This window comes from Mangrovicoccus ximenensis (assembly GCF_003056725.1).
GTDB classification, from domain to species: Bacteria; Pseudomonadota; Alphaproteobacteria; order Rhodobacterales; family Rhodobacteraceae; genus Mangrovicoccus; species Mangrovicoccus ximenensis.
Map to the genome: position 1 here is coordinate 112,556 of NZ_QBKZ01000014.1, position 112,694 is coordinate 225,249.

Consider the following 112,694-nt stretch of genomic DNA (forward strand, 5'->3'; position numbering starts at 1 on the left):
CCTGGTGAATTCCGAGACCCGCGGCAACCAGATGCAGCCGGCCATCGCCGCGCTGCAGGGCGGCGGCTTCGCCGTCGCCTGGGCCTCCGAGGCCGGCGACGGCAATCCCGGCGACGGCAGTGCCTGGGGCGTGTTCTACCAGGTCTACGGCAATGCCGCCCCGGTGGCGGGCGCGGCCTTCTCCGGGCCCGAGGGCGCGGACGGGCTGCTGGCGCTGACGCGGATCGGCCGCGATGACGGCGTGGCCGCGACCGGGCATGGCACGGCCGCGGCGGTGACGCCGGAAGGACGGCTCACCATGTCCCACGATCCGATCCCGGATCTGGGCTGGCCCGCGATGACGATGGACATGGAACTGAAGGGGCTGGAGGCAGGCGAGGTGCCGCTCGGCGTGCCTGTGGATTTCGACCTCGCGGAGGATGAGGCGGGGATGTATGCCATCGTGGCGGTGCGTCCCGCCGGGCAGAGCCCTGCGCCCTCCGTTGCGACGCAACCTGCGGCGCGGAGGATCGAGGCGCGGGGCACGGTCAACAGCGTCGACGCCGCCGCGCGGGTGGCCAACGTCACGCACGGCCCGATGCAGCAGATCGGCATGCCCGGAATGACCATGGACTTCCCGCTGGCCGAGGACGTCGATGCGGAGGCGCTGCCCATCGGGCGGGAAATGCCGCTGCGCTTCGCGCANATCATCGAGGCCACCGGCACGGTCAACAGCGTCGACGCAGCCGCCCGGATGGCCAACGTCACGCACGGCCCGATGCAGCAGATCGGCATGCCCGGAATGACCATGGACTTCCCGCTGGCCGAGGACGTCGATGCGGAGGCGCTGCCCATCGGGCGGGAAATGCCGCTGCGCTTCGCGCAGGGCGCGGACATGGCCCTGACGCTGGCCGGAGGCGATGCGCAATGATCCCCGCCGTCATCCGCTGGTCCATCGCCAACCGCCTGATCGTCGTGGTCTTCGCGCTGGTGCTCGGCGCCGGAGGGATATGGGCGCTCCGGACCACACCCGTGGACGCGATCCCCGACCTTTCCGAAGTGCAGGTGATCGTCCGCACGCCCTATCCGGGCCAGGCGCCGCAGGTGATCGAGGACCAGATCACCTATCCGCTGGCCACCGCCATGCTCGCCGTGCCGGGCGCGGTCGACGTGCGCGGCTTCTCCTTCTTCGGCGACAGCTATGTCTATGTCGTTTTCGAGGAAGGCACCGATCTCTACTGGGCGCGTTCGCGCGTGCTGGAATATCTCGGCCAGATCACCGCCCGCCTGCCCGAAGGCGTCGCGCCGGAACTGGGGCCGGACGCGACCGGGGTCGGCTGGGTCTATCAATACGCGCTGATCGACCGGACCGGGCAGCACGACATCGCGCAGCTCAGATCCTTGCAGGACTGGTGGCTGAAATACGAGCTGCAGACCATCGACGGCGTGTCGGAAGTCGCCACCATCGGCGGCATGGTGCGGCAGTACCAGGTGGTGGTCGATCCCGACCGGCTGCGCGCCCATGACCTGACGCTCGGCCAGATCCGCGATGCCATCCAGGCGGCCAACCGCGAGAGCGGCGGCAGCGTCATCGAGATGGGCGAAGCCGAATACATGGTCCGCGCCACCGGCTATGTCGACGGGCTCGACGACCTCGCCGCGGCGCCCCTGAAGGTGAACGGGCGCGGCGCGGCGCTGACGCTGGGCGACGTGGCCGAGCTCCGCATGGGCCCCGAGATGCGCCGCGGCGTCGGCGAGTTCGACGGGCTGGGCGATGCCGCGGGCGGCGTGGTCATCATGCGCTGGGGCGGCAACGCACTGGCGACGATCCGCGCGGTGGAGGAGAAGCTCGACGAACTGCGCCCCACCCTGCCCGAGGGCGTAGAAATCATCACCACCTATGACCGCTCGGGGGTGATCGAGCGCGCCATCGAGAATCTCAGCCACAAGCTCGGCGAGGAATTCCTCGTCGTCGTGCTGGTCTGCGGCCTGTTCCTGCTGCATCTGCGGTCCTCGCTGGTGATCGTGCTGTCGCTCCCCCTGGGCATCTGCGCGGCGCTCCTGGTGATGCGGCTGCAGGGGGTGAACGCGAACATCATGTCTCTGGGCGGCATCGCCATTGCCATCGGCGCCATGGTGGATGCGGCCATCGTGATGATCGAGGCGATGCACCGGCGGATCGAGAAGGAGCCGCTGACGAAGGAGAACCGCTGGCGGATCGTGGCCGAGACCTGCTCCGAGGTCGGGCCCGCGCTGTTCTACTCGCTCGCCATCATCGCGGTCAGCTTCCTCCCCGTGTTCGTGCTGGAAAGCCAGGAGGGCCGCATGTTCAAGCCGCTGGCCTTCACCAAGACCTATGCGATGGCGGCGGCCTGCATCCTGTCGGTCACGCTGGTGCCCATCCTGATGGGCTGGTTCGTGCGCGGCCGCATCCTGCCCGAGCGGAAGAACCCGGTGAACCGGCTCTGCATCTGGGCCTACCGCCCGTTCCTCGATGCCGCCGTGGCCTGGCCCTGGGCAACCTCGATCCTTGCGGTCGCCGTCGTCGCCTCGATGGCCTGGCCGCTGCAGCGGATCGGCACCGAGTTCATGCCCGAACTGAAGGAGGGCGACTTCCTCTACATGCCGTCGCTCTATCCCGGCGTCTCGATCGGCAAGGCGCGCGAGGTGCTGCAGCAGACCGACCGGCTGATCAAGACCGTGCCGGAGGTCGCCACCGTCCATGGCAAGCTCGGCCGCGCCGAGACCGCCACCGATCCGGCGCCGCTGACGATGATCGAGACCACGATCCAGCTGAAGCCCGAGGCCGAGTGGCGCCCCGGCATGACCATGGAGGGCATCCGCGCCGAGCTTGACCGCACCGTGCAGGTGCCGGGCGTCACGAATGTGTGGATCCAGCCGATCAAGAACCGCATCGACATGCTGGCGACCGGCATCAAGACGCCGGTCGGCGTCAAGGTCACCGGCGCGGACCTCAGCGTGATCGAGAAGATCGCGGTGGATATCGAGCGCGTGGTCGGCGGCATCGACGGCACGGCCTCGGCCTATGCCGAACGCCCCGTGGGCGGGCGCTTCATCCAGATCGACGTCAACCGGGCGGAGGCGGCGCGCTACATGCTGTCGGTCGCCGAGGTGCAGGAGGTCGTGCAGACCGCGATCGGCGGCATGCAGGTCTCGGAAAGCGTCGAAGGGCTGGAGCGCTATCCGGTCAACCTGCGCTATCCGCAGGACTGGAGGAACAGTCCCGAGCGGCTGCGCGACCTGCCCGTCGTCACGCCCTCCGGCGCACATGTGCCGCTGGGCGCGGTGGCCGATATCGCCGTGGTCGACGGGCCGGGCATGATCCGGTCCGAAAACGCGCGGCGCACCGGCTTCGTCTTCGTCGACATCGCCGGACGCGATCTGGGCAGCTATGTCGCCGAGGCGCGCGAGACGGTGGCCCGCGAGGTCGCGCTGCCGCCGGGCTATTCGATCGCCTGGTCGGGCCAGTATGAATATATCGAGCGGGTCCGCGCCCGGCTGGTCCTGGTCGCGCCCGCGACGCTGCTGACCATCGCGCTGATGCTGTTTCTCGCCTTCAAGCGGGCGACCGAGGTGGCGATCCTGCTCGCCGCCTTGCCCGTGGCCCTGGCGGGCGGGGTCTGGCTGGTCTGGGCCTTGGGCTTCGAGCTGTCGGTGGCGGTGCTCGTCGGCTTCATCGCGCTGGCGGGCGTGGCGGTGGAGACGGCGATCGTGATGCTGCTCTATCTCAACCTGGCCTGGGAAAAGCGGCGCAAGACCTCGCGCGAAACCGGACGGATCCTGACACGCGACGACATCGAGGAGGCGGTCTTCGAGGGCGCGCTCCTGCGCGTGCGGCCCAAGGTGATGACCGTCGCCACGATTTTCGCCGGGCTCATCCCGATCATGTACGGCACCGCCACCGGCTCCGAGATCATGCAGCGCATCGCCGCGCCGATGGTCGGCGGCATGGTGACGGCGACGCTCTTGACCCTCTTCGTCATCCCCGCGCTCTTCGTGATCTGGAAGCAGGTCACGCTGGGGCGCATCAACCGAACCCTCACCGGGGTGCATTCCGGTGCGGGGCAGCTCCGGCCCGGCGAATGACCGCCGGGTCCCTTTCCACGCACATTCCAAGGAGAAGAAAGATGCGCGCGATGCTTGCAACCCTGGCCCTGGGGCTCTGCCTCGGCCCGGCCGCCTGGGCCCAGACGAGCCACACCGGCATGGATCACGGCGACATGCCGATGGAGACCGACGGGATGCCGATGGACATGCAGGACATGCCCGCCATGGTCGGTGCCGACGCGGTGGTGAACTCCTTCGGCGACGGAACGGTGAATGTCACCCATGGCCCGATCCCCGAGATCGGCTGGCCGGCGATGACCATGGACATGCCGCTGATGGAGGGCTTCATGGTCCCCGAAGGCATCGAACCGGGCGACCATGTGCGGATGATGCTCGGCCAGGATGGCGAGGGCATGTACGGCATCGGCGGGCTCGACCCCGCCGAGTGATCCCGCAGGACCGGGCCGGGCCTTGCCCGGCCCCGCATCTCCCGCCGGGTCCCGGGGCAATCCGGACAACCGCCCGCCGCCTGCACGGTTGCGGAAGGTCCTGCCCCCGCCGCCGGAAAGCGCGGCGAGGCCGCGACCGCAAGAAGGCTCCGAGCCGGGAAACCATGTGCGGACGATGCCCGGCAGGACATCCACGGCATGTGCGGCTCGGGCGGGGCCCGGCCCCGCCGGGCGATCCCGCAGGACGGGGCCGGTTCAATGCCCGGCCCCGCGCCGTTCAGCGGATCTCGAAGAATTCCGAATAGTCGCCCATGACCTGCACGGTGACGGTGACCGGACCCTTGTCGCGGTTGCGGAAGAACCAGCCGTGTTCGCCCTCGAAGGGCGCGATGAGGCCGCCCTCCGAGCCGGCCGAGCCGCGGCCGCGCTCGTAATTGGCGGTCTCGCCGCCGCCGTGGCCGTGCAGGTCGTAGTTCACCCGGCCGCCTTCGACGGTGACGCGGTACTGCGCCTGGCCGCCCTTCTCCATCATCATCTTCCACTCGGCCGAGGCGTCGGGCTCGAGCGTGAAGGTGACCTCGTCGCGCCAGGCGGGGGGCTCCTGGGCATGGGCCTTGCCCACGAAGAGGCCCAGAATTCCGTCGAGCAGGCTGGACTGGTCGCCCTGCAGGTCCATCTGCCGGTCGGCCTCGGCCTCCTCGGCAAGCTGGCTCTTGATTTCGCCCATCTCGGCCAGGCCGAGCACGTGGCCCGCGCCGGTCGGGTCGATGCCGTATTCGGCCGGAAGCACCACGGTGACGAGGATCACGACGGCGGCGCCCGCCGCGATAACGGTGGAGCGCAGGAGCTGGGCCGAGCTCGGAAGCTCGTCGAGGCTGGGGCGGTTGCTGTTGAACATGCGATGTCTCCCTTCAGGCGACGAAATAGCCGGTGATCTGGTAGCCCATGAGAATGAATCCCATGCTCATCATCACCACGTTTGCGGTATAGGCCTGGGCCATGAACCTGGGCGATTTCCGCCACCAGCCCATGACGATCAGGATCACGGCCAGCGCCAGAAGCTGCCCGATCTCGACGCCCAGGTTGAACGCCAGCAGGTTCGGCAAGAGTCCGTCCGGCGCGATGTCGTATTGCAGGATCTTGGTCGCCAGCCCGGTGCCGTGGACGAAGCCGAAGATCAGCGTCGCGGCCCTGGTATCCGGCTGCACCCCGAACCAGCGCTGGTAGGCGCCCAAATTGTCGAGCGCCTTGTAGACGACCGACAGGCCGATGACTGCATCGACGATATAGGCGTTCACGCCCCAGCCGAACCAGACGCCCGCGAGCATCGTGGCCGAATGGCCGAGGGCGAAGAGGCTGACATAGAGCCCGACCTCCTTCATCCGGTAGAGGAAGAAGACCACGCCCAGGAGGAACAGGATGTGGTCGTAGCCCGTCACCATGTGCTTGGCGCCGAGATAGAGGAAGGGGACCAGATGGACCCCCCAGATTTCCTGGATGTAGCCCGCATCGCCTTCGGTGACGTTGTGGGCGGCGGCGGCGGTCGCCATCGCGACGGCCGCCAGCGCGGGCAGGACCAGCCGCAGCCGTCCTCCCGCATCTGCAAATTGCATGTGGGTCTCCTTGAAAGGGCGCATTTTTCCGACGGGTCCCTTGCGGGACATGTCAGGCCCGGGGCGGCCGTTCGAGGCGGAAGACCGGCGGCGTCCAATGCGCCAGCGCCGGAGCATGCCAGAGCGCGGAGAACTCCAGCGGCGCCGTCCCGCCGCGGCGGGACGGCAGCACCGCCTGGATATGGTCGTGATCGGCCTGGTCGTGGCTGTGGTCGTGCAGCGCCCAGGCGATGTCCTCTTCCAGCCCGTGGCTGTGGCCGTGATCCGCGATCATCGCGGCATGGTCGGAGAGCACGTGCAGGAGCTTCGGCACATGCGGCGGGGGGAACACCTGGGCGGCGAGCAGCGCAAGGGCACAGGCTGCCGCCAAGATCCGTGCCGCGCCTCCCTTGTCTCGCCTTGCCGCCATGCCGGGTCCTCCTGCCTGCCTTGCCGCATCCTCCCGGCGAGGCTAGCATCCAGTAATGACAGCCCTGCACCGCCATGCAAGCCACCCCAAGGTCGCAACTTGGCCGGAACGCGCCGAAGCGCCTCTCCGCCCGGTCCCCGCCCCGACCGGAGAGAACGGTCCCGGCATCGCGCGGCAGCTCCGGACGGCTGACCGCGCCATCCGCAACGCCGGGCGGGCGCTATCCCAGAACCATGCGGACCGCTGCTCCGGGGGCGGCGCAGCGGCGCATCCCGGCCTGCGGACGCCTCCCGGATATCTCTGAGCGCATCATGCTGGGCATCCTCGCCGACCGCACCTACCGCCATCTCTTCCTCGCCCAGATCATGGCGCTGCTGGGCACCGGGCTTGCCACCGTGGCGCTGGGGCTTCTCGCCTACGACCTCGCAGGCGAGGGCGCTGCGATGGTGCTGGGCACAATCTTCACCATCAAGATGGCGGCCTATGTCGGCATCGCGCCGGTGGCCTCGGCCTTCGCCGAGCGCATCAACCGCCGCCGCCTGCTTGTCGGGCTCGACCTGGGGCGCGGCGCGGTGGTGTGTCTCCTGCCCTTCGCGACCGAAGCCTGGCAGGTCTATGTGCTGATCTTCGTGCTGCAATCGGCCTCCGCCGCCTTCACCCCTGCCTTCCAGGCGACGATCCCCGAGATCCTGCCGGAGGAGGCGCGCTACACCCGCGCGCTGGCGCTGTCGCGGCTGGCCCATGACCTCGAAAACATCGTCTCGCCGGCCCTCGCGGCGCTGCTTCTCGCGGTGATGGGCCATGACGCGCTGTTCTTCGGCACCGCGGCAGGCTTCCTCGCCTCGGCGGCGCTGGTCGTGTCGGTGATGCTGCCCTCCCCCGAGCCCGGCCCGCACCGCGGCATCTGGGACCGCACCACCCGCGGCATCCGCATCTACCTGGCGACCCCGCGGCTGCGCGGCCTGCTCATCGGCGTGCCGAGGACCTCCGTCGCCATGTCGGGCGCTTGCGCCCCGCGCAGCATCCGCGGCACGATGGTGGCGGCGTCGAGACGGTCGCGGTCGCGGGCCAGCGACAGCTCCGAGGCGACGCCGCGGTCGATATAGTCGAACACGCCGCGCGGCAGGCGCCGCTTCGCGGCCTTGCGCCATTCCTCGAAGCTGCGGAAGCCGTCGTCCGGGGTCATGCCGTCATCACCCAGACGACCTCGGCATCCTCGGGGCCGACCGAAGTCCAGGCATGCCCCGCCGAAGCGTCGTAATAGACCGAGTCGCCCGGGCCCATCTCCAGCGGCTGGTAGGCCGAGGTGTGCAGCAGCATCCGCCCCTTCAGCACCATCAGGAAGACCTCGTCATCCGAGCGGGGCAGGGCGGGATAGTCGGCCTCGACATCGCGCGCGGTGACCCGGGTCAGCACCGGCATCATCTTCTTGTTCTTCATTTCGGCGCAGAGCAGCACGTTGTTGCAGCTCTTCGAAGCATGCGGCGCGCCTTCGCCCGCCCGCGTGACCACGCGGCGGCCCTGCACCGCGTCGCTGCGCGCGGCTTCCTCGAAGAGCTGAGACATCTCGATGCCGAGCCCGGCCACGATCTTCTGCAGCGTCGCCACGGTCGGCGACAGCTCGTTGCGCTCGATCTTCGACAGCGTCGAGGCCGCCACGCCCGAGGCGCGCGCCAGCGATTGCAGCGACATCGCACGTTCGCGCCGCAGCGTCTCGATCTGCCGCGCCAGGCCGCCCTCGGCCTGTCCGGGGCGCCTGCGCGGGGTGGGCGGCGCCGGGTCGGCCGTTCCCATGAGGTCGTTCGCCTCGCTCTCCATGCAATGCCCCTTTCCTTGAACTCTTGCCCCGAGAATAGCGATCATCTTCGGGACTTTTCCACTATCCGAAACGGATCGCCCTGCAAATTCCGAATGGACCGCGGGGATAGGCCCGTCTTTTGGTCGCTGTCCGCCTCATAATGCTGAAAAAGTCATCGGAAAAGGGGGTAATATCCCGCTTAATCGTTTCCTTTGCGAAAAAATATTGACGAAAGTGCCGATTGGCGCCGCATTGGGGAGGCCAAGACAAACAAGACAGGCCCGGCCCGGCGGCCGAGGTCCTGACGGCAACAGGAAGGATCCGACCATGCTGCTGAACTCCCTGAAGGCAGGCACCATCGCCGCGACCGTCGCCCTGTCGGGCGCGCTTGCCCCGGCATTCGCCGACACGATCCGCATCGGCACCGTCGACGGCGAGGGCGACCTGCTGGAAAACGTCTACTGGGCCTATACCGAGGTCTTCAACTCCATCCTCTCCGCCCAGACCGGCGGCGAGTACGAGCTGCAGGTCTTCCCGAACGGCCAGCTCGGCGACCTTGAATCGATGCTGGAGCAGACCGCGCGCGGCTCGCTGCAGATCGTGGCGGGGATCAGCGCGGGCCATCTGCAGGCCTATACCGACATCGCCGCCGTTCTGGAAATGCCCTATGTCTTCCCGTCGACCTCGGTCGCGCGCGAGGTGATGAACGGCGAGTTCGGCAAGACGCTGTCCGACCGCATCGCAGAAGAGTCCGGCGTGCGGATCATCTCCTACCTGCCCTCGGCCTTCCGCAACTTCTCCAGCTCGACCAAGCTGATCAAGTCGCCGGAAGACATGGCGGGCATGAAGATGCGCACCCAGCAGATCCCGATCCATGTCGCCATGGTCGAGGCGCTCGGCGCCAACCCGACCCCGATCGCCTGGTCCGAGCTCTATTCCGCGCTGCAGACCGGCGTGGTCGACGGCCAGGAGAACGCGCCCTACACGATGCTGATGGCGAACCTGCAGGAAGTGCAGAAGTTCTACACGCTCGACCATCACCTGCTGAACATGCCGATCGTGGCGATGAACGAGGATTACTACCAGTCGCTGCCCGATGCCGTGAAGGCGACGGTCGACGAGGCGGCGGGCGAGGCGGCCTTTGCGCTCCTCGGCATCGTCAAGGCCAAGGAATCCCAGGATCTCGCGGCGATTTCCGAGGCGGGGGTCGAGATCTACCAGCCTTCGCCGGAAGAATTCCAGATGTTCGTCGACAAGGTGCAGGCGCCGGTCGAGACCATCCTCGCCGACATCGTCGGCCAGGACCTGATCGACGGGCTCAAATCGGCGGTCGCCGAGGCCCAGGCCGACTGAGGCCGTCCCGCGCCCCGCGCCGGGGCTCCCCCTCTCTCCTACCCGGCGCGGGGCCACTGACGACGCGGGCCCCAGGGGCCGCAACCGGAGCATTCCATGCTGAACACCCTCGAACGACTGGCCGACGGGCTGGGCGCAGTGACCTCGGCGCTGGCGCGGATCACGCTGATCGCCGTCGCCGCCTGCCTGATCCTGCAGGTCGTCTGCGCTATGTCTTCAACGCCTCGCTGCCCTGGCCCGAAGAGGCGGCGCGCTACCTGATGATCTGGACCGTGATGCTGGCGGGCAGCCTGCTGGTGAAGGACGAACAGCTGGTCCGCGTCGATTTCTTCGACCATTTCTGGCCCGAGCGGGCGCTGTCGCTGCGCAACGCTCTGTTCCGCCTGCTCTTGGCCGGGCTGCTTTTCGTGCTGGTGTGGAAGGGCTGGGAAAATGCGCTTTTCGGCCAGCGCCGCACCGCCGTGACCATCGGCATCTCCTTCTTCTGGATCTATCTCGCCGTGCCGGTCGGCGGCGCGCTGATGATGTTCCACATGATCGTCCTCGCCATCCGCGACCTGGTGCGCGGTTCGCCGAAGACCGGTCCCTCCATCCTGAATGCCGAGGTCTGAGCCATGGAGCATCCCCTGCTGATAACCCTCGGCCTGATGCTGGGCCTGATGGTGCTGGGCAGCCCGGTGATCTTCGCCATCGGCTTTGCCGGGCTCGCCTATTTCTTCGTCAAGCCGGGCATGATCCACATGCTCGACATCTATGCCCACAAGTTCTTCACCGGCATGGATGTCTTCATCTGGCTGTCGATCCCGCTCTTCATCATCGCGGGCGAGATCATGACGGCGATCGGCATGACCGACCGCCTCGTCAATCTCAGCCGCCTGATGGTCGGCCGCCTGCGCGGCGGGCTGGCCTATGTCAACGTCGTCGGCTCGATGATGTTCTCGGGCGTCTCCGGCTCGGCGCTGGCCGACATTTCCGCGCTCGGCCCGGTCGAGATGAAGATGATGGAGAAGGACGGCTACCAGAAGGATTTCGCCGCCGCCGTCACCGTCAGCTCGGCGATCCAGGGGCCGATCATCCCGCCCTCGATCCCGCTGATCATGTTCTCGGCGCTGACCAACACCTCGGTCGCCGCGCTGTTCCTCGCGGGCGCGGTGCCGGGGATGCTGCTCGGGCTCTTCCAGATGGCGGTGATCTACGTCATCGCGCGGCGCCGCGGCTTCCCGACGAACCCGATCAAGGGACTGAATCTGCAAGTAGCCTTCGGCATCGTCCTGCATGCCTTCTGGGCGATCTTCATGCCGCTGATCATCATCGGGGGCATCGTCGGCGGCATCTTCACCGCGACCGAGGCCGCCGCCATCGCCGTCGCCTACGGGCTGGTGATCGGCATCTTCGCCTACCGCTCGCTGAGCCTGAAGGAGCTCTGGGCGATCCTCGACCGCTCGGCGCGGACCTCGGCCTCGGTCTACCTGATCGTCGGCTTCGCCACCGTGATCTCCTGGATCCTGGCGAACGAGCGGGTGCCTGCCGAGCTGCAGGCCATGGTCGAGGCGGCGAACCTGCAGCCCTGGATGCTGCTGCTGATGCTGAACCTGTTCTTTCTGGTCAACGGGCTCTGGGTGTCGGATTCGGTGCAGCTCCTCTTGTTCGCGCCGCTCTTCACGCCGCTGCTGGCGGCGATGGGGGTCGATCCGGTGCATTTCGGCGTCATCATGGTCGTCAACGTGATGATCGGGTTGATCACGCCGCCCTACGGGCTGGCGCTCTATCTCGGCTCGTCGATCTCCGGCGTGCCATTGGGCAGGATCGTCCGCGCGGCGATGCCCTTCCTCGTCTCCAATCTCGTGGTGCTGGTGCTCGTCACCTATGTCCCCGCGATTTCCCTCACCCTCCCGCGGCTGCTCGGTTTCCTCTGATGCCGCGCCAGATCTTTCAAGGACTTCTCCCATGCTGACCAAGGACGACCTGCAGGGTCTCTTCACCGCCATCGTCACCCCCTTCACCGCCGAAGGCGCGGTGGATTACGACGCGCTGAAGGCCCTTGTTTCGCTTCAGATCGAGGCGGGCGCCGCGGGCATCGTGCCGATCGGCGGCACCGGCGAATACCCGGCGCTGTCGCGGGCCGAACGCGCGGGCATCGTCTCGGCCTGCGTCGAGGCCGCCGATGGCCGCCCGGTGATGCCCGGCGTGCTCTCCACCGGTTTCCATGACGCGGTGGAAACCGGCAACGACTTCGCCAAGGCCGGCGCCGCGGGCGTCATGCTGGTCACGCCCTATTACGCGCCCGGTCCCCAGGAGGGCATGATCGACTATTACCGCGCCTACCGCGACGCGGTCGACCTGCCGGTCATGGCCTACGAGATCCCGCGCCGCACCGGCGTCGCCTTCAAGGCCGAGACGCTGGCGCAGCTGGCCGATGACGGCGCGATCATCGGCATGAAATACTCCTCCTACGATCTGCCGGAATTCATCCGCACGATGGAGCTGGCCGGAGACAGGATGTCGGTCCTTTCGGGCGAGGAGCCCTTGTTCGCGACCCATGTCGCGCTCGGCGCCACCGGTGGCGTCCTGGCCACGGCGAACATGTATCCCGGCCACTGGATCAAGGTCTTCGAGACCGCGCGGGCGGGCGACCTGAAGGCGGCGGTGAAGATGTCGAACGCGCTCGGCCCGGTGATCTCCTCGGTGTTCCGCGAGACCAATCCGGGGCCGCTGAAGGTCTACATGGAGATGTGCGGCGTCAAGGCCGGCCCGGTGCGCCGTCCGCTGGTCCAGCCCTCCGACGAGACGATGGAGGCGCTGAAGGCGGCCTTCGCGGGCTTCGGCGCGGCGGATCTCGCCGCGGCATGACCGAGGTGCTGGCCTGCAGCCTCGCGGATGACCTGCTCGGCCGCCTCGGGCCGAAGGGGGTCCGGACGGGGGGCGAGATGGCCCCCTGGCTGACCGATTTCCGCCACCGCATGCCGCGCCGGGGCTGTCTCGCCGGCCGAGCTCCATGCCTTCGGGGCGCAGGCCCAGCATCGCGCCCTGCGCCGCCGCCGGATGCCTGGTCTGGCCGAGGAGCGCGCGGGCGGTGTCGCTGGATGCGGGCATCAGGTTGATCGGCGGGTTGCCGATGAATTCGGCCACGAAGCGGTTCGCGGGGCGGTCGTAGATCTCGTCCGGGCGGCCGTATTGCTGCAGCTCGCCCTTCGACATCACCACGACATGGGTGGCGAGGGTCATGGCCTCCCACTGGTCATGGGTGACGAAGACGATGGTGGTGCCGAATTCGCGGTGCAGCCGCGCCAGCTCGGCGCGCATCGACAGGCGCAGCGCCGCGTCGAGATTGGACAGCGGCTCGTCGAGGAGCAGCACCCCCGGGGTCAGCGCCAGCGTCCGTGCCAGCGCGACGCGCTGCTGCTGCCCGCCCGAAAGCTGCGCCGGATAGCGGTCCTCGAGCCCGTCTATGCGCAGCGTGCGGACCATCTCGGCGACGCGCACGCGGCGGTCGGCCCGCGGCATCTTCGCGACCTTCAGCCCGAAGGCGATGTTGTCGCGCACCGTCATGTGCGGCCAGAGCGCGTAGGACTGGAAGACGAGCCCCAGCCCGCGCTTCTCCGGCGGGACGAAGATGCCCATGGCGATGCTGTCGAGCACCCGGTTGCCGATGCGGATTTCGCCGGCGGTCGCGGTCTCCAGCCCGGCCAGCATGCGCAGGATGGTGGACTTGCCGCAGCCCGAGGGGCCGAGGATGCAGGTGAAGGACCCGTCGGCGATGGTCAGCGAGAGGCCGTCCACCGCCGGGGCGGCGCCCTTGGCATAGCGCTTGAGGAGACGGTCGAGATGGATGGTCGGCATGGGTCAGCTCTCCAGGCCCTGGGCCAGCCCGGTGCGGGTGATGCGGTTGATGGCCAGCGTGCCCAGGAGGGCGATCAGCGTGATCATCAGCACCACCGCATTGGCGGCCTGCGTGTAGTTGTAGTCGATGAGGCGGATGGAATAGGTGGTCAGCACGTCGGTGGCGGGGACCGCGAGGATGACGAAGAGGCTCACCCCCTTGATCCCCGAGATGAAGGGCATGAGGACCGCCGTGACCAGCGCGCCCTTCTGGATCGGCAGGATGATCGCGGCCATGCGGCGCAGCCAGCCCGCCCCTGCGACGCGGGCGCTTTCCTCGACATCGCGGCCGAGCTGGGTCATCGCCGAGATCCCGGCCCGCGAGGCGAAGGGCATCTGGTCGGCGACGAGGGCCAGCAGCAGGATCCAGGGCGTGCCGTAGAGCGCGGGCAGCGGACCGTGCGGCACCGCGAAGAGCGACAGCATGGCGGCGGCGAAGGCGATCCCCGGCACCAGATAGGGGAAGAAGGTGATCTGGCGGAGCGCCGTGCCGACGCCCCGGACCGGCACGCGGGTCACGACATAGCCGGTCAGCAGCCCCAGGATCCCGGCGCAGAGCGAGGCGGTGCCGACGATCCGCACCGAGTTCCAGGCGGCTGCCCAGAACTCCGGGGCGCGCAGGATTCCGGTCTCCAGCGCGATGGTGCCGAGGCCGCTGCCGATCCAGTAGTCGAGCGTGAAGTTCGAGGCCTCGAACCGGCCCGGCAGATGCATGACCGTCGAGAGGGCCAGCGCGCCCAAGGGCAGGATCACCGCGATGAAGAACATTGCCAGCGCCAGCGCGAAGGCCGGATAGCGCAGCAGGCCGAGGTTCTGGCGGCGCTCCATGGCGCCCTTGCCGCCGACCGTGGCAAATCGGCGGGCCTCGCGCATCATCCAGGTGTCCAGGCTCAGCGTGACGATGCCGATCGCCATGATCACCCCGGCAAAGACTGCAGCCATGCCTGTCTGCTGGGTGTTGATCGCCCGGTAGAGCGAGGTGGCGAGCGTCTCGAACTGCACCGGCAGGCCGAGCACATAGGGCACCGAGAACTCGCCGATCGCGTCGGCGAACATCAGCAGGCAGGCCGACATCACCGCCGGGCGCATCAGCGGGAAGACGATGCGCAGCGCGATAGTGCCGCGGCCGGCGCCGAGCATCCGTCCGGCTTCCTCGAGCTGGCTGTCGAAGCGGCGCAGCGCGTTGCCGACCAGCAGGATCACGAAGGGGATGAAGTTCAGCGTCATGATGACGGTGGTCGGAAAGGCGCCGTAGGACACCCAGTCCGGTAGCTGCACGCCCATAGCCTCGAGCCAGCCGGGCTGGCCGCCGGTGGTGGCGTTCTTGAAGAGCACCGTCCAGGCGAGGGCGAAGGTCCAGGCCGGCAGCATGAATGGGATGACCAGCGCGGTTGCCAGCCAGCGCCGCCCGATCAGGTCCGAGCGGACCAGGAGCCAGGCCAGCAGCGTGCCGATCGCCAGCGCCGCCGCCGTCGCGGTCCCGGCCACGGCGAGGGTGTTCCACAGCGGCGTCCAGAACAGGATCTGCGCCATGCGCGAGCCGAAGGCGCGCTCGAGATAGTAGCCAGTCCAGGCTCCGGCCGGGCTGCCGGTTCGTGCCGCGTCACCAGCATGTCCGAAAAGATCGAGACCACCGGCACCACGATAAGACCGAGGAACAGCGCGAGCAGTCCCAGCCCGATCAGAAGGGTCGGGTCCTGCCGCGCCACTTGGATGCCGTGCCTGATCCTTGCACCTGGGCGCAGCCGCTCCGTTCCGCTTGCAATGGTCGCCATGTCCGTCCTGCCTATATTCCGCAGGCGTCGTAGAGGGAAGAGATGACATGGGCATGACGCTTTGCAACTACGTGCAAAAAAATTTCGGACAACGGGCTGCGGCGGTTCTCTGCACCGCGGCTAACAGAGGCACATCCCCTTGTCCGACCTCCCGGAGCCGCTCATGGTGATTGCAGCGGCCGGACCTGGACCGCATGGACGGCCGCGCCCAGAGGTTCTCCCCTTCGCTGCGGAAACGCTCGGCGCCAAACGGGTTCGGCTGGGCATCCTGCCGGCCCGACCGATCAGGCGGTCACGCAGACCCAGAACATGCTCCGCCTCTATCCTCTGGGCCAGGCGGACAACCCGCCCGAGATGACTTTCGTCAACGTGTCGGGCGAGACCTTCAACACGATCCATGTGATGGGTCCGCGGATGTTCGAGGAGATCGACACCGTCATCCAGAACGCGCCGTTTGAGACGGCGGTGGGAAAGTCGACCACGGTGGCGGCGGGAAGAGTCCGCTGCGGGCGGCGCAAAAGTCGTTCACCTTTACCTTTCCTCGCGGCAGGAGGGCAGGGGGATTTTCACCGTGGATTTGTATCGGAAGGTTCGTCTGGCTTGTTCAGAAGGCATGAGCCAGCGCGAGGTTGCGCGTCAGTTCGGGATTTCCCGCGACAGGGCGCTGTTGCACAAATCAATTGATGACCGCAGTCCCCCTTTCCCCGGACACACCTGTCCTGCGGCCACGGTCGTGGGAATGCCGAGTGCCGTGAAGCGGTTGAGCACCGCCGCGCGGATCTGGACTTCGGCAACTTGGCGGTCGAAGTCCCGCGACATCAGCCGCTGGCCGAGCTGCTTCACGCAGTTCATCTTCGTTTCCACCCTGCTCCGGCGGTGGTGCCCGCTCCAGTTCCGCCCCAGCGCCCGGCCCAGGTGCTTCGATGCCCGCAGGATCTCGTTGCGTGCGCGAACTCCTGCCGTGTCCGGCTTCCAGGGCCGGGCATTTCGGCGGGGCGGAAGTGAGGAGGTTCAGCAAAAGGTCCGGGGGACCTTTTGCCCGACGAACCGCCGCTGCTCCGCGGGCCGCGATGGCATCATGGCAGGCGCGCGTGCCATAGGCGTCGCCAGCGGTGCTCGAACCGATGGCGCATCCGCTGGCAACTCGGCCGTGACGGTGGCGATCTCCTCCTCCGCCGGGATCTGGGCGAGCAGGTCCGGCAGCATTGGCGCTTCGCCGACATTGCTGGACGTGACCTCGACGGCCCGGATCTCCAATGTTTGCCCGTCGATCCCGAGGTGTATCTTGCGCCGTGAGCGGGCCGCGCCACCGGTCCGAGCGAACCCGCGAACGCGCCGTTTCGAGCCGCCATGCTTGCGCGTGTGCCGTGCCGCGCGCTTTCGCGGCCCCACCGGGGCCACGGTCATTCCGCACCCTTCGCTTTCCACCTTGATGCCGGTGCTGTCCGCTGCCCGGCAGGATATTGCGCAGCAATGCCCGAGAGGGGACGGGCAGGTGCAGCGCGCCCTTGGAGCCGCGGTACGGGATGGTGACGTCCAAGGTCTTCTGGCGACGATCGAGGGATCGAACAAGACCGTCAGCGATCCACGCTGCTTCAGCGCCTCGCTCGCCGCTGCGCTCGGACCGGTGGCGCGCAACGGCTCGCTATGCGGGCCAGTTGGTGGTCTTGTAGGTCGGCTTCGGCGGTTTGCTCATGCAAGCCCGCTACTACATTGGATTCACGAAGTGAATCCCGGAGCCTCTTTGTACAACAACGCCCTCCTCTGCACCGCGGCGCCCTCCGCGGCGCGAAGCTTCTGCGTTTTCGTTGCGTGCGCATACAGCACAGAAATGGTGACAGGAAGCTTTGGGGCTCTCTCCAGCCTTGCGGCGACGCGGAATCCTAGCGATGGCGCTGATGGTTCATCGGCTGTCACCATGCCGGGCCGAAGGGCGGAACCAGCCGGTCGCGCCCGACGTCTCGAGCGCCCGCGCTCAGCCCCTTTACAGCCGGTCGCGGCGGCGTCCGGCGCGAGAGGTCGACTGTGACCGGCAAGGGGAAGCGGACTTGCGGCGGCGCGGCGGCGCCCAAGCGGTGAAACCGCAAAAGCGGCCGGTCCCGACGATGAGGACGATGCTCGCACCGCCGCGGCCGGGCTCCCCAAATCCCACGGTTCATCTTCATCTGCCGTACTGGGGCAGAGCGCAGGAAGCGGGCCTCGGACCGGCGCCTTCCGGCCGAGGGCCATCCGGAGCTTTCGGCTTAGAGCCGCCCTTCATGCTCCGCGAACGAAAGGCCCGGATCGCGCACTTTCACGGCAATCCCTTGGCCCCTGGTCGCCGCCGTCCCGAGACTCGCCTGCGGTTTCCTGCAAGACATGATCAGGCGCGCCGACCCCATCATAAATGACGGCGTCAACTTGGGGACCGTCTTCCGACGTGCGGTAGCAAATCTCGGGGTGCAGCCCACACATGCGCGCGGCGATTGGAACTCAAGCGAAACTTTGCCCCGCAGCGTCTTGTGCCGCGGCCTTGGCGTTCTGCTCAGAGCAACGCGATGGGTATATTTCTGCTCTTGTGCGCAGCACTGTAGTCGGGGCAGCTTCGCAGAACCCTTCGACCACCCGCGAGGCCCCATGAGCGGACATTCCCTGCAGCAGACGCTTCTGCCCGACACCCGTGACCTGCTCGCCGGCGAGACCGGGCTGCCGGTGCTGCTCGGGGTCGAGGCTGGCGAGCTGACCGATCTGCCCGAACTGATGGCCGCCGCGCTGACTGCTTGCCTGTCCGAGAGCAGGGCGCGGGCCTGGCTGCGCGGGCTGACGGCGGAGCTCCTTCGCCACGATGCCGAGGTGCTGGATACGGCTCTCGACGATCTGCTGGCCACCAGCGCGCGCGACGATCAGCCCGGCGGGTCACCGCGCGTGCTGCTCTTCGCCAACGGCTATCACGCGCTTCTGTCCTACCGGGTGAGCCGGGCGCTCTGGGAGGCCGGGCGCGAAGAGCTTGCGCTGGCGGTCAAGAGCCAGTTCACCCGGGCGCTCTCGGTGGAGATCTGGCCGCAGGCAACCATTGGCCGCGGCGTCTGGTTCGATCACGGGCTCGGGCTGGTGATCGGCCAGACGACGGTGATCGAAGAAGATGTGAGCCTCTGGCACGGGGTTACGCTAGGGTCGAACTTCGTCGACATGGGGGAAGGGCGGCATCCCAAGCTGCGCCGCGGCGCGGTGGTCGGCGCGGGCGCGATGATCCTCGGGCCGGTCGAGGTGGGGGCTGGGGCGACGGTGGCTGCCGGAGCGATCGTGACCAGGGATGTCCCGCCCGGCCATGTCGTGACCGGCCCCCGCGGCACAGATCGCGGCGCCGGGCGTTTCGCCGGGTTTGCAACGCTGGCAGAGTTGAAAGGCCGGGCGGAATGACGTCGCTCGGGATCGACCATCCGTTGGTCTGCGTGCGCAATCTGGCCGCGGCGCGCGAGACCTACCTTTCGCTCGGGTTCCTGATGAAGCCGCCGGGGATGCACCCCTGGGGCACCTCGACCGCGCTGGTGATCTTCCGCAATCAACTGCTGGAACTCGTGGGGATCGGCGACGGGAGCCTGCTCGACGGGTATCCGGCGGGAGACTTCCGCTTCGGGCGGCACGTGCAGCACTGGCTGGCCGAGCGTGAAGGCGTGTCCCTCACGGCGCTCAACTCCGGGGACGCGGCGGCGGACGAAGCGGCAGTCGTCGCGCGGGGCGGTCACTGCGAGGGCACGATCGAGTTCGGACGCGACGTGACCCGCGATGACGGCATGCCGGACCGTACCGCAACCACGCTGAAGATCTTCACCCGCGCAGACCTGCCGCGGCTGTCGATGTTCGCCTGCCAGCAGCACAGGCGCGACCTGATCGAATTCCCCGTGTGGATGGACCACCCCAACGGCGCGCATGGCTTTGTTTCTGCGACGATCCTTGCCGCGCCGCGGGACCAGGCCGCGGTGAAGGACTGGCTCGCCACGCTGCATGGCCCCGAGGCGGTGACCGAGACCGGCTGGGGCTTCACCGTCACCACCGGCAAGGGGCACTGGCGGGTGCTCGGCCGCGATGCCGCCCGGGCCGTCTTCGGCCCGCCGCCCGAAGACCTTGCTCCGGACGGCGCGCCCTCGGTGATCTCGCTCGACATCGCCTGCCGCGCGCTCGATCGGGTCCGCCCCTTCGTCGACGCGGGCGGGTTTGCCTGCCGCGAGATCGGTGGCGCACTTGTCCTGACCGACCAGGCACGGCTGGGCGGCATCCTTCTCACCTTCCAGGAGGCGCCGGAGGCGCCCTGATACAAGACGGAGCGCCCGAGCGCGCCCGAGGAGACCCCATGTTCGACCAGGACCACATCGCCGAAGCCATTGCCTGGCGCCACGACCTGCACCGTCACCCCGAGCTGGGCTTCGAAGAGCATCGGACCTCGGAGATGATCGCCGGGCTGCTCGCCGGCTGGGGCTGGCGGGTGCATCGCGGTCTCGCGGGCACCGGCGTCGTCGCGCAGATGGGACAGGGCGCGCCGGTGATCGGCCTGCGGGCCGACATCGACGCGCTGCCCATCGTCGAGGCGACGGGCGCGGCCCATGCCTCGACCATCCCCGGCAAGATGCACGCCTGCGGCCATGACGGGCACACCGCCATGCTGCTGCTCGCTGCGCGGCAGATCGCGGCGGAAGGCGTCGGGCAGGGCACCGTCACGCTGATCTTCCAGCCAGCCGAGGAAAGCGAGGGCGGCGCGCGGGTCATGGTCGACCAGGGGCTGTTCACGCAGTTTCCCGTCGACAAGGTCTTCGGCATCCACAATTGGCCCGGCCTCGCGCCGGGACGTTTCGTGGCACGCGACGACAAGATGATGGCGGCCTTCTCGGTCTTCGACATCGAGATCCTCGGCAAGGGCGGCCATGGTGCCATGCCCGAGCAATCCGACGGGGTGATCGCCGCTGCCGGCCGCACCGCTGCGGCGCTGCAGGAGATCCCGGCCCGTGCCCTCTCGCCGCTGGAGCCGGGCGTGGTCTCGGTCACGCAGATCCACAGCGGATCGGCCTATAACGTCTGCCCCGACCGCGCGGTGCTCAGCGGCACCTGCCGCTGGTTCGGCGCCGAGGCCGGCGACATCATCGAGGAGCGCGTGCGGCGCGTGGCCGCCGCCGAGGCCGCCGCGCAGGGGTGCACCGCCAATATCGACTACCAGCGCCGCTATCCCGCGACGATCAACTCCGCCCCCGAGGCCTCGCTCGCCCGCGATGTGGCGGCGGAGATGGGACTCGATACCGCGATGACCGGCCCGAGCATGGCCTCGGAGGATTTCGCCTTCATGCTGAACGAGGTGCCGGGCGCCTATCTGTGGCTCGGTGCCGGGCGCGAGGGCGTGAATCCCGGGCTGCATTCGGCGAAGTTCGATTTCAACGACGCGGTGCTGCCCGCCGGTGCCGAGTTCTGGGTGCGCCTCGCCCGCCGCGCCACGCAGGGCTGATGGACGCGCTCGACAGCCGCTTCCTGCGCGAGTTTCTCGCGGTCGTGCAGGAGGGCTCGATCCGCCGTGCGGCAGATCGGCTGAACGTCGTGCCTTCGGCAATCTCGCGCAAGATCGCCGAGGCCGAGGCCCGGCTCGGGGTGACGCTTTTCGAGCGCAGCTCCAAGGGCGTGATGCTGACCGGGGCCGGGGAGCTCCTGCGCGAGCACGCGCTGCACCTGCAGGACGAGCAGACCTTCCTTCTCGACCAGATCGGCCGCTACCGCGAGGGACGCACGCAGACCGTGCGCATCGCGCTCGGGGAGGGATTCACCGCCGATCTGATGGAGAACGGGCTGTCGGAGCTGTGCCGGCTCCAGCCCGAACTGCGCTTTGCCATCGACCACGCCGGCACCGACGAGTTGCAGCGCCGGGTGGTCGAGGGCGAGGCCGATATCGGAATCGCCTATAATCCCCTGGTTTCCGAGGCAACCCGCTCGCTGGCCGTGGGCCGCCAGCCGCTCTGCGCCGTTGTGCCTGCGACTTCATCATTGGCGGGCCGTCAGAGTGTCGGGCTGGCCGAGGTGCTGGAGCATCCCGTCGCCATGCTCGACGGCCGCCACGCCATCCGCCACCTCGTGGGACAGGTCGCCGCCGACCGCGGGCTGGCGCTGCGGGTTCATGTGGAAACCGCCTCCATCGCGCTGCTGATCCGCTACGTGAGCGCGGGCATGGGCGTGACCTTTCTGCCGCGATTTTCCGCGTCCATTCAGGCGGATCGCGGCGATCTGGCAGTGATCGAGCTGGACGAGCCGACGCTGCGCCAAGTCAGCACCCACCTCATGGTGCGCGCCCGCCGCCGCCTGCCGAAATCGGTGGAATTGGTGGCGAGCTTCCTGTCGAACCGCATGGTGGCCTTCCGGGCGTGATCTTTCGCGTTGCCATGAGAGCAACGCGATGTGCTCAACGGCACCCCTATCTGTGAACGCGTCTCTTCCGTTTAGATTTCGGCAGCACCGGCCCCAAGCGGCCGGCACGGAACAACGACAGGAGATCACATGGCAGGGACGACAGGCAAACGGGCCGGGGTCATCGGGCTTGGGGCCATGGGCTTCGGCATGGCGTCGAGCCTTGCCCGCGCCGGGTTCGAGGTCGCGGGCTACGATCCTTCCCCCGCGGCGCAGGACCGCGCCCGCGAGGTGGGCATTGCGCCCAAGGCGAGCCCCGAAGAGGTCTTCGCGGCGGCGGAGGTTATCGTGCTCTCGCTGCCCACGGCGGCGCATGTCGAAGGCGCCATCGCCGCGGCACGGGGCGCGGGCCTGCTGGGCGCGCCAAGACCCCGGCGCCGCACCCGGCCCGCGAGGCCGATCCGGCCGGTCCCGACCTGCGCATCCCAGCCTTCCGCGTCGGCGAACGCGCCCGGGCAGGTTCCGGCCGCCACGACCTGTCGCCGCCGATCTCCGAAGCCATCGCCAAGGCGCCGGTCAACATGGACCGCAAGGCCTTCGGCCGGATGAAGAAGGGCAAGCTGGTGCCCGAGGCGCGGATCGACCTGCACGGCATGACCCAGGACCAGGCGCATCCCGCGCTGACCCGGTTCATTTCGGAAAGCTACATGCGGCAGATGCGGCTGGTCCTCGTCATCACCGGCAAGGGCAAGGAGCGCGACGAGCCGGGCCCGATGCCGGTCCCGCGCGGCGTGCTGAAGCACCAGGTGCCGCAATGGCTGCACACTGGCCCGCTGCGCCTGATGGTGCTGCAGATCGCCGAGGCGCATCTGAAGCATGGCGGAACCGGCGCCTATTACGTCTATCTCCGCCGCCACCGCTGAAGCCGTCAGAACAGGAAGTCGCCGCTGTCGATGTCTCCGGCGGCGATGGTACCCGTCTTGGTCTTCAGGATCAGAATTTCGTCGTCCCAAGTGATGCGCAGGCCTCCGATCTGCCGGGTCTCAATCAGGAGATTGCCACAGCGGATCCCCCGGGCCGAGGGGTCGATCCGGTCGGTGCCGTTCTCGAAATCGCGGATTTCGTCCATGTCGCCGTCCAGCGCCATCTCGAAGACATGAGCGCCCTGACGGCCCAGAAGAACGTCCTTGTCCTGACCGTCCGACAGCGTGTTGTCGCCGAAGCCGCCGTCGAGCCGGTCGTCGCCCGCGTTGCCCCTGAGCCGGTCACTCCCGAAATTCCCGTTCAGCGTGTCGTCGCCGCCATCGCCGCGGTTCCGGCCCAGGCCGCGCTGGCCGTGTATCACGTCATCTCCGATGCCGCCGCCGATCAGATCGGAGCGGCAGCCGCCGCCGATCACGTCCGCACCTACCCGCCGTCCAGCGTGTCGGCATGGGAAGGGCCGGTCACCGTGTCGTCGCCGCCGAGCGCATCCATGGCTGTGCCTGCGTCCGCCGCCGACAGGTCGAGCAGGTCATCGCCCTGGGTCGGCTCCGGCGCAGTCCGGGCTGGCGGCAGGAAGTCGGGGATCGGGATGAACGACTCCACGCGGCCCCAGCCGCCGTAAGTCCCGGTCGTGAGCCCCCCGGTGCCGCCGCCCCTCCCACGGGATGTAGAACGGGGTCTCGACCACCGCGCTGACGACCACATCCTTGATGGCGGTGAAATCTGGTTCACCGCGATGGCAAGGCTCTAGGACACCTGGCCGTCGGTGTTGACGTAGGGAAATCTCCTCACCATGGTGTGGACTGCAAGCATGTGCGAGGCCAGCGGCGGCTGGACGAGGTTTCCGGGAACCTCGATCACCCCGTGGCCGTGGCCGTGGCCGTGGCCGGAGGCGGCGTAGACCGGAGATGTGCCACGCAGCGCCGCCAGCGAGACCGAGGCGCTTCCGGGCAGGACGGCTTCCAGCCCCTGCGGATGTCCGGATTGGTGAAGGGTTTTCGATGCGGGCTGCAGCGCGAGGGTGGGCCCCGCGGGCCGCCGGTGGATGTCTATGGGGAAAGCGTGCTGCGGCCAGTATCGACGGCTATCACCTCACGTCCGTCGGGACGGCCATGCGGGCCACGCGGTGAACTGGAGCATGGCGGGATCATGAAGTCCGGGGGCGGGAACGTCGTCGATCCACCTCCGGCAAGCCAAGCTGACCTCCGGGGACGAACGGAGCTATCCGGCCGATAGGCGCGCGCCGGGGCAATCTTCGCGACGAGGACGGGCGTTTCGTCATGCGGCCTGCTCCCGTGGCGGCGCGCGCGATCGCGGCACCTGTCCGCGCCGGAAGATCTCGATGCTGCACATCGGACCGCCACAGCACGGGCTGGCTCGCGCCGCGCGAAGGGGGTCGGCGCGTCCTCCTCCGGCGGCGTGTCCGCCGGGTGAGCCCGGATCCCCCCGATCAGCGCCCTGATTTTGGCAACGCTGGCCTTTCGGACCCCGCTGGCGAGGAAACCCTGGTGGCGGATGCGGTGGAACCCGTCGGGCAGGACGTGCCGGAGGAAGCGGCGGATGAACTCGCCGCTCCCGAGCCGCATCACCTTCATCCGGTCGCCATGCTTGACGCGGTGGTCCTTCCAGCGGAACGCCACCGCCGTGCTGTCGGCGCTGACCAGGCGGCTGTTCGAGATCGCGACACGATGGGTGTAACGTCCGAGACAGGCCAGCACGGCCCCCGGTCCGCCGAAGGGCGGCTTGGCGTCGTGTCGAAGCCGTGCCTCCGGCACGATGACCACCCAGTCCATCCTCCGGAACGGCGCCAGCCAGGCGCTGAAGGTGCCGGCATCGGCGAGGCCCGTGAGGTCGCCGAAGAACGACAGGCCTTCCAGAAAGAGGCGGCGGAACAGCCGGGACAGGACTTTCACCGGCAGGAAGAACCCGGGGCGGCACGGGATCCATCGCGACCCGACCGGCGACAGGCCGCTGCCCGGCAGGGCATTGCATGCGATGCCCGAGAGCGGGCACGATCATGTGGATGTGGGGGTGATGCGTCAGCGCCGATCCCCGGGTGTGCAGCACCGAGGTCATGCCGACCCGAGCGCCGAGATGCCGGGGATCGGCAGCGATGGTGGCCAGGGTTTCGGCAGACGTCCGGAACAGCAGGCCATAGACGGCCTTCTTGTTCCAGAACGCGATCTGCGCGATTTCCGCCGGGAGGGTGAAGACGACGTGGAAGTATTCCACGGGCAGAAGGTCTTCGGCGCGCGCGGCCATCCAGTCGCGCGCCGCGGGCCCCTGGCACTTCGGACAGTGCCCCCTCTCGGCGGATTTGGCTCTGCCAAATCGCCTGCCGGGCAATGGTATCTTGCAGGAATTGTACGCGACATGCCCGCCGAGCGCCTCCGTCCGGCAGGCTTCGATCGCTGACATCACCTTGAGCTGGGCCAGGCTGACATGCCCGGCATTGGTCCGTCGCCACGCAGGACCATGCGCACGGAAGATGTCAGCGATCTCCAGCCTTGGCCGGGGCCTCCGGCGCCCGGTCACCCGGGGCTTCCTTTCGCGGTCCGGTCCTGCAGCTTGGCCAGCATTTCGCAGGGGCTGACGGTGCCGCGGATCGTCTTGGTCGCGACATGCGCGTACTGTGCCGTGGTGGTCAGCTTCGCGTGCCCGAGCAGCACCTGGATGACCCGCACATCGGTGTTCGCTTCCAGCAGATGCGTCGCGAAGCTGTGTCGCAGGGTGTGCAGGGTGGCTGCCTTCTTGATCCCGGCCATGGTCTTGGCCGGCGTGAATGCCCGGTTCAGCTGCCGCGGCGAGAGCGGATTGATCTTCGGCTTGCCGGGAAACAGCCAGCCCTCGGGACGGGCTTCGCGCCAGTAGTCGCGCAGCAAGTCCAGAAATCCCGGCGACAGCATCACCTTGCGATCCTTCCGCCCCTTGCCCTGGTCGACATGGATCAGCATCCGGTCGCTGTCGCTGTCGCTGTCGCTGTCGCTGTCGCNCGGTCCGCGTCACTCTCATCGCGCCCGCAGGTCATCCCGAAGAGTTGGAGGGGACCGTGGCGCCGGTGGCGCCGCGAAAGCCCCGGAAACGCTGAGCGCCATGATCCGCACGTTGACGTGCTGGCCGTGACCCCGGTGTCGGTCATGTGCAGCTGGTAGGCCCGCAGCTCTTCCGGGGTGGCGGCATCCGGCGAATGCCCGAGGAACCGGGCGAAATCCTTGATCGCGCGGATGTGGGACTTCCGAGCCTTCTCGCCCATCCCCCGGATGCGCATGTCCTCGACCATCCGCGCCCGCAGCGGCGATTTTATCTCTTCCGCCATGGGAACCTCCTGTCTGTCGAGTGAGAGGCTTCAATCGTCAGGCAGATGCCCGCATTCCCAAATGCACGGGAGGTCGATCAGCGCGCTCCGCCGCCAAGTGCGCCAATGCCGCGCGAGCGGCTTCGTCCAAGGGCGCGAAGCTCGCGGTGTCGAGCGAGAAGGCCGGGTCGGAGGGGATGCCGAGATAGGGAAAGACGACGGTCATGTCGTCCTGCTTGCAGGGGTGTCCGCCTGACGCCTCGCTGTACCAGTCCAGCGTCTTGGTCGGATGACCGTGTTGGCGCGGGCGTCGTTCACGACGATCGGGCATCGGCGGGCAGGGCACACATGCGGGAACACTCCGGAAACGCGAAAGGTTGCCGGAGACGCCAGGAAAGGCCGGGCAGCCGGTCGAGAACGGGAAACCCGACTTTGTTTTGCCGGGTCAGGCTTTGGCAGGCAGCAGGCCGCGCAGCTCGTAGAGCATGTCGAGCGCTTCGCGCGGGCTGAGGCTGTCGGGATCGACGGCCTTGAGCCGGTCTTCCACGGCGGAGGGCGCAGGCGGGGCGGCGGCCGGTTCCGGCCGGACGGCAGCGAAGAGCGGCAGATCGTCGATCACCGCCTTGCGGCCGCCCTCGCGCTCGCCCTGCTCCAGCGCGGTCAGAACCTCGCGGGCGCGGGCGATCACCGTTTCGGGCAGGCCGGCGAGCTTGGCGACCTGCACGCCGTAGCTGGCCGCGGCGGCACCGTCGCGCACCTCGTGCAGGAAGATCACCTCGCCCTGCCATTCCTTCACGGCCACGGTCGCGTTGCTCACGCCCGAGAGCGTATCGGCCAGCTGGGTCAGCTCGTGGTAATGCGTCGCGAAGAGCGCGCGGCAGCGGTTCGCGGCATGCAGGTGCTCCAGCGTCGCCCAGGCGATCGAAAGCCCGTCATAGGTCGCGGTGCCGCGGCCGATCTCGTCGAGGATCACCAGCGCGCGCTCGTCGGCCTGGTTGAGGATCGCCGCCGTCTCGACCATCTCGACCATGAAGGTCGAGCGGCCCCGCGCCAAGTCGTCCGAGGCGCCGACGCGGCTGAAAATCTGGCTGACCAGCCCGACATGGGCGTGGTCGGCGGGCACGAAGCTGCCGGTCTGGGCCAGCAGCGCGATCAGCGCGTTCTGCCGCAGCCAGGTGGATTTGCCCGCCATGTTCGGGCCGGTCAGCAGCCGGATCGCGGCGCCGTCAGTGGCGCTCAGATGGCAGTCATTGGCGACGAAGGGCTCGCCCGAGCGGCGCAGCGCGTCCTCGACCACCGGATGGCGGCCGGCCTCGATCTCGAAGGCGCGGCTGTCATCGACCTGCGGGCGGCACCAGCGGCGCTCGGCGGCAGCGCCACCTTCTCGCCGGACGGAAGCCGCGTCCTTACCGGATCGGCCGATGGCACTGCGCGGGTCTGGGAGGCGGCGGGCGGGACGGAACTCGCGGTGCTGCACGGCGACGGCGACGCCGTCTTGAGCGCCGTTTTCTCGCCGGATGGACGCAACATCCTTACTGGCTCCAAAGACCACTCTGCACGGGTCTGGGATGCAGCGGACGGAACAGAACTCGCGGCGCTGCACGGTCACGAGGGCTTCGTCCTGAGCGCCGTCTTCTCGCCTGACGGAAGCCGCGTCCTCACCGGCTCGGACGATGGCACGGCGCGGATCTGGGAAGCACCGCTTTCGCTGGTGGAGCTGGTCGATCGAGCGCGGGCGCGGGTTCTGCGCAGCGACGTTTTGAATCACGACCAGAAATGCGCCTTCTACCTGGAGAGCGAGGGATGCCCATGACGATGCCCCCTGACGACTTCGATCTCTACAAGCTCTATCTCGAAACGGCCGAAAAGGTCAGCGACCGCCGCGGTGCCGCCAACCAATGGCTGCTCAGCGTGAACAGCGCCGTTGTCGGGCTCTACGGATATCTTTCGTCCGGGAAGGCCGGTTCCGGAGATGCCGAAGAGATCATCTGGCGTTGGGCGATCCCCTGCGCCGGAGCGGCTGTCGCTGTCCAAGATGGAACAGGCAATCCCGCTGTGCTTCGCCGCTCTCTACGCAGCTCTGCTCGTCGCGGCCCTCCACGCATGAGCCTCGCAGCAAAGGCGATCCGGAACGTCCGCTGGCGCCAGAAAGCGGTCGGTGGCAAACAACCCCAGCCAGCCTGAGGATCGCGCCGCCGCTCCCCAGTCCGGTCATTCATAATCCAACGCTGCCGCGCTGCGGCTTCCCTGGAGCGGTCGCTCGACCCGGCCTGCAGCGTTCTGGGCACGCTGGCTGACGGAGGTGCGCACGAAACGGCCCTTCGGAATTTTCGTGGGTTTCGCGAAGCGCATCAAGCTGGCGCGGAATGCTGGGCATCCGCTGGTCGGCAGCGCCGCACAGCAGCGGCCCCTGCAATGGCCATTCGCCAATCCCGCGCCGACGAATGGCGGATCGCGGAAAGTCGAAAGTGCGCTCGGGGATCGACAGGGCTGCGCCGAATTCGAAGGAGCGGCGCATTGCGGTGACGAAGCAGGTCTCCAATTCTTGCCGGCTGCGGCAGGGCAACGTAGGGTTTCGCAACACTATCCCCGAGAAAGCCGAGACATCCACGATGGCTCCCGTCCATGCCACTGAACACACGGCGAGGCCCGGCCCGACGATCGGGTTCGTCCGGCATGTCGCGCTTCAGCTGATGGAAGCGAAGGGGCCGGAAGCCGTCGGGGCAGCGGCGCGGCGGGCCGACTTGTCCGACCCGCTCCGCCTGGAGGCAGGCACGGTGATCGATCTCCTGCAGGAAGCGGCCTTCGTAGAGGCAGCCGCGGAAATCACCGGCGACATCGATTTCGGGTTCCTCGCCGGGTTGGCGCTGTCGATCGGGACCAGCCTGCCGGGCTATATCTCCGAGCATTCGCGCACGCTCCGGGATGCGCTCAAGGATGCCGCGCAGGTGCTGCCGCAGGTCCGGCCGGGAATGGATTTCGCGCTGGAAGAGCTGGGCAATGTCGCGACGTTGCAGCTGCGGCTGTCCGATCCGCGGCTGCAGGAGTTCCCGCGCCACCGCGAGGCTGTCTTTGCCGGGGTGATCGGCCAGATCCGATCCTTCACCGCGCGTCCGTTCCACCCCGAGCTTCTCCGCTTCCGCCACGAGCGGGTTCCGCCGGGCCGAGAGGCACGCGCCGGGTTGGGATGCGACGTTGCCTTTGGCGTTGCCGCAACCGAGATGCTGATGGGCCTGCCGGTGCTCGACCGACCCATCCGTGGGCGCAATGACGGGCTGCGCGCGCTTCTGGTGAGCCATGGCGAACTGCTCGAGGCTCAGGGCCGGGCGCATGAGGCGAGCTTTGCCGAGCGGGTGGAACTCTTCGTCCAGCAGGCCCTGGCGTCAGAGGTTCCCGCGCTGGACAAGGTCGCGCGCGAACTGGGCGTGTCGCGCCGGACACTGTCGCGGCGGCTGGCGGAGGAAGAGACGAGCTTTGCCGATATCCTCGCGCATGTCCGGTTGCGGCTGGCAGCTGCAGAGCTGCGCGCGACCTCGCGGCCGGTCGGCGAGATCGGGCTGCGGCTGGGATATGCCACCGCCTCGGCCTTCTCCACCGCCTTCCGCAAGGCCTCCGGCATGACGCCGCGTGCCTACCGGTCGGGACTCACGGCGGACATGGGGATCGCCGACCTGCCGGAGACCGAGCGGCTGACCGGCCCGGAAGGGCCGGATCGAGGTCCCAGCCATGCCTGATTGTCTCCTGCGTGCCGAAGATTGCTGCAACCGTGCCATGGGCGACGTTGCGGCAGGAAGGGGGCTGGCACCCTTCCAGCGGCGGGCCCATCTTTCCGCCAACAGCGAGACGTCCCTCCTGAGCGAGGGCAGATCGCTCTGGCGCCGCAACACGGCGGCATCCTCCCATGGAGAAAACGCCATGCACATCACCGCAAGTCCGGGCGCCAGCGGCCCCGGCTGACCGCGGATTCCGGGCGGGTTCGGCCCGCCCCGGTTCCCGCATCCCTGAACGGATCACCGTCCCGCGGCATGACCTGCCGCGGCAGGATGCGTCACATTCAAATGTATTCCTCCGGGCTATGATGGCCTCGGCCGCTTCGCCGGAGGAAGAGGAGAATCCCCATGTCTTTCCATCGCTTGCCTGTCGCAGCCCTGATCCTGGCGCTCGGCGCTGCCCCGCTTGCCGCGCTGGCGCAGGAGACCGTCCCGGTCCGATTTCCGCCGGGCGCGTCCGGCACCACGATCAACGGCACGATCACCGGCCAAGACTACATCGATTACGTGCTGAACGCCCGCGGCGGCCAGCGGATGACGGCGGAGCTGCGCGTGACCGGCACCAACGGCCATGGATCGGCCTTCTTCAACATCCTGCCCGCCGGGCAGGATTTCGGCGGCCCCTATACCGGCAGCACCGACACCGACAGCCGCGCCGAAATCACCGTGCCGCATGACGGCAATTGGGCGATCCGGGTCTATCTTATGGGCAATGACCGCGATGCCGGCCGGACCGTCGGCTATTCCATCGATGTCGCCATCGCGCCGGAACAGGCGCCGCAGCGCCCCGCAGCAGCCCTGCTGCCGGAGGAGGATTTCTTTATCGTCCGCCTCTCCGATCCCGCCGCGCGGCTGAACGTGCGCAACGCGCCGCGCCCGAGCGGCAAGCTGGCGGGCACCGTCGCCAACGGCACCGCGATGGCCAATATCGGCGGCTGCACGATCTCGGACGGCGACCAGTGGTGCAAGGTCCAGGCCGAGCGCGGCGGCGTCAGCGGCTGGGTCGCGGCGCGGTTCCTCGCGCTGCCGGGCGCCGCCGCTCCTGCGCCTGCGCAGCATGAATGGACCAGCGTCACGGGCGTTCCGGCGGGCGATATCCTCAACGTCCGCAGCGGTCCCGGCACTGGCCATGGCATTACCGGCGCGCTCGGCAATGGCTCGCAGGTCCGCGTGCTGGACTGCCGCGACATCGGCGGCGCCCGCTGGTGCGAGATCGAGATGCAGAGCGACATGCGCGAACGCGGCTGGGTGAATGCCCGCTATCTGCGCCCCTGAGCCGGCCGTTCCCATCCAACTTCTGAAATGACTGCCAAGAAGGAGACTTCACATGACCCGCAACATCCTCCTCGCCGCCGCCGGTGCCGCGATCCTGGGCCTCTCTGCCTGCGACGCCCCGGCTCCCTCCGGCTCCGGCACGGAAAGCGTGTCCTACCGGACCGCGCCCAGAGCCGACGAACAGGTCTGCCGCGCCGCCACGCTGGAGCGCGCCGCCGCCAGCAGCGTGACGATCCTCAGCTCCGAGACCTCGCAGGCCAACAATCTGGTCATGCTGCGTGACAGCTACGGCGTGACCTGGCGCTGCCTCGTCAATGGCGGTGCCGTGGTCGAATTGAGCGCGCCGTAACGGAAGGGGACAGAGCAATGACCTTCAAGATTGCGGCCCTCCTGCCCGTGCTCGGCCTGGCCGCGCTCGCCGGCTGCGTCGAGTTCGGCGACACCGGAGCGGTCAGGGACGCCAATGCCCTGGCGATTGCCTGCGACACGGATGCTGCTGTCTCGCTGTCCGCGCGGACCGCGCGCGGCACCGGGCTGGCCGCCGAACTGGCCGAGCTGCAGCAGGTGGTCTTCCTGCGCGATGCGGGCCGCCGGGCGGAAGCCGACCGCATCCTTGCGGCGCGCTACCAGCGGGTGGAAGCCGATGCCGACACCCGCGCCGAGACCGAAAAGGCCGTGCAGACATCGCTGTCCGACCTCCGCGCCGAACGCGCCCGGCAGACCGGGCAGCAGAGCTGCAATTGACGGAGTTCCAGGAGTTTCACGATGGCACATATCCTTCGTTTGGCGGCGCTGGCCGTTTCTGCGGGAGTTGCCGCGGGCTGTGCCGGCACCGATCCGGCGCCCGGGCGGCTTTCTGACAACATCGTGCCGCCGGCGGGCATGGAAGCCGCCTGCCTGTCCGAGGCCGAGCGCCTCGCCGGCGTGCCGCAGGAGAGCATCGCGGTGCGCAACCGCATCGAGACCGGAGGCGGTCCGTTCATCGGACTCGACATCGGCGGAGCCAGCTATGGCTGCCGCACCGAACCGGACGGCAGCGTCACCGTCTTCAGCCAATATGCAAACTGACGCTGCCCGCGCCAGGCACCCAGGAAAGGAGAGCTGAAATGGTTTTCGACATTCCCCACATGATCGCCACCGCCGTGATCATCCTTGCCGTCATCTGGACGGTGGATCACAGCGCGAAACTTGCCGATGCCCCGAAGAAGAAGCGCACGCTCCTGAAAGTGGCCGCGATTTTCGTGCTGATGCTGCTCCTGAACATCCTCTGGCGGCCATATGGCGGCGTTTGACGAGGAAAGCCCGGGCCCGTCGCACATTGAGGCCGGCCCGGGCTTTCCTCCGCCTCAGGCGCGGCGCCGGAGAACTGCAGTTCCGCAGAGCGCGGCCAGCAGCAGCCATCCCGCCGCCGGAAGCGGCACGGCGGATGTCTCGATCTCTGCCGTGTAGGTCGCGCCGACCAGCGAGAAGGCCCCGCTGCCACTGGTCAGCAAGCGGAAGGTGGTGCCGCTGAACAAGTCGAAATAGGTCGTCAGATCGAGCTCAAACAAGTTCGCCTGGTTCTGGATCAGGGTCGCCCCGAAGACCTGTGCGTTGTTCGAGTGGTCGCGGATGATGAAATACGGGTTACCGCCCAGCCCGCCATAGGCATAGAGGATCAGCGAGGTCAGCGTGCCGGGCCGGCCGAAGGTCATTGCCAGCGTCTGGAAGCGGAACTGGTCCCGCAGCACGACCCCTGCACCGGGCGAGCCGGTGATGCCCGTCACGCCCTGGACTCCGGTTCCGCTCGGACCGGTATGGACGTCGGCGGTATATCCGTTGCCGGTGGCGCCAAGGCTGACGGAAATGAGCTCGCTCGTCGCCACTCCGGCCGTGCCGCAGAACACGGGCGGAACCTTGATCCCCAATGGCTGGCCCAGGCTGGTGAAGTCGAACTGGATGTCGGCGGTCACCGTTGCGGCAAGCGAGGCTCCGGCCATCCCCAAGGCAAGCAATGCGCGTCTGAACATCTGCTTCTCCTGGTAATAAAAGTGAATATGATGATTCCTGTGGAACCCAACACCCCAAACATCCCGGAGGCCGGCTGCGCAGTCTTGCCGCAGCCGGTGCCAGGCACATTGCCCTTTGGCGGGCAGGCCCGGCAGGGCTCGCGGAAAGGGAGGCCGGCATGATCTGCAAATGGTGCCTGAGGATCGGGGCCGTCGCGTATCTGGCTGCCCTTGCGCTCCTGGCGATCGGAAGCTTCGGCCTGTTCGGCCAGCCGCGGGACCCGCTGGCGGGCGTGTTCCTGATGCCGCTCGGGCTGCCTTGGGGGCTATGGACCGGCGCGGCGGCCGAAGGGCTGAGGCCCTGGCTGGCCGCACTCGCGCCGCTCCTGAATCTGGTCCTGCTGGCCCTGGCCTGCCGGTGGCATCGCCGACGGACGTCGTGATTGCGGGCCTCTTGCGGCTGAGTTCCGCAGTGCGCGCGGCTCAGGCGTTCATGATGACGAAATCGCGCTGCGATCGGGTGTCGGGGCTCAGCGGCAGGTCGGTCACCACCATCAGCGTGCCGGGATGGCTGTGATAGCGTGCCAGGCGGCGGAATTCCGGGTCCGAGCCGATCCGCCCCAGGACCGGGTCCTGTCCGCCGCCGATGTCATGGAAGCTCAGAACGCCCCAGCGCAGGGCCGCTGCCTGCGTCTCCGCCCCGTGCATCACGAAGACATGGCTGCCCAGAGGGTTGCCGTCCCAGACCAGCTGGCCTTCGGCGATCGCCCGGTCGTCCTCCATCAGCACGATGCTGCCGTCATAGGAGGAGACCAGCAGAGTCACCAGCGGATAGCGCTCGCCCATCTGCCAGTCCTTCGGATGCTTCTTGCCAGAGAGCCCGGCCACGGCCGTCGCCATCTCGGTCTCCGCCAGCCCGTCGAGCAGCAGCCCCGGATGCACCACCGCTTGCGGCGCGGAATGCGCATCGGCGATGATCACCGGCGTGCCGACATGGGTGATGCCGAAGAGCAGCTCGGAGAATTCCAGCGGCAGCCGCACGCAGCCATGGCTGGCAGGATAGCCCGGCAAGTTCCCGGCATGGAGGGCGATGCCATCCCAAGTCAGCCGGTTCATGTTCGGCATCGGCGCGTTGTTGTAGGTCGAGGACCGGTGATGCTTGTCCTTCTGCAGCACAACGAAGACGCCGGTCGGGGTCTCGTGCCCAGGCTTGCCGGTCGAGCAGGTCGAAACCGCGATGCGGATGCCGTTGCGGTAGACATGGACGCGCTGCTCCTCGAGCGAGGCGATCACCGCCACCGGCCCTTCGGGCGAGCGCTCGGGATGCCAGGTGAATTCGCCGGGGGCGAGCGCATGGACCTCCTTGAAGACCTGCTGGCCGCCTGCAGCAGAGGCCAGAAGCAGGGAGGCCCCGGCAGAGGCGAGGACGTGGCGGCGGGTCGGCAGGCGGGTCATGGGCGGGTCTCCGCAGGGGCGAGGATGGCGGCTGGAATTTCGAAACGTTCCTCGCCGAAGGCGATCACGGTGGTTTCGGGGCCGGGCTCCAACAACATGTTGCCGGCAACGGCGAGGTCAGGGTCGGCCAGCACGAAGGCGCCGCCGTGGAAATCGAGCATGCGCGTGCCGCCCGCGGGCAGGAACACGGTGACGGTCACGCGGCCAGTTCCGTCCCGGGCGGCGCCGAAGGCGCAGCCCACCGTGCCGGGCGCGCCGGGACCGCTGGAAGACGGGCGCGAGATGGCAGCGCCGCTGCTGGTCGGCGCCGATGGCCGCAGGAGCGGCACCGCGGCGCGCGCGGGCATCAAGCGGCGGGTGACGGATTACGGCCAGACCGCGCTGGTCTGCGCGATCGGCCACGAAAAGCCGCACCAGGGCTGTGCCTACCAGATCTTCCTGCCGCCGGGCCCGCTGGCGATCCTGCCGCTGACCGGCAACCGCTCCTCGATCGTCTGGAGCGAAACCACCGAACAGGCGGCGGCGATCCAGGCGCTGGATGACGAGGCCTATCTGGAAGTGCTGCGGCCGCGCTTCGGCGACTTCCTGGGCGAGATCCACATCGCCGGGGCGCGCTATACCTATCCGCTGAACATGACCCTGGCCGAGAGCTTCACCGCCGAGCGGCTGGCACTCGCGGGCGATGCGGCGCGCGGCGTGCATCCGATCGCCGGACAGGGGCTGAATGCCGGACTGCGCGATGTCGCGGCGCTGGCCGAGGTGCTGGTCGAGGCAGCGCGGCGCGGAGAAGATCTTGGCTGGCCGCTGGTGCTGGACCGCTATGCACAGTGGCGGCGCTTCGACTCGGCGACGCTGGCGCTGGCCACGGACGGGTTCAACCGGCTGTTTTCGAATGACAACCCGCTGCTGCGTCTGGGGCGCGACATCGGGCTGGGGCTGGCCAATGCGCTGCCCGGACTGCGCCGGGGCTTCATGCGCGAGGCCGCCGGGATGACCGGCGACGTGCCGCGGCTGCTGCAGGGACGCCCGCTCTAGCCCGCCACCGACCGCGGGGCGAGCCGACCGGGCCGCCCCCCCCCCCCCCCCCCCCCCCCCCCCNGGACGGCTCCGCCCGGTCAGGCGCGTTCGGAATACTCCAGGGTCTCGGTATTGACGACGATCGCCTCGTCCTGGCCGATGAAGGGCGGGACCATGATGCGCACGCCGTTGTCGAGCGTGGCGGGCTTGAAGCTCTTCGACGCGGTCTGGCCGTTCACCACCGGCTCGGTCGTGGCGACAATGCAGGTGACCTTGGCCGGGAGCTGCGCCGAAAGCGGCTCGTCGTCGTAATACTGCACCACGGCAGTCATGCCGTCCTGCAGGAACGGGCGCCGGTCGCCCAGAAGTTCGGCCGGGATCTCGATCTGCTCGAAGCTCTCGGTGTCCATGAAGACCAGCTTGCCGTCCTGCTCGTAGAGGAACTGCTGGTCCTTCTGCTCGAGCGTCACGCGCTCGACCTTGTCGGCGGAGCGGAAGCGCTCGTTCAGCTTGGAGCCGGTGCGCAGGTTGCGCAGCTCGACCTGGGCGAAGGCCCCGCCCTTGCCGGGCTTGACGATATCGACCTTCACCGCGGACCAGAGGCCCCCGTCATGGTCGAGGATGAATCCCGGGCGGATTTCGTTCCCGTTGATTTTCGGCATTTGAAAGCCCAATGAGAGTTGAACGAGGTCAGGCTGCCCCTATATCGCCGTGGTATCGGGCTGGCAACAAGGACGGCTTCGGTTGCGTGCAGACAGGAAAAAGCGAGCCATGCGGTGATCGCATGACGGCCATGCCCGAAACGCAATACCGAATCGCAGCGTGGCGTGCATATTGCGCCGCACCCGGAAAGACGCAAGAGCAAGAGCAAGAATAAGGAAACGACAATGGGCGAATTCGTCGATGGCACTGCTTTTAATCACGAGCAGGGCAACCGTGCCCGCAAACTGTTCGCGGCTGTTGTGCTGGCCGCACTGGATGACGCGATCGCGGACGACAAGAAATACGGCAACGGCCCCGAGCAGATCGCCCGCTGGGCCCGCGCGCGCGATGGCCGCGAAGTGCTGAGCTGCGCCGGGATCGACCCGAACGAGCGCGTGGTCAGCGGGCTGATGGAGTTTGTCTCGAAGGGCGTGCGGACTTCGGTCGCACTGTCCCGCGAAGAGTCCGAGCGCCGTCATGCTGCCGAGGCTGCAGAAGCAGCCTGACCCCACCTGCGCCCGGCACGCCGGGCAGCAACCAAGCCAACAGAAGCGCTTCCCTCCGGGGGAGCGCTTCTGTTTTTGGCGGCATCCGCCCCGGCAAACCGGCAGGCGGGGCCGCGTCAGGCCTCGCCGCCGAGAATCCCGCGCAGTTCCTCGCGCACGATGCGGCGGATATTCTCGTTGATCCGCGGCCCCATGCGTGTGCGGACCTCTTCGCGCAGGATCTCTCGGATCAGGATGCGCAGCTCGGCCTCGCCGGGCAGCGGGCGACCGTCGCCGCCGGCCTCGGCCGCCTCCGCCGACTACCTCAAGCGGGCGGACCGGGCGGGGCTGTCCTGGCCGCTGCCCGAGGGCGCCTGCGATGCCGATCTGGAGCAGCGCCTGTTCCAGCCGGTGGGCGGCGCGACGCGGCGGGGCCTGGCGCCGCCGGACTGGGCGCATGTCCACCGGGAACTCCGCCGCAAGGGCGTGACGCTGTCGCTGCTCTGGGAGGAATACCGCGCCGCGCATCCCGGCGACGGCTATGGCTACAGCCGCTTCTGCGACCTCTACCGCCGCTGGGAGAGGCGGCTCGCGCCGAGCATGCGCCAGAATCACGCTGCCGGCGCCCGCGCCTTCGTCGATTTCGCGGGCGACAGGGTCGAGGTGATCTGCCCCGAGACTGGCGAGGTCCGGCAGGCGCAGATCTTCGTCGGGGTGCGTCACGCCGGGGGCGTGCCTTCGGCACGACGCGCCTCGAGCTACACCCATGTCGAGGCGGTCTGGACACAGGGCCTGTCCGACTGGATCGGCGCCCATGTCCGGATGCTCGAGTTCTTCGGCGGCGCGCCCGCGCATCTGGTCTGCGACAACCTTCGGGCAGGCATCGCCAGGGCCTGCTTCCACGAGCCGAAGGTCAACCGGACCTATGCCGATCTGGCCGCCCATTACGACCCGGCGGTCATCCCGGCGCGGCCCTGCAAGCCGCGAGAGTGAGCCATCAGGTCGCCACGGGTCCGAGACCGATGGCGAACGCCAAGGCCGAGGTCGGGGTCCAGCTGGCGCAGCGCTGGATTGTCGTGCCGGAGGCACGCCTCCGGCGGGACGCGCCGGATATTTCCACTGAGAAAGGAAACACATGCTCGACCCTCCCACCCACAGCCAGCTGCGCGAGCTCAGGCTCGTCGCACCGAAGGTGCGCCTCCGGCGCAACGGCATGGCGGACGCCTTCGCCGAGCTGCAGGGCCGCGACGACATTGGCGACCTCGGCCATGCCGAATGGCTCGGCCTGCTGATCGACCGCGAGGCCGCCAGCCGCAGCACGAAGAAATTCCGGAGCCGGATGCGGGCGGCCAAGCTCCGCCATGTCGGCGCCTGCATCGAGGAATGAGGAGGGTCAGCCGTCCTTCCGGTGGAAGGAGGGCCCGACGAATGACTTCCGTACCCCGCGCAAGCTCGACAGGAGCCTGTTCCAGGAACTCGCCAGCGGCCGCTGGATCGGACAGAAGCAGAACCTGCTGATCACCGGGCCCGCTCGCCATTGTGCTCGAACCAATGGCGCATCAATGGCTCGCCGTCGGCAAGACCTGGCTTGCCTGCGCGCTCGGCCAGGGGGCATGCCGGGACGGGGAGAGCGTTCTCTACCACCGGCTGCCGCGCCTTTTCGCCGAGCTCGAGCTGGCCCATGGCGACGGCGTCGCCAATGTCGCTCGGACCATTGGCGCGAATTGGCGACTTCCCCGGCTGTTCCGCCAGATCGTCCGCACCGACGTGTTCGCCATCGGTCTCGGACCAGTGGCGACGCGATGGCTCACTCCTCGACGACTGGGGCCCCGACCGCCTGACGGCCGGGCAGCGGCGGGACCACATGGAAATCGTAGAGGACCGCTACGGCACCGGCTCCACCGTCATCACCAGCCAGCTGCCGGTCGAGGCCTGGCACGACGTCGTCGGCGGGCCCACCTTCGCCGACGCCATCCTCGGCCGGCTCGTTCACAATGCCCACCGCCTGGCGCCAGACGGCCCGTCGCTGCGCAAGACCCGCGGCGCGGGCGCGGAAGGGGAAACATCGTGACCGGCGCCCAGCCCGCCCCGTGGCATCGGACCCGGCGAGCTGTGGATACCTGGGTCTTGCCGGTGCCGGTGCCGCCGGCAAGGACCGCGTTGCGCTGCTGCTCGAGGAAGCCGCCTCCGGCGAGGTCGCGCACCAGGGCCTCGTTGACCGGCATGCCGGAGAAGTCGGACTCGCCGATCTCCTTGGCCAGTGGCAGCCGGGCGCTTGTCATCTGGGACTTGATTGATCTCGCCTGCTTTTCGCTGATCTCCGCCTGCAGCAGGTCGCCGACGACCCGCTGCGGCTCGTGCTGGCGCTTCACCGCGCTTGCAATGAGCTCGTCATAGGCGGCCTTCATTCCGTAGAGCTTCAGCTTCGCCATCGTGTCGAGGATCTGCGTTCTTTCCATGGCCGGGTCTCCTGAGGCTGTCATAGCGGGCACAATCGGCGGTCGGTTCGCGGGTCAGCTTCAGCGCTTCGGGCGTCGCGATCGGCGCCGGTCTCTCGGGCTCGCGCCTGCGGACGAGGATGTTGAGCACGACATCGGCGGAGTGGACGCCCTGTGCGAGGGCTTCGGCGCAGGCTGCCTCGACGGCTTCCGGCCCGTCGACCAGCAGTGCGGCGAGGATCTCGACCATCTGGCGGTCGCCGCCGGGAACGCGCTCCAGCTTCTGCCGGATCCGGCGCATGGCCGCGGGCAGGTCCCAGTCACGGAACGGGGCGTTCGCCTTGGGTCTCGAACCAATGGCGACCGCAAGGCTCACTGCGCAGGGCGCCGGGCTTGCGCAGGAGAACCGGGATGCCGTGCAGCGGACCGCAGGCGGCATGGCCGCGGCCGGAGGCCCTCTCGTGGCGCCCGACCGCCTTGCCGTCCTGCCGGAACGCGACATGCGCGGCATGGGCGTTCGCCATGGGTCTCGGACCGATGGCGACCACATGGCTCACTCTCCACCGGCTTGCCGACCGCGCGGGCATCGACGGAATAGCGGTTGCGGTCGAAGCGGACGAGGCAGGTTTTCGAGAGCGAGACCTTGTCCGCCATTGGTCCGGGGAGGTGCCGGCGGGGCGCCACCGGTTCGAGCCCACCGGCGACGGTCGGGCGGCGGGCACGGCATGGAAGCCGTCGAACGGTCCGGCATAGGGCACGAGATGCGGGCGCTCGGTCTCGAACACCTCCAAGACGGTCCTGTCGCGAAGCTCCGGATGGCGGCTGGTTCGGGCCCAGGCGCGGCAGCGGTCCTCGAGCCAGGCGTTCAGTTCGGCATAGCTCCGGAACTTCGGCACCGGCACGAAGAACCGCTTCCGGACCGTTCCGACCTGGTTCTCCACCTGTCCACTCGCCAATGTCGCTCGGACCATTGGCGCTCATTGGCTCGTTCCCAACCCGAGGCCGGTGTGCAGGCAACCGGATCAACAAGATAGTGGCCGCACATCTGCTGGACTGAGCCATCGGGACGCCATCGGTTCAAGTCCGATGGCGAAGGCGGTTATAGGCCCGCTCCTTGCCGGTGAAGATCGTGTCGACCGCGGTCTTCGCGTCCGTCGCCGGCGGACTCGGACCGATGCCGCCCCCCGGCAACTCCCCGGACCAATGGCGGATCAATGAACGCTGTCGCAGATGCCGCGCGCGCAGGCCCCGCCGAAGAAGGCGAAAGCCCGGTCATGGGCGTCAAAGATCGAAGCCATCCTGGCGCCATCGGTCCGGGCCCGATGGCTGAGGCTCCTGCGTCTCCCGGGGACGGGCCGGGACGAAGGGCATCCGGCTGTGGCACAGCCGGAGATGGGCCACCTTCACGGTGACGGTGGCACCGCCGATCCGGACGATCTCGTGGCTCCAGTCGAACTGGTAGGCTTCGCCGGGATCGAAGCTCAGCGGCACATAGGCCCCGGCCGATGCAGCGACCTCCACCTCCGACCAGGTCGCGGCGTAGCGCCTGACGGCATCGTAGCCGCCTTCATGGCCCTGGGCCTGAAGCTCCTCGAAAATCCGGTTCCGGGTCAGCCGCTCGCGCTTCGGGCGGCGGGAGTTCTCCTCGAGCAACCGGTCGAGGGCGTCGCGGAACGGATCGATCTTGGGCCGGTGCTGGACGCTGCGCTGGTAGGTGAATTCGGTGGCACCGGTGCGGATGACCTTGCGGACCGTCTTCGGTCGTGTCTCGGAAGTGGTGGAAATTGGATGGCGGCGCAATCTCCGGGTGAACTGACACCCACCCGACCGGCGGCGGCAACCGCCAGGGAGAGTGAGGGCCTGCCTGCCACCGGTCCGAAGGCAGGCCCGAACGCCATGACCGAGATGAACGACGCTGCGAGCTTTGCGCCACTGGCCGACGAAGCCGGGTTCGACCCGATCGAGGAACGCCTTCGTGCGACCGTCCGCGCCACCATCGAGGCGCTGTTCGAGGAAGAACCCGAGGCCTTCATCGGGCGCTGCCGCCATGGCCGCGGCGATGCTGCACAGAAGGGCTGCCGCCACGGTCACCGCGAGCGGCAGCTCACGGGCACCTTCGGCACCGGGACGGTGCGTGTTCCCCGCGCGCGGAGCGAGGCCGAGGCGGGCAAGACCACCGAGTGGCGGCCCAAGGCGCTGCCGCGCTGCAGGCGGCTGACGAAGAAGGCCGAGGCGCTGATCGCGGCGGTCTACCTGGCGGGGACCAACACGCGACGGGTGAAGCGAGCGCTCTGCGGCCTTTTCGAAGGGGCCGTCAGCAAGGAATGAGCGCCTGCGCGCCACCGGTCCGAACGCAGGCGCGAATGGCAGCCGGGCCTGGCGGAAGGTGAAGGTCGACTGGGACGCCTGGTCCGGCCGGAGCCTGGCCGGCGAGGACATCGTGCGGCTCATCCTCGACGGCACCGTCATCCGGACCCGGCTGGACCGCAAGGCCACGAACATCTCGGTTCTGGCGGCAATCGGGGTGCGCCGCGACGGGCAGAAGGTATTGCTTTCGATCAGGAGTGAAGCGGCAGGAAAAGGCGCCAGTGGCGCGTTTTCCCGCTGAACGGGGGGCGAGAGCACCGCGGCCTGGGGCCCGTTTCTCGCCGGCCTCGATGCCCGCGGCCTGGGACGGCCCGAATTCGCCATCGTTGACGGCGCTCCGGGCCTCGAAGCCGCCCTGGTTGCGCTCCGGGGCGAGGACCTGCCGATCCAGCGCTGCACGGTCCACAAGCATCGAAACCTGCTTGGCCACGCGCCCAAGCGCCTGCATGACGAGCTGACCGAGGACTGCCGCGACATGATCCATGCCGACACGGCAGCGGGGATCGAGATCAGGCGCAAGGCATTCCTGCGCAAGCGGCGCCTGAAGTGCCGGGCCGTCGCCGACAGCCTCGGGGACGCCGGGGACCGCCTCTTCAGCTTCGCCCGGCTCGATCCGACGCAATGGAAATCGGCCCGCACACCAACGCGATAGAGCGCCTCAACGAGGAATTCCGCCGCCGGATCAAGACCCAGGCCGTGCTGCCCTGCGCCGGGACAGTGGCGCGGCCCCTGTGCGCAGGAGCGCGGCGCAGGCGTTCAGGATGCTGCGCCGCTGCGCCAGCGTGGTGGCGCGCAGCGCGGCCAGCGCGCGGGCATTGCCGGGATCCTGTTCCAGCACCTTGCCATAGGTCAGGATCGCGCCGGGCAGATCCTGCGGGAGCAGCGCCTGGGCGCGGGACAGCTGCTGTGCCAGCGGGCCCTTGGCCCGGGTCTTCCTGCGTCGGGGCACGCTCCTGCCTCCTGCTTGCTCCGCAGGGAGCCTAGCCGCCGCAGTCTTGCCCTTTGGTTAAGGCGCGCGGTTCAGGAGATCTCGAAAGGCACGACCCGGCGGACGCGGGCATCGACCGAAATCTGGGCATGGATCGGCGGCACCGAGCGCTGCGGGCAGTTGGTGCGCTCGCAGATCCGGCAGGAGCTGCCGATCAGGTCGTAATCCTCTGCCTGGTCGATGCGCAGCCCGTCGGCATAGACCATGTCGGCGGCATGGTTGACCGAGCAGCCGAGCGCGATCGCATAGCGGCGGATCGGCGCGCGGAAGCCGATGCCGCGCTTGGTGATGGTGCGGGCGATGCAGATGTAGCGCTCGCCATCCGGCATCTCGGCGAGTTGGCGGACGGTGTCCTCGGGCCGCTCGAAGGCCTGGTGCACGCCCCAGAGCGGGCAGGCGCCGCCGAAGCGGGCGAATTGCAGCCGGGTGGCGGAATGGCGCTTGGTGATCGTGCCCGCCCGGTCGACCCGCAGGAAGAAGAACGGCACGCCGCGCGATCCCGGGCGCTGCAGCGTCGAGAGCCGGTGCGCCACCTGTTCGAGCGATGCGCCGAAGCGCTCGGCCAGAAGCTCGATGTCGTGGCGCAGCTCGCGCGCGGCGGCGAGGAACTTGCCATAGGGCAGCATGGCGGAGCCGGCGAAGAAATTCGCAAGCCCCATCCGGGCGATGGCGCGGGCCTCATTGGTGCGGAACCGGGCGTCGTCCAGGATGCGCTCGATCGCGTCCTTCTCCTCGGCCAGCGCGATCTGCTGCCAGATCTGGAAGCTCTGGGTGGCGCGCGGCGCGTCGGCATTGACCACCAGCCGCTTGTTGTCGGGGTCGAAGATGCGGAACACGTCCGGGCTCATCGTGCCGCGCTCGAAGATCACCGCAACGCCATGGACACGGCGCAGCCGTTCGGCACCGAGCTTCAGGTGGTTGCCGCCGTCAACGCCGGTCTCCTCGGCCAGCGCCTCGGCACCGCGGTCGAGCCAGTCGATGTAGTTGTTGGCGTAGTTGAAGAAGTCGCGGACCTCTTCATAGGGCAGGGGGGCGGCGTCGATATGCTCCTGCTGCAGCGCGTCGTCGAGCGAGGCCATCCGGTCCTTGGCGGCCTGGTAGGCGCGCTGCAGCGTCAGGAAGGCATGGGCGAAATCCGGCGTGTTCGAGATCGCGATCTTCAGCTCCTGCCGCGACGGGCGGCGGTCGGCGAAGATCGGATCGGACAGCGCCTCGTGCAGGTCGTTCACCACCCGGTCGCCGTCATCCGAGGCGAAGGAGGCGATGTCGACGCCGAATCCGTCGACCAGCGCCAGAATCACCCCGGCCGAGAGCGGGCGCTGGTTGTTTTCCAGCTGGTTGACGTAGCTTGTCGAAATGCCCAGCCGTTCGGCAAACTGCCTCTGGGTGAGCTTTTCCGCCTGGCGCAGGTTCCGCAGCCGCGCGCCGGCAAAGAGCTTCCGTCCTTCCATGACTGGACCTTTCGCAAGTTCGCATTTTGCATTCCACAATATGCAAACATTTGCAACCGCACATGTCCAGACCTTCTCGCAAGGGCATCGGGATGGCAGGTGCTACGGTTAATGCGGCTCTGCAGCATCCGGGGCCGTGCGAGGGAGGACTTCATGCATCACACAGCCGGCACGCGCGCCCGCCCCCTGTGGAAGGAGGCTGCCGCCGTTCTGGGGGCCGCCGCTGCCATGGCGGCCGCGGCCAATGTCGAGGTGCCGTTCTACCCGGTGCCGATGACGCTGCAGACGCTGGCCGTGACCGGGGCGGGGCTTCTGCTCGGCCTGCGCCGCGGCGCCGGGCGCAGCTCGGTGCGCGCCCCGGCTTCGACGGCCGGGGTCAGGATCGCCGTGCTGTAGCTGCTGGCATCGTAGTCGAGCCCGAGCGCGCCCAGCCCGTCCTCGCTCCAGGAACCGGTCTCGGCGCGCAGGCCGTCCAGCGTCAGCGAGGGCCGCAGGTAGCCCTGCTCGCTGCCGATCGTGTAGGCGGCGCGCAGCCGGAGGCCGTAGGAGCGGCTGTCTGCCGTGCCCTTGGCCGTTCCGCCATAGCTGCCCAGATCGGCGCTGCGGCGCAGGTCATCCTCCGCGTAGTTGCCGAACACCGCCCCGGCCAGGAGCCAGGGGCCGGTCTGGTATTTCAGCGTCACCGCGCCCGAAACGGCATGGCCCTCCGCGCTGACCCCGTCCTTGCCGTCCATCGAAGTGTCGCGGTAGCCGATCACGCCGCCGAGGAACAGGTCCGGGGCGATCTCGGCCTGCCCGCCGATCTGCAGGCCGCGGTCGTCGAAATCGGCCCGGCCGGCCCCGCCCGATGCGTCGCGCTCGGTCCGCGACGCCGTGAAGCGGCCATAGGTGCAGGAGGTTTCGGCAAGGGCGGCGCCGGTTTCGAAGACCGGGCAGCTCATCGCCGCATCGGCGATGTCCGCCGCCTCGGCCGCGCGATGCGACATCAGCGCCATCGCCGACCGGGGACCGAGTTCGGCCATCGTGCCGCCGAACACGGCCGCATCGGCAGCAGCCGCCTGGTCGAGCTCGGCAAAGAAGCCGGCAAGCGCCGCATCGCCCTGGTCGAAGAGGATCTCGAGCTCGCGGGCCGCGGCGGCAGCGCTGTCGGACAGGGCGAATTCCGCCCGGTCGAAATCGCGCCCAGCCACCGACAGCATCTGAACCCCGTCCTGCGGCGCGAGCGAGAAGTCGAAGAGCGCGGTGCCGCCCGCACGCAGCGTGCCGCTGCTGCTGCCCGCGACCGAAAGCACGGGAACGGCCATGCCCGGCAGCACCGCTGCCATGCGCGGCACGACGGTCCCGTCGAGCGTGGCATCACCCGTGACGGCGAAGCGTCCGGCGGTGCCTGAAGCGAAATCGACCACCGGCGCGAGAATGCCCGTGCCGGTCTGGACCAGATGGCCGTCGATCACCGTCGGGCTGCCCGGCAGCGCGACAAGCGTGCCGGCATTGGTCAGCGTGCCCGCTGAAGCCGCCGCCGCCATTGCTGCGGCCGGGGTGACCGGGTTGCCCGAGACTGATCCGCCGCCCAGCTCGGCGCTGCCGGTGATGGTGCCGCTGTTGATCACATTCAGGATGCCGCCGCCGGTCTGCAGGATCGCCTGGCCCGACAGCGCCGAGACCGAGGAGCCGGCATTGACGGTCAGGTGGTTCGCAGAGGTCCCGCCCATCACATGGATGCCGGTTCCGTCCCCGCCAGCGCCGCCGAGGATGGCGGCAGCGGCCTCGGCGCTGCCGATCGTGATCGTGACGCTGCCTGCGCCGTCAGGACCCGCGCTCTGCGCGACGATGCCCGCTCCGGAGGTGCCGGTGGCCGAGATGTGGCCGGTGGCCGTGACCGACACGGCGCCGCTGGTGCCGCTTTCATTGCCAGCGGTGCCGGTCGTTCCGAGATAGAGCGAGCCATCGCGATATGCGGCAAGCCCGCCGCCGCCGCCGACCGACTGCGCCAGCAGGCCGAAGGCGCCGTCGCCCGCGACCGAAATCTCCGCCGCAGAGGTCACGGTGACGGCTTTGCCGCTGCCCGAGCCGCCGTCGCTGCTGTAGTCGTAGTGGTCAAGGATGTCCGAGACCTTGTCGGCCTTGGCGAAATAGGTGGTGACGATGCCGCCGCCGCCGCCGACCGACTGGGCGACGATGCCGTGCCCCGCCTTGCCGGTGGTGGCGATGGTGCTGCCCCCGGGCAGCGCCAGGTCGACCGTGCCGCCGTCTGCTGGGCGCCGGGCCGCGGATCGGGCTGTTCGACCGGGCCCAGCGGCGCGCCGAGAAAAGCCATGCCCGCGCCCGCCGCGACCTGGTCCGCCAGGACCGCCGCATGAACCAGCTCCTGTCCTTCACCGGAGGTCTCGAATGACCCGCCTGTTTCCCTGCCTTGCCGCGCTGCTGGCCGCCGCGCCCGCGCTTGCCGACGGCTATGACTGCCTGATGGACCCGCTGCGCACGATCGAGCTGGCGAGCCCGGTCGCGGGGCTGCTGGAAGAGGTGCTGGTCGACCGCGGCGACGCGGTGGCGAAGGGACAGCTGGTGGCGCGGCTGACCTCCGACATCGAGCAGAGCACGGTCGAGCTGCTGACCCTGCGCGCGGAATCCGATGCGGTGGTCGCGGCGCAGCAAAAGCAGGTGGCGATGATGGAGCGCCGCTTCGACCGGGTGGAACAGCTCTCCGGACGGGGCATCGCCACGCAGGAGGCGCTCGACCAGGTGGAGACCGAGCTGATCGCGGCGCAGAGCCTGCTGATGCAGGCGGAACTGAACCGCGACCTCGCGCTGAAGGAGCTGGCGCGGGCGAAGATCGCGCTCGGCCAGCGCACCATCCACAGCCCGGTCGACGGCATCGTGCGCGAGCGCGTGATGTCGGGCGGCGAGTATGTCAGCGCCGACGACCATGTGGTGAAGATCGTCCAGCTCGATCCGCTCAGGGTCGAGGCCTTCGTGCCGGTCTCGCTCTACGGGCGGATCGCCATCGGCGAGCATGCCACCGTGCGGCCCGCGCCGCCGATCGAGGGCAGCTATTCCGCCCAGGTGGTGGCCATCGACCCGGTCTTCGATGCGGCCAGCGCGACCTTCGTGGTCGTGCTGGAACTGCCGAACCCGGACCGCAAGCTGCCGGCCGGGCATCGCTGCAGCCTGGAAATCGGCGGCACCTGACCCAAGGGCGGGCGTGCAATCCTGGGTGGTGTCCGGGCCATCGGCCGGTCCGGACAGGCGCCTCGCGAACGCGTCTCCGGCGCAAGCAGCAACTGACTTGCATTATTGGACAATCTTATCCACAGGTATGAATTGCCCATTCCACAGCAAAGGGCCTGTGATACACTCTGAGGTGGAGGAGTCCCGTTCCGAGTACCGTTCCGCCTGCGCCCCGGCCCCGTCCGGGATCTGCCGCAGGTTTTTCCAAGTATATGGATTCCATGCAGAAACGGTCGGCACAGGGAGAAGGAAATGGCGTTCCCATTTGCTCCGAGCTCATTCAGAATCGGCGCCACGAAGGTGGAGCCCGCGAAACTGTCACGCCGGGAGGAGCCGCAGCGATGGTTCTCCGGCGAAACGCGGCACCGGTTCCTCTCCCGCTTCCGTGCCATCCAGGAGCGCCGCCTGCCGGTGAGCGTCTCGGCGATCAAGGTGGAGGCGCTCGAGCCGCGCTACCTTCTGTCCGCCGACCTGATCCCGATGTCCGATCTCGACGGCGACGGGGCGAGCTACACGCTGGAATTCGACGCGGTCGCGCAGGCCTTCAAGGTCTATGACGACGAGACCGGCGAGCTGGTCGACGAAAAGGCGCTGTCGGACGTGACCGAGCTGACCATCCAGGGGACCGGGGGGAACGACCGGCTGACCTTGGATGTGGAGGGCGACTTCCCGGCCGGGGTCTCCATCCTGTTCGACGGGGGCGCGGGCACCGACCGTCTCGCCGGCCCCGCCGGAGACACCGCCTGGCGGATCGACGGCCAGGACGCCGGCACCGTGAAGGGGCTGCGCTTCGTCTCGGTGGAACGCCTCGAGGGCGCCGCGGACAACGAGGACACCTTCACCGTGACCGGCGAGGGCGGGCTCTCGGACGGGCTCGACGGCGGCGAGGGCGGCTTCGACTCGATGATCTTCGACGGCGGCAGCTTCTCGACTGTCACCTACGATGCCGAGGATGCCCATTCCGGCACCGTGACCCGCGACGGACAGGTCCTGTCCTATGAGGGGCTGGAGCCGATCACCGATGCGATGGCGGTGGCCGACCGGGTGATCAACACCAATCTCGGCACCCCGCCGCACAATCCCGGCGACACCGATGTCAGCTATCTCGGCACGGATACCGACGACCGGGCGGAGCTGGAGTCGCTGGGCGGGGGCACGCATATCCTGCGGTCGGTCTCCGTCGTGCCGACCTTCGAGTCCGTCACTTTCCTGACCCCGACCAATTCGCTGACCATCAATCTTGGCGGCGATCTCGGCGTGCCCTTCGCGTCGAAGGATGTGCTGACCATCCTGTCCACCGATCTTGGAGAGACGGATCTGACCGTCAACGGCGAAGACGGCAAGGACGAGGTGATCGTCTCCGGCGACCTGGTCGCGGGCAACGTCACGATCAACGCGGAAACGATCGAGGTCTCGGGCTCGATCGTAGCGGGCACGGAGCTCGCGCCGAAAGATGTCACGCTGGCCGCGTCGGACGAGGATGACGGCGCGCTGCTGGATCCCGGCACGCTGGGGGGCGTCTTCGACGGGCTCTACATCGCGGTTCCCGAGGCGCGGGTCTCGGTGACCGGTTCGGTCACCGCCACCGGCGACCTGGAAATGACCGCCACCGCCTCGGTCGAAAACACCATGATCGACCGCTCCGAATTCGGCGGGGTGATCGCGGCCAATCTGGTGGGCGTTCTGCCGACGGCCGAGATCCTGCTCGACGGGGCGACTCTGTCCGGCGCCAACATCTCGGGCGCGGCCTCGGTCGATGTCGACGTCGCCTTTGTCGACGCCGCCACCGGTGGCGAGGATTCCCAGACGGACGCGGCGATTTCCGGCGTTGTCGTGGGCGGCATGTTCGGCTTCGGCTCGGGCGCCGTGGCGACCATGTCGGGCGGCTCGATGACTTCCGCCGGGACGGTCAGCCTGACCGCGGCCACCGACCTGTCGGTCAATGCGACCGCTGACGGCTCGGGCGGCGATGCCGGCGCCGCGCTGGCCTTCACCGAGGTCAACGCCGCCACCACCGCCGGGATCGACGGCAATGCCACGGTCGATGCGGCCGGCGATGTCACCCTCTCGGCGACGCTGACTTCCGCGATCGCCACGGCCGCGACCTCGACCGCGGGCGGGGCCGAGGACAGCGAACAGGGCGAGACCACGGACCGCCGCTCCGAGCAGGAGCTGGCCGCCAACGATGCCGAGACGGCCGAAGGCTCGGTGTCCTTCGCGGCGACGGTGACCGTGTCGGATTACCGCCCCGAGACGGGGGCCGCGCTCGACGGGTCCTCGGTGACCTCGGGCGGGGCCTTCCTGATCAAGGCGATGTCGACCGACAGCGTCACCGCGACCTCGGACGCGACCAATACCGGTTCGGGCAGCACCGGGGTGGGCGTGGCCGTGGCCGTGGGCATCGTCAGCGCGCGCACCAGCGCCGCGATCATGGGCAGTTCGACCATCGACGCGGCGGGGGGCACCACGCTCGCCGCCGAGATGGATGCGGATTCGACCTTCTCGATCACCGCGACCTCGGGGGTCGGGGATTCCAACAAGACCGGCATCGCCGGATCGCTGGCCATCCATGTGGTCGAGACCGATGTCTCGGCCACTGTCGAGTCCGGGGCCGTGCTGGATCTGTCGGGCGGCAGCCTGACCATCACCGCGACCTCGGCGACCAAGGCCGAGACCACCGCCGAGCCGAACGAGGACGGGGTGACGGCCGAGAGCCTGGGGATCGGCGCCTCGGTGGCGCTTGCCTTCATCGACCACCAGACCGTGGCCGAGATCGGCGACACGGCGGCGATCAGCAATGGCGACGATCTGACCCTGACGGCATCCTCCACTTCCGAGATCATGACCAAGGCCGTGGGCGGCGCCAAGGCAGCCGAGGGCTCGGAATCCGCGACCGTGATCACGCCGGTGGTGGCGATCACCTTCCTGTTTTCGGACACCACCGCACGGATCGGCACCGGCAGCGCGCTGACCCTGGGCGGCGGGCTGTCGATGGAGGCGCTGCACGATGCGTCTTCCGACACCGATGCCGAGGGCGATGCGGAGGGCGGCTCGACCGCCTTCGGCGCGTCCTTCGCGATGAGCATCGACGAGCAGACCGCGACCGCGCGGCTCCTGCGCGACCTGACTGCTTCGGGCGGGGCGGCGGCTATTGCCGCCAAGGGCATCATGCGGACCCGCAGTTCCGCCAGCGCCGCGGCTTCGGGCGCGGAAGAGGAGGATACCGATCCCGCCGCGACCGAGGATGACGACGCGGTCGATCAGCAGTCGAATGCGCAGCTCGCCCATGCCAACGAACAGGCGGCATCGCGGACCGGCTCGGCCTCGGGCGAGACCGAGACCCCGAGCGCCAATACCTCGGACGGCTCGATGTCGGTCGCAGCGGCGATCACCGTCAACGTGCAGAATGCCGAGGTGCTGGCCGAACTTGGCGACGGCGTGACGGTCGCGGCGGACGGGCAGGCCTCGCTCCGGGCGCTGTCGAATGTCGACAGCCGCGCGGTTGCCGACGGCTCGGCCTCGCAGGGCCAGAGCGCCACGATCGGCGCGGCTGCGGCGGTGAATTCCTCGAACGTGACCACGCTGGCGCAGACGAACGGCGCCGATGTCACCGGCGACGGGGTGCTGGTCGAGGCCGGGATGGCCGAGAAGGAGCTCGACCTGTCGGTCGATACCCATGCCATCGTCGACCTGGACGAGAACACCATCTTCCTCGGCGACGATGCGTCGAAATTCTCGACCGGCGACGAGGTCACCTATTCGGCGGGCGGCGGCACGGCGATCGAGGACGGCTCCAATGCCTCGATCGAGGGCCAGGTCTGGGTCATCGTCAAGGAGGATGGCTACATCCAGCTGGCGACCAGCGAGGTCAATGCCAATGACGGCACGGCGATCGACCTGACCGGCGCGCCCCTGGGCAATGCGCACACCCTGACCAAGAGCGGCGAGGATCCGGTTACTTTCGACAGCGAGGGATCGCATTACACCCTGGCCTCGGACGATGCGGGCCGGCTGCGCACCGGCGATGCGCTGCGCTACGAAGACGGCGGCGGCACCGAGATCGGCGGGCTGACCTCCGGCACGGTCTATTACGCGGTCGTCGGCGACGACGGCGACCTGAAGCTGGCCGAGAGCCTCGGCAAGGCCGCGGACGGCAAGGCGATCACCATCACCGGCGATGGCGACGGCGCGCTGGTCGACGCGGTCGGACGGTCGGCGGCGGATGCCACCTCGGGCGCCTCGGACGGCGATATCGGCGTGGCGGGCGCGCTGGCGATCAATTCGCACAATGCCGATACCGATGCGCTGATCTCGGCAGGCAGCACCGTCGGCGCGGTCGAAGGCACCTCGGACGGCGAAGCCGGCAAGGGCGCGGTCGAGGTCAAGGCCGCCACGGCCGCCTTCGCCGCCACCAAGGCGGGCGCCAAGCAGGAAGCGGCCGGCAATGTCGGCGTGGGGGCGAGCTTTGCCTTGACCCTGGCCAATCACGACACGGCGGCCGCCTTCGATCCCGGGGCCGAGGTCTCCACGGTCGCGGCCTCGAAGGTCGGCGATCTGTCCATTGAGGCCGACAGCGAATACGGCATGCGCTCGGAGGCCGAAGGCGGCGCCGAGGGCGGCACTGCCGTCGCGCCGGTCGTGGCCATTTCGGTCGCCAACAACGACACCTCGGCCAGCGCCGAGGATGACGGCTCGGCCGTGCTCGACATCGACGGCGACCTCGGGATCCACGCCACCCATGTGGCGGAAACCGCGACCATCTCGAAAGGCGACGCGAAGGGCACGGATGCCGCGGTCGGTCTCGGGATCGGCTTCGGCTGGGCGGATGACGACGTCTCGGCCACGCTGACCCGCGACGTGACCTCGGGCGGCGGCGTCTCGGTCATCGCCGAGGGCGCGGGCGCCAGCACCACGCTCGCCGCGGCGGGCCTCCTCCTGGGCGGCGGCAGCGGCGGCGACGGCGCGGCCACGGCCGCGCTGGATCGGTGTCTGCGGGGTCATCGGTCATCCTCCTCCTCGGTTCCGATGCGGGCGGCTCGGCAGAGCCGCCTATCGGGAAAACGGTCGGCGCGGCGGCATGTTCCGTCACGACTTGGGAGGCGGGCAAAGAAAAAGGCCCCGACGCAGTGTCGGGGCCGGAACGCGCGTGTGGTCGGCGCGAGGTGCCTGGCTCGCGCCGGGCGGTGGTTCAGTGCAGCAGCCGGCCCATCGCGGCGGCGACATCGGCCATGCGGCAGGAGAAGCCCCATTCGTTGTCGTACCAGGCCAGCACGCGGACGGTGCGGCCGCCGACGACCTTGGTCTGCTCCGGCGCGAAGATCGAGGACTGCGTGGTGTGGTTGAAGTCGATCGAGACTTTCGGTTCGGGATCATAGCCCAGCACGGCGCGCATATGGCCTTCGGCAGCTTCGCGGACGACCTCGTTGACGTCGGCCACGGTCACGTCCCGGGCAGCCTCGAAGGTCAGGTCGACGCAGGAGACATTCGGGGTCGGCACGCGGATCGACGAACCGTCGAGCTTGCCTTCCAGCTCCGGCAGCACCTCTTTCAGCGCCTTTGCCGCGCCGGTGGAGGTCGGGATCATCGCCATCGCGGCGGAGCGCGCGCGGTAGAGATCGCTGTGGCGGCGGTCCAGCGTCGGCTGGTCGCCGGTATAGGAGTGGATCGTCGTCATGATGCCGCGCTCGATCCCGATGGCGTCGTTCAGCACCTTGGCGAGCGGGGCGAGGCAGTTGGTGGTGCAGGAGCCGTTCGACACCATCGTGTCGGTGGTCAGCAGGCTGCGATGGTTGACGCCGTAGACGATGGTCTTGTCGACATTCTTGGCGGGGGCGGAGAACAGCACCTTCTTCGCGCCCTGTTCGACATGGACGCGGCCCTTGTGGCCGTCATTGAACTTGCCGGTGCATTCCAGCACGACATCGACGCCGGTCCAGTCCAGTTCCTTCGGCTCGTAGGTCGAGAACACCTGGATCGGGCCGCGGCCCATGTCCAGCGTGTTGCCCTCGACCTTGACGGTCCCGCCGAAGCGGCCGTGGATGGAGTCGTATTTCAGGAGATGCGCATTGGTCTCGATCGGCCCGGTGGCGTTGATCTTGACGACCTCGACGTCGTTGCGGCCGCTTTCGGCGATATGGGCGAGCGTGCAGCGGCCGATGCGGCCGAAACCGTTGATGCCGACGGTGATCGTCATGGGACAGTCTCCTGAAGGGGGCTGCGAGGCGGGGAGGCGCGCCGAGCCGGTGCTGAACTGGCCCCCGTATACCTGCGCGTACCCAAGCAAAAAAGAGAAAAATCCAGCCTATAGAATGTGTTAGCGGTAAACGTGACGTGTTAGCGCGACCGTTTGCGGTAACGGTTCTGCATTGCGGCGGAAGCTTCGGGAAAATGTCGCCCGCGCCGCGAATCCGGTAGCGGTAGCAGGGGCCGGATGCTGCCGGGGCAGGGCTCCGGCCGGGATGCGGGCCGGAGGAGGGCCGGGGCAAGCTGGCTGCCCCGGCGCGCGGGATCAGGCGTTGGCGGCCCGGATTTTCTCGGCGGCGTCCTTCGAGAAGGCCACGCCTTCCTTTTCGAACAGCGCGTCGAGCTCGCCCGACAGGGTCATCTCGGTGATGATGTCGCAGCCGCCGACGAACTCGCCCTTGACGTAGAGCTGCGGGATGGTCGGCCAGTCGGAGAAATCCTTGATCCCCTGGCGGATTTCGGCGTCTTCGAGGACGTTCACGTCCATGAACTCGACGCCCATGAAGTTCAGCACGCCCGCGACGCGGCTGGAGAAGCCGCATTGCGGCATCATCTTGGTGCCCTTCATGAAAAGGACCACTTCGTTCGTGGTCACGGTGTCCTTGATCTGCTCTTCCACGGTGGTGGTCATGCGTTGTCTCCTTGGTCTCTGTCAGGCGCCCGTCTATCGGTTGCGATCCCAGCACGGAAGGTGCCAAGACGCGTCCGCTGCGCGCCGATCTGGTCGTTCTGTCTCAGAAGCCTCCGGTACCCGTCGAGGTCGGTTGCTTCCATGCCCAGTTCCGGGGAGCGGTCCCGGTCCGGGACGGGGCGGTGCGCCGCAAGGGGGCGGCGGCGGCCGCGCTTGATCCAGGCCTCTGCCAGGGCCGCGGCGGCGATGGCCGCGGCGATCCCGGCAAGGACCCAGAGCAGCGGTGTCACTCCGGCGCCTTGGTGGTCAGCGCCAGCGCGTGCAGCTCGCCCGCGGACCCGTCCATCTTGCCCTTCAGCGCGGCATAGACCGAGCGCTGCTGCTGGACGCGGTTCAGCCCGCGGAAGCTTTCGTCGATGATCTCGGCGGCGTAGTGGTTTCCGTCGCCGGCCATGTCCATGATGGTGATCTTGGCATTGGGAAAGCTCTCGCGCAGGAGAGTCTCGATTTCCTCGGCTTGCATCGGCATGGGATATTCCTTTGTTTCAGTCGAAATCTAAGGGCGCCCGCAGGCCCCCGCAAGGCGGATCTGCGCGCAGGCACTGGCAGAGTCCCCGACGCCGGTTCCGTCTGCGCCCGTGTTGACTTTGGGTAAGGAATTAGGCAGGGGCTTGACGGCAGATTTTGTCGTGTTCGGTGCTCTTCCGCGCTGCAGCAGCCGTCATGCCAGCCACCACTGCCGCAGACGGGCAAGGGATCGGCATGATCTTCGAGCGCTTCGCCGCGGAGGAGGCGCTGATCCTCGCCAGGGCCAACCTGCCGTCCGGACAGAGCGGCGCGCAGCTGGGCAGGGGGCGATGGCAGCCATGACCGTGAAACGCGGTTCGATCTGGGCTTCGCCGCCAGCTTCGGCGTTCGGGAGGCGACCGGGGCAGCGGTGCCGCTGCCGCCGGGGGTCGTTCCGGAGGCCGGAGCGCTGGCCCTGTCGGGGGCGCTCCGGCGGAAGGCTCAGCCGACCGTGGCGATGAAGGCGCCGCGGTAGGTGTCCACCAGCTCGGAGAGCGGGGCGGAGGCGCCGCCGAGGCTCACGGTCTCGCCGCCGAACTTGCCGACGACCGCGACCGGGATGCCCTTGCCGCCCGCCAGGACCAGCAGTTCCTCGGCCTCGTCGAAGCCGCAGGCCAGCAGGTAGCGCGCCTGGTCCTCGCCGAAGAGCTCGCCCGCATCGGCGCTCTCGATCTCGACACCCATGCCGCCGGCCGCTGCCATCTCGAAGGCGGCGAGTGCGAGGCCGCCATCGCCCAGATCGGTCGCGGCATGCACCAGCTTGCGGTTGTTGCGCAGGAAGACGCCGTGCTTGCGCTCGGCCTTCAGGTCGACCGAGGGCGCGTCGCCTTCCTCGATGCCGAAAAGCTCGGCGAGGACGGCGGACTGGCCCAGATGGCTGCCCGGGTTGCCCAGCAGGACGGCAAGGTCGCCCTCTTCCGGCGCGGCGCCGATCAGGTTCCTGGCGTTCTTGAGCAGGCCCACCGCGCCGATGGTCGGGGTCGGCAGGATGCCCTGGCCGTCGGTCTCGTTGTAGAGCGAGACGTTGCCCGAGACGATCGGCATGTCGAGCGCCGCGCAGGCCTCGCCGATGCCTTTCAGCGCGCCGACGAACTGGCCCATGATCTCGGGCTTCTCGGGGTTGCCGAAGTTGAGGTTGTCGGTCGTGGCCAGCGGCTTGGCGCCTGCGGCGGTCAGGTTGCGGTAGGCTTCGGCCACCGCCTGCTTGCCGCCCTCATAGGGGTTCGCCTTGACGTAGCGCGGGGTCACGTCGGAGGTGAAGACCAGCGCCTTCTGGGTGCCGTGCACGCGGACCGCGCCGCCGCCGAGCCCCGGACGGCGCACGGTGTCGGCCATGACCATGTGGTCGTACTGCTCGTAGACCCAGGCCTTGGAGGCGTAGTTCGGCGAGCCGACCAGCGCCTTGAGGCCGTCGATCGGGCCGATCGCGGGAACCTCGCCCAGCGGGGCCGCGGGCGGGGTCTCGACCCAGGGGCGGTCGTATTCCGGCGCTTCGGAGGACAGCTTCGACAGCGGCAGGTCCGCCTTGATCTCGCCGCCATGGACGATGACGAAGCGGTCCTCGGGGATGGTCTCGCCGACGATGGCGAAGTCGAGTTCCCACTTGTCGAAGACCGCCTTGGCGACGTCCTCCTTCTCGGGGTTCAGCACCATCAGCATCCGCTCCTGGGATTCCGACAGCATCATCTCGTAGGCGCTCATCTGCTCTTCGCGGACCGGCACCTTGTCGAGGTCGAGCCGGATGCCGAGCTTGCCCTTGTCGCCCATTTCCACGGCCGAGCAGGTCAGGCCCGCCGCGCCCATGTCCTGGATCGAGATCACCGCGCCGGTCTGCATCAGCTCGAGGCAGGCTTCCATCAGGCGCTTCTCGGTGAAGGGGTCGCCGACCTGGACGGTGGGGCGCTTCTCCTCGATCGTGTCGTCGAATTCGGCCGAGGCCATGGTCGCGCCGCCGACGCCGTCGCGCCCGGTCTTCGCGCCGAGATAGACGACCGGCATGCCGACGCCCGAGGCGGCGGAGTAAAAGATCTTGTCGGCATCGGCGAGGCCGGCCGCGAAGGCGTTCACCAGGCAGTTGCCGTTATAGGCGGAATGGAACCGCACTTCGCCGCCGACGGTGGGGACGCCGAAGCAGTTGCCGTAGCCGCCGATGCCCTCGACCACGCCATGCACCAGCTGGCGGGTCTTCGGATGCGAGGTCTCGCCGAAGCTCAGCGCGTTCATCGCCGCGATCGGGCGGGCACCCATGGTGAAGACGTCGCGCAGGATGCCGCCGACGCCGGTCGCCGCGCCCTGGTAGGGCTCGATATAGGACGGGTGGTTGTGGCTCTCCATCTTGAAGACCACGGCCTGTCCGTCGCCGATATCGACGACGCCGGCATTCTCGCCCGGGCCGCAGATTACCTGCTCGCCGGTGGTCGGCAGCGTGCGCAGCCATTTCTTCGAGGATTTGTACGAGCAGTGCTCGTTCCACATGGCCGAGAAGATGCCGAGCTCGGTGAAGGTCGGGACACGCCCGATGATCTCCAGCAGACGTTCGTATTCGTCGGGCTTCAGGCCGTGGGCGGCGATCAGGTCTTCGGTGATCTCGGGCTCGGTCATGGCACCATCCGTAGGTTGCTTTGCGCCTGCCCTTAGCGATGTTGATGCGGGAATTGAAGGCCTGCGCGCGCGCTATCGCGCCGAATGGCGCATATTCGGTGTTCCGGAGGTCTCCGGGCGGCCCCGAACCGGCTTCAGCCGGAGGCGCAGCGGGGCGCGGGCAGCGCGACCTTGCCATGGGCGCCGGGCACGAGGTCGTTGAGCAGGTGATAGTGCCTTTCGGAAATCAGGCTGCGTCCCTGCAGCACCTCGAGCGCATAGGCGCCGAAGGCGCGGCCGCTGTCGGTCAGGTCGCGGTCCCGGTCGGCGAGCTTCAGCTGCATGCGGACCAGTTCCATCGCGCGGCGGGCCTCGCGGTCGTCCTGTCCGCGGTCCCGGGATTTCGGCAGCATGTAGTAGAAGATGGCGACATAGGCGAAGAGCTCGACGCGGTTGCGCACGACGATCTGGCGGAGCCAGTATTCGAACAGCATGTCCTCGACGAAACGTTCGGTGCTGCCCGCGCGGCCGAGTTCGCGCAGGTAGCGGCGCTTCACGGCGTCGACGCGGATAACGAAGTTCACGTATTTGTCGATCTTGTCGAGCGTGTCGTAATCCTCTTCGGTCATCTCGGAATGGGCTTGGAAGCGGCGCGCCAGAACCGGCCGGACCCGGTCATAGACCTTGTCGACCAGCATCATCTTGCGGACTTCGCCAAGCGCCGGATCCTTCCAGAATTCGTCGTGCATGGCGGCGTATTGCGCGTTCAGCTCGTCGCGCTGCTTCGAGCGGTTGAAGGCGCCGAGCTTGCCGCTGGCATAGAGCGTCGCAAGGGCGAGGATGATGTGCCCGACATAGGGCTGGACGGCGGGCCAGGCTGCGCGGCCCATCGCCCAGATGTCGGGCAGTTCCGATGCCGTCATGGCAGATGGCCTCCCGTGAAAATACCGCGGAAGGCTGACATGCTGCAGGCATGGCGCAAATGCGGGTAAATCCGCATTGAATTTCCGGAGAGGCGGGGGCGGGAGGCCAGGGCCTCCCGCGGGTCGCGTCAGGCCGTGGCGGCCATTTCGCGCGAGACGATGCGTTCGATCTCGTCGAGCGGCACGTTGGTCACGACCTTCGGGATGTCGAGGACAAGCCGCCCGGTCACCGCCTGGTGCAGCTCCTTGCGCAGCGTCGCCAGAACAGGGCGGCTGGCGAGGATCACCAGCCTGTCGAACCGGCCGCGATGCGCCGCCTTGTAGAGCATCTCCGCCAGATCGGCAGCGAAGCGTTCCTTCTCGAGCTGGTGCCAGTCGGTCTCCTCGACGGCAGACCGCTGCGGCGAGGGGCCGTCATTGAACCGGCCCGCGCGGTCGGTCTTCCAGTCCTGCGCCTGCGGGTTCTCCTGCTCCTCCTTCGAGATGACGGCCAGGTTCATGTCCAGCTCGTCGCCGATATTGCGCAGGAACAGCGCCTTCTCGCCATCGGCCACCAGCACCCAGGTGCCGGTCTTCAGTCCGGAATTGCGCTCGGCCATGATAGGTCCTCCTTCTTCTTCGATGTCCGGGCCAGCTCCCTGCGCAGCAGCGCGGCGTTCCGGCGGTTCGCCTTGAACATCACGTCGAAGACGTCGCCGACCACGGGAACGGAGCCCAGGACGGTGTCGAGGCCGATATTCAGCCCCATGCGTGCAAGCACCCGCCTGCGTGCGCCGAGGCGCCAGGCCTCGTGCATGATGTAGAGCGAGGGCAGGGCAGAGGCGGCGTCGCCGAGCACGGGCACCAGCCCGGCCACGGCATCCCAGCCGAAGCGGATGCCGAACATCTGGAACCGCGCGTCCATCAGGCCGGCGATCCGCTCGACCCGCGCCAGCCGCTCTGCCAGCTCAGCGTTTCGCAATGATCCACACCGCATGGACGATGCCCGGGATGTAGCCGAGAAGCGTCAGCAGGATGTTGATCCAGAACGGCCATCTCAGCCCGACCTGAAGCGCCACGCCCACGGGCGGCAGCAGGATGGCGACAAGTATTCGCAGGAAATCCATGGGGTTGCCCGCCTTTCGCAGTTGGTTGCGTCTGGCAGATCAACGTGGCCGGGGCGGGGGAAGTTCCCTGTGCCGCGGCGCTGCATTTTTCGGAGGGCCGAAAAAAAAAGTGGCCGAGACAAAGCTCGGCCAAAGTCCAACAGGGAGGTAGAAGAAGGCCAAAACCTTCATCTGCAGCCCACTTAATTGGCTTGCTGATGCAGTTCAAGGTTAAATTTTCCGCAGAAGCGAAAAATGCGCCTCGAATTGCCTATTCGCTCGCACCTGCAGAAATCTGCGCGTTGCGCCGGTAGATCGCGATCTCGTCCATCACGAAGTCGCGGAAGGCGGCGATCCGCTTCGACTGGCGCAGTTCCTCGGGATAGGCGAGGTAGACGGGCACCTCGCCGCTGTCGACATCCGGCAGCACGCGCACGAGGTTGCCGGTGTCATGCGCCACGTAATGCGGCAGCACGCCGATCCCCAGATGGTTCCGCACGCCCTGCAGCACCCCGAAATAGTTGTTCACGGTCAGCAGCGACGGCATGTCCTCGGCCATCAGCGCCTGCACCATCCGGAGCCCCGCCATCACCTGGAAGCTGGTGGCGTTCTGGCAGATCAGCCGGTGGTTGCGCATGTCGGCGCGGGTCTGCGGCGTGCCGAACTCCGCCAGGTATTCCGGCGTCGCATAGAGCCGCATGTGCACCGCCATCAGCCGCTTGCGAATCAGGTCGGCCTGCGACGGCTCCTTCATGCGGATCGCGACATCGGCCTCGCGCATCGGCAGGTCGAGCACCCGTTCCTCCAGCATCAGGTCGATCTTGAGGTCGGGGTACTTCTTGTAGAGCGCGGGCAGGCGCGGCACCAGCCAGAGCGAGCCGAAGCCCGTCGTGGTGGTCACGCGCAGCTCGCCGAAAACCTCTTCCTCGCTGTCGCGGATCCGGGCGGCCGCAGCGTCGAGCCGCTTGACCATGGCCGAGGTCGCGTCGAACAGAAGCTCGCCCTGCTCGGTCAGGATCAGGCCGCGGGCGTGGCGGTGGAACAGCGTGGTGTTGAGCGATGTCTCCAGCGCCCGTATCTGGCGGGAGACCGCCGATTGCGAAAGATGCAGGTGTTCGCCCGCGTGGGTGAGGCTCCCCGCGTCCGCAACTGCGTGGAAAATCCGTAACTTGTCCCAGTCCATGACCATGCCTGTGTTGAGTGTGCCAAAACTGGCACGTGCAGCCGAGGATTGCAATTATGAGAAATCAGCTTTGCACCCTTGGTATGGCCCCCTTGCCGCATCGGGCGTGTCGCTGATACTTGCGCGCGACCCGCAGGAACGGAGGAGCCATGGGCCGCATCAGCCGCGAGGACCGCAGCCGCCAGCGGGACATAGCCCGGGACATCAGCTATGCAAGCTCGGCCGGATCGCCCGGCGGCCGGGCGCTGATCCGCGCCATGGAGAATGCGACCGGCAGGATCAAGCTGATCCGGCGGGCCGAGGGCTACGAGCGCGATGTCGCCGCCGGGCGCGATTTCTGGGAGGTCATGGCCGAGCGTTACGGGCTGTCGCTGCGCCTCCTTGCCGGATCGCTGGAGAACATTCCGCGCGAGGGGCCGGTGGTGGTGATCGCCAACCATCCCTTCGGCATCCTCGACGGCCTGATGATGGGGCTGATCCTGCGCCGCGCCCGCGGCGATTTCCGCATCCTCGCCAACCAGGTGTTCCGCCGCGCCGAAGATCTGGAGAAGGTCGTCCTGCCGGTCGCCTTCGACGGCACGAAGGCGGCGGTGCAGCAGAATCTCGAGACCCGCCGCGCGGCGCTCGGCTATCTGGGGCAGGGCGGCGCGATGGGCGTCTTCCCGGGCGGCACGGTCTCGACCGCGCTCAGGCCGTTCTCGCAGCCGATGGATCCGGGCTGGCGCAGCTTCACCGCGCGGATGATCGCCCGCTCCGGCGCCACGGTCGTGCCGGTGTTCTTTGCCGGGCACAATTCGAGGGTCTTCCAGCTGGCCAGCCACCTGCACCAGAACCTGCGGCTGGGGCTCCTGATCAAGGAATTCGGGGCGCGGGTGAACCGTCCGGTCGACGTGGTGATCGGCGATCCGCTGCCGCGGGAAATGATGGCGCCTTATCTGGGAGATGCGCGGGCAATGATGGACTTTCTGCGCGAACAGACGTATCGCCTGTCGCCAGTGCCCGTGCGATCCATGGGCTACGGGTTCGAATTCGAGGAAAAGCACCGGAACTGATGGCTGTCGGCATTTTCGACTCAGGCCTGGGCGGGCTTACCGTCCTTGACGCGGTGTCCCGGCGCTTGCCGGACGTCCCCTTCGTCTATTTCGGCGACAACGCCCACGCGCCCTATGGCGTGCGCGACGCCGAGGACATCTACAACCTGACCACAAGCGCGGTGACGCGGCTGTGGGAGGCGGGCTGCGATCTGGTGATCCTGGCCTGCAACACCGCCTCTGCGGCGGCGCTGAAGCGGATGCAGGAAACCTGGATCCCGGCGGACAAGCGGGTGCTCGGCGTCTTCGTGCCGCTGATCGAGGCGCTGACCGAGCGGCAATGGGGCGACAATTCCCCGCCGCGCGAGGTCTCGGTCAAGCATGTCGCGCTGTTCGCGACGCCCGCCACGGTGTCGAGCCGCGCCTTCCAGCGCGAGCTCGCGTTCCGCGCGATCGGCGTCGATGTCGAGGCCCAGCCCTGCGGCGGCCTGGTCGATGCGCTCGAGGCCGGGGACGAGATCCTCGCCGAGGCGCTGGTGCGCAGCCATGTCGAGGCGCTCAAGCGGCGGATGCCGCATCCCGAAGCCGCGATCCTCGGCTGCACCCATTACCCGCTGATGGAGGGCGTCTTCCAGGAGGCGCTGGGGCCGCAGGTCAAGGTCTATTCCCAGGCCAACCTGGTGGCCTCGAGCCTCGAGGACTATCTCAAGCGGCATCCCGACATGTACGGGGCAGGCACCGAGACCCGGTTCCTGACCACCGGCGACGCGCGCGCCGTGTCGAACAAGGCGACCCAGATCCTCCGACGCAGGGTCGTCTTCGAACACGTCGACCATATCTAAGATTTGCTCCGCAAGGACCTGACATGACCAAGAAAATCGCAGTTCTGGGCGCTTCCGGCTATACCGGGGCCGAGCTTGTCCGGCTGATCGCCACCCATCCGTCCTTCGAGATCGCCGCGCTGACCGCGGACCGCAAGGCCGGGCAGGCGATGGGCGAGGTCTTCCCGCATCTGCGCCATCTCGACCTGCCCGCGCTGACCAAGATCGACGAGGTCGATTTCTCGGCGATCGACCTGGTGTTCTGCGCCCTGCCGCACAAGACCTCGCAGGCGGTGATTTCGGCACTGCCGCGCGACGTGAAGATCGTCGATCTCTCGGCGGATTTCCGGCTGCGCGATCCGGCGGAATACGAGAAATGGTACGGCAACGCGCATGCCGCGCTCGATCTGCAGGGCGAGGCGGTCTACGGCCTGACCGAGTTCTACCGCGACGACATCCGCGGCGCGCGCCTGGTGGCGGGCACCGGCTGCAACGCCGCGACCGGCCAGTTCGGCCTGGTGCCGCTGATCCGCGCGGGCGTGATCGATCTCGACTACATCATCATCGACCTCGTCACCGGCGTCTCGGGCGCTGGCCGGTCGCTGAAGGAAAACCTGCTCCATGCCGAGCTGAGCGAAGGCGCGCACCCCTATGCGGCCGGCGGCACCCACCGCCATCTGGGCGAGTTCGACCAGGAATTCGCGAAATGGGCAGGCCGTCCGGTCAAGGTGCAGTTCACTCCGCACCTGATCCCGGCCAACCGCGGCATCCTGGCGACGATCTATGTCCATGGCGAGGCGCAGGCGATCCATGACGCCTTCGCCGCGGCCTATGCCGACGAGCCGTTCCTCGTCGTGCTGCCGATCGGCGAGGTCGCCTCGACCCGGTCGGTGCGCGGCTCGAACTTCGTCCATGTCGGCGTGACCGCCGACCGGATCGAAGGTCGCGCGATCGTGACCGTCAGCCTCGACAACCTGACCAAGGGCTCTTCCGGCCAGGCGCTGCAGAATGCTAACCTCATGCTCGGCGAAGCGGAGACGGCCGGGCTGATGCTGGCGCCGGTCTTCCCCTGAGCCGGGGATATTCCGCGAACCGGTCTGGGAGGGCGTCATGGCGGGCATGAAGGGTCTGAAGAAGAAGCGCCGCGTGCAGATCATCGTGGTCGCGGCGGTCGCGCTGGCCGTCTCGACCGGGCTGATCGGCTATGCGATGCGCGACGGCATCAACTTCTTCCGCGCGCCGAGCCAGGTGCTGGCCGAACCGCCGCGCCCGACCGAGGTGTTCCGCATCGGCGGGCTGGTCGAGGATGGCAGCCTGGTGCGCGGCCAGGGCGAAACGATCTCGTTCCGGGTCACCGATGGCGGCGGATCGGTGCCGGTCGCCTATACCGGCGTGCTGCCGGATCTCTTCGGCGAGGGCCAGGGCATGGTCGGCACCGGCCGCTATGTCGACGGCGTCTTCCAGGCGACCGAGATCCTCGCCAAGCATGACGAGACCTACATGCCCAAAGAGGTCATCGACGCGCTCAAGGAACAGGGCGTCTACGAGGCCCCCGGAAGCTGACGCCGCGTTTCCGGCAGGAACCCTGCCGGAGACCTTCCCGTTGTCCTAGCGAACCTGCAAAGGAGGCAAGGACAATGGACAAGCAAGCTTTGCGCGACCGCATGATGGCGCTCGAGACGGCCGAGCTCGAGGACGACCAGGGCTTCTTCGCGGATTTCGTCGCGGGCAGCGAGCTCGACGAAGAGACGCCGTCCGACCATGACGAAGAGGGCCGCGCCGAACAGGCCGCGGACATGGTCGCCGCGCTCGAAAACCCGATCGCCGCGCACCAAGCCAAGATCGAGCGGCTGCGGGACATCGATTTCGGCCCCAAGGACACGGTCGAGGAAGGCGCCGCCGTGCTGGTCGATGGCCGCTGGCTGGTCGTTGCCGTGGCGACGACGGAATTCGATTTCGGCGGCGATCCCTGCATGGGCATCTCGGCCACGGCGCCGGTCTTCGAGCAGATGCAGGGTCTGGCGCGCGGCGACCGGTTCCGCATGGGCGGCCGCGAGCGCAGGATCGAAGCCGTCGCCTGACATGGCGGGGCGGTGCCCGGGCGGGCGGCCGCTCCCGTCCGGGATGTCCATGTCCCGGCGCAGGGCCGCGATCCGGCACATGCGCCTGGGCGCGACGATGCCGGACCCGCCGGACAGCCCGCGCGCCGGCTGTCCGCTGCCGGATCACGGGGCACCCGGCACGATGCAGGGTCAGCAGCCCCCGGCTTTCCCTGGCTTTCCAGGTACTTGACCTGGACAAAGCGCGTTCTGCGCCGTTGGACGATCCCCCGGATCGTTCAATCCGCCAGCGCGGACCGGCTTGAACCGGGCCGTCCGGCCGCCGCGCAGATCGCCTCCGCGCCGGCGGCATCGGTCCTGGTCCGCTTCGCATGGGGCTTTGCGCCTTGGGGAGGGGGCGGGCGCCCCCCGTGGCCGAGGGCCGTCAGCTCCCGCGCCCAGCGGCGGGAGCTCGAGCAGGCATCCATGCCAACAAGGCTGGCCGGCTTCCGGAAAAGGCGGGCAGCCCGCCGCGGCGGAGACGGCGCTCCGGAACGGCATTTCCGCGGGCATCCCCCCGGCGGATCCGGAAAATCGACTTGGCGAGATCGGGACCGATGGCCGTGACGGACATGGCAGGCTCCTGGTTGACGGCAAGGGCCAGCCTGCAGCGCGGCGAGGTCGGCGAGGTGGTCCATGCCATCAAATGGCAGACGGCGCGCCGCTGCATGATGGCCGGGGCCTGCGCCCCGGCAAGGAGGGGATCGACCCAATTCCCGGCATGGCCGCCAAAGCCGCCTGGCCATGACCCAAGCACATCCGGGAAACTGAACCGCCTTGACCAATGCTATCCGTGAGTGACCATCGCGCATTGGGTTGCGCCTCGACCAGGACCGCGCGCGCGTTCCGACGGCCTTGCGGCGGGCTTTCCGTTTTCGCACCGTCGGCCTCTCCTCGCGTTAGAGCCGGTAAATCCGGTTGATCCCCCGAAGGTCCTCCCTCCCGGCGCAACAAGACGAAGAGCCGCCGATGGTCGAATCAGCGACGTTCATTGGCCAGATCCCGCAGTGGGACGCGCAGCCCCGGCGATTGAATGACCTGCGTGAAGCTGCTAGGCTAGCGGCTGATGGCCGTTCGGCATCGGCCTCGTAGCGATGGCGGCGCGGTGCCTCACCTTCGACCGCCAGGTGGCCGAGCTCCAGATCCGGGTCATTCGCGGCTGCGCGCGGACCGATGGCGCTTGCCGCTCATTCCTCAACCGCTTCACTGCCCTCGGCATCCCGACGACCGTGGCCATAGGACAAGTGTGTCCGGGGAAAGGGGAATTGCGGTCATCAGTTGATTTGCGCAACAGCGCCCGGCGGCGATCTCGACGTGGCCGCCCGTTGGCGGCGGCGCAGCGGGCTCCGGTGGCGGATGGTGCGGGACATCGCTTGCGGATGCTCCGGGGCCTGCGGTCAATGTTTGGCGGCACGGCGATCATGGGCGCAGGCGGCATGGGCGGCGGCGATGGCGTTGCCGGACGGGGGGCGACGGACGGCCCGGACGGGGGCGGCGGGAGCGTTCACAGTGATTTTGGAAGAATTCCTTAGCAGAATCGGGTTAGATTGCCCTCTGGATCAGACGGAGGACTGCGATATGCACCATGCCCGCGACAGTTTCGCGGCGCTTGCCGCGACCCTTACCGGACAACCCGGGCCGGACCGTCACGGCAGCCGCTGGAGAGAAGACGGCCAGTTCGAGGTGACCGGCATCGTCACCGACGCCCGCCGCGCCGCGCCCGGCGGCATCGTCCGGATCACCGCCGACGGCGAGCTCTGGACCGCGGAAATTGCCGAACCGGAAGGCCCGGCAGGCGATGTTCTGGAGGTGGGCGCCGAGGTCACCCTGACCGGCAAGCGTTCCGCCAATGCCGAGGAAATGGCCATGCGCGCCGGGACCGTGGAAATCAACGGCCGCCGCTACGTGGTCGACCCCGCCCTGGCCTGACCGCGGCGCCGGTTCTCCGTGCGGGCCTGTCGGCCGTCGGAGCGGCGAGCGCCTGTGACCTGCGGAAAACCGGGCGGGATACCGGCCCATGGCGCTGCCGTCCCGCAGGGCGCCCCCGGGATGCGGGGCAAAGCGGCAATCTTTCAGCGTGACCCGGCTCCGCGACGGGACCGGGCCGCGGAGCCTCCCCCGCACGGGGCGGAGGAGGGCAAGAACTGGATCAGAAGCCGATCCGCAGGCCGGCCGTGAAGGCCTGCAGGTCGTGGTAGTCGCTGCCGTCATGGGCGTCATAGGCATGCGTCCGGTAGCCGACATAGGCGGCCAGATTGTACTGCTCGTTCGGCCCGATCCCGCCGAAATCGCGCGTCGCCTGCACGCCGATCGCATCCGACTCGTCGCCGTCGACCACGAAGTCCTCGCCATGGCCGTAATCGATCGAGAAGGCGGTGTAGCCCTTGCGGAAGAAGCTGGTCGTCCGGTAGCCGAGCTTGCCATAGGCGAAGGTGGCGTCGTTGTCGTTGTCGAGACCGCCGCCATAGGACACCGAGGCGGTCAGGCCCGAGGCCTTGTGCCAGATCGAGGCCGAGGTCATCGCCGTTTCGCTGACATCGTTGTCGTCCTCGACCGCGGCATAGCCGAGCCCGGCGGAGAATTGCAGCGCGTCGTTCTCGACCGTGTAACGGATCGAGGCGTCGTAGTAGTCGTTGTGGTTGTCGTCCTGCAGCACTTCCTGACCGTAGGCGGCCGCCAGGGTCAGCTTGGCGTTCTCGGCAGCCAGCAGGTCCGGCGTGTCGTAGCGCACGCGCATCCGGCGGGCGCCGTCGAAATCGTTGAACACCTGGCCGATGCTGACATCGCTGAGCGTGCCGTCCTTGTCGCGGAACCGGTAGCTGCCGGCCAGGTCGCCCATCGCGGCGTGGCCTGCGAGCCCCGTGCCGGAGAAGTCCGTCTCGGCGATGCCGTCGGTGGCCATGCTGCCCTGGCCGGCGCTGAACGTCCCGAAGCGCTTGCTGTCATAGATCGCCTCGACATGGCGCAGCGAGCGGCGGGTCCAGTCGATCCCGTCGAAATCGCCGTCCTGGGTGAGGGCGCCCGACTGGGCGAAGCCGAGCGCGGTTTCGAACCACAGGGTGATCTTGTCGCTTTCCTGGGTCGGGATGTCGATCCGGAAGCCGAGGCGGGAATTCGAGGCGGCGTTGTCGACCAGCTTGGTGTCGGTGTCGGTGTCGTCGCCGTCATCGACGGATTGCAGGGTCGGGTCGATCTGGCCGTAGAAGGTGACGGTCGACCCGCCTTCGCTGGTGAAGGTCTGGGCGGTGGCGGCGCCCGATGCCAGCGCGGTGGCGCCGAAAAGGACGGAGAGGAGGGAGAGGCGGGACATGCTTACTCGCGATGCTGGACTGCTGGAAACCATCGGCAGGGCAGCCCGGGAGCATGCGAAGCGACGGACCCGGCGCGCCCTCCGCCGGAAAAGCCGGAGAACCGCGCCTTGGCGGGCAGGGCGCTGGTAGCAAGATGGTTAGCAGGGTAACAAGTGGGATTGCGGTAAAATTCACGCGATCAACCTTTCCGCGCCGCCGGAACGGCCGTTCATTGTTTGTTCGCAATTTCGGATTGGAGACTCGCCGCAGGCAGCTTATCTTAGCCGGGTTGAAGCCGGAGGTGTGGCATGGCCGAGTTGAAGAAGATCGAAGTCCGGGGGGCGCGGGAGCATAACCTCAAGGGCATCGACGTGGACATTCCCCGCGACGAGCTGGTGGTGATCACCGGCCTGTCGGGCTCGGGCAAGTCCAGCCTGGCCTTCGACACGATCTATGCCGAAGGCCAGCGGCGCTATGTCGAGAGCCTCTCGGCCTATGCGCGGCAGTTCCTAGACATGATGGAAAAGCCCGATGTCGACCATATCTCGGGCCTCAGCCCGGCGATCTCGATCGAGCAGAAGACGACCTCGAAGAACCCGCGCTCGACCGTCGGGACCGTCACCGAGATCTACGACTACCTGCGGCTTCTCTTCGCCCGCGCGGGCACGCCCTATTCCCCCGCGACCGGGCTGCCGATCGAGGCGCAGCAGGTGCAGGACATGGTCGACCGGATCATGGAGATGGAGGAGGGCACGCGCGGCTACCTGCTTGCCCCGATCGTGCGCGACCGCAAGGGCGAGTACCGCAAGGAGATGCTGGAGCTCAGGAAGCAGGGCTTCCAGCGCGTCAAGGTCGACGGCACCTTCCACGAGCTGGACGAGCCGCCGAAGCTCGACAAGAAGTTCCGCCACGACATCGACGTGGTGGTCGACCGGATCGTCGTGCGCGAGGGGATGGAAACGCGGCTGGCCGACTCCCTGCGCACCGCGCTCGACCTGGCGCAGGGCATCGCCATCCTCGAGACCGCGCCGCGCGCCGATGACGAGGGCAACACGCCCGAGCCCGAGCGGATCACCTTCTCCGAGAATTTCGCCTGCCCGGTCTCGGGCTTCACCATTCCCGAGATCGAGCCGCGGCTGTTCTCGTTCAACGCGCCCTTCGGCGCCTGCCCGGATTGCGACGGGCTGGGGGTGGAGCTGTTCTTCGACGAACGGCTGGTGGTGCCGGACCAGACGCTGACGCTCGACAACGGCGCGCTGGCGCCCTGGCGCAAGGGCAAGTCGCCCTATTTCACCCAGACCATCGAGTCGCTCGCCAAGCATTACGAATTCGACAAGAAGCTGCCCTGGAAGAAGCTGCCGAAGCATGTTCAGCAGATCTTCCTGTTTGGCTCGGGCAACGAGGAAATCCCGTTCCGCTATGACGAGGGCGGGCGCATCTACCAGGTGGAGCGCGTCTTCGAAGGCGTGATCCCCAACATGGAGCGGCGCTACCGCGAGACCGACAGCAATTGGGTGCGCGAGGAATTCGAGCGCTACCAGAACAACCGGCCCTGCCATACCTGCGGCGGCCACCGGCTGCGCCAGGAAGCGCTGGCGGTGAAGATCGGCGGCAAGCATGTCGGCGAAGTGGTCGAGATGTCGATCAAGGACGCCCATGCCTGGATCGAGACCGTGCCCGCCGCGCTGTCGAAGCAGAAGAACGAGATCGCCCGCGCCATCCTCAAGGAAATCCGCGAGCGGCTGGGCTTCCTCAACAATGTCGGCCTCGAATACCTGACCATGTCGCGCAACGCCGGGACGTTGTCGGGCGGCGAAAGCCAGCGGATCCGGCTCGCGTCGCAGATCGGCTCGGGGCTCACGGGCGTGCTCTACGTGCTCGACGAGCCGTCGATCGGCCTGCACCAGCGCGACAATGATCGGCTGCTGACCACGCTGAAGAACCTGCGCGACCAGGGCAACACGGTGATCGTGGTGGAGCATGACGAGGACGCGATCCGCCATGCCGATTACGTGCTCGACATCGGTCCCGGCGCCGGGGTGCATGGCGGGCAGGTAATCGCTTCGGGCACGCCGGCCGAGATCATCGCCAATCCCGACAGCATAACCGGCGACTATCTCGCCGGCCGCCGCGAGATCGCCGTGCCCGCCGAACGCCGCGCGGGCAACGGCAAGAAGCTGACGGTGGTGAAGGCGTCGGGCAACAACCTCAAGGACGTGACCGCGGAATTCCCGCTGGGCAAGTTCGTCTGCGTCACCGGCGTTTCGGGCGGCGGCAAGTCCACGCTGACCATCGAGACGCTCTACAAGAACGCCGCGATGAAGCTCAACGGCGCGCGCGAGACGCCGAGCCCGTGCGAGACGATCAAGGGCTTCGAGCATCTCGACAAGGTCATCGACATCGACCAGCGCCCGATCGGCCGCACGCCGCGTTCGAACCCGGCCACCTATACCGGCGCTTTCACTCCGATCCGCGACTGGTTCGCCGGTCTGCCCGAGGCCAAGACGCGCGGCTACAAGCCGGGCCGCTTCAGCTTCAACGTCAAGGGCGGCCGCTGCGAGGCCTGCCAGGGCGACGGCGTCATCAAGATCGAGATGCACTTCCTGCCGGATGTCTACGTCACCTGCGAGACCTGCCACGGCAAGCGCTACAACCGCGAGACGCTGGAGGTCGAGTTCAAGGGCAAGTCGATCGCCGACGTGCTCGACATGACGGTCGAGGATGCGCAGGTCTTCTTCAAGGCGGTGCCCTCGATCCGCGAGAAGATGGACGCGCTGGTGCAGGTCGGCCTCGGCTACATCAAGGTCGGCCAGCAGGCGACGACGCTCTCGGGCGGCGAGGCGCAGCGGGTGAAGCTGTCGAAGGAGCTGTCGAAACGCTCCACCGGGCGGACGCTCTACATTCTCGACGAGCCGACCACGGGGCTGCATTTCGAGGACGTGCGCAAGCTCCTCGAGGTGCTGCACGAGCTGGTGGAGCAGGGCAACACGGTGGTGGTGATCGAGCACAATCTCGACGTCATCAAGACCGCCGACTGGATCATCGACATCGGTCCCGAGGGCGGCGACGGCGGCGGCACGGTGGTCGCGGCGGGCACGCCCGAAGAGGTGGCCGGAGCCGAGGGCAGCCATACCGGCCGCTACCTGCGCGACATGCTGAAACCGCGCCGGGTCGCGGCGGAGTAGGGACCCGGCCGCCGCTGCGGCGGATGCGGGCAAGAAAAAAGGGGCGCCGCGGCGCCCCTTTGCATGTCGTTGTGCCGGAACTCAGGCCTTGCGCTCGGAGGCGAGGCCCTTCCAGATCGCGACGCACATCACCAGCAGGACGATGGTGAAGGGCAGGCCGGTCGAAATGACCATCGACTGCAGCGAGCCGAGCCCGCCGGCCGAGAGCAGCAGCACGATGGCCACGGCGCCCTCGAAGATCGCCCAGAAGACACGCTGCGGGACCGGCGCGTCGACCTTGCCGCCTGCGGTGATCGTGTCGATCACCAGCGAGCCGGAGTCCGAGGAGGTGACGAAGAACACGATCACCAGCACGATGCCCACCAGCGACGTGATGCCGGTCAGCGGCAGCTCGTCGAGCATCTTGAACAGCTTCAGCGGCAGGTCGGCCTCCTGCGCGGCGGTGTAGCCGTCCTGCACGACCTGGTGGATGGCCACGCCGCCGAAGACCGACATCCACAGCACGCAGACCAGCGACGGGATCAGCAGCACGCAGATCATGAATTCGCGCACGGTGCGGCCGCGGCTGACGCGGGCGATGAACATGCCGACGAACGGCGACCAGGAGATCCACCAAGCCCAGTAGAACGAGGTCCAGCCCTGCATGAAGTTCACGTCCTCGCGGCCCACAGGGTTCGAGAGCGCGGGCAGGTATTCGACATAGGCCCAGAGATAGTCGAAGAAGCCGGTCAGCACCGCGACCGTCGAGCCGGTCAGCAGCACGAAGACCAGCAGCAGCAACGCCAGCGCCATGTTGATCTCCGACAGCACCTTCACGCCGCCGTCGAGGCCGCGCAGCACCGAGACCAGGGCGACCGCGGTGATTGCCGTGATCAGCACGACCTCGGTCGTGTCGCTGATCGGAATGCCGAAAAGTTCGTTCAGGCCGGCATTGGCCTGGGTCGCGCCGAAGCCCAGCGAGGTCGCGAGGCCGAACAGTGTCGCGAACACGGCCAGGATGTCGATCACATGGCCCGGCCAGCCCCAGACGCGCTCGCCGAGGATCGGATAGAAGGCCGAGCGCACGGTCAGCGGCAGGCCCTTGTTGTAGGAGAACAGCGCCAGCGCCAGCGCCACGATGGCGTAGATCGCCCAGGGATGCAGGCCCCAGTGGAAGATCGTCGCGGCCATGCCGAGCCGGATCGCGGCCTCCTGGTCGCCCTCGGCGCCGCCGAGCGGTGCCCAGTCGGTGCGCACGCCGTTCTCGCCGACGGAGATCCCGCCGATCGAGGAGGAGAAGTGGCTCATCGGTTCGGATACGCCGTAGAAGACGAGGCCGATGCCCATGCCTGCCGCGAAGAGCATCGCGAACCAGCCCATGTAGGTGTAGTCCGGCGTGGCCTCCGAGCCGCCGAGGCGGATGCTGCCCATCGGGGTGACGATCAGCAGGAGGCAGAAGATCACGAAGATGTTCGCGGCCCCGAGGAAGAACCAGTCGAAGCCCTTGGTGACGGCGTCGAACATCGCCGAGAAGAGGCTGCCTGCCTGCTCGGGCAGGGCGAGCGTATAGAAGACGAAGGCGACGATGGCCATGCCGGAGACGGCAAAGACCGGGTTGTGGATGTCGAAGCCGATCGGCCCGAGCGAGCCTTCGACGTTGTCCTGGCCGATTTCGTATTCGGTTTCGATGACGTCTGAGACGCCTTCCGGTTCGGGAATGCCGGTATCGGGGGGCGTATCGGTCAAGTTGCGGTCCTTTCGTCAGGGTGGATGGGGTCCTGGCGCACGAGGAAGATGGAGCCGGGGAATTTCCGGGCCATCTGCTCGCCGTGGGAGGGCCAGATGCGGTCGGTGAAGGCCGGGCCATGCGTGGCCATGACGATCAGATCCGCCTCGATCTCGTGTGCGGCCTTCAAGAGGACCGCGCTCAGGTCGGCGGCGGGGTCATTGGCAACCACGGCGGTGCTGGACGCCTGGTGGCCATGGGTTTCGGTCTCGGAGGCCGCGAAGGCCTCGAGCTTCTTCGCGTATTCGGCAGGAGTGTGCCCGAGCTTGCCCGGTGCGTCGGAGGTCACACCGACATACCATACGGTCGCCCCGTTCTCGCGTGCCAGCTGCGCGGCCAGCTCGAGGCTGCGCGACAAGCTTGATTTATGTGCCAGATCCACCGGCACCATGATTTTCTTGAACATCGTTCTTCCTGTTGTTTCCCCAGGTCGCGCGCCCGGGATGGGTTAACGCATAGCGCAAGGTTAAGGTTTCATCAAATTTTAGCGTCGGCGGAGGCTTGCCCGGTCTCCGGGGCAGGCGGGGGCAGGAAAATCGGCAGGGCGCGAATTTTTCCGCTTGACCCCTGCGCCGCTACACAATATCTGGCGCCCACTCCTTGGCGGAGTAGCTCAGTTGGTTAGAGCAGCGGAATCATAATCCGCGTGTCGGGGGTTCAAGTCCCTCCTCCGCTACCATTTACTCGTATGAAGTTCTGAAGTTGCTAGGAAAATTTCTGAGGAAATTCCTTCGCCCAAGAATTGCCTAGGATCGAACACCCCCTCAAATCGGCCCTCAAAGTTCCGCTGAACGATTTCGGAAGCGTGAAGGCGCGTCGCGTTTTGGGCGGCGTTGTTGCAGAACCCGTCGGCTTCCGGGCCTCATGGCGTGAATCCGGTGGGTTCTGAGCTTGCCATGAGCAAGCCCGAACCCGCCCGCTACCGTACGACGAACTGGAAATCCCATAGTGAGCCATTGATGCGCCATTGGTTCGAGCAGTTGCCAGCGGCAAGCGCCACCGGTCCGAGCGCCGCTGGCGACGGCGAACACGCTGAAGCGGCGCGGGTCTCTGCTCGTCTTGCTGGACAGGGACATGGCCTGGCTCGCGCCGAAGGCAGGCAAGCCCGGGCGCCCGCCCGAGTTCTCTGAATGAGGAGGATGAGCAGACGGTCCTGGGGACGGTCTGCCCGACGAATGCGATCCAGTTCTGCCTGATGCTGAAGGTCCTGTTCGGCCTGCCGCTCCGCCAGATCGAGCCATTGGAACGCCATGGGTCCGAGTGAGTTGCCCATCGCGGCGCCACCGGTTTGAGCCCGATGGGCGACGGCGAGGCGGCATGGTCTCCAGCATCCTGGAAATGGCGGGTCTGGACTGGCCGGTGCCGGACGTCTCCACGCTCAGCCGTCGTCAGAGTGAGACGGGACCGTGGCCCCAGCGGGGCCGCGAAACCCTGTCGATCGATTGCCGTCCAGCTTTCTGCCCGCTGGGCCCCGGGCCCGCTCACCCTCCTCGTTGACAGCACCGGGATCAAGTTCCCGGGTGAATGAAGAGGGACCGTGGCGCCAGTGGCGCCGCGAAAGCCCGATGAATGAATGGCTGGCCAGGAAGCACGGCACCCACCGCCGCGGGGGAGGTCCTGCGCCGGATCGTCCGCCGGCGGGAGCGGCGCGATGCGTGACGACCATGCCCCGACGGCCGCGGATGATCCGCTGCCCGGCGCGATGCTGGCCGGGGACGCCACCGCCGCCGACATCGAGTTGCTGCGCAAGCACAGCTCGGTCTATGTCTACGAGGCGCCGGTGCGGATCTGGCACTGGATCAACGCCGCGGCGATCATGGTGCTGATCTTCACCGGCTGGTTCATCGGCTCGCCGCCGCCCTCGATGCAGATCGCCGAGGCCACGCATCAGTTCGTCTTCGGCTATATCCGCTTCGCCCATTTCGCGGCCGGCTGGATCCTGACCGTGGGCTTCCTCGGCCGGATCTACTGGGCCTTCGTCGGCAACCACCATGCAAGGCAGCTCTTCGTCCTGCCGGTCTGGAACGCGCATTGGTGGAAGGAGATCCTGTTCGAGCTGCGCTGGTACCTGTTCCTCGAGAAGGAGCCGAAGAAATATGTCGGCCACAACCCGCTGGCGCAGACCGCGATGTTCTTCTTCATGACGCTGGGGCTCAGCTTCATGATCGTCACCGGGCTGGCGCTCTATTCCGAGGGGCTGGGGCAGGACAGCCTGCTCCACCATCTGTTCGGCTGGGTGCTGACGCTCGGCGGCAACAGCCAGATCATCCACTCGGTCCATCACCTGGGCATGTGGGCGATCGTGATCTTCATGATCATCCATATCTAGCGGCGATCCGCGAGGACATCATGTCCCGCCAGTCGATGGTCTCGACCATGATCTCGGGGACGCGGACCTTCAAGGATGACCGCCGCGGGTGAGAGCTGCATTGGCATGCGGGCAGTGAATCGAAAGGGGAGCGGTCAAGCCGCTCCCCTTTCTGCTTTCCGTGTGGCCAGTTCTTGAAGAAACCGGAAAGTTGCTTTCCATTCACCCGGCCGGATGTGAACCTGTTTCTAAGAAAAACTATTTATATTTCAGATCATTAAGTTTTCCTGCAGAGGGGCAGGTGGAAACTTATCTTGCGCCTCCCCGGGCGGTAGCTTTCCGGAACGTGCCAGATGGCAAGCGGCCTGCCGCTTTGCCGCCAGCTTGGGAGGGCTCCGCACATGACAAAGGTCCTGATCCTCGGGATCGGCAACGTGCTCTGGGCAGACGAGGGCTTCGGGGTGCGCTGCGTGGAGCGGCTCTGCGAGCGCTGGCGCTTCGGGCCCGATGTCACCGTGCTCGACGGCGGCACGCAGGGTCTCTACCTGCTGCCCTTCCTCGAGGAGGCCGACATTCTGGTGGTCTTCGATGCGGTCGATTACGGGCTCGCGCCCGGCACGCTGAAGATCGTCGAGGATGCCGAGGTGCCGCAATTCATGGGCGCCAAGAAGATGAGCCTGCACCAGACCGGCTTCCAGGAGGTGATCTCCACCGCGACGCTGATGGGCTACTGCCCGGACCGGCTGATCCTGATCGGCTGCCAGCCCGAGGAACTCGAGGATTACGGCGGGGGCCTGCGCGCCCCGGTGGCGGCGCAGATCGATCCGGCGATCGGCATTGCGCTGGAAATGCTGGCGGTCGAGGGGATCGTGGCCGAACCCGGCCCCGGCGACGCCTCGCTGCTTGCCGACCGCGCCATCCTGCGCGGCGCCTACGAGGCCGGCCGCCCCTCCGAGGACGAGGCCTGCCGCACCGGCGACGACCGTTTCTTTCCGGCGGAGGGCTGAGCCGATGTGCCTGGGCGTCCCGATGCAGATCCTCGAATGCGACGGCATTGCCGCCCGCGCCACCGACGGAACCCGCGAAGAGCTGATCGACCTGTCGCTGACCGGCTGGGTCGCGCCGGGCACTTGGGTGCTGACCTTTCTCGGCGCCGCGCGCGAGGTGATCTCCGAGGCCGAGGCGCTGAAGATCTCGGATGCGCTCGACGGGCTGCGCAGCCTGATGGCGGGCGGCGGCCTGGGCGATGCCTTCGCCGATCTCGAGGCACGCCCGCCGTCGCTTCCGCCCCATCTCCAGGCCGCGCTCGATGCCGGCCGCAAGACAGCGTGAGGATGCCATGAGCCACCCCCTGATCGACCGCCTGACCACCGAATTCGGCTGGCCGCGCCTGGCAACCCCCGAGGATGTCACGGAATTCGTCTCGGCCCCGGGCTGGCATGTCGTCTTCGTGCCGGGCGACCCCAAGCGCAACCTCGAGACCGCCGATGTCGCCGTGATCCTGCCCGAGCTGCACATGGTCTTCCAGCGCGCCTTCGACTGCGCCGTCGCCTCGGACGCGGTGGAAAGCGCGATCCGCCACGAGACCGGAGTTCTGAAGACGCCGGGCCTCCTGTTCTGGCGCGACGGGCGCTTCGTCTCGGGCATCGCCAAGGTGCGCGACTGGGATGACTACATCCGCCGCATCCAGTCGATCCTGTCCCAGCCAGCCGCAGCGTGAGGCAAGCCATGGTATCCAACTTCCGTCTTCCCCCGATCGGCTTCGGCCCCGGTTCCCAGCCCTCGCCGGACGAAGGCCCGGATCTGGCCTACATGGAACTGCCGCAGAACATGCGGTCCTATTCGATGCATGTGCCCGACGCGCCGGAGGACGGCGATGTCTCGGCCGCGCTCGAGCTGCTGGGCCGGATCGCCGACGCCGCCGGTCTGGTGGCGATCGACGGCGGCAAGGCGCGCTATGACCTGTCGCGGCTCGATCCGGCCAGCCGCCGGCTGATGGCCGAGACGCTGGGCCATGGCGAGGTGGCGATGCTCGGCGCGGCGGACGAAGTCGAGCTGGGCAAGCGCCGCGATGCGCTCCCGGTCCAGCGACGGCTGGAACGAGAAGTCGAAGCTTTCCAGCGTCTTGATCGGCATCAGCTTGGCGGTGCGCAGGGCGACCTTGATGCGGCGGCCCTCGCGCGTTGCGTACTCTTCGCCCAGCAGCGCGTCGATCGCCTCGACGGCGGTGATCTCGCCGCGCTCGAGCCGGGACAGGGCATGTTCCAGCGCTTCCAGGGCGCGCGGCATCCGGAGACCGATCAGGGCGCCGCGGATGCGCTCGAGCTGTCCGCTCATGGCTGCCCGCCCGCGGCCAGGCGGCGGCCGACGGCATCATGGAACTCGAGCGGGCGGCGCAGGCCCTGGACCGGCATCTGCTGGGGCGGTCTCGGCGGCGGCGCCTTGCGATGGGCGGGATCGACCCGGCGCAGGCCCTTGCCCTCGAGCACCGGGTGGCATGCGTTTCCGCGCCGTGTCGGGCACCGAGTAGAGATTGCCGCCGACCGAGACCATGCCCTCGCGGATGACCCGCCGCTCGTTCGCCAATGTCGCTCGGACCATTGGCGCGAATTGGCTCACTCAGCACCGCATCATAGGGGATCGCGGGCAGCGGCTTCAGGGCGGGCTTCTCGTCGGCGAAGGCCTGCTCGACGATCCGCCGGGTGGTGGCGTGGAGCCACGGGTTCGCCACTTCGGCCCGCCAGGCATCGAACTGCGCGTTCAGGTCGTCGAGGTTGCGGAAGCTGCGGGCCAGGAAGAATTCCTGCCGGATGTAGCGGAACGGCCGCTTGTTGTACGGGCTTGCGCGGCGCCACTGGCGCCACGGTCCCTTCAACTCCCTTTTGTTTTGGCGCGGTACGGGCGGCAGGCGCGGGGAATGGCGCCGTAGTGGTTCAGCAGCGCGACCAGCGACGCGTTGTAGGTGACCACCCCGGCGTTCGCCATGGGTCTCGAACCATGGCGACCACATGGCTCACTCTTCGCCGATCACTGCCGTTTTCATCCGGTCATAGAGGATTTCCTCCGGCGCGCAGCCGATGGCCTCGAAGGCGCCGATATGGCAGCGCAGGACGGATTGCTGGTTCTGACTGGCCACGAAGCGTCCCCAGAACCACCGGCTGTGGCCGAGGACCATGCTGAACAGCCAGACCTTCCGGACGCCGCCGGGCTCGTCGGTGAATTCTGCCGTGAACTCGGCGAAATCCACCTGCGCCTGCCGCCCCGGCATTCGGCGCTGACGATCGTCCACTGGACGATCGCCTCGGCTGCGCCGACCGCGCTCTCATTCTCGAACCGCCGCTCGAACGGCTTCGGCGCCGATGGGCGGGCGGTGCGCAGGAAATCGGTGACGGCCGTGTAGCCGCCGTCATAGCCCATGGCGCGGAACTCCCGCAGCAGCCGGACGCCGCTGAGACCGGGGGGGGGGCACCGCGGAGCTCGGCCCGCGCCTCAGGCCCCAGTTCCTCCGTAATCGCCGCGAAAAGGAAAACATGCATGAGCCGCCCGCGCATCAGCCCGAAGCTCTCGAGGTGACCATTGGTGGCGAGGATCACCGAGCGGCAGGAAACCGAGCCCTTCGGCGTCTCAACGCGCCAGCCGCCTTCCTGGCGGGCAAAGCCGGTCACCGGGCTCCCCTCGTGGATTGCCGCCTTGCCGGACAGCCCGGCGGCGAGGCCGCGGACATAGCCCGCAGGCTGGATCATCACCGTGCCGGGGGTCCAGAGGCCCGAGACGTAGTGGCGGCTGCCGGTGAGCGTGCGCATCTGCGCGGCGTCCAGCATCTCGTGGCGCTCGCCCAGGGAATCGAGATGGGCGGCATAGCTGCGGTTCCGTGCATCGGCAGCCGCGCAGGCGGCGCCGTTCACTTTGCCCGAGGCCTCGAAATGGGCCGGATCGATGCCGTATTCCGCGACGGCCTCGCGGGCAAAGCCGATCGCCTGCCGGTTCAGCGCGATCTGCGCCCGGTCATCGCCGCCGCCTGCATAGTCGTCCGAGGTCAGCTCGTGCGGCAGGTCGATCATGAAGCCGGAATTTCGCCCGGCGGAGCCCTCGCCAATCTGTCCCGCCTCCAGCAGGACCACGTCAAGCGACGGGTCGAGCTGCTTGAGCCGCCGCACCGCCGAGAGCCCGGCAAAGCCGCCGCCCACCACGACGATGTCGGTAGTCCGGTCCGCGTCGAGCGGCGGCAAGGCGGGCCGGGCGGGCAGGATCGCGTTCCAGCCGGCAGGCCCGGCGAGTTTCGGCAGACGTCTGGCAGAGAAGCGCGTCGTCACGGGCGGGGTCCTTCCGGATGGAGAGCAGAGGGGGCAGGTCCGGCGGCGGCCGGGAACGGAACCGCCGCCGGGAAGAAGTTCAGCCGATGGCCGAGCCGGAGGGGTCCGAGAGGTCCAGCCAGATGGTCTTCAGCTGGGTATACTGGTCATGGGCGTGGATGCCGTTGTCGCGGCCGCCGAAGCCCGATTGCTTGTAGCCGCCGAAGGGCGTGGAGATGTCGCCCTCGCCGAAGCTGTTCACGGTCACCGTGCCCGCGCGCAGCATCCGCGCGCCGCGGATCGCGCGGCGGGCATTGGCGGTGAAGATCGACGCTGCCAGGCCGTACTCGGTGTCGTTCGCCACCGCGATCGCCTCCTCGAAGCTCGCGACCGGGATCACGGTCAGGACCGGGCCGAAGATCTCCTCGCGCGCCAGCGGATGGGCATTGTCCGGCACTTCGACGATGGTCGGCTCGACGAAGGCGCCATCGACAGTCCTGCCGCCCATCAGCACGCGGCCCTCGCCCACCTGTTCCAGATAGCCCGCGACCTTGGCGAAATGCGCCTGCGAGACCAGCGCGCCGATGCGGACTGACGGGTCGAGCGGCGCGCCGATGTTCCACTGCCGCGCCTCGGCCTCGATCCGCTCCATCAGCGCGTCGCGGATGTCGCGATGGACGATCAGGCGCGAGGCGGCGGAGCAGTTCTCGCCCATGTTCCAGAAGGCGCCGTTGACGACATGGCGGGCGACCTCGTCGAGATGCTCGGCGTCGTCCATGACGATGCAGGGGTTCTTGCCGCCCAGCTCCAGCACGACTTCCTTGAGGTTCGAGTCGGCCGAATAGTGCAGGAAGCGGCGGCCGGTGGCGGTCGAGCCGGTGAAGCTGACCATGTCCACATCCGCATGGCGGCCCAGCGGCTCGCCCACGGCGCTGCCGGAGCCGGTCACGACGTTCAGAACGCCTGCCGGGATGCCCGCCTGATGCGCCAGTTCTGCGACGCGCAGCGCGGTCAGGGTGGTTTCGGCGGCGGGCTTCACGACGACCGAACAGCCGGCCGCCAGCGCCGGGCCGATCTTCCAAGCCAGCATCAGCAGCGGGAAGTTCCAGGGCAGGACCAGCCCGACGACGCCCACCGGCTCGCGCAGCACCATGGCGATATGGTCGTCGGAGGCAGGCGCGACCTGGTCGTAGATCTTGTCGATCAGCTCGGCATGCCATTTCAGCACGTGGATCGTCTCGGGCACGTCCACGGTGGCGCAGTCATAGATGGTCTTGCCGGAATCGAGGCTCTCCATCACCGCCAGCTCATGGGCCTCGCGCTCCATCAGGCGGCAGAGCTTCAGCATCGCCTCCTTGCGCTCGGCCGGATGCAGCCGCGACCAGCGCCCGTCCTCGAAGGCTTCGCGCGCCTTCGCGACGGCCAGGTCGACATCTTCCGCCCCGCAGGCCGCGATCTCGGCCAGCTTTACGCCGGTGGCAGGGTTCACCGTCGCGAAGGTTGCGCCCGAGGCGGCGGGCCGGAAGCTGCCGCCGATGAAGGCGTTGCAGGGCAGCACCAGCGATGCGGCGATGGCTTCGTATTCTTCCCTTGTCAGCAGGTCGCTCATGGATCAGTTCTCCGCCTTGATGGCTGCAATCGTGGTCTTCAGCGTCCGGATGACCTGCTCCAGCTCGCGCTTCTCGTCCTTGTCGAAGCCCCGGAGCGGCGGGCGCATCGCGCCGGTCGGATGGCCGAGGAATTCGGTGCCGTGCTTGACGGCCTGGATGAACTTGCCGCCCTGCTCGAGCACGCGCATCAGCGGCATCATCGCCGACATGATCCGGCGGCCTTTGGCGAAATCGCCGTGCACGGCGCAGGTCTCGTAGAGGAAGACATGCTCCTCCGGCAGGAAGTTCGAGCCTGCGCAAATCCAGCTGCGCGCGCCCCAGGCGAAGAATTCCAGCGCCTGGTCATCCATCCCGCAGGACATCTGGATATGCGGGTAATCGCGGGCCAAGAGGTGGACGCGGTTGATGTCGCCGGAGCTTTCCTTGATGCCGACGATGTTGCGCGAGCGGCAGACGAGGTCGAGGAACTCGGTCCCCATCTCCACGCCCATCCGGCCCGGGTAGTTGTAGAGGATCACCGGCAGGTCGGCGGCGCGGTCGATGGCGAGCGCGTTCATCGCGTTCTCGCGCTCGGTCGGGACCGAATAGGGCGGCGTGCCGAGGAGCAGCGCATCGGCCCCCATCTCCCGCGCGCCGATGGCCAGGGCGACCGAGTCCGGCGTGCGCAGCGCGCCGGTGCCGACGATCAGCGGCAGTCGGCCGTTCAGCCGCTCGCCGATGAAGCGGGCCAGCACCAGCCGCTCTTCGACGGTCTGGGCGTAGTTCTCGCCGGTCGAGCCGCCCGAGATGACGCCATGGACGCCGGAGGCGACGAGATGCTCGACGATGTCGGCGAGCCGGTCGAAATCGGGCTCGAGATCGGTGCCGTAGGGGGTGACGATGGGGGTGTAGATCCCCTCGAGGACAAATCTGTGCGTCATGCGCGGGTCTCCGGTTCTGGGGGAACGGCTCATTGCAGGAAGCCCATCAGCCGCGGCAGGAACAGCGCGAGCGGCGGCCAGTAGGTGGTGACGAGCATCACCGGCAGCGCGGCGAGGCCCATGAAGTAGAGGGCGGGACGCATCACCTCGGACATGCCGACCTTGCCGACCCGGCAGGCCATGAAGAGGATCGGCGCCATCGGCGGGCTGTTCGCGCCGATCACCACCGAGGTGCCGATGATGGCGGCGAAATGGACGGCATCGACGCCGATCTCGGCCATGACCGGGACCATCAGCGGGCTGATGATGGCGATCACGCTGACATCGTCCATGATCATGCCCAGCAGGATCAGGAAGATGTTGACCATCAGCAGGATGACCAGCGGACTGTCGAAGGTGCCCAGCAGCAGGTCGGTCAGTTCCTGCGGCACGCGCTCCAGCGTGAAGATGCGGCTGGCGACGAAGGAGAAGACCAGGATGATCATGATCACGCCGGTCGTGGTGCCGGCCTGGATCACCGCCTGGGCGATGCCCTTCAGCGACAGCTCGCGGTAGACGAAGAGTCCGACCGGGATGGCATAGACGACCGAGATGGCCGCGGCTTCGGTCGGCGTGAAGATGCCGCCATAGATGCCGCCGAGGATGATGACCGGCAGCATCAGCGCGGGAATGGCCGCACGTCCGGTGGAGAGGCTCTCCGACAGGCGTTGGCGCGCCGGGATTTTGGCGTCGTCGCCGCCCATGTGGCGGACGACATGGATGCGGTTCAGCACCGAGAGCACGATCATCAGCAGGATCCCCGGCCCGACGGTGGCGAGGAAGCATGCGGCGATCGACTGCCGCGTGACGACCGCATAGAGGATCATCGTGATGGAGGGCGGGATCAGGAGGCCCAAGAGCGACGAGACGCCCAGGAGCGCCGAGGTGTAGCCGCGGGCATAGCCGTGGCGTTCCATCGGATCCAGCATGATCGAGCCGATCGAGGCCACCGCCGCCGAGGCCGTGCCCGAGATCGCCCCGAAGATGCCGCAGGCCACCACCATCGAGGTGCCCATCCCGGTCTTCGACCGTCCGACGACCGCCTCGACGAACTCGACGAGCCGCCGGGCGATGCCGCCCGACTGCATCAGGTAGCCGGTCATCACGAAAAGCGGCAGCGCGACCAGGATCACCGAGTTCACCGCCCAGAAGCCGGTCGTCATCAGCGAGGAGATGTCGATGTCGTAGACCACCGACAGGATCAGCGTCATGGCGGCGAAGGAGAACACCACCGGGACGCCGGCCATCATCAGGACGATGACAGCGAGGATTGCGAGAAGCGCGCCCATCAGACGGTCTCCGCTTCCGGGTTGCCGGAATGGACGTCGCGGCCGCGGATCTCCTGCACGAGGTCGCGCAGCAGGTAGGCGACGAACAGGACCGCCGCGACCAGCAGCGCCGCCTGCGACACCCACCACGGGATGCCGAAGACCGGGGTGGTCTGGCCGCGCTCCAACCCGAAGGACACGAGCGACCAGGACCAGGTGACGAAGGCCACCGCCACGCCGAGCGACACGGCGGTGGAGAAGATGTCGGCGGCGCGGTGCAGGCGCGGGTTGCGGGTAATCACACGGACGAAGTCGGCGCTGAGGTGCGACCGCTCGCGCGAGGCCATCACCGCGCCCAGCATGTAGAACCACATGACGCCGATCAGCATCAGCTCCTCCAGCCCGAAGACCGGGGTGCCGAGCACGGCGCGGCTGAAGATGCCCCAGGCCAGCAGCACGGCGACGGCGAGCCCGAGCACGACCAGCACGGGCTGGATGATCCAGGCCAGCGCCCGGTCGAGAAGTGAAAGGATGTTCATGGCATGTCCTCCCTGTGCCGCGGCCCTTGCGGGCCGCGGCGGACAGGATCACTCGGCAGCGGGAACGGAGGCGTTGGCGCGGACCTGGTCCATGATCTCGGCCCCGAGCGCCTCTTCGGCCTGCGGCCAGACCTCGGCGCGGACCTTCTCCACCCAGGCGGCCTTCTCGGCCGGGGTCGGCACGATGTACTCCATCCCGGCCTCCTGCGCCTTGGCGATCCACTTCTCGTCCTCGGCCCGGGCATTGGCGAATTGCGCGTCCATCACCGCCTGCGCGGCCTCTGCCACGACGGCCTGGTCCTCGGGCGCGAGCCCGTCCCATGTGGCCTCGTTCATCAGCAGCGAATAGGACGAGAAGTTGTGCGAGCTCTGGACGAAATAGTCGAGCTGGTCGCGGAAGTACTCGTAGTCCCAGTAGATGACGTTCGAGCTGTCGCCATCCACGACGCCGGTCTGGATCGAGGTATAGACCTCGTTCCAGTCGATCGGCACCGCCTGGAAGCCCATCGCCTGCACGGTCTGCGGCAGCGGGAAGATCGGCTGCGAGCGCACGCGGATACCCTGCGCGCCCTCGACGGTGGTGGCGTGGCGCCCCTTGGTGGCGATGCCGCCGAAGCCTTCCGGGAAGGGGCCGAAATACTTCAGGCCCAGATCCTCGTAGACCGGGCCGATCACCTTGCGGATCCAGCCCTCGGGACCGAAGGAGGCGATGGCGTCCTCCCAGCCCAGCACCATGTAGGGGATGTAGTTCACGCCGATGCGCTGGTCGTAGGAGGTCTGCGGCCAGGTGATCATCATCTGGATGTTGCCCTGCACGAGCTGGTCGAACAGCTCCTGCTGGCCGCCGAGCTCGCCCTGGTAGAAGACATCGACCTTGAGGCGGCCGCCGGAGCCCTCCTCGATCTGCTTGGCCCAGTCCTGCATGGCATGGCCGAGGACGGAGTCGCGGTCGCCCGCCTCGCTGGTCAGGACGAGCCGCTCGGCGGCATGGGCGGGCACCGCCAGCAGGGCGGCAAGGGCAAAGGTGGACAGGGCAGTATATCTGGTCATCATTCTCTCCCGTTGGCGATCTCGGTCGCGGCGCTCAGGCGCCTTGTGATTGGAAGGTGGTCCGCCGGAAGGCCCTGCTTCGGCAAACGAGAATTGGCATGCCCCAGGCATAAGGCCCGGCTTATGCCGCTGGAGGAGCCGCCATGAAGCGGCGCACACGGAAACCATGTCCTGCCTCCGGCAAGGAGGCCTTTCCGGCATTCCTCTTGCGGCTACGCGAGGGAAAAATTGTGGCGCTGCCGCTCTGGACCGGGCTGACGCGGAAGCAACGCACGTCCCGTTGAAAGAAATCACGTCATCCGTCATAGATGGGCGATGCAGAATTCCCTTGCCTGTCCCGGATGTCCCGAATGAAGCGCCCGACCATCACCGATGTCGCCGCGATGGCGGGGGTCAGCGTGGCCACCGTCGACCGGGTCCTCAGCGGCCGCGCCAAGGTGCGCGAGGAGACTGCACGCAAGGTGCATGCCGCGGCCGAGGAGGTCGGCTATCACGGTGCCACCGCGATCCGCCACCGCATCATGGCCGACCGGCCCGAACTGAGGATCGGCATCGTGCTGCAGAAGGAACGCCACGCCTTCTACCAGTCCTTCCGCCAGGAATTCGAGGAGCAGGCCCGGGCCGTCGCCGCGCGCAACATCCGGCTCGACATCCGCTTCGCCCAGACCACGCGGCCGCAGGAACTGGCCGAGATCTTGCGCAGCCTCAAGGGCCGGGTGCAGGCCGTCGTCGCCACCGGCATCGACCATCACGAGGTCACGGCGGCCGTTCTGGAGCTGAAGGAGGCCGGGATCCCGACCTATTCGCTGCTGTCCGACTTCGCGCAGGGCGTGCGGGAAAGCTACTTTGGTCTCAACAACTTGAAGGTTGGCCGGACGGCGGGCTGGCTGATCTCGAAGATCGCGCCCAAGCCGGGCAAGCTGGGCGTCTTCATCGGTGCCTACCGCTATCACGGCCACGAAATGCGCGAGACCGGAATGCGCAGCTTCTTCCGCGAGCTTGGCGGCGGCTTCGAGCTGCTGGAAACCCAGGTCAATCTCGAGACGCGCGAGCTGACATACGAGGCGACCTGCGACCTGCTCTCGCGCCATGACGACCTGGTCGGGGTCTATGTCGCCGGGGGCGGCATGGAAGGCGCCATCGCCGCCTTCGAGGAGGCGCGCAGGCCCGGCAGCTACGCGCTTCTCGTCAACGAACTGACCCCGGAATCGCAGCGCGGCCTGCAGAAGGGCGTGGTCTCCATCGTCTTCGGCACGCCCGTCCGGCAGATCGTCGCCGAGCTTCTGGCCCTGGCCCAGGCGACCGAGGAGAACGGCATGGCCGCCACGCCAGGGCAGAAGTTCTTCACCCCGGAAATCTACACGCCCGAGTCCCTGACATGATGGAAAATCCATCAAGAAGCCTCATTTTCCTTCACGGATGAGGGGAAAGCGCGCGGCGGGCATGTTGACCGCGCAGCCGGATTCGGGGAATTTCCGGACAGCAGCGCAGAGGAGACGCTGCCGCGTTCCAGACCGATCTGCCCCGCCGACGCCGGATGCCTGCATCCGGTGCCCGGGACAGGCGTGCCGGTCCGGTTCGCTGACCCGGAGGAGCAACGACCAAATGAAGACCTTCCTGATCACCACCGCCCTGGCGGCGACGCTCGGCACGGCTGCCGCAGCAGAGACCATCGGCGTCAGCATGTCCCGCTTCGACGACAACTGGCTGACCGTGCTGCGCAATGCCATGTCGGCAAAGGCGGATGCCTCGGACGACATCTCGATCCAGATCGAGGATGGCCGCGACGACGTCGCCCGCCAGCTCGACCAGGTGAAGAACTTCATCGCCACCGGCGTCGATGCGATCATCGTGAACCCGGTCGATACCTCGGCCACTCAGGCGCTGACCGCCGAGGCGGAGGCCGCGGGCGTGCCGCTGGTCTTCGTGAACCGGATGCCGGTGAACCTCGAGACGCTGCCCGACAACCAGGCCTTCGTCGGTTCGGATGAGCGCGACTCCGGCACGCTGGAGACCATCGCGGTCTGCGACCAGCTGGCGGCGGCGGGAAAGACCGAGGCCGACATCTACATCATGATGGGGATGCTCTCGAACCAGGCGGCCGTGCAGCGCACGCAGGACATCCATGACGTGATCGACGGCGGCAAGTGCGCGGTCACGCTGAACATCATCGACAAGCAGACCGCCGAATGGCAGCGCGACACCGCGCAGGACCTGATGACCAACTGGCTGTCCTCGGGCACGCCTTTCGACGCGGTGATATCCAACAATGACGAGATGGCGATCGGCGCGATCCAGGCGATCAAGGCGGCGGGCATCTCGATGGAGGACGTGGTGATCGGCGGGGTCGACGCGACCCAGGACGCGCTTCTGGCCATGGCGGCGGGCGAGCTTGACGTCACCGTGTTCCAGAACGCCGCCGGACAGGGCGAAGGTGCAATCGAGACTGCGCTGCAGCTTGCGCGCGGCGAGGAGGTCGACCGCACCGTCTGGGTGCCTTTCGAGCTCGTGACCCCGGAAAACATGCGCGACTACGTCGCCGCGAACTGAGCGGCAATCCCAGCGGGCGGGCCGGTGCGGCCCGTCCTGACCGGCGCGCGGAGGCGCCGGACCCCAGTGGAGGAACTACGGACATGAGCGACACCGCGCACGGAATTGGCGGTCTGACTTTCGACGCCTCGAAACGGGACTGGCCGCCGGAGGCCGGGGTGGCCATCGCGCTGGTCCTGATCACTGCCGCCTTCGAGATCCTCGGCCGGATGCTTTATGGCGAGAGCTTCCTGTTCAACACCCGCGAAGGGGTGGAAGGGCTCTTCAACACCCAGCGGCTGCAGGTCATCATCCTGCAGGTCTCGATCATCGGGATCATCTCGCTGGGCGTGACCCAGGTGATCCTGACGGGGGGCATCGACCTCAGCTCCGGCTCGGTCGTGGCCATGACCGCGATGATCGCCATGAGCTTCGCCCAAGTCGGCGACATCAACGGCATCCCGAACAGCCGCGCGGTGTTCTTCGATAGCGGCTGGGTCAACCTGCCGGTGATCCTGCCGGTCCTGATCGCGCTGGCCGTCGGCCTCTGCGCAGGTCTCGTGAACGGCGCCTTCGTCGCCTATACCGGCATCCCGCCCTTCATCGCCACGCTGGGCATGATGGTCGCCGCCCGTGGCGCGGCGCAGTGGTGGACCGCAGGCCAGCCTGTCAGCTTCCCGACCGAGAGCTATGCCGCGATCGGCGGCGGCATGATGCCGGTGGCGATCTTCGTCGGCCTTGCCATCCTGTTCCACCTGATCCTGAAATACACCGTCTACGGCAAGCACACCTATGCGATCGGCTCGAACGAGGCGGCGGCGCGCATGTCCGGCATCAATGTCCGCCGCCACAAGCTGATGGTCTATGCCATGGCCGGGCTCCTGACCGGGATCGCCGCGCTGGTGCTGAGCTCGAAAAACCTGACGGCGCAATCCGGCATGGGGCTGATGTACGAACTCGACGCCATCGCCATGGCAGTGATCGGGGGGATTTCCCTGCAGGGCGGCCGCGGATCGGTGCTGGGCACGGTGCTGGGCGCGCTGATCTTCGGGGTGATCATCTCCGGGTTCACCTTCCTGAAGCTCGACGCCTACTACCAGGAAATGGTCAAGGGCACGATCATCGTCGGCGCCGTGATCCTCGACCAGTGGCGCCAGAACCGCGTCGCGAAAAAGATGTGAGGAGAGGACAGATGAGCGATATCCAGACCAACATCTCGGCTGCGGACGTGAACCATGTCGACGGCCATCCGGGCAAGGTGATCCTGCGCACCGAAGGGCTCACCAAGCATTATGGCGGCGTCCACGCGCTGGTCGATTGCGACTTCGAGATCCGCAAGGGCGAGCATGTCGCGATCATGGGCGACAACGGCGCGGGCAAATCGACCTTCGTCCGCCAGATCACCGCGGTGGAGCAGAAGACCTCCGGCAAGATCTGGTTCGACGGCGCCTATCGCGACTTCGGCGGGCCCTTGGAGGCGCGCGAGGCCGGGATCGAGACCGTGTTCCAGAACCTGGCCCTGGCCGACCACCTCGACGTGCCCGACAACCTGTTTCTCGGCCGCGAGAAGGTGCTGTTCAATCTCGGGCCGTTCTCGATCCTCGACTACAAGGGCATGCGCGAGGCGACGCTGCGCGGGCTGGAGAAGACCGGGGTGAAGATCCCCAACATCAACAACACGATCCAGTACATGTCCGGGGGCCAGCGGCAATGCGTGGCGATCGCCCGCACCGCGACCTTCCATTCGAAGCTGACCATCATGGACGAACCCACCGCCGCGCTCGGCGTGCAGGAGACCGCGCAGGTCGAGAACATCATCCGCACGCTGAAGGAGCAGGGCGAGCCGCTGATCCTGATCAGCCACAACATGCGCCAGGTGATGGAGCTCTGCGACCGGATCGTGGTCTGGCGGCGCGGGCGCGTCTGCGCCAACCTCAATGTCGCCGAGACCACCGGCGAGGAGGTCGTCGCCTATATCACCGGCGCGAAGACCCAGGCGCAGTATTCCAGCGCCGCCTGACCCGGCCGGCGCCCCGCCCGGGGGCGCCCCTCCCGACCCCGCAGATCCCCTGCCACCCCTTCCGGGGGACCGGCGGAGCTCTGCCCGACGACAGCCAGGCCCCCGGGCCGCAAGGACCCAAGATGAAACACACGCTTGACCCGCACATGATCCGCCACCTGTCCCTCGAGGACACGGTGCGCAAGGTCGCCGAGCTCGGCTACGACCATGTCGAGATGTCGCCCCGCCCGGATTTCTTCAGCTGGTGGACCCGGCCGAAGCTCTATCCGGAGAAGATCCGCAGCTTCAAGCAGGCGCTGAAGGACAACAATGTCGGTCTCGCCACCATCCAGCCGATGTACCGCTGGGCCTCGCCCTACCCGGACGAATGGGAGATGGCGATCGGCAACTGGAAGCGCGCCATCGAGCTCGCCGTCGAGCTGGAATGCCCGATGTTCGTCTCGGAATTCGGCCGCGGCGGCTCGCCGAACCGCTCGCTGAACGACCGCTCGGGGCTGCACCGGCCCGAGACCTGCGAGGGCCAGTTCTTCCGCGCCATGGACATACTGGTGCCGCTCCTCGAGCGCGAGGGCATCAAGCTGTCGCTCGAGGCGCATCCCGAGGACTGGGTCGAGGAGATCGCCCCGGCCATCGACATCATAAAGACAATCAACTCGCCGATGGTCCGCGCCTCGTTCATCGCGCCGCACACGTTCTTTTACGGGCCGGACATGGTGGCGAACCTGAAGGCGACCGAAGGGCTGCTGGAGCATGTGCGCCTCGCGGACACCTATGACCACAACAAGTCGTCGGAGCTGCGCTACATCGTCAACCCGCCGGAATCCAAGGTCCGGGTGCACCAGCACCTGGATTACGGCCAGGGCGAGATCGACTGGGACACGTTCTTCGCGACGCTGGCGGAGATGAAGTTCGACGGCGTGCTGTCGAACTGCGTCTTCGCCTGGGAGGACCGCGCCGAGGACAGCGCCCGCTTCATGCTCTCCGAGACCCGCCGCTATGTCGGCAAGCATTTCAACTGAGGCAATCCCCATGACCATCGCCCAGACCATCACCGCCCCCGCAACCACCCGCACGCTGCGCGTCGGCGTCATCGGCACCGGCATGATCGGCCGCGACCACACCCGCCGCCTGGCGCAGGTGCTGGCCGGCGCCACCGTCACCGGCCTCTACGACTATAGCGCGGAGGCCGCCGCCGCGGTGCAAGCCGACCTTGCCCCCTCTGCAACCGTCTTCGCCACCGGCGAGGAACTGATCGCCTCCCCGGAGGTCGATGCCGTGCTGGTGACCTCGCCCGGCTTTACCCACGAGGCCTATGTCCTGGAAGCCATCGCCGCCGGCAAGCCCTGCTTCTGCGAGAAGCCGCTGGCCACCACCGCCGAGGGGGCCCGACGCATCGTCGAGGCCGAGACCGCGCATGGGACGCGGCTGGTGCAGGTCGGGTTCATGCGCCGCTACGACGTCGGCTACCGGATGCTGAAGGAGGTCGTGGACAGCCGGATCGGCCAGCCGCTGATGGTCCATGCCGCCCATCGCAACCCCTCCGTTCCGGAACAGTACGTCACGCCGATGGCGATCCACGACACGTTGATCCACGAGATCGACGTGTTCCGCTGGCTCCTCGACGACGATTATGTCTCCGCGCAGGTGATCTTTCCCCGCGCGACCTCGGCCAGCCATGCCGCGCTGAAGGACCCGCAGATCATCCTGCTGGAGACCGCCAAGGGCATCCGCATCGATGTCGAGGTCTTCGTGAACTGCAAGTACGGCTACGACATCCAGTGCCAGGTCGTCGGCGAGGAGGGGCTGGCGAACCTGCCCGAGCCGATGTCGATCACCATGCGCAAGGATGCGTCGCTGCAGAACCCTATCCTGACCGACTGGAAGGACCGCTTCGTCGCCTCCTACGATGTCGAGCTGCAGGACTGGATCGCCGCCGCGCTCGCCGGCACCGCCTCCGGCCCCTCGGCCTGGGACGGCTATGCCGCTGCGGTCACGTCCGACGCCTGCGTCGAGGCGCAGGAAGCCGACGGAATCGTCAAGATCGATCTGCCCGCCCGCCCCGCCCTTTACGCATGAGGTTCCTCATGGATATCGCCATCAACCACATCTGCGCGCCCGGGCTTCCGCTCGAAGAGTTCTTCGCCATGGTCAAGCGGCTCGGCTCTTGCAAGGTCGAGATCCGCAACGACATTCCCGACACGGTGAACACGCACCAGCCCGGCGACGTGCGCCGCGCGGCCGAGGCGGCCGGGGTCGAGATCCTGTCGATCAACGCGCTCTACCCGTTCAATGTCTGGTCGGGCGACCTGCCGGAGCGCGCGGTGGCCATGGCCGACTACGCCGCCGCATGCGGGGCGAAGGCGCTGGTGCTCTGCCCGCTCAATGACGGCACGCCGGTCCCCGAGGCCGACACGACCGATGCGCTGAAGGCGCTGGCCCCGATCCTGCGCGAGCGCGGCCTGACCGGGCTGGTGGAGCCGCTGGGCTTCCCTGTTTCCTCGATGCGGAAGAAAGCCACCGCCATCGCCTGCATCAAGGCGGCGGGCGGCGAGGACGTCTACAAGCTCATGCACGACACCTTCCACCACCACCTCGCGGGCGAGACGGAGTTCTTTCCCGAAATGACCGGGCTCGTGCACATCTCGGGCGTCGTGGACCCGGAGGTGGCAGTCGAAGACATGCTCGACGCCCACCGCATCCTCGTCGACGGCAAGGACCGGCTGGAGAACATCCCGCAGATCCGCCGCCTCATCGACCTCGGCTACACCGGCCCCTTCTCCTTCGAGCCCTTCTCCGAGGATCACTGGTCGCTGCCCGCCCCCGAGGCCGCGCTGAAGGACAGCATCGCCTACGTGACCGAGGCCGTCGCCACGGCCGAGGCCTGACCTCCCGGGGGCGTCCCCATCCCTCTGGCGCCCCTGCTCCCCGGGTGCCGCGTCCCTCTTCCCTGCGCGGCACCCGGCCCTTTCCACCCCCGATCCCGGTGAGCATCATGATCCTGTTCGGCACCAACCCCATCGCCTGGTCCAATGACGACGACTGGTCGATCGGCGACCACCTGAGCCTCGAGGACTGCCTGTCCGACTGCCGCAAGATCGGCTTCGAAGGCATCGAAAAGGGCCACAAGATGCCCGATGACGGCCCCGCGCTGAAGGCGGCGCTCGAAGCCTACGGGCTGAGATTTGCCGCCGGCTGGTTCTCGACGAACATCCTTGCCAATGACATCGCCACCGAGGTGGCGCGGCTGCGCGGCTGGATCGCCTTCACCAAGGCGGCGTGCGGCAGCCACATCAATGCCTGCGAATGCTCGAACACTGTCCATGGCAACGACGCCGTCGCGGTGAACGACCGCCCGGTGATGTCGGATGCCGACTGGGACCGCTTCTCGACAGGCTACGAGGAGCTGAGCCGCGTCGCGCATGAGGAAGGCGTGGCGATGGGCTATCACCACCACATGGGCACGATCATCGAGTCCGGCGCCGATATCGACCGCTTCATGGCGATGGCGGGGCCGCATACCCGGCTCCTGCTCGATACCGGCCATGCTTGGTTCGGAGGCTCGGACCCGGCCGCGCTGGCCGCAAAGTACATGGACCGCGTCACCCATATCCACTGCAAGAACGTCCGCCCGGCGATTGCGAAGATGGTGCGCGACGAGGGGCTGAGCTTCCTCGAGGGCGTGCGCCGCGGCGCCTTCACCGTGCCGGGCGACGCGGAGGGCGCGGTCGATTTCGAGCCGGTCCTGGCAGAGGCCGCGAGGGCGGGCTATTCCGGCTGGATCGTCATCGAAGCTGAGCAGGACAGCGCCGTGCGCGAGCCGTTCCGCTACCAGAATCTCGGGCTGAAGACGCTGAAGGCGCTTTCCGCCACGGTCGGGCTGATCGAGACCGCCGCCGCCTGACCCGCCCCGCCGTCATGGACACGGCCCTCTCCGCCCCGCCTGTGCGGGGCGTCCTGCCTTCCGGGGGATCAACAGGTCTCGACCATGTGGATCTGCACCGGGGTCAGCGTCGTCTCCGGCCCCTTCGCCAGCCTCCCGAAGCGGGCCGCCAGCGCCTCGACGGCGGTCCGCACCTCAAGCCCGGGATTCTGGTCGATCACCGCGTCGAGCAGCCCTTCGCGCAGGAGCCGCCGCCGGTCCTCGGTCAGCTCGTGGGTGATCACCACCACCTCCCGCTGCCGTCCCGCCGCACGGATCGCGTCCGCCACCTCCTGCGAGCCGGCCGAGGCATTGTAGATGCCCCTGAGCCCGGGCCGGTCCTTCAGCGCGCGGAAGACCAGCTCTCCCGCCCGCCCGCTATCCTCGCGGCTCTCGACGACCGCCGCAACGCTGCAGGCCGGATGCCGCTCCGCCAGCACGGCGCGGAATCCCTGCTCGCGCTCGCCATGCCCGATCATGCTCAGGAGCCCCGCGATCACCAGCACCTCGCCGCCTGCCGGTCCGATCAGCCGCCCCATTAGGTCGCCCGCGACCCGTCCGGCGCGCAGGTTGTCGGAGCCCACGTAGATCCGCTCGCCCTCCGTCAGGATGTCGGTCCCGATCGTCAGCACCGCCCGTCCGCGCGCGATCTGCCGGTCGAGCGCCGCGGCGATCGCCGGATCATGCAGCGTGCAGACCACGAACCCGTCATGGCTGCCGCCGAGGCTGTCAATCTGCGCGGCCACTTTCGCCGGTTCGGTCGGGACCAGGTGGTGGATGCGGAACTCCATGTTGAGCCCGGCATGCATGCGCCGTGCCGCCTGGAACCCGGCCTGCAGCTCGGCATGGAATGGGTTGGCGGGCGGCTGCAGCAGCACCGCAATGCGGATCGTCCGCGCGGGCCGCTGGTCGAGCATCCGGTCGAGCTTCAGCCGCCGCGCGGCCTCCAGAACGCGGGCCTCCTTCTCCTGCGCGACCCCGCCGCGGCTGTTCAGCACCCGGTCGACCGTCGCCGTCGAGACACCCGCCTCGCGCGCCACGTCCCTTGCGCTAGCTTTCCGTGCCATGGGATTTTCCTTGATCAAATCACATCAAGCCTGCCGTTCCCCGAAGGCCTAGCACCGCGCTATCCCTTGCTCAAGCCGCTGCGGAAGAGGAGCCGCGGCAGCCATATCTGGAGAGACCTGGAATGATCGAACTCGCCGTCTTCGGCGCGGGCCGCATGGGGCAGATCCATGCGCGGAACGCCGCCCTGCACCCCGGCCTGAACCTGAAATTCATCGCAGATCCCATCGACAGCCCGGCACGGGACGCGCTTCTCGCCATGACCGGCGCCACGCTGGCCACGCCGGAGGAGATCTTCGCCGACCCGGCCATCGCGGGCGTCGTCGTGGCCAGTTCCACCGACAGCCATGCGGAGCTGATCCGCGCCGCGGCCGAGGCGGGCAAGGCGGTCTTCGCCGACAAGCCGATCAGCCTCGATTTCGCCGCCGTGCTGGAGGTCGCCGCGGCGGTCGAGGCCGCGGGCGTGCCCTCGATGCTGGGCTTCCAGCGCCGCTACGACGCGCCCTTCCGCGCGCTGAAGCAGCGGATCGACAGCGGCGCCTCCGGCCGGCTAGAGACCGTCCTGATGCAGTCGCGCGACCCGTCGCCGCCGCCCGCAAGCTATGCGCGGAGTTCGGGCGGGTTCTTCCGCGACAGCGCGATCCACGACATGGACATGGCGCGCTACCTTCTGGAGGAACCGGTCGCGCGGGTCTGGGCCACCGGGTCCTGCCTCGTCTCAGAGGAACTCGGCGCGATCGGCGACATCGACACCGGCATGATTGCGCTGACCACCGTCTCGGGGCGGATCGCCACGCTGATGAACTCGCGCCGCGGCCCGATGGGCTATGACCAGCGGCTGGAGGCCTTCTGCGCCGCCGAGGTCCTTTCGGTCGGCAACCAGCGCCTCTCACCGCTGGCCATCTCTGCGCCGGACGGCGAGACGCTGCAGCCGCCGATGAACTATTTTCCCGCCCGCTTCGCCCAAGCCTATGCCGACGAGATGGACGCCTTCGCCCGGCTGATCGCCGAGGGAACCCCGCCGCTTGCCACGATGGCGGACGGGCTGGAGGCGCAGCGCCTCGTCGAGGCCGCGATCCGCTCGCTCGAGACCGGCCTGCCCGTCGACTTCGCCCCTGACTGGAGACCCTGACCATGATCCATGACATTTCCGTCCTTCCGCCGGGCGTCCGGCTGGCCGCAAGCCCGCTGAGCTGGGCCAATGACGTGCTCGAGGACCTCGGCGCGGAGATCCCGCTCGACACCTGCCTCTCGGACATGGCGGCGGCAGGCTACGAGGGCACCGAGCTTGGCCGCAAGTACCCCCGCGATCCCGCCGTTCTAGGGCCGCTGCTGGCGGAGAAGGGGCTGGCGCTGGCCTCCGGCTGGCATTCCGGCGCGCTGGCAGAGCGCAGCGTCGCGGCCGAGATTGCCGCCGTGGCGGATCATGCGCGGCTGCTGCAGGCGCTTGGCGCCGAGGTGATGGTCTATGGCGAATGCGCGATGATGGCGCCCGGATCGCCGCTGGATGCGCCGATGTCCGCGCGCCGGATCATGCCCGAGGGAGAGATCGCCGCCTATGCCGCGCGGCTGACCGAATTCGGGCGGCACCTGCAGGCGGAATACGGGCTGGCGCTGGCCTATCACCACCATCTGATGATGGTGGCCGAGACCTTCGACGAGATCGCGGCCATCCTCGATGCCTGCGGCCCCGAGGTCGGTCTGCTGCTCGACACAGGCCACGCTGTCGCGGCGGGCTTCGGCTATGAGGACCTGATCGCGCGCTTCGGCGGCCGGATCGTGCATGTCCACCTGAAGGACGTGCGCCCCGATATGCTCCGGGCCATGCGCGAGGGCGACCTCAGCTTCAACGACGCCGTGCGCTCGGGCATGTTCACCGTGCCCGGCGACGGCATGGTCGATTTCGCGCCGCTCGCCCGCTTTGCCGCGACCTCCGGCTACCGGGGCTGGATGGTCGTCGAGGCCGAGCAGGACCCGGCCAAGGCGCCCCCTGCCCCGGCGGTCTCCCGCGCCTTCGACCATGTCCTTTCCGTATTCGCAAGCCAGGAGGTCACCGCATGACCCGCACGCTCAATATCGGCCTGATCGGCTCCGGCTTCATGGGCCAGGCCCATGCCGATGCCTTTCGCCGCGCCGCGATGCTCTATCCCGGCCTGGCCGCGCGGCCCGTGCTGCACACGCTGGCGGATGCCACGCCGGAGCTTGCCGCCGCAGCCGCGGCGCGCTTCGGCTTCGCGAAATCCACCGGCAACTGGCGCGATCTGGTCAATGACCCGGAAATCGACGTGGTCGACATCACCTCGCCCAATCTCCTGCACCACGAGATGGCCATGGCCGCGATCGCCGCGGGCAAGCATGTCTATTGCGAGAAGCCGCTTTCGGTGACCGCGGCCGAAGCCGAGGAAATGACTGCCGCCGCCAGGGCCAGGGGCGTGCGCACCATGGTCGCCTTCAACAACGTCAAGACGCCCGCCGCAATGCTGGCCAGGCAGCTGATCGAGGCGGGCGAGATCGGCACGCCGATGCGGTTCCGCGGCTGGTTCGACCAGGGGTTCTTTAACGATCCCGAGCTGCCGTTCTCGTGGCGCTGCACCCGGCGCGAGGCCGGCTCCGGAGCGCTCGGCGATCTGGGCAGCCATGTCATCTCGGTCGCGCAGTACCTGATGGGGCCGGTCGAGAGCACCATCGCCCAGACCCAGACCTTCTTCCCCACCCGCCCCGTCCCGCAGGGCGGCTCGGGCTACGGCGCGAAAGCCGGGCAGGATGCGCCGCGAGCCAAGGTCGAGAACGAGGACCAGATCCAGACCATGGTGCGTTTCGCCTCCGGCGCCGGCGGCACGATCGAGGCCAGCCGCGTAGCCGCCGGAAAGGTCTTCGGCATCTACTGGGAGGTCTCGGGCACCGGGGGCACCATCGTCATGGACGGGGAGCGCTTCAACGAACTGAAGATCGCCCGCTTCACCGACCCCAAGCCCGACCGCGGCTTCAAGACCCTGCTGGCGGGCAGCCAGGTCGAGCAGTTCGGCGGCTTCTTCGGATTCGACTTCGCCGGCGGCGGCCTGGGCTATTTCGACGTCAAGGTGATCGAGGTCCATGACCTGATCCACGGCATCATGGGCGGCGGCTGCTTCCCCGACTTCGCCTTCGGGCTCGAGAATGTCCGGATCATCGACGCGATGGAACGCTCCCTTGCGACCCGCACTTGGGAGGACGTCGCGACGGCTCCTGCAACCCGCAACCTGGAAACGATCTGATGGACGGAATGACCGCACCCGACTTCCCCGCTGCCCTGCCTGCAAGCCGCGTTCCCGACCCGATGGCGGCCCCGTCCATCCGCTGGGGCATCCTCGGCACCGGCTGGATCGCGAAGCAGTTCATCGCCTCGGTTCGCGCCCATACGCGGCAGGACATCGCCGCCGTGGGCTCGCGCACCGGTGACAGCGCCGCGCGCTTTGCTGCCGAGCAGGACATCGCCTCCGCCCATGGCAGCTATGCCGCGCTGGTGGCCGATCCGACGCTGGACGTGATCTACGTGGCGACGCCGCACAACTGCCATTTCGAGCATTGCAAGCTGGCCCTCGAGGCAGGCAAGCACGTCTTCTGCGAAAAGCCGCTGGCGCTCGACCATGCCGAGGCGGCCGCGCTCGCCGGCATCGCCAGCAGGAAGGGCGTGTTCTTCGCCGAAGCGCTCTGGACCTACTTCCTGCCGAAATTCGACGTGCTTCAGCAGATCCTGGACTCCGGCTGCCTCGGCGAGATCAAGTCGGTCCACACGGAGTACGGCGAGTACTTCACACGCGACCACCGCATCTTCGACCCCTCCCTGGCGGGCGGACCGCTCTACGATCTGGGCACCTATCCGGTTTCGCTGATCTCCAAGCTCATGGGCGTTCCCGCGCAGGCCGTTGGGCTGAAGCAGATGGACCCCTCCGGCGTGCATGGCCAGCTGTCGGTCATCATGGCGGACGAAAAGGGGAACCAGGGCACCATGTCCACGACGCTCTACGGGCTGACGCCGACCAACGCCGTGATCGTCGGAACCGACGGCACCGTGCGCTTCGGCTCCGAGTTCAACCTGCCAGGTCCGTTCCAGGTGATCTCGGCCGACGGCACCCTCTGGCTCGATTACGACGAGCCGGTCGGGCGGCATTTCGAGGGGCTCTGCTACGAAGCCGCCGAGGTCGCCCGATGCATCGCCGCAGGCAGGACCGAAACGCCCTGCCGCCCGCTGGGCGCCACGCTCGACATGATGCGGACGCTCGACATGATACGCGCCGCAACCGGGCTCTGAAACCGGACAGGCCGGGGCTCTCGCGTCCCGGCCGTCCTGATCTTCCGCGCGGCCCTCTGTCCGGAGGCCGCTGCCATGTCCGGTTCAGGCGACCCGCGCCTGCATCTCCTGCTCGAATTCCTCCAGCGTCTTGCCGCGCGTCTCGGGCACGATGACGGCGAGAACGGCCATGGCGGCGCATCCGAGCACCGCGAAGACGAAAAAGGTGGCGCCGATCCCCAGCGCCGCGACCAGCGGCGGGAAGGCGAAGGCGACAGTCGCGTTCGCGATCCACAGGGCGAAGACGCAGAGTCCCATCGCGAAGCTGCGGATCTTGAGCGGAAAGATCTCGGCCAGGAGCAGCCAGACCAGCGGACCGATCGTGCCCTGCATGGCGAAGACGAACCCCACGGTGAAGCCCAGGATCAGCCAGGGCTTGGCGGCCACATCCGGCAGCAGGAACGCCGATAGCCCGACCATCAGGTGGAATACCGTCGTGACCGCGAAGCCGCCGATCAGCATGGTTCGCCGGTCGAGCTTGTTGATCAGCGCGATGCCGCCGAGGATCCCCGCGAGGCTGGCCAGGCCGTAGAGCGTATTGGCCATCACGGCCGCCCGGGCGGAGAAACCTGCATCCTGCAAGAGCTGCGAGCCGTAATACATGATCGAGTTGATGCCGGTCAGCTGCTGGAACACGCCGAGCGCGATGCCGATCCAGATCAGCCGCTTGACCCAGGGCTTGGCGAGCTCCGCAAGGATGCCTGCCGTTTCCTCGCGATCGATGGCGGCCATCTCGCGGACCTCGCGCAGCTCTTCCGCCGCGCGTTCCGGGCTGCGCACCTGGCGCAGGACCGCGAGCGCTTCGTCATCCCGGTCCTGCATCGCAAGCCAGCGCGGGCTTTCCGGCATCCTGAGCATGCCGATCATCAGCGCAACGGCGGGCAGCACTGCGACGGCCAGCATCAAGCGCCAGACATGCTCGCTCGCTCCCCAGAAGGAATAGATCACCGCATTGATGACGAAGGCGGCGAACTGGCCGCCGACGATCATCACCTCGTTGCGGGTGACGAGGCTGCCGCGGCGCTCGTGCGGGGAAACCTCGGCCAGGTAGATCGGCACGATCGCCGAAGCGCCGCCGACCGCCAGGCCCAGCACCGCGCGGAAGGCCGCCAGCACCTGCCAGGAGGGCGCCAGCACGCAGCCCAGCGTTCCGACGATGAAAAGGACCGACAGCAGAATGATGTTGTGGCGCCGCCCGTGGAGATCCGCCAGCCGTCCGCCCAGAACTGCGCCGAAGGCGGCGGCGAAGATCAGGATGGAGACGGTGAAGCCCTCGATGGCCGGGCTCATCCCCAGATCGGCCTTCATGGGCTCCAGTGCGCCGTTGATTACACCGGTGTCGTAGCCGAAGAGCAGCCCGCCGAGGGAGGCGATCACGGTGATCAGGTTCAGACGCCGCGAATGAGCGCCATCCGCTTCGAGGGGCGTGTCGGTCGTCATGGTCTGTTCTAGCATGTACCCTTGTCCGCTTGCTGTCCAACAGTGCCAGGTGCCGGCGGAAAGCGGCGGCAGCCGGCCCAGTCCGCGATCCGGGGGCAAGCTCAGGGACTGGTCGATACCCTGGCCGGACTGGTCATCGGGCACACGATCTTCGCCCTGCCCTATGTTATCGTGACGGTCCAGGCGCTCCTGCGCAGCTACGACCACCGGCTGGATCTCGCAGCGGCCACGCTGGGCGCGGGGCGGCTTGCCACCTTCCGAATGGTCACCTTCCCCGTCCTTCGTTCCGGCATGCTCGCCGCAATGCTTTTCGCCTTCGTCCAGTCCTTCGACGAGCTGTCCGTATCGCTTTTCATCAGCGGTGGCGCCCGTCCGACGATCTCGAAGCAGCTATGGACCGAAAGCCTCTACAAGATCGATCCGGCCCTCGCCGCGGCGGCCACGGTGATGCTGTCGATTGTCGTGCTGCTCGTGATCTTGGCAGGAGTGCTTCAGATCCGCTCCCGCCAGAGAGCTTGACCGGGTCGTGTCGCGAATGAGCTTTGAGTCAGGTTGTCATCCGTTTCCCAACGACGGCTGCTCAGGCCGTTTTCAGGCGGTGAGCTTGGCGGTGTATTGGTTCGAGCCAGATCCCGATCCGTGCCGGTCGGGGCCCTTCACAAGAACTAATTTCTTATTTGGCAACAGATTCTTAGCTATATGTCAGGCAGGATCACGGTTTAGTTCGATCCACAGTCCAGCCGGAGTGCCGCGTCGCAAGGCAAGCCTGCGGTCCGGCTGGGCTCTTTCGTTCCGGATGTCAGAAGACGAAATTCGCGCTCTCTTGAAGATCGGCGACGGCAACCCCTTCGACCAGAACGGAGGTCGCGCCGAAGCTGAGTTCGGTATCGCTGCCGCCGCCCGCGGCTGCAAAGCCGATATCTCCCAGCCCGGTCGCCCCCTCGAAGGCGATCCGGTCCCAGCCCAAGGTGAAATCGGTGAGGATGTCGCTGCCGTCATCGGCATCGAAGACGAACTCGTCGAAGCCGCCATCGCCGGTCAGGGTGTCATTGCCGTCGCCCCCGACCAGCGTGTCGCCATTTCCCCCGCCTTCGAGCCGGTCGTTGTGGATGCCGCCGTCCAGGAAATCGAAACCGGTGCTTCCGATCAGCACGTCGCGCCCGGCGGAGCCACGGAGAACGTCCCGCCCGGCGCCGCCATCCAGCGTATCCCAGCCCAGTCCGCCATCCAGCGTGTCATGTCCGCCGCCCCCGGAGACGTGGTCGGCGCCATTGCGGCCGAGGATCCGGTTGTCGTCGGCATTGCCGGCCAGCGTATCGGCATTGCCGGTGCCCACAAGGTTCTCGAACCCGTTGATCCGGACTCTCGCTCCGTTCGACTGGGTGACATAGCCGAGCGACCCCAGGTCGATATCGGCTGAGAAGCGCAGCGCGGACAGGTCAGCCGTGTCGACCCCTTCTCCGCCGAGAAAAATGCTGCTGCCTCCCATGTTGGTCATTTTGAGCAGGTCGTCCCCGGCGCCCAGATAAGCGACGCCGACCTCTGTCCGATTGACGACGACCGTGTCGTTGCCGGAGCTGGTGTCCAGGGTTCCGACCTCGCCCCGGCCTATCAGCCGGACCAGATCGTTGCCGAGCCCGGCCGCGATCCAATCCGCGTCGGCATCGCCGCGCAGTTCGATCCTGTCGGCCCCGGTTCGCGTGCGCAGGATTTCGGCATCGCTGCCGTCCTTGACCAGCACGGCATCGTTGCCGCCGCCCAGATCCGCATCGCCGACATGGCCGCCGCGTTCGACGGTCAGCCGGTCGCGCAGCCCTTTCAGGCGCAGCGAGTCGATCCCGCCGCCATCCTCGACCGTCACCGCCGCGCTGTGGACCTCGGACACCACGAGCCGGTCGATCCAGCCTTCGGTGGCGATGGTCTGGCTGCGTCCCGCGCCGGGATCGCCGTAGATGTCGATCCAGCCCGCGCCGCCCGTGCCGATGTCGAAGGTGTTCCGGCCCTCGGCCTGGATGGTGCCGAGCCAGCCGCTTCCGGTCACGAGCGTGTTCGTGCCGGTATAGAGCGACATCCAGTTGATGCGTGCATCGCCGGTCAGCGTAACACTGTCATTGCCGGCATCGAGGTTGAGGCTGGCGATTCGGGCGGTGTCGTTGCCGTCGATGCCGTCGCCCTGGAGGATGACCGTGTGGTTGCCGTTCGTCCCGCCTCCGTCTTCGGCCCAGCCGGTGACCTGCCGCAGCCGCGCGCCGTTTTCCACGACGAGCCTGTCATTGCCTTCGCCGAGCGCAAGGTAGTCGATCCGCGCGCCTTCGCCGGCCCTGACCGTGTCGTTGCCCGCGCCCGTCTCGGCAGTGTCGATCCGGGCACCGCCGTCCAGCGTCAGTCTGTCATTGCCGTCGAAGCTTTCCAGATGGTCGATGCGGGCCCCCGCGCCGAGACGCACCGTGTCACCGTCTTCGCCGAGCCTGAGGTGCTCGATGCGGGCATCCGCCCCCAGCGTCACGGTGTTCCTGCCGTCATCGAGCACTGCCGAGAGGATCTCCGCTTCGGTCTCCAGGATCAGCGTGTCGTCGTCATCCCCTGCATGGAGGCTGCTTCCGATCTCGCCGCCTGCACCGAGCGTGAAAAGGTTGTCGCCGTCGCCCAGATCGACTGATCGGCTCCAGGCGTTCAGCGTCACCGTGTCGTCGCCATTGCCCGCTTCCAGAATGCCGAAGCTCGAATTCCTGCCATCGACGCGGTTGTCGCCGTCGCCGAGCATGACGACGCTAGCTCCGCCGGCATTGTTGCCGTTTGCCCCGGTGAGGGTGTCATCCTTGTCCCCGGTGCTGATCGAATGGGTGTCTCCGTCGGTCAGGGTGATGGAATGTCCCGAATAGGTGTCCGGCGCTTCCTCGTCATCCCAGATGTTGATCGCGTGGTAATAGCCGCTGCCCAGCGTCAGCTTGATCTGCCGGTTGCCGCCATGCAGGTACGACACGTCGATGCTGTCGAGTACGATGTCGCCGCCGACATTGTAGAGCTCGAGGAAGCCGATCCAGCCGCCATCCGTTCCGTCGTCGATGGTGACCTGCAGTTCCTGGTCGAATTCGTTGCGGAAGAAACTCAGCGAGTTAAGGTACCATTCGCCTTCAAGGCCGATTTCCGCCGAGAACCCATCCGGATTGTCGAGCCCCCAGGGGGAAATGACGAGGCTGTTATTGGCGGGATACCAATCGAAATAGTTGCCGAAGAGGGAAAGGCCGTTGACGCCATCGATGGTGGCGCTGTCTTGCGTGATTGCCATGGTCTGGGTTCCTTTGAACCTGATTTTTGCAAACGCGATTTGATACAAATGAACGAATATGAAATACCATCAGCGGCGGCATTCGGGCAACCTTTCCGGCCGACAGTCCGGGTCAGGCGGCTTCGTCGGCTCCGAACAAACTGACCAGGTGGCAACACGGGTGCAGTCCTCCACCAACCCGGCCTGGCGGAGCAGCGCAGAGCTGGTTCTCTGATTGCGGCCTTGTCAAGCGGAGGTCTGATTTGGGAGTTGTCACGTTAACCCGCGCTGATTGCCGGACGGACGATTTGAACATACCCGTCTCAGATGCAGACATCGCCCGTCATCAGCTACAAGCGCCACCGCTTCCCGCCCGCCATCGTCGCCCACGCGGTCTGGCTTTACGTCGGTTCAATCTGAGCCTGCGCGAGGTGGAGGAGATGCTGCTGGAACGCGGCATCGACGTATCCTACGAGACCATCCGGCGCTGAACCGCCAAGTTCGGGCCTCAAATCGCACGGAACCTGCGGCGTCGGCAGGGTCTTCCCGGGGACGTCTGGCACTTGGACGAAGTCGCGGTGAAAACCGCCGGAAAATCCTTCTGGCTCTGGCGCGCCGTCGATCAGCATGGCGTGGTGCTCGACGAGATTCTCCAGGCGAGACGGGACAAGGCGGCCGCGAAACGGCTTCTGGTCGCCCTGTTGAAACGGACTGGAGCCGTCCCAAAGCGGATCGTCACCGACAGGCTCCGCTCCTACGCCGCGGCGAAGCGCGATGTTGCGCCTGGCCTCGGCCACTGATCGCACAAGGGCCTGAACAACAGGGCCGAGAATAGCCATCTGCCACTCCGGAAGCGGGAGCGCACCATGCAGGGGTACCGATCTCCCGATGCCTTGCAACGTTTCGTCTCTATCCACTCCGCCATCCGCAACAGCTTCTCCGTGATCGTGTCCGCGAGATATGAGCGAAAGTTGGTGACGCTTGATCAGGCGGCCTCTTCAAGTTGGCGGACACCGTCGCGGAACTCAACCCCGCTGATTACCTCCGGCAGACGGTTTCGGCCGTCGAGCTTTCGCCATTTCGCCTGCGCCGACATCATCAGCCGGAAAGCCATGGCGAGCCCGGTTTCCCGGCTCAGGCAGCCCTTGGTGCGTTTCGTCCGGTGCCGGACGGTGGCGAACGTGCTCTCGATCGGATTTGACGTCCGGATGTGCTTCCAGTGTTCGGCCGGGTAGTCGTAGAAAGCCAGCAGCCCATCCCGGTCCTTGATCAGCTTGGCCACCGCCTTGTCCCACTTCGCGCCGTAGGCTTCGACGAAGAAGCCGAAGGCGGCCGTCGCGGCCGCCCGGGTTTCGGCCTGCCATATGTCGTGCAGGTGTCCCTTGGCTCTGGCCTGCGCGGATTTCGGCAACGCGTTCAGCACCTTCATTGTTTTGTGGAGCCAGCAGCGCTGCTCCTGCGTCGTTGGGAAGACTTCGCGCAGGGCCGTCCAGAAGCCGAGAGCACCGTCGCCGATCGCGAGCTTGGGGTCCTGCGTGAGACCGCGCCGCTTGAGATCGAGCAGCACTTCACGCCAGCTTTGCGTGCTTTCGCGGAAGCCGTCCGTCATGGCCAGCAGCTCCTTGCGGCCGTATTCATCTGCGCCGACGATGACCAGAACGCATTGTTCGTCGGGGAATTGATCCCCCGGATCAATTCCTGATCCTCCTCACTTCCTCCGACATCCGCGGCTTGAAGTAAACGCCGTCGGCCCAAATGTAGAGGAACCGCCGGGGGCCAAGCTCACGTTTCTGCCAGGCCCCGCATTCGGACCACCAATCCGCCTTCAGGCGGGTGACGGTCTTGGCGGACAAGCCCCTGGCGTCCGGCCCAAGCAGGGCGGCCAGCGCTTCGCCGAAATCGCCGGTGGATACGCCCTTCAGGTACAGCCAAGGCAGCAGTTCCTCGACCGATTTGGCCTTGCGCAGGTAGCGCGGCAGAATGCTGGGCGTGAACGTGATTTTGTCCGCGCCAGGCTTGCGGTCCCGCACCCGCGGCACCTTCACAGGCACCGGGCCGATCCCGGTCATCACCTCGCGTTCCGGCAAATGTCCGTGCCGGACCAGCCTGGCCCGGCCGTCTTTGAGCCTGTCCTCGGCCAAGGCGGCCAGAAGCGTGGCCAGTTCAGCCTCGACCGCCTGCTCGATCAGCTTGCGCGCACCCTCGCGGATCAGGTCCGTCAACGGGTCGGGCGAAAACCCCGATGGATCGGGCAGCGTGCTGATGGTAGTCTCGGACATGTGGCATATCCCTTTCTCTGCTGAGAATTGACGGCGTCTGAACACCGCCATGATATGCCGCCCCTCAGGGCATCACCAACTTTCGCGCGTTACTCCGTGTCCGCCGACGGACTGCGCTGGCCATCCGCTACCACCGGATGGAAGCCTTCGATGCTTGGAAATCGGCAGCCGACATCGCCTGAACCGATCTGCGAGCCACTCGTGTCGACGCGCGCGAGTTAACGTGACAACTCCAAACCCATTCATGACCCAGCATCAACCTGTCCTTGGCTTTGATGCGGGCGGCCATCTGGCAGGTGCATGTCCGTGCCGGCGGCTGGCCGCATCAAAGCCCGGGCGGCTGCGCCGGATCACCGTGGCACAAGTGCCACCAGGAGGGGCTACCCAACCCATCATCAAGACGGCGCCACCGTCGCTCCGTCCGTGAAGCCGCGATCGCATCGGCGCCGACATCCGGCTCGAACTGCGCCCAGACCGGCTGCATCGCCGCGACCCAGGCAGCGCGCTGCTCCGGCGTCAGCTCGCGCACGGTGCCGCCGGCATCGATGATCGCCTGCTTCGCCTCGGCCTCGATCTTGCCGGACTCGCCGTTGCGCTCCGCCGTGACCTCGGCAAGCACGGCGGCAAAGCCGTCGCGCACCTCCGGATCGAGCCCCTGCCACCAGTCGGTCGGCACCACCACCATGTAGTCGAGCAGGATGTGGTTGGTCTCGGTGATGCCGTCCTGCACCTCGAAGAACTTCTGGCCGTAGGTGTTCGCCCAGGTGTTCTGCTGGCCGTCGACCACGCCGGTCTGCAGCGCCCCGTAGACCTCGGAGAAGGCCATCGGCTGCGGGCTGGCGCCGAGCGCCTCCATCTCGGCGATCATGACGGCGGCGGACTGGACGCGCATCTTCAGCCCCTTCAGGTCCTCCGGCCACAGGAGCGGCCTGCTGGCCGAGATCTGCTTCATCCCGCCATGCCAGAAGGCCAGCCCGGTCAGGCCGCGGCGCTCCATGCCAGCCAGCATCTCCTGGCCCGCCTCCGACTGCTGGAAGGCATCGACCGCTTCCATGTTCTTGAACATGAACGGCAGGTCGAAAATGCGGAACTGCTTGGTGAATTTCTCGAATTTCGACAGCGAGGGCGCGGCCATCTGGACGTCGCCCTGCAGCATCGCCTCCAGCACCTGGTCATCGTTGTAGAGCGTCGAGTTCGGATAGACCTCCATGCAGGCCAGCCCGTCGAGCCGTTCGTTCACCCGCTCTGCCAGGATCGACACGGCGATGCCCTTCGGGTGCTTGTCGGTATTCACGACATGGCTGAACTTGATGACGGTCTCGCCCGGATCGCAGGCCGCGGCGGCTTGCGTGGCACCGAGGGCCAGAACGGCGGCGGTGATCAGCGGAAATTTCATGCGAGGTCCTCCCAAACCTGACTGGCGCGTGCCCCTCTTTGCGGACTCGCGCCAGCGTTGCAAAGGTATCGGGAGATACCTGCAGCCGCCGCTAGCGGTAGTCCTCGGGCTTCAGCCCGTGGCGCGCGAGCTTGTCGTAGAAGGTCTTGCGCGGCAGCTTCAGCTCCTCTGCGGCACGGCTGGCGGCGCCGCCGTTCCTCTGCAGCGCCCGCACCAAAAGCGTCTTCTCGACCTGCGCCATGTGCTCGGCCAGGCCCAGCCCCTCGCCCGCTTCCGGGCCTTCGAGCCCCAGAACGAATTGCGTCGCCTCGTTCATCAGCGCCCGCGCATTGCCCGGCCAGTCGCGCGCCATCAGATCGGCCAGATAGCCGTCCGGCACCGGCGGCACCGGCACGCGCGACCGCTCGGCGATGTCGGCGACGTAATAGAGAAAGAGGTCGGGGATGTCCTCCACCCGGTCCTTCAGCGCCGGAATGTCGACCCGCACCGCGTCGAGCTGCAGCCGCAGATCGGCGTTGAAGCCGGGCTCGGCGCCCAGATCCTTGTAGGTCCCCGCGATCAGGAGCGCCTCGGTCCCGGCATCCAGCCGCTCGAGGAGCGCAAATTGCGTGTCCGCGGGCAAGGCCGCCACCTCGTCGAGGAAGAGCGTCCCCGCGCCCACCGCCCCGAAGGCCGCCCCCAGATCGGCGACCGAGAGCCCGGCCGAGACGCGCCGCTCGAAAATTTCGGCCTCGCGCCCGGCGAGCCTGCGGATCACGTCGGCAATCTTCGGCGTGTTCGCCCCGTCCGGCCCGGTGACCAGCACCGCCTGCCCGCCGCCGCAGGGGGCCGCTCGCCGATGTTGGAGTGGCGGCGGCGCTTGTTGAAGATGGCGATGCATTCGAACAACGCGGCCTTGGCTTCGCGGCGCGACCGGAGCCTGGTGCGGCAGACCAGCCCGTTCTCCAGCGATCCGAAGACGCTCTCCATCGGCACGGTCTGCGCCTTCGGAGGATCCCCCCGGATCCTCCGATCCGCTCGCGCAGACCAGCTTGCACCCGAGGCAATCGCCCTTGCGGCTCATCGAGGCAGCCGCCTTCCAGGCATCGGGAAGCCGTCGGCAATCGCCGCTGGCGCTTTGAACTCCGCGGTCGGAGCGGCAGATCAGCCCCGGTGCCAGCTTCCGGTTCTGCAGCGCCATGCACATCGCGTCTGCCGCGAGGCTGCTCTTGAGCCGCCCGGACATCGAGCCGATGCCCGGCAGGCGATTGCATGCAACCGCCGGGAGGGACCGGCGATCTCCATGGTCGCGTTCGCCCTCGGTCTCGGAGTTGCCAGCGGATGGGCCATCGGTCCGAGCGCCGCTGGCGACGGCGACACGATGACGAACTCCTTCGCCGCGGCCCGACAGAGCCAGCCCTCGTCCGTTGGCAGTCGCCAAGGTTGCGCCACTGGTTCGAGCAACCATTGGCGACGCTGATGTCCGCCAGCCAAATCCGGCCGGGCTTCGATGCCCGGAAATTCCGCCCAAGCAGGTTCGGGGCGATCCCCAGATTGTGCCGGCCGTCTGAATCCTGGAGCATCTTTGTGCAACAAGGCCGCCAATACCTGCCAAGCCAGTTTCATTTCTTCCAGTGTTGGTACATGGTCTCGCTGGCCGCCGCGTTGCAGCTTGACGTTCTGCAGCACGCCTTCTGGCGCTAGGTCTCTGGTGGCCGCCCAGCGGAGTATGGCTCGCAGGTCTCGCAGAGTTCGGTTGGCGCTGCCACGCGCAGGATGCCTATCGGCCACCCGAAGGTAGTCCGGCGTATCCAACGTCCTTACGTCCCTCTCTAACAGCAGTTTGAAGACGTATCGTACGCCTGAAGCCCTCTGCTGCGTCGTTCGAAGGTGCCTATGGGCCTGCTCCCATTCTTCGAGCATCGCACTGACGCTTAGGGCCGGAACCGCCGGGATCGGCGCGCCGTTGGCCAACCCGGCGATTGCGGCGCGCGCCTGTTCCCGGGCCGCCGCAGCGCTCATGCCGGGCCAAGTGCCAATGGTTACGCGCTTGCGAGTGCCGCCGGGCAAGACACGTCGCACGACCCAACGGGCTTCCCGACGGTTGCCTCTGACCGTAAGCCCCTTCACCTCGTCGTCCGAGAGCTCCGCACGCTCTGGGGGCATGGGAAGTTTGGCTTTAAGCGTCCGCTCGGTCAGTCTCATGCTTCCGTCCTCCGGTCTTGGGGCCGCGTTGGGGGCAAGACGACTCGAATTCGCAGTGTCGGCTGGTGGTGGCCTGCGTTAGAGGATGGAAGGCTGGAACGTTTAGCGCAACTTCTATAGCTCTGTAATCCCATGACTAATTCGGCAGAAATGTGGGCTAGGGTTAGGTGGCGTGAGCCAGTGGAAGCGATCACATTTCCGTGCGGAACCGTCCCCCGGACCTTTTGCTGAACCTCCTCACTTCCGCCCCGCCGAAATGCCCGGCCATGGAAGGCGGAGACGGCAGGCGCCCGGGCGCGCAACGAGATCCTGTCGGCGTCGAAGCACCTGGGCCGAGCGCTGTGGCGGAACTGGAGCAGGTACCACCGCCGGAGCAGAGTGGAGATATGAGCCGGACCGGAAAAAGGTCCGGGGGACCTTTTCCCCCGGCGATTGAATGAACTGCGTGAAGCAGCTCGGCCAGCGGCTGATGTCACGGGGCTTCGATCGCCAGGTGGCCGAGGTCCAGATCCGGGTGGCGGTCCTGAACCGTTTCACGGCCCTCGGCATCCCGATGACGGTGGCCGCAGGATAGGTGTGTCCGGGGAAAGGGGGACTGCGGTCGCCAGCTGATTTGTTCAACAACGCCCTTTCCGAAAGGTAAAATTTTTCCTTGTCGCAAAGATTTCACACAGCCCTACTAACGGTGCTGTGAAATCGGCGGAGGGGTCCCATTTCACCGCACGGCATGCCCGGCACGGTCCGCTCCGGACCGCTGCCGCCCGTGCCGTGCCCGGACGGCCCGCTTCGCCCCGAGTGATACGACAAGCGAAGAAGGCAGGCCTTTTCCATGACCCTGATCTATTCCGAAGGCTTCGAGACCGACGGCAGCGGCACGCGCTACAGCACTTCGGTGCCGGAATTCACCGACGGCACGGGCGATTTCTTCCTGCGCACCGACGGGTCGGACATCGGCAGCTTCTACCAGCTGGCCGGGGCCGAAGGCAGCTACTTCTTCGCGGGCATGGATCTCGACGGCGAAGGCGCGGCGGGCACGCAGAGCCTGACCATCACCGGCATCGACATCTCGGGCTATTCGGGGCTGGAGCTGTCGGTCATGGTCGCCGAGGACGATGACGGCGAGAACCAGGACTGGGATGCCGACAGCCGCTTCGCGGTCGAATATTCCATCGACGGCGGCGCCTTCCAGACCGCGCTGGCCTTCGTGGCCTCCGGCACCAATACCGAACCGATGCAGGACACCGATTTCGACGGAATCGGCGACGGCCCTGCCCTGTCGGACACGTTTGCGGCCTTCGCCGCGATGCTCGCGGGCACCGGCAGCACGCTCGACCTGCGTTTCTCGCTGGAAAATCTCGATGCCGGGGACGAGGACGTGGCCTTCGACGGGATCGAGCTCAGCGGCACCGCCGAAGCGCTGGACCATGACCTGCAGGTTACCGAAATCTGGCCGGGCCAGAATGGCGCCGACCTGACCGCGGACTGGTTCGAGATCACCAACACCGGCAATACCGCCTGGGCCTCGGGCACCGACCCGCAGCTCTGGTATGACGACGAGAGCGCCGACACCGCCGCAGCCGACCCGATCGAGGGCCTGTCGCAGATCCTGCCCGGCGAAAGCGCCGTGGTGGTGATCGGCAATGCGGCCGATGCCGAAGCCTTCCGCGCGCTCTGGGCCGAGGTCATCGACCTCTCGGCCATCCAGGTCGGCTGGACCGACGGCGCGGGCCTCGGCCAGGGCGGCGATGCGGTGGTGCTCTTCGAGGGCGAAGACGGCGCTCTGGAGCAGATCGCCTCCGAAGCCTATCCGGATGCCGATGCCGATAGCGGCAAGTCCTGGGACGTCGCGGCGCAGGCCTTCTCGGAGGCGGGCAGCAACGGCGCGGTGGCCACGGCGGAGCTCGGCGGCACCGGCGACGAACCGGCTGTCGGCTCGCCCGGCAACGGCGCGGCCGTGATCCGCTCGGACGCGCCCTCGATCTTCCGCTACGTCCAGGATTTCGACAGCGAGCCGACCTCGGGCGGCATGTATACCGATGCCGGCGATGCCGCCCAGGATCATGACCTCGTCAACAACGAGGGCCAGGCGCCGGTCAATTCGGTGGTCTCGGGCCTCGCGCTGAACGGCCAGCTCGGCTTCTCGGCCTCCTACATCAACACCCGCGGCGATGTCGGCCTGACCGATGGCGACTATGTCGGCGTGGCGAATTACGCGGGCACGGTCGGCGCCTTCACCTCGGGCAGCCAGGGCTACGAGCTGCAGGATGCCGACGGCGCGATGCTGCTGGCCTTCGAGACCGTCGATACCGCCAATGCGGGCGAGGTCACCGTCTCGATCGACGCCTTCCTGCAGGAAACCGGCTGGGAGGCCGATGACCTGATCCGCATCGGCGTCGATACCGATGGCGACGGCGAGATGGACGTCATGCTGCTCGACACCACCGGCCAGGACATCGACGACCTGGGCATCGAGGGCGCCTGGCAGACTCTGTCGGCCACCGTCCCCGCCGAGGCCAACGAAGCGACGCTGATGGTCTGGCTCGACAGCGACAGCTCGTCGGAATCGCTCTATATCGACAGCGTCTCGGTCGCCACCGCGCCGCTGACCGAGTTCCGCTTCACCCAGAGCTTCGAGAACGAGACCGCCCGCCCGAACCTCTATTTCGACGGCGGCGATCCGAATGCCGATCATGACCTCGCCAACGAGGACCGCCCGAATGCCCGCCGCGTCGACAGCGAGCATTCCTCGATCGCGACCACCGGCGAGCTGGGCTTCGACGCCCGCTTCGAGGCCACCCGCCCGTCGAAGGACGGCATGTCCGACGGCTCGCCGACCGGCGTGACCGCCAATACCGGCTTCGTGCGGTCGATGTCGGACGGCGAGAACGGCTACCAGTTCAAGGACACCGACGGCAACTTCGTCCTGGAATTCGAGCGGATCGAGAACATCGCCTCGAACCTCGTCACCGTCTCGCTCGACGTCTTCGTCAACGAGACCGACTGGGAGGCGCGCGACCGCATCGCCATCGGGCTCGATCTCGACGGCGACAGCGTGATCGACCAGTACCTGGTCGACAGCACCGGCCAGCTGGTCGACGACGTGATCGCCGAAGGCCAGTGGGTGACGCTCAGCGCCGATGTGGTGCAGCCCGACAGCGTGCAGCTGATCGTCGAGCATGACGCCAACTGGAAGGCGGAATCGATGATGATCGACAACATCGCCATCGAAGGGAAGACCGGCGCCCCGGGAATCCCGGCCGATCCCGCCCCCGCCGCCAAGAACGGCCTGGTGCACAGCCTCGCCTCGGTCACCGAGGTCGACGGCGGCGCCGAGATCGTCGCCAAGCTGCACGGCCATGACGCGGTGATCGTCGCCAATGGCGACGGGCTGACCTTCTTCAATGCCGATGACATCGCCAACCCGGCCGCCTTCCACCAGCTCGACCCGACCGTGCTCGGCGCAAATTCCAGCGCCGTCACTTCGGTCGCCACCTGGGGCGAGGGCGACGCCGCCGAATTCGCCTTCGCGGTCCCGGATGCCGATGCCACCGCCAACGGCACCGTCTACCTGCGCGCCTATGTCGGCGGCAGCTACCACGCCATCGAGGTCGGCCCGCTGCCGGACATGGTGACCTTCTCAGAGGACGGCAACTTCCTCTTGGTCGCCAACGAGGGACAGTCCGCCGATGGCGACAACGCCCCGGGCGTGCTG

At 67.6% G+C, this 112,694-nt stretch carries 94 protein-coding genes, 1 tRNA gene and 23 pseudogenes (1 of these 118 cut by a window edge); 64 read left to right on the forward strand and 54 right to left on the reverse strand.

The genetic code is table 11. From position 1 onward, the window contains the following. The first annotated feature begins 31 nt into the window (after positions 1-31). Genes C7T91_RS35815 through C7T91_RS14665 form a run of 3 tightly spaced genes read left to right on the forward strand, consistent with a single transcriptional unit; the run spans position 32 to position 4,496 of the window. On the forward strand, positions 32-910 hold the full coding sequence (locus C7T91_RS35815) for a copper-binding protein (protein WP_269101720.1): 879 nt from the start codon (positions 32-34) through the stop codon (positions 908-910). Beyond that, positions 907-4,086, forward strand: coding sequence for an efflux RND transporter permease subunit (locus C7T91_RS14660; RefSeq protein WP_108259896.1), 3,180 nt, complete (start codon positions 907-909; stop codon positions 4,084-4,086). Before C7T91_RS35815 ends, C7T91_RS14660 begins: the two co-directional genes overlap by 4 nt. A 41-nt stretch (positions 4,087-4,127) precedes the next feature. After that, on the forward strand, positions 4,128-4,496 hold the full coding sequence (locus C7T91_RS14665) for a copper-binding protein (RefSeq protein WP_108259897.1): 369 nt from the start codon (positions 4,128-4,130) through the stop codon (positions 4,494-4,496). A gap of 277 nt (positions 4,497-4,773) precedes the next feature. Here the strand turns inward: C7T91_RS14665 and C7T91_RS14670 are convergent, their stop codons facing one another. The 3 genes from C7T91_RS14670 to C7T91_RS14680 are packed head-to-tail and all read right to left on the reverse strand — an operon-like array spanning position 4,774 to position 6,518. Continuing rightward, entirely contained in the window at positions 4,774-5,394 is a 621-nt protein-coding gene (locus C7T91_RS14670) for a transmembrane anchor protein (RefSeq protein WP_108259898.1), read from the reverse strand. 13 nt (positions 5,395-5,407) lie between these two features. Beyond that, on the reverse strand, positions 5,408-6,109 hold the full coding sequence (locus tag C7T91_RS14675; protein WP_201742107.1) for a HupE/UreJ family protein: 702 nt from the start codon (positions 6,107-6,109) through the stop codon (positions 5,408-5,410). A 52-nt stretch (positions 6,110-6,161) separates the two neighbouring features. Continuing rightward, a complete protein-coding gene (locus C7T91_RS14680) occupies positions 6,162-6,518 on the reverse strand; it encodes a hypothetical protein (protein WP_108259900.1) in 357 nt (118 codons plus the stop codon). Between the two features lie 311 nt (positions 6,519-6,829). Between C7T91_RS14680 and C7T91_RS14685 the strand changes: the two are divergent. After that, positions 6,830-7,486, forward strand: a pseudogene (locus C7T91_RS14685) (MFS transporter); the annotation flags it as partial. Here C7T91_RS14685 and C7T91_RS39515 read toward each other — a convergent pair. Both C7T91_RS39515 and C7T91_RS14690 read right to left on the reverse strand, forming a co-directional pair. Continuing rightward, positions 7,453-7,704, reverse strand: coding sequence for an alpha-hydroxy-acid oxidizing protein (locus C7T91_RS39515; RefSeq protein WP_407943299.1), 252 nt, complete (start codon positions 7,702-7,704; stop codon positions 7,453-7,455). The pseudogene C7T91_RS14685 and the gene C7T91_RS39515 overlap by 34 nt on opposite strands. Continuing rightward, positions 7,701-8,336: a helix-turn-helix domain-containing protein gene (locus tag C7T91_RS14690; RefSeq protein WP_161555917.1), complete on the reverse strand. Its 636-nt coding sequence runs from the start codon at positions 8,334-8,336 to the stop codon at positions 7,701-7,703. Before C7T91_RS14690 ends, C7T91_RS39515 begins: the two co-directional genes overlap by 4 nt. Positions 8,337-8,643: 307 nt before the next feature. Between C7T91_RS14690 and C7T91_RS14695 the strand changes: the two genes are divergently transcribed. From C7T91_RS14695 to dapA, 5 genes are all read left to right on the forward strand, one after another. Continuing rightward, the gene (locus C7T91_RS14695) at positions 8,644-9,669 is read left to right on the forward strand and encodes a TRAP transporter substrate-binding protein (protein WP_108259903.1); all 1,026 of its coding nucleotides are present in this window, start codon (positions 8,644-8,646) and stop codon (positions 9,667-9,669) included. 96 nt (positions 9,670-9,765) lie between these two features. Beyond that, positions 9,766-9,930, forward strand: a complete 165-nt coding sequence (locus tag C7T91_RS33570; RefSeq protein WP_201742108.1) for a hypothetical protein — start codon at positions 9,766-9,768, stop codon at positions 9,928-9,930. Next, the gene (locus tag C7T91_RS33575; RefSeq protein ID WP_201742109.1) at positions 9,930-10,280 is read left to right on the forward strand and encodes a TRAP transporter small permease; all 351 of its coding nucleotides are present in this window, start codon (positions 9,930-9,932) and stop codon (positions 10,278-10,280) included. Before C7T91_RS33570 ends, C7T91_RS33575 begins: the two co-directional genes overlap by 1 nt. Positions 10,281-10,283: 3 nt before the next feature. After that, positions 10,284-11,585, forward strand: coding sequence for a TRAP transporter large permease (locus C7T91_RS14705; protein WP_108259905.1), 1,302 nt, complete (start codon positions 10,284-10,286; stop codon positions 11,583-11,585). Positions 11,586-11,616: 31 nt separating this feature from the next. Beyond that, positions 11,617-12,519, forward strand: coding sequence for a 4-hydroxy-tetrahydrodipicolinate synthase (dapA, locus tag C7T91_RS14710; protein WP_108259906.1), 903 nt, complete (start codon positions 11,617-11,619; stop codon positions 12,517-12,519). 543 nt (positions 12,520-13,062) lie between these two features. On the opposite strand, the pseudogene C7T91_RS35820 reads toward dapA, so the two are convergent. Next, positions 13,063-13,509: pseudogene (locus tag C7T91_RS35820) on the reverse strand (ABC transporter ATP-binding protein); the annotation flags it as partial. Positions 13,510-13,512: 3 nt separating this feature from the next. Then, positions 13,513-15,081, reverse strand: coding sequence for an ABC transporter permease (locus C7T91_RS14720; protein ID WP_201742110.1), 1,569 nt, complete (start codon positions 15,079-15,081; stop codon positions 13,513-13,515). A gap of 596 nt (positions 15,082-15,677) precedes the next feature. Between C7T91_RS14720 and C7T91_RS31650 the strand changes: the two genes are divergently transcribed. Further along, positions 15,678-16,007 carry a hypothetical protein gene (locus C7T91_RS31650; protein ID WP_236638247.1) on the forward strand — a complete coding sequence of 110 codons (330 nt, stop codon included), beginning with the start codon at positions 15,678-15,680 and terminating at the stop codon, positions 16,005-16,007. A 33-nt stretch (positions 16,008-16,040) separates the two neighbouring features. On the opposite strand, the pseudogene C7T91_RS14730 reads toward C7T91_RS31650, so the two are convergent. Beyond that, positions 16,041-17,019, reverse strand: a pseudogene (locus tag C7T91_RS14730) (transposase); the annotation flags it as partial. Between the two features lie 920 nt (positions 17,020-17,939). Here C7T91_RS14730 and C7T91_RS14735 point away from each other — a divergent pair. The 6 genes from C7T91_RS14735 (at position 17,940) to C7T91_RS14760 (ending at position 22,603) form a co-directional block, all read left to right on the forward strand. Next, a complete protein-coding gene (locus C7T91_RS14735; RefSeq protein ID WP_108259908.1) occupies positions 17,940-18,722 on the forward strand; it encodes a serine O-acetyltransferase in 783 nt (260 codons plus the stop codon). Further along, the gene (locus tag C7T91_RS14740) at positions 18,719-19,615 is read left to right on the forward strand and encodes a VOC family protein (RefSeq protein WP_108259909.1); all 897 of its coding nucleotides are present in this window, start codon (positions 18,719-18,721) and stop codon (positions 19,613-19,615) included. Before C7T91_RS14735 ends, C7T91_RS14740 begins: the two co-directional genes overlap by 4 nt. Before the next feature lie 38 nt (positions 19,616-19,653). Continuing rightward, on the forward strand, positions 19,654-20,793 hold the full coding sequence (locus C7T91_RS14745) for an amidohydrolase (protein ID WP_108259910.1): 1,140 nt from the start codon (positions 19,654-19,656) through the stop codon (positions 20,791-20,793). After that, entirely contained in the window at positions 20,793-21,701 is a 909-nt protein-coding gene (locus C7T91_RS14750; RefSeq protein WP_108259911.1) for a LysR family transcriptional regulator, read from the forward strand. Before C7T91_RS14745 ends, C7T91_RS14750 begins: the two co-directional genes overlap by 1 nt. A gap of 129 nt (positions 21,702-21,830) precedes the next feature. Further along, positions 21,831-22,289, forward strand: a complete 459-nt coding sequence (locus C7T91_RS35825) for an NAD(P)-binding domain-containing protein (RefSeq protein ID WP_269101561.1) — start codon at positions 21,831-21,833, stop codon at positions 22,287-22,289. Next, on the forward strand, positions 22,262-22,603 hold the full coding sequence (locus C7T91_RS14760) for a Smr/MutS family protein (RefSeq protein ID WP_108259912.1): 342 nt from the start codon (positions 22,262-22,264) through the stop codon (positions 22,601-22,603). The genes C7T91_RS35825 and C7T91_RS14760 overlap by 28 nt, the downstream gene beginning before the upstream one ends. 5 nt (positions 22,604-22,608) lie before the next feature. Here the strand turns inward: C7T91_RS14760 and C7T91_RS14765 are convergent, their stop codons facing one another. From C7T91_RS14765 to C7T91_RS14785, 7 genes and pseudogenes are all read right to left on the reverse strand, one after another. Further along, positions 22,609-23,079, reverse strand: a complete 471-nt coding sequence (locus C7T91_RS14765) for a calcium-binding protein (RefSeq protein WP_108259913.1) — start codon at positions 23,077-23,079, stop codon at positions 22,609-22,611. Between the two features lie 8 nt (positions 23,080-23,087). Then, the gene (locus tag C7T91_RS14770; RefSeq protein WP_108259914.1) at positions 23,088-23,267 is read right to left on the reverse strand and encodes a hypothetical protein; all 180 of its coding nucleotides are present in this window, start codon (positions 23,265-23,267) and stop codon (positions 23,088-23,090) included. Positions 23,268-23,942: 675 nt separating this feature from the next. Next, positions 23,943-25,199 (reverse strand): annotated as a pseudogene (locus C7T91_RS14775) (IS91 family transposase). Beyond that, positions 25,196-25,636: pseudogene (locus tag C7T91_RS40390) on the reverse strand (tyrosine-type recombinase/integrase); the annotation flags it as partial. The pseudogenes C7T91_RS40390 and C7T91_RS14775, both read right to left, overlap by 4 nt. A 140-nt stretch (positions 25,637-25,776) precedes the next feature. Then, positions 25,777-25,980 (reverse strand): annotated as a pseudogene (locus tag C7T91_RS40395) (phage integrase N-terminal SAM-like domain-containing protein); the annotation flags it as partial. A 37-nt stretch (positions 25,981-26,017) separates the two neighbouring features. Then, positions 26,018-26,185, reverse strand: a complete 168-nt coding sequence (locus C7T91_RS32610) for a hypothetical protein (protein WP_161555918.1) — start codon at positions 26,183-26,185, stop codon at positions 26,018-26,020. Between the two features lie 219 nt (positions 26,186-26,404). Further along, positions 26,405-27,310: pseudogene (locus tag C7T91_RS14785) on the reverse strand (MutS-related protein); the annotation flags it as partial. Here C7T91_RS14785 and C7T91_RS14795 point away from each other — a divergent pair. The 8 genes from C7T91_RS14795 to C7T91_RS14830 all read left to right on the forward strand — a co-directional run bounded on the left by C7T91_RS14795 (position 27,260) and on the right by C7T91_RS14830 (position 32,296). After that, positions 27,260-27,772, forward strand: coding sequence for a WD40 repeat domain-containing protein (locus C7T91_RS14795; protein WP_145962892.1), 513 nt, complete (start codon positions 27,260-27,262; stop codon positions 27,770-27,772). The pseudogene C7T91_RS14785 and the gene C7T91_RS14795 sit on opposite strands and share 51 nt — an antisense overlap. Next, positions 27,763-28,143, forward strand: a complete 381-nt coding sequence (locus tag C7T91_RS31655; RefSeq protein ID WP_145962893.1) for a RipA family octameric membrane protein — start codon at positions 27,763-27,765, stop codon at positions 28,141-28,143. Before C7T91_RS14795 ends, C7T91_RS31655 begins: the two co-directional genes overlap by 10 nt. Positions 28,144-28,652: 509 nt before the next feature. Beyond that, positions 28,653-29,693, forward strand: coding sequence for an AraC family transcriptional regulator (locus tag C7T91_RS14800; protein WP_269101724.1), 1,041 nt, complete (start codon positions 28,653-28,655; stop codon positions 29,691-29,693). 384 nt (positions 29,694-30,077) lie between these two features. Further along, positions 30,078-31,004, forward strand: a complete 927-nt coding sequence (locus C7T91_RS35840) for an SH3 domain-containing protein (RefSeq protein ID WP_236638249.1) — start codon at positions 30,078-30,080, stop codon at positions 31,002-31,004. 52 nt (positions 31,005-31,056) lie between these two features. Further along, positions 31,057-31,353, forward strand: coding sequence for a hypothetical protein (locus C7T91_RS14815; protein ID WP_108259916.1), 297 nt, complete (start codon positions 31,057-31,059; stop codon positions 31,351-31,353). Between the two features lie 17 nt (positions 31,354-31,370). Continuing rightward, on the forward strand, positions 31,371-31,748 hold the full coding sequence (locus C7T91_RS14820) for a hypothetical protein (protein WP_108259917.1): 378 nt from the start codon (positions 31,371-31,373) through the stop codon (positions 31,746-31,748). Positions 31,749-31,769: 21 nt separating this feature from the next. Continuing rightward, positions 31,770-32,072, forward strand: a complete 303-nt coding sequence (locus C7T91_RS14825; RefSeq protein ID WP_145962894.1) for a hypothetical protein — start codon at positions 31,770-31,772, stop codon at positions 32,070-32,072. A gap of 38 nt (positions 32,073-32,110) precedes the next feature. Next, positions 32,111-32,296, forward strand: coding sequence for a hypothetical protein (locus tag C7T91_RS14830; protein ID WP_108259919.1), 186 nt, complete (start codon positions 32,111-32,113; stop codon positions 32,294-32,296). 54 nt (positions 32,297-32,350) lie between these two features. Here C7T91_RS14830 and C7T91_RS14835 read toward each other — a convergent pair whose 3' ends face one another. Then, entirely contained in the window at positions 32,351-33,013 is a 663-nt protein-coding gene (locus tag C7T91_RS14835; protein ID WP_108259920.1) for a VPLPA-CTERM sorting domain-containing protein, read from the reverse strand. Between the two features lie 158 nt (positions 33,014-33,171). Here C7T91_RS14835 and C7T91_RS14840 point away from each other — a divergent pair, with 158 nt between their 5' ends. After that, on the forward strand, positions 33,172-33,435 hold the full coding sequence (locus tag C7T91_RS14840) for a hypothetical protein (protein ID WP_108259921.1): 264 nt from the start codon (positions 33,172-33,174) through the stop codon (positions 33,433-33,435). A 40-nt stretch (positions 33,436-33,475) separates the two neighbouring features. On the opposite strand, the gene C7T91_RS14845 is transcribed toward C7T91_RS14840, so the two are convergent. Together C7T91_RS14845 and C7T91_RS33580 are read right to left on the reverse strand one after the other, a co-directional pair. Beyond that, the gene (locus tag C7T91_RS14845; protein WP_108259922.1) at positions 33,476-34,447 is read right to left on the reverse strand and encodes a L,D-transpeptidase; all 972 of its coding nucleotides are present in this window, start codon (positions 34,445-34,447) and stop codon (positions 33,476-33,478) included. After that, positions 34,444-34,647 (reverse strand): hypothetical protein, encoded by a 204-nt coding sequence (locus C7T91_RS33580; RefSeq protein ID WP_201742130.1) that lies wholly within the window; start codon positions 34,645-34,647, stop codon positions 34,444-34,446. The genes C7T91_RS14845 and C7T91_RS33580 overlap by 4 nt, the downstream gene beginning before the upstream one ends. Before the next feature lie 64 nt (positions 34,648-34,711). Here C7T91_RS33580 and C7T91_RS14850 point away from each other — a divergent pair. Next, positions 34,712-35,482, forward strand: a pseudogene (locus tag C7T91_RS14850) (FAD-dependent monooxygenase); the annotation flags it as partial. Positions 35,483-35,562: 80 nt separating this feature from the next. On the opposite strand, the gene efp reads toward C7T91_RS14850, so the two are convergent. Further along, positions 35,563-36,126, reverse strand: a complete 564-nt coding sequence (gene efp, locus C7T91_RS14855; RefSeq protein WP_108259924.1) for an elongation factor P — start codon at positions 36,124-36,126, stop codon at positions 35,563-35,565. A 225-nt stretch (positions 36,127-36,351) separates the two neighbouring features. On the opposite strand from efp, the gene C7T91_RS14860 reads away from it, so the two are divergent. The 3 genes and pseudogenes from C7T91_RS14860 to C7T91_RS31660 all read left to right on the forward strand — a co-directional run bounded on the left by C7T91_RS14860 (position 36,352) and on the right by C7T91_RS31660 (position 38,722). Further along, the gene (locus C7T91_RS14860) at positions 36,352-36,672 is read left to right on the forward strand and encodes a DUF6280 family protein (RefSeq protein ID WP_108259925.1); all 321 of its coding nucleotides are present in this window, start codon (positions 36,352-36,354) and stop codon (positions 36,670-36,672) included. 234 nt (positions 36,673-36,906) lie between these two features. After that, positions 36,907-37,644 carry a hypothetical protein gene (locus tag C7T91_RS14865; protein WP_108259926.1) on the forward strand — a complete coding sequence of 246 codons (738 nt, stop codon included), beginning with the start codon at positions 36,907-36,909 and terminating at the stop codon, positions 37,642-37,644. A 142-nt stretch (positions 37,645-37,786) separates the two neighbouring features. Continuing rightward, a pseudogene (locus C7T91_RS31660) lies at positions 37,787-38,722 on the forward strand (ATP-binding protein). Positions 38,723-38,744: 22 nt separating this feature from the next. Here C7T91_RS31660 and C7T91_RS14880 read toward each other — a convergent pair. Continuing rightward, positions 38,745-39,110: pseudogene (locus tag C7T91_RS14880) on the reverse strand (ATP-binding protein); the annotation flags it as partial. Next, positions 39,043-40,889, reverse strand: a pseudogene (locus tag C7T91_RS14885) (Mu transposase domain-containing protein). The pseudogenes C7T91_RS14885 and C7T91_RS14880, both read right to left, overlap by 68 nt. Before the next feature lie 96 nt (positions 40,890-40,985). Here C7T91_RS14885 and C7T91_RS14890 point away from each other — a divergent pair. Continuing rightward, a pseudogene (locus C7T91_RS14890) lies at positions 40,986-42,194 on the forward strand (IS256 family transposase); the annotation flags it as partial. On the opposite strand, the gene C7T91_RS33585 reads toward C7T91_RS14890, so the two are convergent. From C7T91_RS33585 to C7T91_RS14905, 3 genes are all read right to left on the reverse strand, one after another. Beyond that, positions 42,139-42,405 (reverse strand): hypothetical protein, encoded by a 267-nt coding sequence (locus C7T91_RS33585; RefSeq protein ID WP_201742132.1) that lies wholly within the window; start codon positions 42,403-42,405, stop codon positions 42,139-42,141. The pseudogene C7T91_RS14890 and the gene C7T91_RS33585 overlap by 56 nt on opposite strands. Positions 42,406-42,476: 71 nt before the next feature. Beyond that, positions 42,477-43,895: a helix-turn-helix domain-containing protein gene (locus tag C7T91_RS14895; protein ID WP_108259927.1), complete on the reverse strand. Its 1,419-nt coding sequence runs from the start codon at positions 43,893-43,895 to the stop codon at positions 42,477-42,479. 260 nt (positions 43,896-44,155) lie between these two features. Then, the gene (locus C7T91_RS14905) at positions 44,156-45,940 is read right to left on the reverse strand and encodes an autotransporter family protein (RefSeq protein ID WP_108259928.1); all 1,785 of its coding nucleotides are present in this window, start codon (positions 45,938-45,940) and stop codon (positions 44,156-44,158) included. A 346-nt stretch (positions 45,941-46,286) separates the two neighbouring features. On the opposite strand from C7T91_RS14905, the gene C7T91_RS14910 reads away from it, so the two are divergent. Together C7T91_RS14910 and C7T91_RS35845 are read left to right on the forward strand one after the other, a co-directional pair. After that, positions 46,287-47,084, forward strand: coding sequence for an efflux RND transporter periplasmic adaptor subunit (locus tag C7T91_RS14910; protein WP_108259929.1), 798 nt, complete (start codon positions 46,287-46,289; stop codon positions 47,082-47,084). Positions 47,085-47,375: 291 nt separating this feature from the next. Continuing rightward, positions 47,376-47,603: pseudogene (locus C7T91_RS35845) on the forward strand (LEPR-XLL domain-containing protein); the annotation flags it as partial. A gap of 4,708 nt (positions 47,604-52,311) precedes the next feature. On the opposite strand, the gene gap reads toward C7T91_RS35845, so the two are convergent. The 4 genes from gap to C7T91_RS14935 all read right to left on the reverse strand — a co-directional run bounded on the left by gap (position 52,312) and on the right by C7T91_RS14935 (position 54,526). Then, positions 52,312-53,316, reverse strand: coding sequence for a type I glyceraldehyde-3-phosphate dehydrogenase (gap, locus tag C7T91_RS35850; RefSeq protein ID WP_108259931.1), 1,005 nt, complete (start codon positions 53,314-53,316; stop codon positions 52,312-52,314). A gap of 315 nt (positions 53,317-53,631) precedes the next feature. Beyond that, a complete protein-coding gene (gene grxD / locus C7T91_RS14925; RefSeq protein WP_108259932.1) occupies positions 53,632-53,997 on the reverse strand; it encodes a Grx4 family monothiol glutaredoxin in 366 nt (121 codons plus the stop codon). Then, positions 53,994-54,287 (reverse strand): hypothetical protein, encoded by a 294-nt coding sequence (locus C7T91_RS14930; RefSeq protein WP_108259933.1) that lies wholly within the window; start codon positions 54,285-54,287, stop codon positions 53,994-53,996. Before C7T91_RS14930 ends, grxD begins: the two co-directional genes overlap by 4 nt. After that, on the reverse strand, positions 54,284-54,526 hold the full coding sequence (locus C7T91_RS14935) for a BolA/IbaG family iron-sulfur metabolism protein (protein WP_108259934.1): 243 nt from the start codon (positions 54,524-54,526) through the stop codon (positions 54,284-54,286). Before C7T91_RS14935 ends, C7T91_RS14930 begins: the two co-directional genes overlap by 4 nt. A 194-nt stretch (positions 54,527-54,720) precedes the next feature. On the opposite strand from C7T91_RS14935, the gene C7T91_RS32615 reads away from it, so the two are divergent. Further along, positions 54,721-54,867: a hypothetical protein gene (locus C7T91_RS32615; RefSeq protein WP_161555921.1), complete on the forward strand. Its 147-nt coding sequence runs from the start codon at positions 54,721-54,723 to the stop codon at positions 54,865-54,867. Positions 54,868-55,005: 138 nt separating this feature from the next. On the opposite strand, the gene purL is transcribed toward C7T91_RS32615, so the two are convergent. The 6 genes from purL to C7T91_RS14970 all read right to left on the reverse strand — a co-directional run bounded on the left by purL (position 55,006) and on the right by C7T91_RS14970 (position 60,335). Continuing rightward, positions 55,006-57,165 carry a phosphoribosylformylglycinamidine synthase subunit PurL gene (purL, locus tag C7T91_RS14945; RefSeq protein WP_108259936.1) on the reverse strand — a complete coding sequence of 720 codons (2,160 nt, stop codon included), beginning with the start codon at positions 57,163-57,165 and terminating at the stop codon, positions 55,006-55,008. A 134-nt stretch (positions 57,166-57,299) separates the two neighbouring features. Next, positions 57,300-58,067, reverse strand: a complete 768-nt coding sequence (locus C7T91_RS14950) for a hypothetical protein (RefSeq protein WP_108259937.1) — start codon at positions 58,065-58,067, stop codon at positions 57,300-57,302. Positions 58,068-58,195: 128 nt separating this feature from the next. Further along, positions 58,196-58,666: a host attachment family protein gene (locus tag C7T91_RS14955; RefSeq protein ID WP_108259938.1), complete on the reverse strand. Its 471-nt coding sequence runs from the start codon at positions 58,664-58,666 to the stop codon at positions 58,196-58,198. Further along, positions 58,642-59,028, reverse strand: a complete 387-nt coding sequence (locus C7T91_RS14960; RefSeq protein WP_236638250.1) for a DUF4112 domain-containing protein — start codon at positions 59,026-59,028, stop codon at positions 58,642-58,644. The genes C7T91_RS14955 and C7T91_RS14960 overlap by 25 nt, the downstream gene beginning before the upstream one ends. Further along, positions 59,015-59,173, reverse strand: a complete 159-nt coding sequence (locus C7T91_RS14965; RefSeq protein WP_108259940.1) for a YqaE/Pmp3 family membrane protein — start codon at positions 59,171-59,173, stop codon at positions 59,015-59,017. Before C7T91_RS14965 ends, C7T91_RS14960 begins: the two co-directional genes overlap by 14 nt. A 250-nt stretch (positions 59,174-59,423) precedes the next feature. Further along, complete coding sequence (locus C7T91_RS14970) at positions 59,424-60,335, reverse strand: LysR family transcriptional regulator (RefSeq protein ID WP_108259941.1); 912 nt, start codon at positions 60,333-60,335, stop codon at positions 59,424-59,426. A gap of 149 nt (positions 60,336-60,484) precedes the next feature. On the opposite strand from C7T91_RS14970, the gene C7T91_RS14975 reads away from it, so the two are divergent. From C7T91_RS14975 to C7T91_RS14995, 5 genes are all read left to right on the forward strand, one after another. After that, complete coding sequence (locus C7T91_RS14975) at positions 60,485-61,387, forward strand: lysophospholipid acyltransferase family protein (RefSeq protein WP_108259942.1); 903 nt, start codon at positions 60,485-60,487, stop codon at positions 61,385-61,387. After that, positions 61,387-62,208 (forward strand): glutamate racemase, encoded by an 822-nt coding sequence (locus C7T91_RS14980; RefSeq protein WP_108259943.1) that lies wholly within the window; start codon positions 61,387-61,389, stop codon positions 62,206-62,208. The genes C7T91_RS14975 and C7T91_RS14980 overlap by 1 nt, the downstream gene beginning before the upstream one ends. A gap of 23 nt (positions 62,209-62,231) precedes the next feature. Beyond that, positions 62,232-63,260: an N-acetyl-gamma-glutamyl-phosphate reductase gene (gene argC / locus C7T91_RS14985; protein ID WP_108259944.1), complete on the forward strand. Its 1,029-nt coding sequence runs from the start codon at positions 62,232-62,234 to the stop codon at positions 63,258-63,260. Between the two features lie 46 nt (positions 63,261-63,306). Then, positions 63,307-63,750 carry a cytochrome c maturation protein CcmE gene (gene ccmE / locus C7T91_RS14990; protein ID WP_201742125.1) on the forward strand — a complete coding sequence of 148 codons (444 nt, stop codon included), beginning with the start codon at positions 63,307-63,309 and terminating at the stop codon, positions 63,748-63,750. Between the two features lie 74 nt (positions 63,751-63,824). Beyond that, a complete protein-coding gene (locus C7T91_RS14995; protein ID WP_108259946.1) occupies positions 63,825-64,268 on the forward strand; it encodes a hypothetical protein in 444 nt (147 codons plus the stop codon). 813 nt (positions 64,269-65,081) lie between these two features. Here the strand turns inward: C7T91_RS14995 and C7T91_RS15000 are convergent. Continuing rightward, positions 65,082-65,306, reverse strand: a pseudogene (locus C7T91_RS15000) (IS3 family transposase); the annotation flags it as partial. Between the two features lie 558 nt (positions 65,307-65,864). Between C7T91_RS15000 and C7T91_RS15005 the strand changes: the two are divergent. Beyond that, positions 65,865-66,215 carry a hypothetical protein gene (locus C7T91_RS15005; RefSeq protein ID WP_108259947.1) on the forward strand — a complete coding sequence of 117 codons (351 nt, stop codon included), beginning with the start codon at positions 65,865-65,867 and terminating at the stop codon, positions 66,213-66,215. Positions 66,216-66,435: 220 nt separating this feature from the next. Here C7T91_RS15005 and C7T91_RS15010 read toward each other — a convergent pair whose 3' ends face one another. Continuing rightward, a complete protein-coding gene (locus C7T91_RS15010; RefSeq protein WP_161555922.1) occupies positions 66,436-67,596 on the reverse strand; it encodes a porin family protein in 1,161 nt (386 codons plus the stop codon). A gap of 288 nt (positions 67,597-67,884) precedes the next feature. Here C7T91_RS15010 and uvrA point away from each other — a divergent pair, with 288 nt between their 5' ends. Continuing rightward, positions 67,885-70,761 carry an excinuclease ABC subunit UvrA gene (uvrA, locus tag C7T91_RS15015; protein WP_108259949.1) on the forward strand — a complete coding sequence of 959 codons (2,877 nt, stop codon included), beginning with the start codon at positions 67,885-67,887 and terminating at the stop codon, positions 70,759-70,761. Positions 70,762-70,842: 81 nt separating this feature from the next. Here uvrA and C7T91_RS15020 read toward each other — a convergent pair whose 3' ends face one another. Together C7T91_RS15020 and C7T91_RS15025 are read right to left on the reverse strand one after the other, a co-directional pair. Then, entirely contained in the window at positions 70,843-72,486 is a 1,644-nt protein-coding gene (locus C7T91_RS15020; protein WP_108259950.1) for a BCCT family transporter, read from the reverse strand. Further along, the gene (locus C7T91_RS15025; RefSeq protein WP_108259951.1) at positions 72,483-72,932 is read right to left on the reverse strand and encodes a universal stress protein; all 450 of its coding nucleotides are present in this window, start codon (positions 72,930-72,932) and stop codon (positions 72,483-72,485) included. Before C7T91_RS15025 ends, C7T91_RS15020 begins: the two co-directional genes overlap by 4 nt. A gap of 196 nt (positions 72,933-73,128) precedes the next feature. Here C7T91_RS15025 and C7T91_RS15030 point away from each other — a divergent pair. From C7T91_RS15030 to C7T91_RS15055, 6 genes and pseudogenes are all read left to right on the forward strand, one after another. Then, positions 73,129-73,205: transfer RNA gene (locus C7T91_RS15030), tRNA-Met, on the forward strand. A 217-nt stretch (positions 73,206-73,422) separates the two neighbouring features. Continuing rightward, positions 73,423-74,133 (forward strand): annotated as a pseudogene (locus tag C7T91_RS15035) (transposase); the annotation flags it as partial. Positions 74,134-74,177: 44 nt separating this feature from the next. Next, positions 74,178-74,947, forward strand: a pseudogene (cybH, locus tag C7T91_RS15040) (Ni/Fe-hydrogenase, b-type cytochrome subunit). Between the two features lie 288 nt (positions 74,948-75,235). Beyond that, positions 75,236-75,841, forward strand: coding sequence for a HyaD/HybD family hydrogenase maturation endopeptidase (locus C7T91_RS15045; protein WP_108259952.1), 606 nt, complete (start codon positions 75,236-75,238; stop codon positions 75,839-75,841). A gap of 4 nt (positions 75,842-75,845) precedes the next feature. Continuing rightward, a complete protein-coding gene (locus C7T91_RS15050; protein WP_108259953.1) occupies positions 75,846-76,166 on the forward strand; it encodes a HypC/HybG/HupF family hydrogenase formation chaperone in 321 nt (106 codons plus the stop codon). 7 nt (positions 76,167-76,173) lie between these two features. Next, complete coding sequence (locus C7T91_RS15055) at positions 76,174-76,554, forward strand: thioredoxin domain-containing protein (RefSeq protein WP_108259954.1); 381 nt, start codon at positions 76,174-76,176, stop codon at positions 76,552-76,554. Here the strand turns inward: C7T91_RS15055 and C7T91_RS38495 are convergent. The 8 genes and pseudogenes from C7T91_RS38495 to dctP form a co-directional block, all read right to left on the reverse strand. Then, positions 76,506-77,171 carry an ATP-binding protein gene (locus tag C7T91_RS38495; protein ID WP_330848846.1) on the reverse strand — a complete coding sequence of 222 codons (666 nt, stop codon included), beginning with the start codon at positions 77,169-77,171 and terminating at the stop codon, positions 76,506-76,508. The genes C7T91_RS15055 and C7T91_RS38495 overlap by 49 nt on opposite strands. Then, positions 77,168-78,293: pseudogene (gene istA, locus C7T91_RS35855) on the reverse strand (IS21 family transposase); the annotation flags it as partial. The gene C7T91_RS38495 and the pseudogene istA, both read right to left, overlap by 4 nt. A gap of 38 nt (positions 78,294-78,331) precedes the next feature. Then, positions 78,332-79,147: pseudogene (locus C7T91_RS15070) on the reverse strand (NAD(P)/FAD-dependent oxidoreductase); the annotation flags it as partial. 79 nt (positions 79,148-79,226) lie between these two features. Then, positions 79,227-80,735, reverse strand: coding sequence for an aldehyde dehydrogenase (locus C7T91_RS15075; RefSeq protein WP_108259955.1), 1,509 nt, complete (start codon positions 80,733-80,735; stop codon positions 79,227-79,229). A gap of 3 nt (positions 80,736-80,738) precedes the next feature. Further along, complete coding sequence (locus C7T91_RS15080; RefSeq protein ID WP_108259956.1) at positions 80,739-81,656, reverse strand: dihydrodipicolinate synthase family protein; 918 nt, start codon at positions 81,654-81,656, stop codon at positions 80,739-80,741. Positions 81,657-81,685: 29 nt separating this feature from the next. After that, complete coding sequence (locus C7T91_RS15085; protein WP_108259957.1) at positions 81,686-82,984, reverse strand: TRAP transporter large permease; 1,299 nt, start codon at positions 82,982-82,984, stop codon at positions 81,686-81,688. Further along, positions 82,984-83,502 carry a TRAP transporter small permease gene (locus C7T91_RS15090; RefSeq protein WP_108259958.1) on the reverse strand — a complete coding sequence of 173 codons (519 nt, stop codon included), beginning with the start codon at positions 83,500-83,502 and terminating at the stop codon, positions 82,984-82,986. Before C7T91_RS15090 ends, C7T91_RS15085 begins: the two co-directional genes overlap by 1 nt. A gap of 48 nt (positions 83,503-83,550) precedes the next feature. Next, a complete protein-coding gene (gene dctP, locus C7T91_RS15095; protein WP_108260097.1) occupies positions 83,551-84,552 on the reverse strand; it encodes a TRAP transporter substrate-binding protein DctP in 1,002 nt (333 codons plus the stop codon). Positions 84,553-84,902: 350 nt separating this feature from the next. Here dctP and C7T91_RS15100 point away from each other — a divergent pair, with 350 nt between their 5' ends. The 8 genes from C7T91_RS15100 to iolE (C7T91_RS15135) all read left to right on the forward strand — a co-directional run bounded on the left by C7T91_RS15100 (position 84,903) and on the right by iolE (C7T91_RS15135) (position 93,002). Next, positions 84,903-85,934: a LacI family DNA-binding transcriptional regulator gene (locus C7T91_RS15100; RefSeq protein WP_108259959.1), complete on the forward strand. Its 1,032-nt coding sequence runs from the start codon at positions 84,903-84,905 to the stop codon at positions 85,932-85,934. A gap of 223 nt (positions 85,935-86,157) precedes the next feature. Next, positions 86,158-87,102: a sugar ABC transporter substrate-binding protein gene (locus C7T91_RS15105; protein ID WP_108259960.1), complete on the forward strand. Its 945-nt coding sequence runs from the start codon at positions 86,158-86,160 to the stop codon at positions 87,100-87,102. Positions 87,103-87,185: 83 nt separating this feature from the next. After that, a complete protein-coding gene (locus C7T91_RS15110; RefSeq protein WP_108259961.1) occupies positions 87,186-88,262 on the forward strand; it encodes an ABC transporter permease in 1,077 nt (358 codons plus the stop codon). 11 nt (positions 88,263-88,273) lie between these two features. Further along, on the forward strand, positions 88,274-89,101 hold the full coding sequence (locus C7T91_RS15115; protein WP_108259962.1) for an ATP-binding cassette domain-containing protein: 828 nt from the start codon (positions 88,274-88,276) through the stop codon (positions 89,099-89,101). A 122-nt stretch (positions 89,102-89,223) separates the two neighbouring features. Beyond that, the gene (locus tag C7T91_RS15120; protein WP_108259963.1) at positions 89,224-90,120 is read left to right on the forward strand and encodes a sugar phosphate isomerase/epimerase family protein; all 897 of its coding nucleotides are present in this window, start codon (positions 89,224-89,226) and stop codon (positions 90,118-90,120) included. Positions 90,121-90,130: 10 nt separating this feature from the next. Beyond that, positions 90,131-91,177, forward strand: a complete 1,047-nt coding sequence (locus tag C7T91_RS15125) for a Gfo/Idh/MocA family protein (protein ID WP_108259964.1) — start codon at positions 90,131-90,133, stop codon at positions 91,175-91,177. Positions 91,178-91,185: 8 nt separating this feature from the next. After that, positions 91,186-91,986 carry a TIM barrel protein gene (locus C7T91_RS15130; RefSeq protein ID WP_108259965.1) on the forward strand — a complete coding sequence of 267 codons (801 nt, stop codon included), beginning with the start codon at positions 91,186-91,188 and terminating at the stop codon, positions 91,984-91,986. A 107-nt stretch (positions 91,987-92,093) separates the two neighbouring features. Then, positions 92,094-93,002, forward strand: coding sequence for a myo-inosose-2 dehydratase (gene iolE, locus C7T91_RS15135; RefSeq protein ID WP_108260098.1), 909 nt, complete (start codon positions 92,094-92,096; stop codon positions 93,000-93,002). A 68-nt stretch (positions 93,003-93,070) separates the two neighbouring features. On the opposite strand, the gene C7T91_RS15140 is transcribed toward iolE (C7T91_RS15135), so the two are convergent. Next, on the reverse strand, positions 93,071-94,087 hold the full coding sequence (locus C7T91_RS15140) for a LacI family DNA-binding transcriptional regulator (RefSeq protein WP_108259966.1): 1,017 nt from the start codon (positions 94,085-94,087) through the stop codon (positions 93,071-93,073). 122 nt (positions 94,088-94,209) lie between these two features. Between C7T91_RS15140 and C7T91_RS15145 the strand changes: the two genes are divergently transcribed. Genes C7T91_RS15145 through C7T91_RS15160 form a run of 4 tightly spaced genes read left to right on the forward strand, consistent with a single transcriptional unit; the run spans position 94,210 to position 98,376 of the window. Beyond that, positions 94,210-95,217 carry a Gfo/Idh/MocA family protein gene (locus C7T91_RS15145; protein WP_108259967.1) on the forward strand — a complete coding sequence of 336 codons (1,008 nt, stop codon included), beginning with the start codon at positions 94,210-94,212 and terminating at the stop codon, positions 95,215-95,217. A 2-nt stretch (positions 95,218-95,219) separates the two neighbouring features. Further along, positions 95,220-96,146, forward strand: a complete 927-nt coding sequence (iolE, locus tag C7T91_RS15150; protein ID WP_108259968.1) for a myo-inosose-2 dehydratase — start codon at positions 95,220-95,222, stop codon at positions 96,144-96,146. Beyond that, entirely contained in the window at positions 96,143-97,339 is a 1,197-nt protein-coding gene (locus C7T91_RS15155; protein ID WP_108259969.1) for a Gfo/Idh/MocA family protein, read from the forward strand. The genes iolE (C7T91_RS15150) and C7T91_RS15155 overlap by 4 nt, the downstream gene beginning before the upstream one ends. Beyond that, the gene (locus tag C7T91_RS15160; protein WP_201742113.1) at positions 97,339-98,376 is read left to right on the forward strand and encodes a Gfo/Idh/MocA family protein; all 1,038 of its coding nucleotides are present in this window, start codon (positions 97,339-97,341) and stop codon (positions 98,374-98,376) included. The genes C7T91_RS15155 and C7T91_RS15160 overlap by 1 nt, the downstream gene beginning before the upstream one ends. Positions 98,377-98,460: 84 nt before the next feature. Here the strand turns inward: C7T91_RS15160 and C7T91_RS15165 are convergent, their stop codons facing one another. Beyond that, positions 98,461-99,870: a sugar porter family MFS transporter gene (locus tag C7T91_RS15165; protein WP_201742114.1), complete on the reverse strand. Its 1,410-nt coding sequence runs from the start codon at positions 99,868-99,870 to the stop codon at positions 98,461-98,463. A gap of 27 nt (positions 99,871-99,897) precedes the next feature. Between C7T91_RS15165 and C7T91_RS15170 the strand changes: the two genes are divergently transcribed. Next, positions 99,898-100,374 carry an ABC transporter permease gene (locus C7T91_RS15170; RefSeq protein ID WP_161555923.1) on the forward strand — a complete coding sequence of 159 codons (477 nt, stop codon included), beginning with the start codon at positions 99,898-99,900 and terminating at the stop codon, positions 100,372-100,374. 280 nt (positions 100,375-100,654) lie between these two features. Here C7T91_RS15170 and C7T91_RS15175 read toward each other — a convergent pair whose 3' ends face one another. Further along, on the reverse strand, positions 100,655-103,144 hold the full coding sequence (locus C7T91_RS15175) for a calcium-binding protein (protein WP_108259971.1): 2,490 nt from the start codon (positions 103,142-103,144) through the stop codon (positions 100,655-100,657). Positions 103,145-103,450: 306 nt separating this feature from the next. Between C7T91_RS15175 and C7T91_RS15180 the strand changes: the two are divergent. Further along, positions 103,451-104,061, forward strand: a pseudogene (locus C7T91_RS15180) (IS6 family transposase); the annotation flags it as partial. A gap of 47 nt (positions 104,062-104,108) precedes the next feature. Here C7T91_RS15180 and C7T91_RS15185 read toward each other — a convergent pair. Next, positions 104,109-105,402, reverse strand: a pseudogene (locus tag C7T91_RS15185) (IS256 family transposase). A gap of 98 nt (positions 105,403-105,500) precedes the next feature. On the opposite strand from C7T91_RS15185, the pseudogene C7T91_RS40400 reads away from it, so the two are divergent. Further along, positions 105,501-105,584: pseudogene (locus tag C7T91_RS40400) on the forward strand (IS6 family transposase); the annotation flags it as partial. A gap of 143 nt (positions 105,585-105,727) precedes the next feature. On the opposite strand, the gene C7T91_RS15195 reads toward C7T91_RS40400, so the two are convergent. The 3 genes from C7T91_RS15195 to C7T91_RS39520 form a co-directional block, all read right to left on the reverse strand. Further along, positions 105,728-106,798: a DctP family TRAP transporter solute-binding subunit gene (locus tag C7T91_RS15195; protein ID WP_108259972.1), complete on the reverse strand. Its 1,071-nt coding sequence runs from the start codon at positions 106,796-106,798 to the stop codon at positions 105,728-105,730. Between the two features lie 91 nt (positions 106,799-106,889). Next, complete coding sequence (locus C7T91_RS15200) at positions 106,890-107,603, reverse strand: helix-turn-helix domain-containing protein (RefSeq protein WP_161555924.1); 714 nt, start codon at positions 107,601-107,603, stop codon at positions 106,890-106,892. After that, complete coding sequence (locus tag C7T91_RS39520) at positions 107,552-107,767, reverse strand: IS3 family transposase (protein WP_108259974.1); 216 nt, start codon at positions 107,765-107,767, stop codon at positions 107,552-107,554. The genes C7T91_RS15200 and C7T91_RS39520 overlap by 52 nt, the downstream gene beginning before the upstream one ends. Before the next feature lie 477 nt (positions 107,768-108,244). On the opposite strand from C7T91_RS39520, the gene C7T91_RS35860 reads away from it, so the two are divergent. Then, the gene (locus C7T91_RS35860; RefSeq protein WP_236638251.1) at positions 108,245-108,481 is read left to right on the forward strand and encodes a hypothetical protein; all 237 of its coding nucleotides are present in this window, start codon (positions 108,245-108,247) and stop codon (positions 108,479-108,481) included. 270 nt (positions 108,482-108,751) lie between these two features. Here the strand turns inward: C7T91_RS35860 and C7T91_RS39525 are convergent. Next, positions 108,752-108,982, reverse strand: a pseudogene (locus C7T91_RS39525) (integrase arm-type DNA-binding domain-containing protein); the annotation flags it as partial. Positions 108,983-109,222: 240 nt separating this feature from the next. Here C7T91_RS39525 and C7T91_RS15215 point away from each other — a divergent pair. Both C7T91_RS15215 and C7T91_RS15220 read left to right on the forward strand, forming a co-directional pair. Next, positions 109,223-109,556, forward strand: a pseudogene (locus C7T91_RS15215) (hypothetical protein); the annotation flags it as partial. Between the two features lie 255 nt (positions 109,557-109,811). Beyond that, positions 109,812-112,694: the 5' portion of an ExeM/NucH family extracellular endonuclease gene (locus C7T91_RS15220; RefSeq protein WP_108259976.1), read on the forward strand. Its footprint extends 2,910 nt past the window's final position; 2,883 of the gene's 5,793 nt are visible here — the first part of the coding sequence; its start codon is at positions 109,812-109,814; the stop codon falls past the right edge of the window.

Coding starts and splice junctions, on each gene's coding strand:
- C7T91_RS32615 (WP_161555921.1), top strand. CDS start 54,721: ATGCCAGCCACCACTGCCGCAGACGGGCAAGGGATCGGCATGATCTTC.
- uvrA (WP_108259949.1), top strand. CDS start 67,885: ATGGCCGAGTTGAAGAAGATCGAAGTCCGGGGGGCGCGGGAGCATAAC.
- dctP (WP_108260097.1), bottom strand. CDS start 84,552: ATGACCAGATATACTGCCCTGTCCACCTTTGCCCTTGCCGCCCTGCTG.
- C7T91_RS15145 (WP_108259967.1), top strand. CDS start 94,210: ATGATCGAACTCGCCGTCTTCGGCGCGGGCCGCATGGGGCAGATCCAT.
- C7T91_RS15050 (WP_108259953.1), top strand. CDS start 75,846: ATGTGCCTGGGCGTCCCGATGCAGATCCTCGAATGCGACGGCATTGCC.
- ccmE (WP_201742125.1), top strand. CDS start 63,307: ATGAAGGGTCTGAAGAAGAAGCGCCGCGTGCAGATCATCGTGGTCGCG.
- C7T91_RS35825 (WP_269101561.1), top strand. CDS start 21,831: ATGGCAGGGACGACAGGCAAACGGGCCGGGGTCATCGGGCTTGGGGCC.
- C7T91_RS15005 (WP_108259947.1), top strand. CDS start 65,865: ATGCACCATGCCCGCGACAGTTTCGCGGCGCTTGCCGCGACCCTTACC.
- C7T91_RS14840 (WP_108259921.1), top strand. CDS start 33,172: ATGATCTGCAAATGGTGCCTGAGGATCGGGGCCGTCGCGTATCTGGCT.
- C7T91_RS15125 (WP_108259964.1), top strand. CDS start 90,131: ATGACCATCGCCCAGACCATCACCGCCCCCGCAACCACCCGCACGCTG.
- C7T91_RS38495 (WP_330848846.1), bottom strand. CDS start 77,171: ATGAGCGGACAGCTCGAGCGCATCCGCGGCGCCCTGATCGGTCTCCGG.
- C7T91_RS15195 (WP_108259972.1), bottom strand. CDS start 106,798: ATGAAATTTCCGCTGATCACCGCCGCCGTTCTGGCCCTCGGTGCCACG.
- C7T91_RS33575 (WP_201742109.1), top strand. CDS start 9,930: ATGATCTGGACCGTGATGCTGGCGGGCAGCCTGCTGGTGAAGGACGAA.
- C7T91_RS15025 (WP_108259951.1), bottom strand. CDS start 72,932: ATGTTCAAGAAAATCATGGTGCCGGTGGATCTGGCACATAAATCAAGC.
- C7T91_RS14675 (WP_201742107.1), bottom strand. CDS start 6,109: ATGCAATTTGCAGATGCGGGAGGACGGCTGCGGCTGGTCCTGCCCGCG.
- C7T91_RS14680 (WP_108259900.1), bottom strand. CDS start 6,518: ATGGCGGCAAGGCGAGACAAGGGAGGCGCGGCACGGATCTTGGCGGCA.
- C7T91_RS15090 (WP_108259958.1), bottom strand. CDS start 83,502: ATGAACATCCTTTCACTTCTCGACCGGGCGCTGGCCTGGATCATCCAG.
- C7T91_RS14845 (WP_108259922.1), bottom strand. CDS start 34,447: ATGACCCGCCTGCCGACCCGCCGCCACGTCCTCGCCTCTGCCGGGGCC.
- purL (WP_108259936.1), bottom strand. CDS start 57,165: ATGACCGAGCCCGAGATCACCGAAGACCTGATCGCCGCCCACGGCCTG.
- C7T91_RS31650 (WP_236638247.1), top strand. CDS start 15,678: ATGACTTTCGTCAACGTGTCGGGCGAGACCTTCAACACGATCCATGTG.
- gap (WP_108259931.1), bottom strand. CDS start 53,316: ATGACGATCACCGTCGGCATCAACGGTTTCGGCCGCATCGGCCGCTGC.
- C7T91_RS39515 (WP_407943299.1), bottom strand. CDS start 7,704: ATGACCCCGGACGACGGCTTCCGCAGCTTCGAGGAATGGCGCAAGGCC.
- C7T91_RS14720 (WP_201742110.1), bottom strand. CDS start 15,081: ATGGCGCAGATCCTGTTCTGGACGCCGCTGTGGAACACCCTCGCCGTG.
- C7T91_RS14950 (WP_108259937.1), bottom strand. CDS start 58,067: ATGACGGCATCGGAACTGCCCGACATCTGGGCGATGGGCCGCGCAGCC.
- C7T91_RS14910 (WP_108259929.1), top strand. CDS start 46,287: ATGACCCGCCTGTTTCCCTGCCTTGCCGCGCTGCTGGCCGCCGCGCCC.
- efp (WP_108259924.1), bottom strand. CDS start 36,126: ATGCCGAAAATCAACGGGAACGAAATCCGCCCGGGATTCATCCTCGAC.
- C7T91_RS15010 (WP_161555922.1), bottom strand. CDS start 67,596: ATGTCCCGCCTCTCCCTCCTCTCCGTCCTTTTCGGCGCCACCGCGCTG.
- C7T91_RS14815 (WP_108259916.1), top strand. CDS start 31,057: ATGACCCGCAACATCCTCCTCGCCGCCGCCGGTGCCGCGATCCTGGGC.
- C7T91_RS15175 (WP_108259971.1), bottom strand. CDS start 103,144: ATGGCAATCACGCAAGACAGCGCCACCATCGATGGCGTCAACGGCCTT.
- C7T91_RS15115 (WP_108259962.1), top strand. CDS start 88,274: ATGAGCGATATCCAGACCAACATCTCGGCTGCGGACGTGAACCATGTC.
- C7T91_RS14800 (WP_269101724.1), top strand. CDS start 28,653: ATGGAAGCGAAGGGGCCGGAAGCCGTCGGGGCAGCGGCGCGGCGGGCC.
- C7T91_RS14865 (WP_108259926.1), top strand. CDS start 36,907: ATGCGCAGCTCGGCCTCGCCGGGCAGCGGGCGACCGTCGCCGCCGGCC.
- C7T91_RS35840 (WP_236638249.1), top strand. CDS start 30,078: ATGTCTTTCCATCGCTTGCCTGTCGCAGCCCTGATCCTGGCGCTCGGC.
- C7T91_RS14955 (WP_108259938.1), bottom strand. CDS start 58,666: ATGGCCGAGCGCAATTCCGGACTGAAGACCGGCACCTGGGTGCTGGTG.
- C7T91_RS14795 (WP_145962892.1), top strand. CDS start 27,260: ATGGCGGCCGGCCTCGATCTCGAAGGCGCGGCTGTCATCGACCTGCGG.
- C7T91_RS15080 (WP_108259956.1), bottom strand. CDS start 81,656: ATGACGCACAGATTTGTCCTCGAGGGGATCTACACCCCCATCGTCACC.
- C7T91_RS14665 (WP_108259897.1), top strand. CDS start 4,128: ATGCGCGCGATGCTTGCAACCCTGGCCCTGGGGCTCTGCCTCGGCCCG.
- C7T91_RS14750 (WP_108259911.1), top strand. CDS start 20,793: ATGGACGCGCTCGACAGCCGCTTCCTGCGCGAGTTTCTCGCGGTCGTG.
- dapA (WP_108259906.1), top strand. CDS start 11,617: ATGCTGACCAAGGACGACCTGCAGGGTCTCTTCACCGCCATCGTCACC.
- C7T91_RS14835 (WP_108259920.1), bottom strand. CDS start 33,013: ATGTTCAGACGCGCATTGCTTGCCTTGGGGATGGCCGGAGCCTCGCTT.
- iolE (WP_108259968.1), top strand. CDS start 95,220: ATGATCCATGACATTTCCGTCCTTCCGCCGGGCGTCCGGCTGGCCGCA.
- iolE (WP_108260098.1), top strand. CDS start 92,094: ATGATCCTGTTCGGCACCAACCCCATCGCCTGGTCCAATGACGACGAC.
- C7T91_RS14820 (WP_108259917.1), top strand. CDS start 31,371: ATGACCTTCAAGATTGCGGCCCTCCTGCCCGTGCTCGGCCTGGCCGCG.
- C7T91_RS15110 (WP_108259961.1), top strand. CDS start 87,186: ATGAGCGACACCGCGCACGGAATTGGCGGTCTGACTTTCGACGCCTCG.
- C7T91_RS14970 (WP_108259941.1), bottom strand. CDS start 60,335: ATGGACTGGGACAAGTTACGGATTTTCCACGCAGTTGCGGACGCGGGG.
- C7T91_RS15100 (WP_108259959.1), top strand. CDS start 84,903: ATGAAGCGCCCGACCATCACCGATGTCGCCGCGATGGCGGGGGTCAGC.
- C7T91_RS14695 (WP_108259903.1), top strand. CDS start 8,644: ATGCTGCTGAACTCCCTGAAGGCAGGCACCATCGCCGCGACCGTCGCC.
- grxD (WP_108259932.1), bottom strand. CDS start 53,997: ATGACCACCACCGTGGAAGAGCAGATCAAGGACACCGTGACCACGAAC.
- C7T91_RS14975 (WP_108259942.1), top strand. CDS start 60,485: ATGGGCCGCATCAGCCGCGAGGACCGCAGCCGCCAGCGGGACATAGCC.
- C7T91_RS15130 (WP_108259965.1), top strand. CDS start 91,186: ATGGATATCGCCATCAACCACATCTGCGCGCCCGGGCTTCCGCTCGAA.
- C7T91_RS14760 (WP_108259912.1), top strand. CDS start 22,262: ATGGACCGCAAGGCCTTCGGCCGGATGAAGAAGGGCAAGCTGGTGCCC.
- C7T91_RS14740 (WP_108259909.1), top strand. CDS start 18,719: ATGACGTCGCTCGGGATCGACCATCCGTTGGTCTGCGTGCGCAATCTG.
- C7T91_RS14745 (WP_108259910.1), top strand. CDS start 19,654: ATGTTCGACCAGGACCACATCGCCGAAGCCATTGCCTGGCGCCACGAC.
- C7T91_RS14825 (WP_145962894.1), top strand. CDS start 31,770: ATGGCACATATCCTTCGTTTGGCGGCGCTGGCCGTTTCTGCGGGAGTT.
- C7T91_RS14995 (WP_108259946.1), top strand. CDS start 63,825: ATGGACAAGCAAGCTTTGCGCGACCGCATGATGGCGCTCGAGACGGCC.
- C7T91_RS14895 (WP_108259927.1), bottom strand. CDS start 43,895: ATGGAAGGACGGAAGCTCTTTGCCGGCGCGCGGCTGCGGAACCTGCGC.
- C7T91_RS14980 (WP_108259943.1), top strand. CDS start 61,387: ATGGCTGTCGGCATTTTCGACTCAGGCCTGGGCGGGCTTACCGTCCTT.
- C7T91_RS15120 (WP_108259963.1), top strand. CDS start 89,224: ATGAAACACACGCTTGACCCGCACATGATCCGCCACCTGTCCCTCGAG.
- C7T91_RS14660 (WP_108259896.1), top strand. CDS start 907: ATGATCCCCGCCGTCATCCGCTGGTCCATCGCCAACCGCCTGATCGTC.
- C7T91_RS15160 (WP_201742113.1), top strand. CDS start 97,339: ATGGACGGAATGACCGCACCCGACTTCCCCGCTGCCCTGCCTGCAAGC.
- C7T91_RS15155 (WP_108259969.1), top strand. CDS start 96,143: ATGACCCGCACGCTCAATATCGGCCTGATCGGCTCCGGCTTCATGGGC.
- C7T91_RS14690 (WP_161555917.1), bottom strand. CDS start 8,336: ATGGAGAGCGAGGCGAACGACCTCATGGGAACGGCCGACCCGGCGCCG.
- C7T91_RS15055 (WP_108259954.1), top strand. CDS start 76,174: ATGAGCCACCCCCTGATCGACCGCCTGACCACCGAATTCGGCTGGCCG.
- C7T91_RS39520 (WP_108259974.1), bottom strand. CDS start 107,767: ATGGAGAGCGTCTTCGGATCGCTGGAGAACGGGCTGGTCTGCCGCACC.
- C7T91_RS14830 (WP_108259919.1), top strand. CDS start 32,111: ATGGTTTTCGACATTCCCCACATGATCGCCACCGCCGTGATCATCCTT.
- C7T91_RS15165 (WP_201742114.1), bottom strand. CDS start 99,870: ATGCTAGAACAGACCATGACGACCGACACGCCCCTCGAAGCGGATGGC.
- C7T91_RS14735 (WP_108259908.1), top strand. CDS start 17,940: ATGAGCGGACATTCCCTGCAGCAGACGCTTCTGCCCGACACCCGTGAC.
- C7T91_RS14965 (WP_108259940.1), bottom strand. CDS start 59,173: ATGGATTTCCTGCGAATACTTGTCGCCATCCTGCTGCCGCCCGTGGGC.
- C7T91_RS15085 (WP_108259957.1), bottom strand. CDS start 82,984: ATGGGCGCGCTTCTCGCAATCCTCGCTGTCATCGTCCTGATGATGGCC.
- C7T91_RS15075 (WP_108259955.1), bottom strand. CDS start 80,735: ATGAGCGACCTGCTGACAAGGGAAGAATACGAAGCCATCGCCGCATCG.
- C7T91_RS14935 (WP_108259934.1), bottom strand. CDS start 54,526: ATGCCGATGCAAGCCGAGGAAATCGAGACTCTCCTGCGCGAGAGCTTT.
- C7T91_RS14705 (WP_108259905.1), top strand. CDS start 10,284: ATGGAGCATCCCCTGCTGATAACCCTCGGCCTGATGCTGGGCCTGATG.
- C7T91_RS33570 (WP_201742108.1), top strand. CDS start 9,766: ATGCTGAACACCCTCGAACGACTGGCCGACGGGCTGGGCGCAGTGACC.
- C7T91_RS15140 (WP_108259966.1), bottom strand. CDS start 94,087: ATGGCACGGAAAGCTAGCGCAAGGGACGTGGCGCGCGAGGCGGGTGTC.
- argC (WP_108259944.1), top strand. CDS start 62,232: ATGACCAAGAAAATCGCAGTTCTGGGCGCTTCCGGCTATACCGGGGCC.
- C7T91_RS15105 (WP_108259960.1), top strand. CDS start 86,158: ATGAAGACCTTCCTGATCACCACCGCCCTGGCGGCGACGCTCGGCACG.
- C7T91_RS32610 (WP_161555918.1), bottom strand. CDS start 26,185: ATGACCGTCGTCTTTCCCTATCTCGGCATCCCCTCCGACCCGGCCTTC.
- C7T91_RS14860 (WP_108259925.1), top strand. CDS start 36,352: ATGGGCGAATTCGTCGATGGCACTGCTTTTAATCACGAGCAGGGCAAC.
- C7T91_RS14670 (WP_108259898.1), bottom strand. CDS start 5,394: ATGTTCAACAGCAACCGCCCCAGCCTCGACGAGCTTCCGAGCTCGGCC.
- C7T91_RS31655 (WP_145962893.1), top strand. CDS start 27,763: ATGCCCATGACGATGCCCCCTGACGACTTCGATCTCTACAAGCTCTAT.
- C7T91_RS15045 (WP_108259952.1), top strand. CDS start 75,236: ATGACAAAGGTCCTGATCCTCGGGATCGGCAACGTGCTCTGGGCAGAC.